General features: G+C 60.2%; 90 protein-coding genes (1 of these 90 running past the window's edge). 48 read left to right on the top strand and 42 right to left on the bottom strand.

Annotation, left to right across the window (positions count from 1 at the left end):
- Positions 1-155: 155 nt before the first annotated feature.
- Positions 156-896 (top strand): DUF599 domain-containing protein, encoded by a 741-nt coding sequence (locus IE038_RS17380; protein ID WP_189395997.1) that lies wholly within the window; start codon positions 156-158, stop codon positions 894-896.
- Positions 897-1,000: 104 nt separating this feature from the next.
- Here the strand turns inward: IE038_RS17380 and IE038_RS17375 are convergent, their stop codons facing one another.
- Positions 1,001-1,273, bottom strand: coding sequence for a hypothetical protein (locus IE038_RS17375; RefSeq protein WP_189395996.1), 273 nt, complete (start codon positions 1,271-1,273; stop codon positions 1,001-1,003).
- A 160-nt stretch (positions 1,274-1,433) separates the two neighbouring features.
- On the opposite strand from IE038_RS17375, the gene IE038_RS17370 reads away from it, so the two are divergent.
- The 4 genes from IE038_RS17370 to IE038_RS17355 all read left to right on the top strand — a co-directional run bounded on the left by IE038_RS17370 (position 1,434) and on the right by IE038_RS17355 (position 5,179).
- Positions 1,434-1,910, top strand: coding sequence for a PaaI family thioesterase (locus IE038_RS17370; protein WP_189395995.1), 477 nt, complete (start codon positions 1,434-1,436; stop codon positions 1,908-1,910).
- Entirely contained in the window at positions 1,907-2,368 is a 462-nt protein-coding gene (locus IE038_RS17365) for a PaaI family thioesterase (RefSeq protein WP_163931543.1), read from the top strand. The genes IE038_RS17370 and IE038_RS17365 overlap by 4 nt, the downstream gene beginning before the upstream one ends.
- Before the next feature lie 111 nt (positions 2,369-2,479).
- Positions 2,480-4,384 (top strand): molecular chaperone HtpG, encoded by a 1,905-nt coding sequence (htpG, locus tag IE038_RS17360; RefSeq protein WP_189395994.1) that lies wholly within the window; start codon positions 2,480-2,482, stop codon positions 4,382-4,384.
- Between the two features lie 69 nt (positions 4,385-4,453).
- Positions 4,454-5,179, top strand: a complete 726-nt coding sequence (locus IE038_RS17355) for a dienelactone hydrolase family protein (RefSeq protein ID WP_163931546.1) — start codon at positions 4,454-4,456, stop codon at positions 5,177-5,179.
- Between the two features lie 45 nt (positions 5,180-5,224).
- On the opposite strand, the gene IE038_RS17350 is transcribed toward IE038_RS17355, so the two are convergent.
- The 5 genes from IE038_RS17350 to IE038_RS17330 form a co-directional block, all read right to left on the bottom strand.
- Positions 5,225-6,085, bottom strand: a complete 861-nt coding sequence (locus tag IE038_RS17350) for a pirin family protein (RefSeq protein WP_163931549.1) — start codon at positions 6,083-6,085, stop codon at positions 5,225-5,227.
- Between the two features lie 153 nt (positions 6,086-6,238).
- A complete protein-coding gene (gene fabB, locus IE038_RS17345) occupies positions 6,239-7,459 on the bottom strand; it encodes a beta-ketoacyl-ACP synthase I (RefSeq protein ID WP_163931551.1) in 1,221 nt (406 codons plus the stop codon).
- 11 nt (positions 7,460-7,470) lie between these two features.
- Entirely contained in the window at positions 7,471-7,986 is a 516-nt protein-coding gene (gene fabA / locus IE038_RS17340; protein ID WP_065759437.1) for a 3-hydroxyacyl-[acyl-carrier-protein] dehydratase FabA, read from the bottom strand.
- A 202-nt stretch (positions 7,987-8,188) separates the two neighbouring features.
- Positions 8,189-10,120 carry a response regulator gene (locus IE038_RS17335; protein ID WP_189395993.1) on the bottom strand — a complete coding sequence of 644 codons (1,932 nt, stop codon included), beginning with the start codon at positions 10,118-10,120 and terminating at the stop codon, positions 8,189-8,191.
- Complete coding sequence (locus IE038_RS17330; RefSeq protein ID WP_163931554.1) at positions 10,117-11,007, bottom strand: ABC transporter substrate-binding protein; 891 nt, start codon at positions 11,005-11,007, stop codon at positions 10,117-10,119. Before IE038_RS17330 ends, IE038_RS17335 begins: the two co-directional genes overlap by 4 nt.
- 311 nt (positions 11,008-11,318) lie before the next feature.
- On the opposite strand from IE038_RS17330, the gene IE038_RS17325 reads away from it, so the two are divergent.
- The 14 genes from IE038_RS17325 (at position 11,319) to IE038_RS17260 (ending at position 25,359) form a co-directional block, all read left to right on the top strand.
- On the top strand, positions 11,319-12,344 hold the full coding sequence (locus IE038_RS17325; RefSeq protein ID WP_163931557.1) for an NAD(P)H-dependent glycerol-3-phosphate dehydrogenase: 1,026 nt from the start codon (positions 11,319-11,321) through the stop codon (positions 12,342-12,344).
- Positions 12,345-12,360: 16 nt separating this feature from the next.
- Complete coding sequence (locus IE038_RS17320; RefSeq protein ID WP_163931560.1) at positions 12,361-12,708, top strand: DUF4389 domain-containing protein; 348 nt, start codon at positions 12,361-12,363, stop codon at positions 12,706-12,708.
- Positions 12,705-13,160, top strand: coding sequence for a phosphohistidine phosphatase SixA (gene sixA, locus IE038_RS17315; RefSeq protein WP_189395992.1), 456 nt, complete (start codon positions 12,705-12,707; stop codon positions 13,158-13,160). Before IE038_RS17320 ends, sixA begins: the two co-directional genes overlap by 4 nt.
- 43 nt (positions 13,161-13,203) lie before the next feature.
- Complete coding sequence (locus IE038_RS17310) at positions 13,204-13,647, top strand: hotdog fold thioesterase (protein ID WP_163931566.1); 444 nt, start codon at positions 13,204-13,206, stop codon at positions 13,645-13,647.
- A 172-nt stretch (positions 13,648-13,819) separates the two neighbouring features.
- Entirely contained in the window at positions 13,820-14,614 is a 795-nt protein-coding gene (locus tag IE038_RS17305; protein WP_163931569.1) for an alpha/beta fold hydrolase, read from the top strand.
- Positions 14,611-15,465 (top strand): alpha/beta hydrolase, encoded by an 855-nt coding sequence (locus tag IE038_RS17300; protein WP_189395991.1) that lies wholly within the window; start codon positions 14,611-14,613, stop codon positions 15,463-15,465. The genes IE038_RS17305 and IE038_RS17300 overlap by 4 nt, the downstream gene beginning before the upstream one ends.
- A 112-nt stretch (positions 15,466-15,577) precedes the next feature.
- Complete coding sequence (locus tag IE038_RS17295) at positions 15,578-16,366, top strand: DUF4892 domain-containing protein (protein ID WP_163931625.1); 789 nt, start codon at positions 15,578-15,580, stop codon at positions 16,364-16,366.
- A gap of 13 nt (positions 16,367-16,379) precedes the next feature.
- Positions 16,380-17,429, top strand: coding sequence for an AI-2E family transporter (locus tag IE038_RS17290; protein WP_163931572.1), 1,050 nt, complete (start codon positions 16,380-16,382; stop codon positions 17,427-17,429).
- A gap of 131 nt (positions 17,430-17,560) precedes the next feature.
- A complete protein-coding gene (gene kdpF / locus IE038_RS17285; RefSeq protein WP_065759426.1) occupies positions 17,561-17,650 on the top strand; it encodes a K(+)-transporting ATPase subunit F in 90 nt (29 codons plus the stop codon).
- An 8-nt stretch (positions 17,651-17,658) separates the two neighbouring features.
- A complete protein-coding gene (kdpA, locus tag IE038_RS17280; RefSeq protein WP_189395990.1) occupies positions 17,659-19,353 on the top strand; it encodes a potassium-transporting ATPase subunit KdpA in 1,695 nt (564 codons plus the stop codon).
- 10 nt (positions 19,354-19,363) lie between these two features.
- Positions 19,364-21,418, top strand: a complete 2,055-nt coding sequence (gene kdpB, locus IE038_RS17275; RefSeq protein WP_163931575.1) for a potassium-transporting ATPase subunit KdpB — start codon at positions 19,364-19,366, stop codon at positions 21,416-21,418.
- Positions 21,419-21,433: 15 nt separating this feature from the next.
- Positions 21,434-21,994: a potassium-transporting ATPase subunit KdpC gene (gene kdpC, locus IE038_RS17270; protein ID WP_163931578.1), complete on the top strand. Its 561-nt coding sequence runs from the start codon at positions 21,434-21,436 to the stop codon at positions 21,992-21,994.
- A gap of 15 nt (positions 21,995-22,009) precedes the next feature.
- The gene (locus IE038_RS17265; RefSeq protein WP_189395989.1) at positions 22,010-24,664 is read left to right on the top strand and encodes a DUF4118 domain-containing protein; all 2,655 of its coding nucleotides are present in this window, start codon (positions 22,010-22,012) and stop codon (positions 24,662-24,664) included.
- Entirely contained in the window at positions 24,661-25,359 is a 699-nt protein-coding gene (locus tag IE038_RS17260; protein ID WP_163931581.1) for a response regulator, read from the top strand. The genes IE038_RS17265 and IE038_RS17260 overlap by 4 nt, the downstream gene beginning before the upstream one ends.
- 30 nt (positions 25,360-25,389) lie before the next feature.
- On the opposite strand, the gene IE038_RS17255 is transcribed toward IE038_RS17260, so the two are convergent.
- Positions 25,390-26,427, bottom strand: a complete 1,038-nt coding sequence (locus tag IE038_RS17255; RefSeq protein WP_163931584.1) for a patatin-like phospholipase family protein — start codon at positions 26,425-26,427, stop codon at positions 25,390-25,392.
- A gap of 162 nt (positions 26,428-26,589) precedes the next feature.
- Here IE038_RS17255 and IE038_RS17250 point away from each other — a divergent pair, with 162 nt between their 5' ends.
- The gene (locus IE038_RS17250; RefSeq protein ID WP_163931588.1) at positions 26,590-26,868 is read left to right on the top strand and encodes a hypothetical protein; all 279 of its coding nucleotides are present in this window, start codon (positions 26,590-26,592) and stop codon (positions 26,866-26,868) included.
- A gap of 17 nt (positions 26,869-26,885) precedes the next feature.
- Entirely contained in the window at positions 26,886-27,653 is a 768-nt protein-coding gene (locus IE038_RS17245) for a CHAD domain-containing protein (RefSeq protein ID WP_163931591.1), read from the top strand.
- Positions 27,654-27,691: 38 nt separating this feature from the next.
- Here IE038_RS17245 and IE038_RS17240 read toward each other — a convergent pair whose 3' ends face one another.
- The 3 genes from IE038_RS17240 to IE038_RS17230 all read right to left on the bottom strand — a co-directional run bounded on the left by IE038_RS17240 (position 27,692) and on the right by IE038_RS17230 (position 30,512).
- Entirely contained in the window at positions 27,692-28,054 is a 363-nt protein-coding gene (locus IE038_RS17240) for an Mpo1-like protein (RefSeq protein WP_163931594.1), read from the bottom strand.
- 86 nt (positions 28,055-28,140) lie between these two features.
- A complete protein-coding gene (locus tag IE038_RS17235) occupies positions 28,141-29,619 on the bottom strand; it encodes a methyl-accepting chemotaxis protein (RefSeq protein ID WP_163931595.1) in 1,479 nt (492 codons plus the stop codon).
- Between the two features lie 86 nt (positions 29,620-29,705).
- Complete coding sequence (locus tag IE038_RS17230; protein ID WP_163931598.1) at positions 29,706-30,512, bottom strand: TatD family hydrolase; 807 nt, start codon at positions 30,510-30,512, stop codon at positions 29,706-29,708.
- A 308-nt stretch (positions 30,513-30,820) separates the two neighbouring features.
- Here IE038_RS17230 and IE038_RS17225 point away from each other — a divergent pair, with 308 nt between their 5' ends.
- Together IE038_RS17225 and IE038_RS17220 are read left to right on the top strand one after the other, a co-directional pair.
- On the top strand, positions 30,821-31,252 hold the full coding sequence (locus IE038_RS17225; RefSeq protein WP_163931602.1) for a DoxX family protein: 432 nt from the start codon (positions 30,821-30,823) through the stop codon (positions 31,250-31,252).
- A 241-nt stretch (positions 31,253-31,493) separates the two neighbouring features.
- On the top strand, positions 31,494-31,802 hold the full coding sequence (locus IE038_RS17220) for a hypothetical protein (RefSeq protein ID WP_163931606.1): 309 nt from the start codon (positions 31,494-31,496) through the stop codon (positions 31,800-31,802).
- Between the two features lie 44 nt (positions 31,803-31,846).
- On the opposite strand, the gene greB is transcribed toward IE038_RS17220, so the two are convergent.
- From greB to IE038_RS17205, 3 genes are all read right to left on the bottom strand, one after another.
- Complete coding sequence (gene greB / locus IE038_RS17215) at positions 31,847-32,344, bottom strand: transcription elongation factor GreB (RefSeq protein WP_163931609.1); 498 nt, start codon at positions 32,342-32,344, stop codon at positions 31,847-31,849.
- A 69-nt stretch (positions 32,345-32,413) separates the two neighbouring features.
- On the bottom strand, positions 32,414-34,921 hold the full coding sequence (locus IE038_RS17210; protein WP_189395988.1) for an ABC transporter permease: 2,508 nt from the start codon (positions 34,919-34,921) through the stop codon (positions 32,414-32,416).
- Positions 34,921-35,604 carry an ABC transporter ATP-binding protein gene (locus tag IE038_RS17205; RefSeq protein WP_163931612.1) on the bottom strand — a complete coding sequence of 228 codons (684 nt, stop codon included), beginning with the start codon at positions 35,602-35,604 and terminating at the stop codon, positions 34,921-34,923. Before IE038_RS17205 ends, IE038_RS17210 begins: the two co-directional genes overlap by 1 nt.
- A 10-nt stretch (positions 35,605-35,614) precedes the next feature.
- On the opposite strand from IE038_RS17205, the gene IE038_RS17200 reads away from it, so the two are divergent.
- From IE038_RS17200 to IE038_RS17190, 3 genes are all read left to right on the top strand, one after another.
- On the top strand, positions 35,615-36,220 hold the full coding sequence (locus IE038_RS17200) for an arylesterase (protein WP_163931615.1): 606 nt from the start codon (positions 35,615-35,617) through the stop codon (positions 36,218-36,220).
- A 56-nt stretch (positions 36,221-36,276) separates the two neighbouring features.
- Positions 36,277-36,558, top strand: coding sequence for a hypothetical protein (locus IE038_RS17195; RefSeq protein ID WP_163931618.1), 282 nt, complete (start codon positions 36,277-36,279; stop codon positions 36,556-36,558).
- A 115-nt stretch (positions 36,559-36,673) separates the two neighbouring features.
- Complete coding sequence (locus IE038_RS17190) at positions 36,674-37,645, top strand: L,D-transpeptidase family protein (protein ID WP_163931622.1); 972 nt, start codon at positions 36,674-36,676, stop codon at positions 37,643-37,645.
- Between the two features lie 123 nt (positions 37,646-37,768).
- Here the strand turns inward: IE038_RS17190 and oprI are convergent, their stop codons facing one another.
- On the bottom strand, positions 37,769-38,020 hold the full coding sequence (oprI, locus tag IE038_RS17185; protein ID WP_037058464.1) for an outer membrane lipoprotei OprI: 252 nt from the start codon (positions 38,018-38,020) through the stop codon (positions 37,769-37,771).
- A gap of 510 nt (positions 38,021-38,530) precedes the next feature.
- Between oprI and IE038_RS17180 the strand changes: the two genes are divergently transcribed.
- A complete protein-coding gene (locus tag IE038_RS17180) occupies positions 38,531-38,812 on the top strand; it encodes a GNAT family N-acetyltransferase (protein WP_065762041.1) in 282 nt (93 codons plus the stop codon).
- 85 nt (positions 38,813-38,897) lie between these two features.
- Here the strand turns inward: IE038_RS17180 and IE038_RS17175 are convergent, their stop codons facing one another.
- Both IE038_RS17175 and IE038_RS17170 read right to left on the bottom strand, forming a co-directional pair.
- Entirely contained in the window at positions 38,898-39,974 is a 1,077-nt protein-coding gene (locus tag IE038_RS17175; protein WP_189395987.1) for a 3-deoxy-7-phosphoheptulonate synthase, read from the bottom strand.
- Positions 39,975-40,144: 170 nt separating this feature from the next.
- Positions 40,145-40,600, bottom strand: a complete 456-nt coding sequence (locus IE038_RS17170; RefSeq protein WP_189395986.1) for a PilZ domain-containing protein — start codon at positions 40,598-40,600, stop codon at positions 40,145-40,147.
- Between the two features lie 73 nt (positions 40,601-40,673).
- On the opposite strand from IE038_RS17170, the gene IE038_RS17165 reads away from it, so the two are divergent.
- The 4 genes from IE038_RS17165 to cysB all read left to right on the top strand — a co-directional run bounded on the left by IE038_RS17165 (position 40,674) and on the right by cysB (position 44,279).
- The gene (locus IE038_RS17165) at positions 40,674-41,663 is read left to right on the top strand and encodes a putative 2-dehydropantoate 2-reductase (protein ID WP_229775685.1); all 990 of its coding nucleotides are present in this window, start codon (positions 40,674-40,676) and stop codon (positions 41,661-41,663) included.
- Between the two features lie 18 nt (positions 41,664-41,681).
- Positions 41,682-42,590 carry a 5'-nucleotidase gene (locus IE038_RS17160; protein ID WP_189395985.1) on the top strand — a complete coding sequence of 303 codons (909 nt, stop codon included), beginning with the start codon at positions 41,682-41,684 and terminating at the stop codon, positions 42,588-42,590.
- 92 nt (positions 42,591-42,682) lie between these two features.
- Positions 42,683-43,180: a universal stress protein gene (locus IE038_RS17155; RefSeq protein WP_189395984.1), complete on the top strand. Its 498-nt coding sequence runs from the start codon at positions 42,683-42,685 to the stop codon at positions 43,178-43,180.
- Positions 43,181-43,304: 124 nt separating this feature from the next.
- Positions 43,305-44,279 (top strand): HTH-type transcriptional regulator CysB, encoded by a 975-nt coding sequence (gene cysB, locus IE038_RS17150; RefSeq protein WP_065759496.1) that lies wholly within the window; start codon positions 43,305-43,307, stop codon positions 44,277-44,279.
- A 57-nt stretch (positions 44,280-44,336) separates the two neighbouring features.
- Here cysB and IE038_RS17145 read toward each other — a convergent pair whose 3' ends face one another.
- From IE038_RS17145 to rloA, 5 genes are all read right to left on the bottom strand, one after another.
- Complete coding sequence (locus IE038_RS17145; protein ID WP_163934723.1) at positions 44,337-45,071, bottom strand: phosphoadenylyl-sulfate reductase; 735 nt, start codon at positions 45,069-45,071, stop codon at positions 44,337-44,339.
- Between the two features lie 200 nt (positions 45,072-45,271).
- Positions 45,272-46,615 carry an aminodeoxychorismate synthase component I gene (gene pabB, locus IE038_RS17140; RefSeq protein WP_163934799.1) on the bottom strand — a complete coding sequence of 448 codons (1,344 nt, stop codon included), beginning with the start codon at positions 46,613-46,615 and terminating at the stop codon, positions 45,272-45,274.
- Between the two features lie 130 nt (positions 46,616-46,745).
- Positions 46,746-47,726, bottom strand: a complete 981-nt coding sequence (locus tag IE038_RS17135; protein WP_189395983.1) for an alpha-L-glutamate ligase-like protein — start codon at positions 47,724-47,726, stop codon at positions 46,746-46,748.
- On the bottom strand, positions 47,726-49,255 hold the full coding sequence (gene rloB / locus IE038_RS17130; RefSeq protein WP_163934726.1) for an osmotic stress tolerance membrane protein RloB: 1,530 nt from the start codon (positions 49,253-49,255) through the stop codon (positions 47,726-47,728). The genes IE038_RS17135 and rloB overlap by 1 nt, the downstream gene beginning before the upstream one ends.
- 5 nt (positions 49,256-49,260) lie before the next feature.
- The gene (gene rloA / locus IE038_RS17125) at positions 49,261-49,797 is read right to left on the bottom strand and encodes a retropepsin-like aspartic peptidase RloA (protein ID WP_163934729.1); all 537 of its coding nucleotides are present in this window, start codon (positions 49,795-49,797) and stop codon (positions 49,261-49,263) included.
- Positions 49,798-50,083: 286 nt separating this feature from the next.
- Between rloA and IE038_RS17120 the strand changes: the two genes are divergently transcribed.
- The 5 genes from IE038_RS17120 to prpF all read left to right on the top strand — a co-directional run bounded on the left by IE038_RS17120 (position 50,084) and on the right by prpF (position 56,882).
- Entirely contained in the window at positions 50,084-50,794 is a 711-nt protein-coding gene (locus IE038_RS17120; protein WP_163934732.1) for a GntR family transcriptional regulator, read from the top strand.
- Entirely contained in the window at positions 50,791-51,681 is an 891-nt protein-coding gene (prpB, locus tag IE038_RS17115; protein WP_065759489.1) for a methylisocitrate lyase, read from the top strand. Before IE038_RS17120 ends, prpB begins: the two co-directional genes overlap by 4 nt.
- A gap of 64 nt (positions 51,682-51,745) precedes the next feature.
- The gene (gene prpC / locus IE038_RS17110) at positions 51,746-52,873 is read left to right on the top strand and encodes a bifunctional 2-methylcitrate synthase/citrate synthase (protein WP_163934735.1); all 1,128 of its coding nucleotides are present in this window, start codon (positions 51,746-51,748) and stop codon (positions 52,871-52,873) included.
- Between the two features lie 109 nt (positions 52,874-52,982).
- Positions 52,983-55,574: a Fe/S-dependent 2-methylisocitrate dehydratase AcnD gene (acnD, locus tag IE038_RS17105; protein WP_189395982.1), complete on the top strand. Its 2,592-nt coding sequence runs from the start codon at positions 52,983-52,985 to the stop codon at positions 55,572-55,574.
- Positions 55,575-55,691: 117 nt separating this feature from the next.
- Positions 55,692-56,882, top strand: coding sequence for a 2-methylaconitate cis-trans isomerase PrpF (prpF, locus tag IE038_RS17100; protein WP_163934738.1), 1,191 nt, complete (start codon positions 55,692-55,694; stop codon positions 56,880-56,882).
- A gap of 149 nt (positions 56,883-57,031) precedes the next feature.
- Here prpF and IE038_RS17095 read toward each other — a convergent pair whose 3' ends face one another.
- Together IE038_RS17095 and acnB are read right to left on the bottom strand one after the other, a co-directional pair.
- Complete coding sequence (locus tag IE038_RS17095) at positions 57,032-57,541, bottom strand: hypothetical protein (RefSeq protein WP_189395981.1); 510 nt, start codon at positions 57,539-57,541, stop codon at positions 57,032-57,034.
- Between the two features lie 262 nt (positions 57,542-57,803).
- Positions 57,804-60,404, bottom strand: a complete 2,601-nt coding sequence (gene acnB, locus IE038_RS17090; protein ID WP_163934802.1) for a bifunctional aconitate hydratase 2/2-methylisocitrate dehydratase — start codon at positions 60,402-60,404, stop codon at positions 57,804-57,806.
- Positions 60,405-60,808: 404 nt separating this feature from the next.
- On the opposite strand from acnB, the gene IE038_RS17085 reads away from it, so the two are divergent.
- Complete coding sequence (locus IE038_RS17085; RefSeq protein ID WP_163934744.1) at positions 60,809-61,276, top strand: DUF1289 domain-containing protein; 468 nt, start codon at positions 60,809-60,811, stop codon at positions 61,274-61,276.
- Positions 61,277-61,316: 40 nt separating this feature from the next.
- On the opposite strand, the gene IE038_RS17080 is transcribed toward IE038_RS17085, so the two are convergent.
- Positions 61,317-62,180: a universal stress protein gene (locus IE038_RS17080; protein WP_163934747.1), complete on the bottom strand. Its 864-nt coding sequence runs from the start codon at positions 62,178-62,180 to the stop codon at positions 61,317-61,319.
- 153 nt (positions 62,181-62,333) lie between these two features.
- On the opposite strand from IE038_RS17080, the gene IE038_RS17075 reads away from it, so the two are divergent.
- The 4 genes from IE038_RS17075 (at position 62,334) to IE038_RS17060 (ending at position 66,401) form a co-directional block, all read left to right on the top strand.
- A complete protein-coding gene (locus IE038_RS17075; RefSeq protein WP_189396001.1) occupies positions 62,334-62,945 on the top strand; it encodes a MiaE family protein in 612 nt (203 codons plus the stop codon).
- 172 nt (positions 62,946-63,117) lie between these two features.
- Entirely contained in the window at positions 63,118-63,591 is a 474-nt protein-coding gene (locus tag IE038_RS17070) for a MarR family winged helix-turn-helix transcriptional regulator (RefSeq protein WP_189395980.1), read from the top strand.
- A gap of 60 nt (positions 63,592-63,651) precedes the next feature.
- The gene (locus IE038_RS17065) at positions 63,652-64,875 is read left to right on the top strand and encodes an HlyD family secretion protein (RefSeq protein ID WP_189395979.1); all 1,224 of its coding nucleotides are present in this window, start codon (positions 63,652-63,654) and stop codon (positions 64,873-64,875) included.
- Complete coding sequence (locus IE038_RS17060) at positions 64,872-66,401, top strand: DHA2 family efflux MFS transporter permease subunit (RefSeq protein ID WP_189395978.1); 1,530 nt, start codon at positions 64,872-64,874, stop codon at positions 66,399-66,401. Before IE038_RS17065 ends, IE038_RS17060 begins: the two co-directional genes overlap by 4 nt.
- A 56-nt stretch (positions 66,402-66,457) precedes the next feature.
- Here IE038_RS17060 and IE038_RS17055 read toward each other — a convergent pair whose 3' ends face one another.
- Positions 66,458-67,180, bottom strand: a complete 723-nt coding sequence (locus tag IE038_RS17055) for a UDP-2,3-diacylglucosamine diphosphatase (RefSeq protein ID WP_163934750.1) — start codon at positions 67,178-67,180, stop codon at positions 66,458-66,460.
- Positions 67,177-67,680, bottom strand: coding sequence for a peptidylprolyl isomerase (locus IE038_RS17050; RefSeq protein WP_163934754.1), 504 nt, complete (start codon positions 67,678-67,680; stop codon positions 67,177-67,179). Before IE038_RS17050 ends, IE038_RS17055 begins: the two co-directional genes overlap by 4 nt.
- Before the next feature lie 235 nt (positions 67,681-67,915).
- On the opposite strand from IE038_RS17050, the gene IE038_RS17045 reads away from it, so the two are divergent.
- Positions 67,916-69,619: a glutamine--tRNA ligase/YqeY domain fusion protein gene (locus IE038_RS17045; RefSeq protein ID WP_163934757.1), complete on the top strand. Its 1,704-nt coding sequence runs from the start codon at positions 67,916-67,918 to the stop codon at positions 69,617-69,619.
- 9 nt (positions 69,620-69,628) lie between these two features.
- The gene (cysS, locus tag IE038_RS17040) at positions 69,629-71,011 is read left to right on the top strand and encodes a cysteine--tRNA ligase (protein WP_189395977.1); all 1,383 of its coding nucleotides are present in this window, start codon (positions 69,629-69,631) and stop codon (positions 71,009-71,011) included.
- Between the two features lie 116 nt (positions 71,012-71,127).
- On the opposite strand, the gene IE038_RS17035 is transcribed toward cysS, so the two are convergent.
- The 5 genes from IE038_RS17035 to arsA all read right to left on the bottom strand — a co-directional run bounded on the left by IE038_RS17035 (position 71,128) and on the right by arsA (position 76,325).
- Complete coding sequence (locus IE038_RS17035) at positions 71,128-72,504, bottom strand: sensor histidine kinase (RefSeq protein ID WP_163934762.1); 1,377 nt, start codon at positions 72,502-72,504, stop codon at positions 71,128-71,130.
- The gene (locus tag IE038_RS17030) at positions 72,482-73,162 is read right to left on the bottom strand and encodes a response regulator transcription factor (RefSeq protein ID WP_163934765.1); all 681 of its coding nucleotides are present in this window, start codon (positions 73,160-73,162) and stop codon (positions 72,482-72,484) included. The genes IE038_RS17035 and IE038_RS17030 overlap by 23 nt, the downstream gene beginning before the upstream one ends.
- Before the next feature lie 148 nt (positions 73,163-73,310).
- A complete protein-coding gene (locus tag IE038_RS17025; protein ID WP_163934768.1) occupies positions 73,311-74,330 on the bottom strand; it encodes a branched-chain amino acid aminotransferase in 1,020 nt (339 codons plus the stop codon).
- Complete coding sequence (locus IE038_RS17020; RefSeq protein WP_163934771.1) at positions 74,327-74,545, bottom strand: hypothetical protein; 219 nt, start codon at positions 74,543-74,545, stop codon at positions 74,327-74,329. The genes IE038_RS17025 and IE038_RS17020 overlap by 4 nt, the downstream gene beginning before the upstream one ends.
- Positions 74,546-74,558: 13 nt before the next feature.
- Positions 74,559-76,325, bottom strand: coding sequence for an arsenical pump-driving ATPase (gene arsA, locus IE038_RS17015; RefSeq protein ID WP_163934774.1), 1,767 nt, complete (start codon positions 76,323-76,325; stop codon positions 74,559-74,561).
- 309 nt (positions 76,326-76,634) lie between these two features.
- Between arsA and IE038_RS17010 the strand changes: the two genes are divergently transcribed.
- Genes IE038_RS17010 through IE038_RS16995 form a run of 4 tightly spaced genes read left to right on the top strand, consistent with a single transcriptional unit; the run spans position 76,635 to position 78,793 of the window.
- On the top strand, positions 76,635-77,204 hold the full coding sequence (locus IE038_RS17010; protein WP_163934777.1) for a chalcone isomerase family protein: 570 nt from the start codon (positions 76,635-76,637) through the stop codon (positions 77,202-77,204).
- 17 nt (positions 77,205-77,221) lie between these two features.
- A complete protein-coding gene (locus tag IE038_RS17005) occupies positions 77,222-77,755 on the top strand; it encodes a DUF3833 domain-containing protein (protein WP_163934805.1) in 534 nt (177 codons plus the stop codon).
- Positions 77,752-78,438, top strand: a complete 687-nt coding sequence (locus tag IE038_RS17000; protein ID WP_163934779.1) for an SDR family NAD(P)-dependent oxidoreductase — start codon at positions 77,752-77,754, stop codon at positions 78,436-78,438. Before IE038_RS17005 ends, IE038_RS17000 begins: the two co-directional genes overlap by 4 nt.
- Positions 78,439-78,487: 49 nt before the next feature.
- A complete protein-coding gene (locus IE038_RS16995; RefSeq protein WP_163934784.1) occupies positions 78,488-78,793 on the top strand; it encodes a DUF6482 family protein in 306 nt (101 codons plus the stop codon).
- Positions 78,794-78,842: 49 nt separating this feature from the next.
- Here IE038_RS16995 and IE038_RS16990 read toward each other — a convergent pair whose 3' ends face one another.
- The 11 genes from IE038_RS16990 to IE038_RS16940 form a co-directional block, all read right to left on the bottom strand.
- Positions 78,843-79,334 (bottom strand): DUF2878 domain-containing protein, encoded by a 492-nt coding sequence (locus IE038_RS16990; RefSeq protein ID WP_163934787.1) that lies wholly within the window; start codon positions 79,332-79,334, stop codon positions 78,843-78,845.
- A 2-nt stretch (positions 79,335-79,336) separates the two neighbouring features.
- The gene (locus tag IE038_RS16985; protein WP_189395976.1) at positions 79,337-80,605 is read right to left on the bottom strand and encodes an SAM-dependent methyltransferase; all 1,269 of its coding nucleotides are present in this window, start codon (positions 80,603-80,605) and stop codon (positions 79,337-79,339) included.
- Positions 80,592-81,392: a DUF1365 domain-containing protein gene (locus IE038_RS16980; RefSeq protein ID WP_163934790.1), complete on the bottom strand. Its 801-nt coding sequence runs from the start codon at positions 81,390-81,392 to the stop codon at positions 80,592-80,594. Before IE038_RS16980 ends, IE038_RS16985 begins: the two co-directional genes overlap by 14 nt.
- Positions 81,389-82,636, bottom strand: a complete 1,248-nt coding sequence (locus tag IE038_RS16975) for an NAD(P)/FAD-dependent oxidoreductase (protein WP_163934793.1) — start codon at positions 82,634-82,636, stop codon at positions 81,389-81,391. Before IE038_RS16975 ends, IE038_RS16980 begins: the two co-directional genes overlap by 4 nt.
- 4 nt (positions 82,637-82,640) lie before the next feature.
- Positions 82,641-83,396, bottom strand: coding sequence for an SDR family NAD(P)-dependent oxidoreductase (locus IE038_RS16970; RefSeq protein WP_189395975.1), 756 nt, complete (start codon positions 83,394-83,396; stop codon positions 82,641-82,643).
- Positions 83,393-83,815, bottom strand: a complete 423-nt coding sequence (locus IE038_RS16965; RefSeq protein WP_163932546.1) for a nuclear transport factor 2 family protein — start codon at positions 83,813-83,815, stop codon at positions 83,393-83,395. Before IE038_RS16965 ends, IE038_RS16970 begins: the two co-directional genes overlap by 4 nt.
- A 109-nt stretch (positions 83,816-83,924) precedes the next feature.
- Positions 83,925-84,140: a TIGR02450 family Trp-rich protein gene (locus IE038_RS16960; protein WP_163932548.1), complete on the bottom strand. Its 216-nt coding sequence runs from the start codon at positions 84,138-84,140 to the stop codon at positions 83,925-83,927.
- A gap of 94 nt (positions 84,141-84,234) precedes the next feature.
- Positions 84,235-85,632 carry an MBL fold metallo-hydrolase RNA specificity domain-containing protein gene (locus tag IE038_RS16955; RefSeq protein WP_163932551.1) on the bottom strand — a complete coding sequence of 466 codons (1,398 nt, stop codon included), beginning with the start codon at positions 85,630-85,632 and terminating at the stop codon, positions 84,235-84,237.
- Between the two features lie 128 nt (positions 85,633-85,760).
- Entirely contained in the window at positions 85,761-86,546 is a 786-nt protein-coding gene (locus IE038_RS16950) for a helix-turn-helix domain-containing protein (protein WP_163932554.1), read from the bottom strand.
- Positions 86,547-86,892: 346 nt separating this feature from the next.
- Positions 86,893-87,255 carry an Hsp20/alpha crystallin family protein gene (locus tag IE038_RS16945; protein WP_189395974.1) on the bottom strand — a complete coding sequence of 121 codons (363 nt, stop codon included), beginning with the start codon at positions 87,253-87,255 and terminating at the stop codon, positions 86,893-86,895.
- Positions 87,256-87,357: 102 nt separating this feature from the next.
- Positions 87,358-88,431, bottom strand: coding sequence for an NAD(P)-dependent alcohol dehydrogenase (locus IE038_RS16940; protein ID WP_163932561.1), 1,074 nt, complete (start codon positions 88,429-88,431; stop codon positions 87,358-87,360).
- A 262-nt stretch (positions 88,432-88,693) separates the two neighbouring features.
- On the opposite strand from IE038_RS16940, the gene IE038_RS16935 reads away from it, so the two are divergent.
- Positions 88,694-89,390, top strand: partial view of a universal stress protein gene (locus tag IE038_RS16935; RefSeq protein ID WP_163932564.1) — the 5' portion only. It continues 230 nt past the right edge of the window; only the first 697 of its 927 coding nucleotides appear in the window; the start codon lies at positions 88,694-88,696; its stop codon lies off the right edge, out of view.

The following is an 89,390-nucleotide window of genomic DNA, read 5'->3' as shown; positions in this document are numbered from 1 at the left end:
GTACGGAACCGTACGCACGGTGGTGTGAGAGGACGGCGGGTGTGAACTCGCCTCCTACTCGATTATGGGGTGGGACGTGTCTTTTTTCGCGATAAAGCGTCGAAAGGCCATCGATGCACTTTACTGTGCGCGAAACCTCTCGATCAGGACTGTCCATGAGCTTCATTCAAAGCAATCTGATTAATCTGCTGGCTGTTTGTTGGTTTGTTGTCTGCTGGGGTGGCTATACCCGTTATGCAACCTGGAAAGGGCGTGATACGGCATGCCTGGCCAGTGTTCTGCACCTGTACCGTGAAGACTGGATGCGTCGCATGTTGTTACGTGACAACCGGATCGCCGACGCCAGTGTGATTGGTAACCTGGAGCGTAACGCCTCGTTTTTTGCTTCCAGTACGCTGATTATTCTCGCCGGTATCCTGACGGTGCTCGGAGCATCGGACCGGGCATTGTCCTTGCTGGCTGATTTGCCGCTGGTGCAGCAAGCCTCGCAGAGCATGTCCGAGATCAAGCTGCTGTGCCTGGCCATGGTCTTTATCTATGCCTTTTTTACCTTCAGCTGGTGCATGCGTCAGTACAACTTTGCGGCGGTATTAGTCGGTTCTGCGCCAATGATTGGCGAGCGGCATGTCAGTGAGCAGGAGCGTAAAGCGTTTGCCTTGCGTGCGGCACGGGTTATTTCCCTGGCAGCCAACCAGTTCAACTTCGGGTTGCGTTCTTACTACTTCGGCCTGGCCTTGCTCAGTTGGTTCATCAACCCATGGTTATTCATGGCGATGAGTACAGGTGTTGTGTTGGTACTTTATCGTCGGGAATTCCATTCCGACGTGCTCGAAGTTATGGTCTTTACCCCGACAGAAGCACCGTTGGCAGAGGCCAACAAGGAACCTCAGGTTTGAACGGCGAGTGTTTTTCAGGGGTGTTGATGTTCAGGTCGACATGACATCGGTTTGGCAGGCATAAAAAAACCCGACAGCGTCGGGTTTTTTTGTCAGGCAACTGCTTAGTTAGCAGGCTTGGCTGGAGTTGCTTCTGGTGCTGGGGCAGCAGGCGCAGCAGCTTCAGCTTGATCTTTGGCAGCTTCGACGGTTTCTTTAGCAGCATCGACAGTTTCTTTAGCCGCTTCGTTCACTTTATCCTGAGCTTCTTCGACTTTCTGTTGAGCTTGCTCGACAGCCTTAGGTGCTTCTGGTGCCTTGGTTTCAGCCGCTTTGTCACAAGCAGCCAGACCCAGGGTAGCGGCCAGCATCAGGGCATAAGCAAAAGGTTTACGCATGGGGTGTTTCTCCTGGTGGAATACAGTTACTTGAACCCTTCGAGTTCAAGGCTGTGGAATAAGTTCCGCATACGATACAGATATATAAGTGTTGGATCCATATAGACTTTTTTCTAGGCTTGTGCATAAGCACGTATAACCCAGGGGGCGGCTGAAGACGATGAGCGAGACACCATTAATGGCGCAGGCTCAGCGCTTTCTTTCTGCACTTCGTCATTGCCAGTTACTGGGTATGCGTGTCGAGCAGTCTGACGCTGAGGGCATGACGCTGGTGTTGCCCTATTCGCCGAATATTGTCGGTAATCCACAGACGGGTGCGATTCATGGGGGTGCCCTGACCACCCTGATGGATACCACCTGTGGCATGGCCACACTGTGTGTGCTGCCGGTGTTTGAGGTGTGTCCGACCCTTGACCTGCGTATTGACTACATGCACCCCTCGGAGCCGGGGAAGGACATCTACGGCTATGCACAGTGTTACCGGGTCACCCGGGATGTGATCTTTGCCCGAGGCATGGCTTATCAGGATGATCCCCAGCGGCCGATTGCTCAGGTGGTCGGTACCTTTATGCGCCTGGGTAAAGCGGTAAAGGGCGGGCAGGGGTTCGCCAGTCAGCTCAAGGAGAGTGCCCAGTGATTCCGCGTGAGGTTCACCGGCAATTGCGCGCAGCCCATGCCGAGGGTAACTATGCGCCACTTCTGGCGTTGATTCCCTATGCCGGGCTGATTGGTATCGAGTGCAGTCGTCAGGGCGAAGATCTGCTGTTTCGTTTGCCCGCCAGCCCTGACAACATCGGCAATCCCTTGTTGCCGGCGATTCACGGGGGTGTGATTGCCGGGTTCATGGAGCTTTCGGCTGCACTCTATCTGCTGATTTTCAGTGAAAGCGCGGCCATCCCGAAAATCATCGACTTCTCGGTTGACTACCTTCGGGCTGGGCACGTCCGCGATACCTACGCCCAGTGCCAGCTCTGGCGTCAGGGGCGGCGAGTGACCAACGTTGCCATTACTGCCTGGCAGGGCAGTCAGGCCGAACCTATCGCCACTGCTCGCGCGCATTTCAAGATCGAAGAATTATCACCGCCCTTGAAATAGTACACAGTGCCCCCCATCTGTTGTTCATCCCGCTGCAACGGCCAGGGCGAGCGTTTCGATTGCGCCCACCTGGTCAGTGGCCACTGTCAATAGATTGGAGTTTTGAAGACCATGAGTGTGGAAACTCAAAAAGAAACCCTGGGCTTCCAGACCGAGGTGAAGCAACTACTGCACCTCATGATCCATTCGCTGTATTCGAACAAGGAAATTTTCCTTCGCGAATTGATTTCCAACGCCTCCGATGCAGTGGACAAGCTGCGTTTCGAAGCCCTGTCCAAACCAGAGCTGCTCGAAGGCGGCGCAGAGCTGAAAATCCGTGTGAGCTTCGACAAGGACGCAGGTACCGTCACCCTTGAGGATAACGGTATCGGCATGAGCCGTGAGGATGTCATCGCGCACCTGGGCACTATCGCCAAGTCCGGCACCGCCGATTTCATGAAAAACCTTACCGGCGACCAGAAGAAGGATTCGCACCTGATCGGTCAGTTCGGTGTAGGTTTCTACTCCGCGTTCATCGTCGCCGATAAGGTTGATGTGTTCAGTCGTCGCGCCGGCCTGTCCGCTGCCGAGGGCGTTCACTGGTCCTCCAAGGGTGAAGGCGAGTTTGAAGTCGCCACTGTCGAGAAAGCCGAGCGTGGTACCCGTATCGTCCTGCACCTGAAGAAGGATGAGACCGAGTTCGCCGATGGCTGGCGCCTGCGCAACGTCATCAAGAAGTACTCCGACCATATTGCCTTGCCGATCGAATTGCCGAAGCAGGTCGAGGCTGCAGAGGGTGAGGAAAAGCCGGCAGAAGTATGGGAAACCGTCAACCGAGCCAGCGCCCTGTGGACCCGTCCGCGCACCGAGATCAAGGACGAGGAGTATCAGGAGTTCTACAAGCACATCGGTCACGACTTTGAGAACCCGCTGGCCTGGAGCCACAACAAGGTCGAAGGCAAGCTGGAATACAACTCGCTGCTGTACGTACCGGCCCGTGCGCCGTTCGACCTGTATCAGCGTGAAGCGCCCCGTGGCCTGAAGCTGTACGTGCAGCGTGTGTTCATCATGGACCAGGCGGAGTCCTTCCTGCCGCTGTACCTGCGCTTCATCAAGGGTGTGGTCGACTCCAATGACCTGTCGCTGAACGTGTCGCGGGAAATCCTGCAGAAAGACCCGATCATCGACTCGATGAAGTCGGCACTGACCAAGCGCGTTCTGGACATGCTGGAGAAGCTGGCCAAGAACGAGCCTGAGCAATACAAAGGTTTCTGGAAGAATTTCGGTCAGGTCATGAAAGAAGGCCCGGCTGAAGACTTTGCCAACAAGGAGAAGATCGCCGGTCTTCTGCGTTTTGCCTCCACGCACGATGACAGTGGCGAGCAAAGCGTTTCCCTGGCCGACTACCTGGCACGCGCCAAGGAAGGTCAGGACAAGATTTATTTCCTCACCGGCGAGTCGTACGCGCAGGTCAAGAACAGCCCGCACCTGGAAGTCTTCCGCAAGAAAGGCATCGAAGTGCTGCTGCTGACTGACCGTATTGACGAGTGGTTGATGAGCTACCTCAGCGATTTCGACGGTAAGCAGTTTGTCGATGTGGCTCGCGGTGACCTGGACCTGGGCAAGCTGGACTCGGAAGAGGACAAAAAAGCTCAGGAAGAAGTCGCCAAGGAAAAAGAAGGCCTGGTCGAGCGCCTGAAAGGTGCGCTGGGCGACGCAGTCAGTGAAGTACGGGTTTCCCATCGTCTGACCGACTCGCCCGCCATTCTGGCCATCGGTGAGCAGGACCTGGGTCTGCAGATGCGCCAGATCCTCGAAGCCAGCGGCCAGAAGGTTCCGGACTCCAAGCCGATCTTCGAGTTCAACCCGAGCCATCCGCTGATCGAAAAACTGGACAACGAGCAGAGCGAAGACCGTTTCGCCGACTTCTCGCATATCCTCTTCGATCAGGCTGCTCTGGCAGCCGGTGACAGCTTGAAGGATCCGGCGGCGTATGTGCGCCGCTTGAACAAGCTGTTGGTTGAGCTGTCGGCTTGACCCGATGTTAGAGAAAGCCCGCTTCGGCGGGCTTTTTCATGAGCGCCTTATGCAATTTCGGAGGTCGTGATGAGCACAGTTGTTATCGAATCATTGGTGTATCAGCTGGATGGCAAGCCCTATGAGAGCCGGCTGCTGTTCACGCCAGGCAGTGCCGCGCAGCCTGGGTTGGTTATGGCACCGAACTGGATGGGGGTCAGCGCCGGTGCTGAAGCCATTGCCCGTGAAGTCGCGGCGCAGGGTTATGTGGTGTTGATTGCTGACCTGTACGGGCAGGCAGTGCGCCCTGGCAATGCCGAGCAGGCGGGGGCGGCAATGATGCCGCTAAAAAATGATCGGCGTGAATTGCGCAAGCGCATGCAGGCAGCGCTGACGCAACTGCGTCAGCAGGCGCGCGCTGCGCTGCTGCCTGGGCAGTTGGCGGCGTTCGGCTTTTGTTTCGGCGGTTGTTGTGCCCTGGAGTTGGCCCGTGATGGCGCACCGCTGAAGGCAGCGGTTTCCTTCCATGGGACGCTGGACACGCCACGCCCGGCTGACGCAGCCAATATCAAGGGAGCGGTGCTGGTCTTGCACGGTGCTGATGATCCATTGGTACCCAAGGATCAATTGCCGGCTTTCGAGGCTGAAATGAATGCGGCAAAGGTCGATTGGCAGTTGCTCAGCTACGGTGGTGCCGTGCACTCGTTCACCGATCCGGCAGCGAATACGCCAGGCATGATGATGTATGACGCCAAGACCGCCAAGCGGGCGTTCCAGGCCATGCACAACCTGCTTGACGAGGTGTTCCAGGCGTAACCCCAGAGGTGGCGCCAGGCAGCAACCTGCGGCCTGGCGCGTGCTTCACGGCAGCGCTATGCGCTCGTGCTCTCCGGGTACGGTCGGCCAGTCGCCGGCCGCCCAGCGTGCCCGGGCCTGTTCGATCAATGCCGGGTCGCTGGCAACGAAGTTCCAGTTCATCCGCCTCGGTCCATCCAGGGGCGCGCCGCCAATCAGTACCAGATGGCATTCGCCATCGGCGTACAGTGTCATTTCCTCGCCTTCTGGCAGCACCAGCAGGCTGCAGGGCTCTACCGGTTCATCGTTCAGGCTTGCTTCGCCTTCAAGCAGGTATAGCGCGCGTTGCTCATGCTCCAACGGGATCGTCAGGGTGGTCGTCGCCTGCATATGCACGTCGGCATAGAGGGTAGGCGAGAGCACCGGAACTGGGGACTCCAGGCAAAAACCTGTACCCGCAATCAGGCGGATGCTAACGCCGAGGTTATCGCGGGTTGGCAGGCTGGCGGCGGTGTAGTGGCTGTAATGCCCCGGGCCCTGTTCGGCATGTTTCGGTGAGGCCAGCCATACCTGCAGGCCATGCAGGCGTGAGCCGCGTGCGAGCAGGTCCGCAGGGGTGCGCTCGATATGGGCTACAGCACTACCCGCTGTCATCCAACTGACCTCGCCAGGTTTGACCCGTTGCTCTGAGCCCAGGCTGTCCTTGTGCAGGATTTCGCCTTCAAACAGGTAAGTGAGGGTGGAGAGGCCAATATGCGGGTGCTGGCGGATATTCATGCCACTGCCGGGGGCGTAGTCGGTCTTGAGCATGTGGTCGAAAAATACGAACGGCCCGACACTTCGGCATTTGGCTGACGGCAGCGGACGCAAAATAGGCTGCCCTTCGACGTCTTCGGCCCGAGGGCGAATGATCAGGGGGTGGCTCACGGTCTACTCCATGCTGGGGGGAATGTCGGCAGCATAGCGCGTCTGTGCAGGTGTGCGTTGATGGCGTTCACGCAGGTGCAGCGCGCAAGCACCTGTCTGGCACAAATAAAAACGCCCCGAACCAGTCGGGGCGTTTGTGTAAGGTGTTAAGCCTTACTTGCCTTGCCAGCGCTTGAGCACCAAGGTGGCGTTGGTGCCACCAAAGCCGAAGCTGTTGCTCATGACGGTGTCGATCTTGGCGTTTTCGCGGGTTTCGCGCAGGATCGGCATGTCGGCCACTTCTGGGTCCAGCTCTTCGATGTTGGCGGAGCCAGCAATGAAGTTGCCTTCCATCATCAGCATGCAGTAGATCGCTTCGTGAACGCCGGCGGCGCCCAGGGAGTGACCCGACAGGCTCTTGGTCGAGCTGATGGCAGGTGCCTTGTCGCCGAAGACTGCACGCACACCCTTGATTTCAGCGACATCGCCGACTGGCGTCGAGGTGCCGTGGGTGTTCAGGTAGTCGATCGGGGTGTCGACAGTGGACAGCGCTTGCTGCATGCAGCGAATAGCGCCTTCGCCACTTGGGGCAACCATGTCGTAACCATCGGAGGTCGCGCCGTAGCCAACGATTTCCGCGTAGATTTTTGCGCCACGGGCCAGAGCGTGTTCCAGCTCTTCGACCACGACCATGCCGCCACCACCGGCGATGACGAAACCGTCACGCTTGGCGTCGTAGGCACGGGAGGCTTTCTCCGGGGTTTCGTTGTACTGGCTGGACAGGGCGCCCATGGCGTCGAACAGGAACGACTGGCTCCAGTGCTCTTCTTCACCGCCACCGGCGAAGACGACGTCCTGTTTGCCCATCTGGATCTGTTCCATGGCGTTGCCAATGCAGTGTGCACTGGTGGCGCAGGCCGAAGCGATGGAGTAGTTCAGACCCTTGATCTTGAATGGCGTCGCCAGGCACGCAGAAACGGTGCTGCTCATGGTGCGGGTTACGCGGTACGGGCCAACACGCTTGACGCCTTTTTCACGCAGGATGTCCAGCGCTTCCATCTGGTTCAGGGTCGAGGCGCCGCCGGAGCCTGCGATCAGGCCGGTGCGCGGGTTCGAGACCTGGTCTTCGGACAGACCGGAGTCCTTGATCGCGTCCTGCATCGCCAGGTAGGCGTAGGCAGCGGCGTGGCCGACGAAGCGGTAAACCTTGCGGTCGATCAGTTCTTCGAGGTTGAGGTCAATAGAGCCGGAAACCTGGCTGCGCAGACCCATTTCCTTGTATTCCGGGTTGAAACGAATGCCCGGGCGGCTTGCACGCAGGTTGGCGGAGACGGTCTCTTTGTCATTGCCCAGGCACGAAACGATGCCCAGACCAGTGATAACGACGCGGCGCATGCGAATAACCCTTAGAAATTGTCAGTGGAGGTAAATACGCCGACCCGAAGGCCTTCGGCGGTGTAGATCTCGCGGCCATCGACTGCCACCGAACCATCGGCAATGGCCATGTTCAGCTTGCCCTTCAGGACGCGTTTGATGTGAATGTTGTAGGTGACTTTCTTGGCAGTCGGCAGAACCTGGCCAAAGAACTTGACCTCGCCGGAGCCCAGGGCGCGACCACGACCCGGCAGGCCTTGCCAGCCCAGGAAGAAGCCAACCAGTTGCCACATGGCGTCGAGGCCCAGGCAGCCAGGCATCACCGGGTCACCTTCAAAGTGGCAGGCGAAGAACCACAGGTCCGGGGTGATATCCAGCTCGGCGACCAATTCACCTTTGCCGTACTTGCCACCCTCTTCGCTGATATGGGTGATGCGATCAACCATCAGCATGTTCGGGGCGGGCAGTTGCGCGTTACCTGGGCCGAACAGCTCACCGCGACTGCAGCGCAGCAGGTCTTCCCGAGTAAAGGCGTTTTGTTTGGTCATGCGAGCTCCTCAATAATCCGGTGCGGCAGGGGCGAATCTTCCCGGCCGACCCAAGGGGTTTGAACCTGGGACGGCAGCCTACACATAGACTATTGCGTTGTAGTGAAAGTCACAGCACAGGGACGAAGATGTACACTTGTGCACTGAAATTTTTTTTCAAGACCCGGATGGGCCTCGATTCAGTCTCTAAGACTGCCGCAATTTAGCATTTATCGCCAGTCGCCGCTGCGTCAGCGGGTAACCAACGTTGCAGAATTTGTTGTAAATCTGTGCGTTTGAACGGTTTGGTCAGGTAATCGTTCATTCCGGCGGCCAGACAACGCTCGCGATCGCCCAGCAGAGCATTGGCGGTCAAGGCAATGATCGGTAACGCTTTGTCCCTGGGTTGCTGGCGGATTCGACGGGTGGCTTCGTAGCCATCGATCACGGGTAGACGGCAATCCATCAGCACCGCGGCAAAACGCTGACGAGCGGTCTGGGTCACGGCCTGAGCACCGTCGACGGCCACGCACACCTCATACCCCAGGCTGCGCAGCATGGCTTCGATGACGGTCTGGTTGACCGGGTTGTCCTCTACCAGCAGGATTTTCCTTCCCTGGCCATTGTCCTCATCGATCAGCACGCTGGGCTGTCGCATGGGCTGCGGCTTGGCCGCCAGGGCCAGGGGGATTTCAAAGGTGAAGGTCGAGCCCTGGCCTTCGCGGCTTTCGGCACGCAGGTTGCCGCCCATGCGTTCCGCCAGGGTTCGTGCAATCGACAGCCCCAGGCCCGTGCCGCCATAGCGCCGGGAAATCGAACTGTCAGCTTGCTGGAAGGCGACGAACATCATCTCCAGCTGCTGGCTGTCGATGCCGATACCCGTGTCGCGTACTGCGCAACTGAACCAGATCAATTGGCGGTCGAGCACTTGCCAGTACGGTTCGATTTGTACATTGCCACGTTCAGTGAACTTCAAGGCGTTGCCAATCAGGTTGACCAGTACCTGGCGGATGCGTGTCGGGTCGCCGACCACCTGCAACTGCTCGATGCCCGGCGGCAGGCGCAATTGCAGGTCCAAGGCGCGCTGCTGGGCTGTGTGCTGGAACGCCTGGGTGCAACTGCCGATCAATTCGGCCAGGTTGAAGGAAATGTGCTCCAGTTCCAGCGTTGTGCTCTCGATCCGCGAAAAATCGAGAATGTCGTTGATGACCTTGAGCAGATGGCCAGTCGACTCTGTGGCCACGGCGGCATAGTCGGCCTGTTCTTCGCTCAGTGGGGTGGTTTCCAGCAGCTGCAGCATCCCCAGTACACCGTTCATCGGTGTGCGCAGTTCATGGCTCATCATCGCCAGGAAGTCTGATTTGGCCTTGTTCGCCTGTTCGGCTTCTTCGCGGGCCTGAATCAGTTGCGCGATGGCCTGCTGCTGTTCGTGACTGGCCTTGGCCAGGGCGCTGGCGAGGTTGTTGATGTGCCGCGAGAGGTTGCCCAGTTCGGTGTCGTCCACCACCGGCAGGGGTGACTTGAAGTCCCCTTGCTGGATCGCCTTGACTGCCTGGCTCATGTCGCTGATGGGCTTGGCCAGGCTACGGGCCAGGCGGCGGGCCAGCAAGAAGGTGAAGATCAGGGCGAACAGCGCGAGTATCGCGGCCTTGATCACGATTTCCTGCTGCCGTTCACTGAAGGCGTCGTCAGACATGCCGACGATGACCCGGCCCAGGTAGTCATCTCCGGGCGCCGAGGCAGGCAGGCCACCGTTGTGCAGGAAGTCGTTGTCCAGGGGGATTTGCTGCAGGCGTATCGGCGCCTGGAACACTTCAACCTGTTGCACGCGCTTGTCGTTTTCTCCGGGTTGCTCGACATGCACCAGGATACGGTTGGTGTTGTCCTGAACTTCCAGGAAGCGCACATGGGGGATGCTCAGGGTGGCGCGCATCAGGCTTTCGAGCACGTCCCCGTTACCGGCAATCACGCCATACTCCGAGGCAGGGGCCAGTTGGTTGGCGATCAGTTGGCCGGTGTGGTTGAGCTCCTGGCGCAAGTCCTGGATGCGTACGAAGGTGAAGAAACCGATCAGCAACAGCGTTAGCAGCAGCGCAGGGCCAAGGCTGATCATCTGCGTGCGGGTATGGATGTCCCGGCTCAAGCGCAGGTTCATGGGGTGGGTTCTCCTTCAGCCAGGACCTTGGTCGCGGCAACGGGATCAATCGGCTCCAGCCCCAGGGCGCGTGCCACTTGCGGGTTGCCGACGACGCCGAAATGTTCAGGGTAGTGCGTGCGGGGCCATTTAGCCGGTGCCTGGTCGAGCAGTCGGTCCAGCACGCGCAGCCAGTCCTGCTGGTCGCTGAAGGTGCTGGCCAGGCCGCCGGCCTTGACGAACCCGGCCGTAGGGCCGATCAAGGGCATCTGCCGGGCATAGCTGCTGAGCAGGAGGTTCTTGACGGTACGCGGGTTGTACAGGTTTGGGTCATCCAGGCCGAGCACGACGTCACTGTCTTGCAGCAGTGCTTGCAACGGGCGGTTATCGCGAGGGTCCGGCCAGGCTTGGGCGTTGATCCGCAGGCCTAGCAGGCGAGCACTCTGATTCAACTCATCAAGCAGGAAGCGGCTGTGTTCGCTGTAAAGCACGCCAATACGTCGCGCCTGCGGCAGCAGGTAACGAATAAGGCGCAACTGGCGTGCAGGCGGTGGATCGCTCCAGAGCATGCTGAGGTAGGGTGGCGGCAGGCGCCCCAGTCGCTGGTTGGCCTGGACCCGGCTTATGCGCAGCGCCAGTGCCGGTGGCCCGGCCGTTTCAGCCAAGCGCCAGTCGAGGGCTGCGGTGTCGAGCAGGATCAGTCGGGTTGCCGGGTTCATACGTCCCGGTGCAGGCAGTTCGGCGACGGGCAGGAAGCGTACCTGATCAGCGCGACGCTGTTGCTCCAGCGCGTGGACAAAGGTGCGCACGCCGGGGCTGTCTGTTGCGGCCGTGAGCAGGATGTCCTGCGCCGCAGCCGTCAGTGACCACAGCCAGGCCAGCAGCAGTGCGCCCATAAACCTGCGCATCAGTTGCTCAGCTCCGCGCTGGCATCAAGCACCTGAGACCGCTCCTGACGATTGTTCAGGTACGGGGCGACAGGCAACGCATGGCCGCTTACCACAAGGGTCAGCAACAAACGTAGTCTTGAAGGAACGGGGCCAAGTGGCACGGCGCGGCCTTTTTACGGATACAAATCGGGCATGTTAACCGAGTAGCCGGTATTTTCCAGTTGTCTGAGGGCAACGCCGGCGATGATTCGCATATCTGGCGCTGGCTCTGTCACTATCGCGCCGTATAATGCTGGCGTCGCCACATTTTTGGCATTAACGGATTGAATATGACTGAACAGCAACCGGTTGCAGTTCTGGGAGGCGGTAGTTTCGGCACCGCGGTGGCGAATCTGCTGGCTGAACATGGTGTCGGGGTACGCCAGTGGATGCGCGACCCCGAACAGGCCGAGGCCATGCGTCGCAATCGTGAGAATCCGCGTTACCTCAAGGGTGTGAAACTTCACCCCGGGGTAGAGCCGGTCACCGACCTGTTGGCGACGCTCCAGGGTAGCGAACTGATCTTTGTCGCACTGCCCTCCAGCGCATTGCGCGCCGTTCTGTCCCCCCATGCCGGGCTGCTCAGCGGCAAGATGCTGGTCAGTCTGACCAAGGGTATCGAGGCCCAGAGCTTCAAGCTGATGAGCCAGATCCTTGAAGAAATCGCACCGCAGGCGCGCATTGGCGTGCTGTCCGGGCCGAACCTTGCCCGCGAGGTGGCCGAGCACGCGCTCACCGCGACGGTGGTCGCCAGCGAAGATGAAGCGCTCTGCCGTAGCGTCCAGGCTGTGCTCCATGGTCGAACCTTTCGTGTCTATGCCAGCAGCGACCGCTTTGGTGTCGAACTGGGTGGGGCGCTGAAGAACGTCTACGCCATTATTGCAGGCATGGCTGTGGCCCTGGGTATGGGCGAGAACACCAAGAGCATGCTGATCACCCGTGCACTGGCGGAAATGACCCGTTTCGCCGTCAGCCAGGGGGCCAACCCGATGACCTTTCTTGGCCTTGCCGGGGTGGGCGACCTGATTGTCACCTGCTCCTCGGCCAAGAGCCGCAACTACCAGGTTGGGTATGCACTGGGCCAGGGGTTGAGCCTGGAGCAGGCGGTCAGCCAGTTGGGGGAAGTGGCCGAAGGCGTCAATACCCTCAAGGTGCTCAAGGTCAAGGCCCAGGAGTTGCAGGTCTACATGCCGCTGGTGGCCGGGCTTCATGCGATCCTGTTCGAAGGGCGTACGCTGAATCAGGTGATCGAGTTGTTGATGCGTGGCGAACCGAAGACCGATGTCGACTTCATTTCCACCAGTGGTTTCAACTGAACGACAGGAGCAGTAGATGAACGAATCCCCGAAACAGGCCCAATGCGAATCGATTGGTCTGCGTATCCTCTGGATGCTGGTGTTCCTGGTGGTGTGGCAACTGGCCGAGCTGTTGCTGGGCGGCCTGGTACTGGTGCAGTTGGTCTATCGGCTGATCTATGGGGCGCCGAGTGCCAGCCTGATGAATTTCGGTGACAGCCTCAGCCAGTACCTGGCGCAGATTGGCCGTTTCGGCAGCTTTCACAGCGACCAGAAGCCCTGGCCATTTGCTGACTGGCCAAGCCCGCGCGCCGCGGAAGGCGAAGCCCCTCACAGCGTACCTGCGGCGGCGCATCCGGTGCGTGATGAGGAGCCTAAGCTATGAAGCTCTGGGTGCTGCGTCATGGTGAGGCCGAGGCGCGCGCCCATAGCGATGCCGAGCGCCGTCTGACCGAACATGGCCGTGAGCAGGTATTGCGCAGTGCCGCGCAGTTGCTCGGGCAGCCGCTGCAAGCGGTCCTGGCCAGTCCTTATGTGCGTGCACAACAGACGGCCATGCTGGTCTGCGACGCGCTGTCCTTCGACAAGCCCCTGATCACCGTACCGTGGTTGACCCCAGAGAGCGGAGCCGACCAGGTGATCGCCGAGCTCGACAAACTGGGCCTGGAGCATGTGCTGTTGGTCAGCCATCAGCCCTTGGTCGGCACGCTGGTGGGGATGCTTGAGCAGGGTCATCGACGTGAGCCGCAGCCGATGGGCACCGCCACGCTCGCCGAGCTTGAGGGCGACTGGCCGTTGGCCGGCTTGATGACCTTGCGTAGCCTGAGTCATCCTTGACCTTGCCCCAATCCAGAACACCAGAACAATAAAGGACTCGCCCATGAGCATCTGGTACACCCAGCCTGATATCGACCAGCTCAATCACCAGCAGAAAAATACCATTGGCGAGGTACTGGACATCCGTTTCGAGTCGTTCAGCGACGACTCGCTAACGGCCAGCATGGTGGTCGACCAGCGTACCCGCCAACCGTTCGGCTTGCTGCATGGGGGCGCGTCGGTGGTGCTGGCCGAAACCGTGGGCTCCATGGCCAGCTACTTGTGTATCGACCCGGAAAAATTCTACTGCGTGGGCCTTGAAGTCAACGCCAACCACCTGCGTGGCTTGCGCAGTGGCCGGGTTACCGCAACGGCGCGACCGGTGCATATCGGGCGCAGTACCCACGTATGGGACATCCGTCTGAGTGCCGAGGAGGGCAAGACCAGCTGTATTTCACGGTTGACGATCGCCGTCATTGCACTGGGCGAGGATACCCCCAGCCGTTGAATGCGCGGATGATTCAGGCCGTTGCGCCCAGGTTGCCTTCGGCCTGGCGTGGTTGACGAGCCTTGTCACCGTTCTATTGACCTGATTGCCGTCTCTGATGGCTTTTCCGGACATTGCCCCGCGCAGAGTCGGCGCGGACAATAATGCCATTACTCCACTCGGACGGGCGGCCATGTCGCAGCAGATCTTCTTCGCTCATGCCAACGGTTTCCCATCGGCCACCTACGGCAAGCTTTTCGCTGCTCTGGCGCCTGACTACCAGGTCAGCCATCTGCCTCAGCATGCCCATGACCCGCGTTTTCCCGTCAACGACAACTGGCAGAGCCTGGTCGACGAGTTGATCCACCATCTGCAGCAGCAGCCTGCGCCGGTCTGGGGGGTTGGGCATTCCCTGGGGGGCGTGTTGCACCTGCATGCGGCCATGCGCTGCCCACAGTTTTACCGCGGTGTCGTGATGCTGGATTCGCCGGTGCTGACACGCGCTGACGAGTGGCTGATACGCACGGCCAAGCGCTTTGGTTTCATTGATCGCCTCACACCGGCCGGGCGTACCCTGGGCCGACGCGAGGCGTTTCCCGATCGCGAGACTGCGCGGGCCTACTTCACAGGCAAGACCCTGTTTCGCAATTTTGACCCTGACTGCCTCGACGCTTACCTGCAGCATGGGCTCGAGGAGGCAGAGAATGCACTGCGTCTGCGCTTCGATCCAGCCACTGAAATCAGCATCTACCGCAGCCTGCCGCATGTCAGCCCCGGGCACGTCCGTCAGGTATCGATCCCGCTGGCGATGGTGCGCGGCAGCCACAGTCGGGTGATCAAGCGTCACCATGCCTACGCAGTTCGTCGCATGCCGCGTGGAGAATTTCACAGTGTGCCCGGCGGGCACATGTTTCCGTTGGAGCGCCCCACTGATACGGCCAGCCTGCTCAAGGGGTTGTTCGACCGCTGGCAGGAGCACAGTGTATGAAGGGGCCGGTTGAAGAGGTGCGCCTGAACCTGGGGCACATCGAGTTGGCGGCGCAACTGTTCGGCCCGGCCGATGGCCGTCCGGTGATTGCGTTGCACGGCTGGCTTGATAACGCCAACAGTTTTGCTCGACTGGCCCCGAAGCTGACGGGGCTGCGTGTTGTCGCCCTGGACCTGGCTGGGCATGGTCTCTCCGGGCACCGCCCGCCGGGGGCCGGTTATGCGCTGTGGGACTATGCCTTCGACGTGTTGAGGCTCGCCGAGCACTTGGGGTGGGAACGGTTTTCCCTGATAGGGCATTCCTTGGGGGCAATCGTATCGGTGGTGCTGGCGGGGTCGGTGCCTGAACGCATCGGGCGTCTGGCCCTGATTGACGGTGTTGTCCCGCCGACCGCCGGCGAGGAAGACACGGCCGAGCGCATGGGCATGGCTCTGCAGGCGCAGTTGCGCCACGGCAAAAAGCCCAAGCCGGTGTATGCAACGCTGGAGCAAGCGGTCGAGGCGCGCATGAAGGGTGTGGTGGCGGTGAGTCGTGAGGCGGCAGAGCTGCTCGCCCAACGGGGTCTGGTTACCGTGCCGGGTGGTTTTACCTGGCGCAGCGACAGCCGTCTGACATTACCCTCGGCGCTACGCTTGAGTGATGAGCAGGCCCAGAGTTTCGTGCGCCGCATTGCTTGCCCGGCACAGTTGATCGTGGCCGCGGACGGCATGTTGGCGCGGCACACGTCCTTGCTTGAGCAGCTACCCTTTGAGCAGAAACAACTGCCGGGTGGCCACCACCTGCACCTGAACGATGAGGCCGGCGCTTCCCTTGTCGCAGACTGTTTCAATCGCTTCTTTGCCATTTCTTGACTTGCAGCTGGCAACTGTCGAGGCTTGGCGGGTTGAACAGGGAGACAACCATGATCAAGTGCAACACTGCCTCACCTCGCAGCGCCCTTCAGGGCGTGGCGTGCCGATGAATATGACGAGCCTGAAATCTGCCATTTCCGCCCTGGCCTTGCTCGTTGCCGGGCCGCTGGTCGCCGCCGAACTGCCGGTACCGACGGATGCAAAAGTGGTCGATCAACATGCCGCAACCGAACAGGAACGCGTTTATCCGCTAGGGGCCTTGCGCAAGATCAGCGGCCAATTGCGCATGGAGAACAAGATTGAAAGCCGTGGCCTGCTCAGTTCAGTGACCTGGCAGTTGCCGGTCGAGCGAACCGCCAGCGAGGCCTTCACGCAGGCACGAGAAGCCTTGCAGGCACAGGGCGGCCAGGTCTTGTTCTGGTGTGAGGCGCGCGACTGTGGCGAGAGCAACCTCTGGGCCAATGACGTGTTTGGCAATGCCCGGCTCTATGGTTCCGATGAACAACAGGCCTTTGTGCTCCTGCGCCTGGGTGCACCAGCGCAAGACACCTTGATCGCCGTGTATGGCATCACCCGTGGAAACAAGCGGGCGTATCTGCATACCGAGCAATTTGTCGCCAGCGCACCACTGGCGGTTGTTTTACCGACCCCGGCAACGGTGCTGCGTGAGCTGCGCAGTACCGGCAAGCTGGACTATCCCGACCTGAGTGGTGAGCCTCTGGCGGACTGGGTTGTGCTGCTTGGACGCAGTTTGAACCTGGACAGCACCCTGCGTGTCACACTGTCGGGTACTCAGGCTGAAGCCTGGCGCGAGCAGTTGATCAAGGCCGGTGTGCGCGCCACTCGGTTGGAGGTCGGCCAAGGCGGCGCTAGCGGCCTGCACGTTGAATTGATTCACTGACTGGGGAGCCACCATGCCTAGTAACGACCGACTGCTGGTACAGATAATTCTGTTGGGGTTGCTCGGGGCCGGCCTTTGGGTGATGGCTCCGTTTTTCTCCGCGTTGCTTTGGGGGGCGATCCTGGCGTATGCCAGTTGGCCGCTGATGCGCCTGTTGACGCGTGTGCTGGGCAACCGTGAGGCCCTGGCCGCAGCGCTCCTGACCTCGCTGTGGATTTTACTGGTGGCCTTGCCGCTGGTCTGGCTGGGTTTCAATCTGGTGGACCATGTTCGTGATGCCACGGCATTCATTCGAGACGTACAGGTGGACGGTCTGCCCGATGCGCCGAGCTGGTTGGGCAGTATCCCGCTGATCGGCGCACGCCTGGTGGGTATCTGGGTCGCTGTCGACCAGCAAGGTGTGGCCATGCTGGCCAATCTCAAGCCTTACCTGGGCCAGGTCGGCAACTGGTTGCTGGCGCGCAGTGCACAGATCGGCAGCGGCATGCTCGAAATTGTCCTGAGCCTGGTGTTCGTGTTCTTTTTCTACCGTGACGGGCCGCGTCTGGCCGCGTTTGTCCTGAGCCTGTTGGGTCGCCTGATCGGTGAGCGTGCCGGTTACTACCTCGACCTGGTCGCCGGAACCGTGCAACGGGTGGTCAATGGCGTGATCGGCACGGCGGCGGCCCAGGCCTTGCTGGCATTGATTGGTTTCTTGATTGCAGGCATCCCGGGTGCGCTGGTGTTGAGCATCATTACCTTCATGCTCAGCCTGATCCCCATGGGCCCGCCACTGGCCTGGATACCCGCCACCGCGTGGCTGGTCTGGAAGGGCGAATACGGTATGGCGGTGTTCCTTGGCATATGGGGCATGTTCATCATCAGTGGCGTCGACAACGTGCTCAAACCCTACTTGATCAGCCGTGGTGGTGACCTGCCGCTGGTGATTGTCCTGCTTGGCGTGTTTGGTGGCTTGCTGGCGTTCGGTTTCATTGGTTTGTTCATCGGCCCAACCTTGCTCGCAGTGGCCTACAGCCTGCTGCTGGACTGGGCGCGCAGCGAGCCTGACTCGCCGCGTACCTGACCTTGCTGTAGCGCCGTCGGCGATCTTTACGCACTCTTTATACCTTCATCAGGTACTCGCTCTCGTTCCTTTACAGCCTCTCTTCCGACAATGACCGTCAGCGGCACTGTGCTGCGAGACGGAGAGTTGTGATGAGCATTCTGGACGGGGTGTCACTGCTGCTGGCAGTGGCGTTGTGGGTTTATCTGATGGCCGCGCTGTTGCGCGCGGACAGGGGCTAGGAGTGGCCATGCACAGTTACGATTACGCGTTGCTGCTGGCATTTTTCGCCATCGTCTTGTTGCCGGCACCTTGGCTTGGCCGCTTCTACTACAAGGTCATGGAGGGGCAGCGTACCTGGCTGACACCGATCCTCGGGCCAGTGGAGCGGGGCTGCTATCGGATTGCGGGTGTCGATCCGGGTACTGAGCAGAGCTGGCAGACGTACACGCTGGCCCTGCTGGCGTTCAACCTGAGCGGTTTTTTGCTGGTGTTCGGTGTACTGCTACTGCAAGGCTACCTGCCGCTCAACCCGCAACACTTGCCGGGGCAGGAATGGTCGTTGGCCTTCAACACCGCCGTCAGTTTCATGACCAACACCAACTGGCAGTCCTACAGCGGTGAGGCCTCGGTCAGCTACCTGAGCCAGATGCTGGGCCTGACGGTGCAGAACTTCGTCAGTGCTGCCACAGGGCTTGCCGTGCTGGTTGCGTTGTGTCGCGGCATTGCCCGGCGCTCGGCGAGTACCTTGGGTAACTTCTGGGTCGACATGACTCGCGCCACCCTCTATGGCTTGCTGCCGCTTTGCCTGGTACTGGCGTTGTTGCTGGTCTGGCAGGGGGTGCCACAAACCTTGAGCGACTACGTCAAGGCCGTCACCCTGCAAGGCGTCGAGCAGGTTATTCCGCTGGGGCCGGCTGCCAGCCAGATTGCAATCAAGCAACTGGGTACCAACGGTGGTGGCTTCTTTGGGGTTAACTCGGCGCATCCGTTTGAGAACCCCAGTGCCTGGAGCAACCTCTTCGAGGTGTCTTCAATCATCCTCATTCCGGTGGCGCTGGTGTTCACGTTTGGCCACTACGTCAAGGATCTGCGCCAAAGCCGGGCGATCATCGCCTGCATGCTTGCGTTGTTCTTGATCGGTGGTGCGACGGCACTGTGGTCCGAGTACCAGGCCAACCCTGCACTGAGCAACCCTCAGGTCGAACAGGCTGCGCCGCTTGAAGGCAAGGAAAGCCGCTTCGGCACCACGGGTAGCGTGTTATGGACGGTCACCACGACGGCGGCCTCCAATGGCTCGGTGAACAACATGCACGACAGCCTCAACCCGATCAGCAGCATGGTGGCGATGGTCAACATGATGGTGGGGGAGGTGATTTTTGGCGGGGTGGGTGCCGGGCTCTACGGCATGCTGCTGAACGTGCTGATCGCCGTGTTCCTGGCGGGCCTGATGATCGGTCGAACCCCCGAGTACCTGGGCAAGAAACTGCAGGCGCGTGAGGTGCAATTGCTGGTGGCAACCCTGCTGGTGATGCCGCTCGGTGTGCTGGTGCTCGGTGCGCTGGCGACCAGCTTGCCTGGCCCTGCTGGCGCTGTGAGCAACCCGGGTGCCCACGGTTTCAGCCAATTGCTGTATGCCTACACCTCGGCCAGTGCCAACAACGGTTCAGCCTTCGCCGGGTTGGGTGCGAACACCACGTTCCACAACGTGATGCTTGGCCTGGGCATGCTCATTGGCCGCTTTGGTTACATTCTCCCGGTACTGGCCCTGGCCGGCAGCCTGGCGCTGAAGAAAACCGCGCCGGTAGGGCAGAACAGCTTTCCGACCCATGGTCCGCTGTTTGTCACCTTGCTGCTGGTCACCATCCTGTTGATCGGTGGCCTGACCTTCCTGCCGGCCCTGGCCTTGGGCCCGGTCGCTGAACACCTGAGCCTGGGCTTCTAAGGAGAGAATCATGAACATGCCGATTCCTGATGTGAATGCGGTGCCGGCCGAACAGGCCCGGACGACTTTCGCTGCGCTGTGGCGGCCAGCCTTGGTGCAAGCGTTCGTCAAACTTGATCCGCGCCAGTTGAAACGTGCGCCGGTGATGCTGGTGGTCGAGTTGACGGCTGTTTTTACCACCGTACTCTGCCTGTTGCCTGACAGCGCCGTGCCCACAAGTGTGGCGCTGCAAATCGCCCTGTGGCTCTGGTTTACCGTGCTTTTCGCCAACTTTGCCGAAGCATTGGCTGAAGGCCGGGGCAAAGCCCGCGCCGACAGCCTCAAGGCAGGTAGCCAGGGCCTCAGTTGCCGTCGTCGTAACGCCACCGGCAACTATGACGTGGTGCCGGCCACGGCGCTGCGCAAAGGTGATGTGGTCAAGGTGCTGGCCGGTGAGATGATCCCCGGTGACGGCGAGGTGCTTGAAGGCATCGCAGCGGTCAACGAAGCGGCTATTACCGGTGAGTCTGCACCGGTGATTCGTGAGTCGGGCGGTGATCGCTCGGCGGTCACCGGCAACACCCGGCTGGTCTCTGACTGGCTGTTGATCAAGATCACCAGCAACCCTGGTGAGTCGACCCTGGACCGGATGATTGCCCTGGTCGAAGGTGCCAAACGGCAGAAAACACCCAACGAGATCGCCCTGGACATCCTGTTGATCGGCTTGACCCTGATCTTCCTGGTGGTCGTGGTTACCTTGCAGCCGTTCGCCTATTTTGCCGGCGGTGCGATTCCGCTGGTGTTCCTGGTGGCACTGTTGGTGACCCTGATTCCGACCACCATTGGCGGTTTGCTTTCGGCCATTGGTATCGCCGGCATGGATCGCCTGGTGCGGTTGAACGTCATTGCCCGGTCGGGGCGCGCAGTCGAGGCTGCCGGTGATGTGCATGTATTGATGCTCGACAAGACCGGCACTATCACCTTTGGCAACCGTCGTTGCAGTGCTTTGCATGCCGCGCCTGGGGTTAGTGCCCGCGAACTGGGTGAGGGTGCCTTGTTCGCTTCGCTGGCCGATGACACGGCGGAAGGCAAGTCGATTGTCGAGTACTTGCGTCAGTTGCACGACTTCAGCGAACCGCAGGCCAGTGCGTTGACGGTCGTGCCATTCACCGCCGAGACACGTCTGTCGGGCATTGATTACCAGCAACGCCGCTACCGCAAGGGGGCTGTGGACTCGGTGCTGGCTTTCGTCGGTATGCAGCGCCTGGACATGCCGACCGCCTTGACCAAGGAAGTCGACAGGATTGCCCAGAGTGGCGGTACGCCGCTGTTGGTTTGCATGGACAAGCGCTTGCTTGGCGTCATTCACCTCAAGGACGTGGTAAAGCCGGGTATTCGGGAACGTTTCGCCGAGTTGCGTCAGTTGGGTATCCGCACGGTGATGGTGACGGGCGACAACCCTCTGACCGCCGCTGCCATCGCTGCTGAAGCTGGGGTGGATGATGTGTTGGCTGAGGCCACCCCAGAGAAGAAGCTGGCGCGCATTCGCCAGGAGCAGAACGACGGGCGCTTGGTCGCGATGTGTGGTGATGGTGCCAACGACGCCCCGGCACTGGCCCAGGCGGATGTCGGCATGGCCATGAATGACGGTACCCAGGCCGCACGCGAAGCCGCCAACATGGTCGACCTGGACAGTGACCCGACCAAGCTGCTGGATGTGGTGCAGGTGGGCAAGGAGCTGTTGGTCACCCGTGGGGCCCTGACAACCTTCTCCATCGCCAACGATGTGGCCAAGTACTTTGCCATTCTTCCGGCCCTGTTTGCTGTCATCTACCCGCAACTGGGGGTACTGAACCTCATGCAACTGGCCAGTCCGCAGAGTGCGATCCTGTCGGCGATTGTGTTTAACGCCTTGATCATTGTCGTGCTGATTCCGCTGGCTCTGCGAGGGGTGCGGGTAAAAGCGGCCAGTGCCGCCCACTTGCTGCGTCGCAATCTACTGATCTATGGGGTGGGTGGGTTGGTCGTACCGTTTGCCGGGATCAAGTTGATCGATCTGCTGCTCAATGCGCTGCACCTGGTCTGAACCGAGGAGTTGAAGATGACTACGCTAGTACGTCCGGCCTTGAGCCTGATGCTGTTGATGACCCTGATCACCGGTGCGGTGTACCCATTGGTGGTTACCGGCGTTGCGCAGGTGGTTTTTCCCGAACAGGCCAATGGCAGCTTGCTGCGCGACGACCAGGGGCAGGTGCGCGGCTCGCTGCAAATTGCCCAGGCATTCCAAGGTGATGCCTGGTTCCAGTCGCGACCTTCGGCGGCTGACTACGCCACGGTGGCCAGCGGTGCGAGCAACCTGGCCCCGAGCAACCCGGCGCTGGCCAGTCGCGTAGATGCGTCGGCGGCAATTTTGTTCACCGCCGAGCAGGGGCCGGTTCCCCTGGCATTGTTGACCACCTCCGGCAGCGGCCTGGACCCGCACCTGCCACCTGCGGCAGTGGCTTATCAGGTGCCTAAGGTGGCGGCGGCGCGGCAGGTTCCGGTGCAGGCCTTGCAAGGTCTGGTCGAGCAGTTCACCCTGCAGCCGCTGGTTGGCCCGCCGGTGGTCAATATCCTGGCCCTCAATCGGGCACTGGATCAAATGGCACCTGTGCTGAAATAAGGAAAAGCCGAGACCATGAATCATTCCGAACGCGCCGATGCGTTGTTGGCCGAGCTGCCGCGCGAGGGCCGCGGCCGACTGAAGGTGTTCCTGGGGGCGGCACCTGGCGTGGGCAAGACCTATGCGATGTTGCAAGCCGCTCACGCCCAGTTGCGGCATGGGGTCAAGGTGCTGGCGGCGGTGGTCGAAACCCATGGTCGAGCCGAGACCGAAGCGTTGCTCGGCGGTTTGCCACAGCAGCCGCGGGTGCGTTCGGAATACCGTGGTGTGATGCTCGAGGAAATGGACCTGGACGGTCTGCTCAAGGCCGCTCCCCAACTGGTGCTGGTGGATGAGCTGGCCCACAGTAATGCACCGGGCAGTCGTCATACCAAGCGCTGGCAGGACGTGCAGGAATTGCTGGCGGCGGGCATCGACGTCTACACCACGGTCAACGTCCAGCATCTGGAAAGCTTGAATGATCACATTCGCGGCATCACAGGTGTTCAGGTGCGCGAGACGCTGCCGGACTGGGTGCTGCAGGAGGCCTTTGAACTGGTGCTGATCGACCTGCCGCCCCGTGAGCTGCTGGAGCGGCTGCGCGATGGCAAGGTGTACGTGCCCGAGCAGGCCCGCGCTGCGATTGATGCCTTCTTTACTCAAACCAACCTCACCGCGTTGCGCGAGTTGGCCATGCAGACAGCCGCCGCCCAGGTCGATGCCGATCTGGCGCACGGTTACCGCAAATTGGGGCGAGACGCGCCGACGTTGCGCGGACGGTTGTTGGTTGGCGTCGATGGTGATGCGCAGGCCGAACGGCTGGTGCGCCATGCCAGTCGTGTAGCACAGCGTCGTCACTTGCCCTGGAGCCTGGTGCATGTCGATAACGGTCGGTTGCGTGATGAAACAGCCCGTCAACGCCTGCAGGCTGCCCAGCAGTTGGCTGAGCGCTTGGGCGGTGAGGTGGTGGTGTTGCGTGCTGGTGAAGTGGCGAAAACCCTGATCCAGCATGCGGCCGAGCGCCGTGCCAACCTGGTGCTGGTCGGGCAGTCGCGGGATCGGCTGCGCCGTCGTCTGTTTGGTGCTGGGGTCGCCGCTCGGCTGTTACGCGAAGCGCATGGCCTGGAAATCAACGTGCTCAACCGGGATGCCCAGCCTGAACCTGTGCGCGTGCCTCTGGAAGGGGAGTGGGTCTGGCGCCATTACGTGCTGGCGCTGCTAGCCACGGTGTTGGCGAGCGGCCTGGCCTGGGCGGTTGCCAGTGTATTGGCGTTGCCGAACATCTCGCTGGTGTTTCTTGCCGCTGTGCTGCTGGTTGCGGTACGCAGTAGCCTGGGGCCAGCGCTGGCCTGCGCCGTGCTGTCGTTTCTTAGCTATGACTTCTTGTTCATTCCTCCAACGTTTTCCTTGAGCATCCAGCGTGAAGAAGATGTCCTGACTTCATTGTTCTTCCTGTTGATGGCGGCCTTGACCGGTAACCTGGCTGCCCGCCAGCGTCGGCAGCTACAAGCACTGCGTGAAACCCAGGAGCAGACCAATCAGTTGCTCGACCTGTCGCGCAAGCTGACGGCGGCGACGGACCGTCAGGCGGTGTTCACTGCCGCCGGCCAGTACCTGGACAGCCCGCATGATTTGCAGGTGTGCCTGCTCGAACGCGATGCCGAAGGTGCACTGCGGGTGGCCAGTGGTGGGGCATTGCAGTTCAGCGACAATGAGCGTGCCGCCGCCGATTGGGCTTGGCAGCACGACCAGGCTGCGGGGCTTGGCAGCGACACCCTGCCCAATGGGCGATGGTGGTGGTGGCCATTGTCTGCCGAGGAGGGACCTCTGGCCTTGCTCGGTGTTCGTCCCCGTGAAGGGCATGTGCTGACGCCGCAGCGCCAGCGCATGCTCAAGGCCTTGAGTCAGCCACTGGCTCAGGCCCTGGCGCGCGCCCGGCTGGCCGATGAATTGGAGGCTGCGCGGTTGCATGGTGAGACCGAGCAATTGCGCAGTGCCTTGCTGGCCTCGGTCTCCCATGATTTGCGTACTCCGCTCACCGCCATGCGGGGCAGCATCGACAGCCTGCTGGCACTGGGCGAGGCCATTCCTCTTGAGGACCGTCGTGAGTTGCTTGAAGGTACTCGGGACGAGGCCGAGCGCCTTGACCGCTATATCCAGAACCTGCTGGACATGACCCGGCTCGGCCACGGAGGGCTGACGCTGGCCCGCGACTGGGTGGCACCGGCAGATATCGTCGGCAGCGCGTTGAACCGCCTGCGAGTGGTACTGGCGCCGTTTCAACTGCACGCTGACGTTCCGGCAGACCTGCCCTTGCTGTACGTTCATGCGGCGCTGATTGAACAGGCCCTGATCAACGTACTGGAAAACGCTGCACGCTTTTCGCCGCCTCAAGGGCGACTCGACCTGTGTGTCACCATCGAAGAAAAGATGCTGTGTTTCGCGGTCAGCGACCAAGGCCCGGGCATTCCACCGAACGAGCGTGAACGGATCTTCGACATGTTCTACACCGCTGCCCGAGGAGACCGAGGCGGGCAGGGTACAGGTCTTGGCCTGGCGATTTGCCAGGGCATGATCGGCGCCCATGGCGGACATATACGGGTTGCCGAGGGCATTGATGGCCAGGGCACCTGTATCACACTATGCTTGCCGCTCCCGGCCCAACCTGAACTGGACAGCGACACGCCATGAGCCAGACCGCGACCTTGCTGGTCATTGACGACGAACCACAGATTCGTAAATTTCTGCGCATCAGCCTCAGCTCCCAAGGCTACAAGGTACTGGAGGCTGCGACGGGCAGCGAAGGGCTGAGCCAGGCGGCGTTGGCCCGCCCGGACCTGGTGGTACTTGACCTCGGCTTGCCGGACATGGACGGGCAACACGTGCTGCGCGAGTTACGCGAATGGAGCCAGGTGCCGGTGCTGGTCTTGTCAGTGCGGGCCAGTGAAGTGCAGAAGGTCGAGGCGCTGGATGGTGGTGCCAATGACTATGTCACCAAACCCTTTGGTATCCAGGAGTTCCTGGCGCGGGTTCGGGCGCTGTTGCGTCAGGCGCCACAGGCGGTCGCGCAGGAATCTGCACCCTGCTTCGGGCCGCTGACCGTTGATCTTGCGTTTCGCCGGGTAACCCTCGACGGTGTTGAAGTGGCGTTGACGCGTAAGGAGTACGCCTTGTTGGCGCAGTTGGCCAGCCATCCGGGGCGGGTGATTACCCAGCAGCAACTGCTCAAGGACATCTGGGGGCCGACCCATGTCGATGACAGTCACTACTTGCGGATCGTTGTTGCCCACGTACGGCAGAAGCTGGGTGATGATCCCACCTCGCCGCGGTTTATCGTCACAGAACCCGGCGTGGGGTATCGATTGATCGGTCCCGACGCGATTTGAACGCCAGGGTTTTGTAGCCGCCAGCCTCGCTTAGCGCCGCTCTCCTTCATAGTTGTCCAGGGTATCGCTGGCTATCTGCCGTCCCAGCGCAATCAGCTCAGGTGCCTTGTAGAACTCAAAGAAGCGACACACCCGTTTCGGCACGTTGATCAGTACATCCGGCGGGTAGCCGGCGATTTTGTATTGTGCCAGCGACGTCTGCATCACCTCGAAACTCTGGTTGATCAGGTCCAGCAGCGACGCTGGGCCAACGTTGTCGATGATGAATGAGCCGCTGGCCGATTTTGGCGCTCCGTCGATTTCCGGTGCCGCTGCCGGCTGCTGGGCTTCGGGGTCGGCGGCTTCGCTGAGCCAGGGGTTAGGGGCCGGTGTGACCGGGCTGATTTCCTGGTCCAGTTGTATCAGGTGCTCGGCCTGTTTGCGCCGAAATGGAAGGTGCGAACCGAGCGAGCTGATCAGGCTGTCAAAGCGCATTCTGAAGGCTGGGGGGCGTTCGATGACCGGTAACTGGTAGTGTTTCTGGTTGGTTGCGTTAAGGTTGACCGCAATGATCAGGTCGCAATGGCTCGACACTACCGGGATGATCGGCAACGGATTGAGGATGCCGCCGTCGACCAGCATGCGGTTGCCTTGCACCACGGGCGTGAACAGGCTCGGAATTGCTGCGGAGGCACGCATCGCCTGATGCAGGCAGCCTTCCTGAAACCAGATTTCCTGTTGGTTGGTCAGGTCGGCGGCGACGGCGGTGTAGGGAATCCGCAGTTCTTCGATGTTGATCTCGCCGACGATCTTGCGGATTTGACCGAAGATCTTTTCGCCGCGAATCGCCCCGAGACGGAAGCTCACGTCCACCAGGCGCAGTACATCCAGGTAGTCCAGGCTTTCAATCCAGTTGCGGTACTGATCAAGTTTGCCCGCTGCGTAAATCCCGCCAACCACCGCGCCCATGGAGCAGCCAGCAATACAGGCGATATCGTAACCTCGACGTTCGATTTCCTCGATCACGCCAATATGCGCATAGCCTCGAGCACCACCCGACCCCAACACCAGTGCCACACGTTTGCTCATGATTGCTCCTGGGGCGGTATTCGTCCGTCAATGGTCTAACAATGCACCTAATCGTAGCTGTGCTTCAATCGATAGACACGCTGCGTTAGGCTGAGCGGGGCACTTTTGTTCAACCCTGCCGTCGAAGTTTCCCACTTGGTTTTTTTCTTTGAGGTGTTGCTGATGAAAGCATGGATTTCCCTGGCGCTGATTGCCTTGGCCCTGAGCGGTTGTGCCGGTAAGACGGCCTATCGCGACAGTTGCGCCACGCAGCTCGACGCGGCCTGGAAAGAGCTCGACCTGGCCAAGGCCGAAGGCTTCGCGGGTACCGTGAGCTACTCTAAGGCATTGTCACTGTTGACCGGCGCCAAGACCCAACAGCAGTTCGAGGCGTTCGATGGCTGCACCAGCAAAGCCGAGAGAGCCCGTTTCTACATCCGTGAATCCCGCGCTGGACGTTAACCTCTCAGGAGTTGGACATGGCGGCAATGCTCGATCATGTAATTGCCCAGATGCTGAGCCTGCAGGTTCGCTTGATGGCGTGTCAGGCGCGTCTTGAGGCCAATACGGACAGCGAGGCGTTGCATGACCTGCGCATCGGTGTGAGGCGTTTACGCAGCCTGCTGAGGCCCCTGCGTGGTTTGCCTGGGGTTGACCACCTGGAACATGCCGCAGGCAGGCTGGGTGAGCTGACAACCCCGTTGCGTGACCGCGAGGTACTGGCCGCCCAACTGTTGGAGCGTGGCCAGCATGCGGCTGCCCAGCGACGGCTGGACAAGGAGGGCGAGGCATTCGCGCAGGTAGCCGTTAGCGCGGAGCTGCAACGGCTGCAGGCGATCATTGATGCTTTTCCCGTGTTTCTGCGTGCGGCGCAGCGCCAGAAACTGACTCGCCGCCTGAGCCAGCGCATCGACAAGCGTCTGGGTACGCAGTGGAAGGGGTTGCACAAGGCACTCAAGGATCCTGCCCATGATCGCCATCGCCTGCGCTTGTTGGTCAAGCGGGTCCGCTATGGTGCCGAGGCCTATCCGCAACTGGAGCGTCTGACTGATCGGCTACAGCAGCAGCTCAAGTGCGTACAGGGCGATCTGGGCGACTGGCACGACCTGGTGCAGTGGTTGTTGCAGGCTGAGCAGCAACGCGACCTGATGCCCTGTGTCGGGCACTGGCAAAGCCAGTTGCGCGAGGCTGAGGCTCGCGCCGACCGGAGCCTGGCGCAATTGCAGGCAGACATTGAGCGTCGATAAACCGGTCAATTGGCATGGCCTGAGTTTTTCCCCCAAGGTCAGTGACGGTGCCGTTCGCGCCATGCGCGCCACCAGGCACCGCTGAGGACAAAGCGCGGGAAGGTAATGAATTGCTCCACCAGTACCCTATGCACAGCGTCCTTGCGATTACTGAAGGGTTCAGGTTGTTGTGCTTCCAGACGATGCCCCTGACGCTGCAGTGTGAGCGCGGCGAACAGGGCTAACACCCCCACGGCCATGACGCCCAGATCCAGATTGAACAGGCCAGTCAGCACCAGTAACGTGCCAAGGACGAACAACGGTACGGCAATCAAGTGCAGCGCCAGGTTGGTCGGGTGACGGTGGTGATGATGGTAATTTCGCCATTGCCAGGCGGGCAGGTTGGGCAGGCGTTTGCTCATCGCAAGGCTCCTCAGGCAGTTATCGACTCATACCTGAAGAATAGTTTGGCCCTCGAATGAGGGCCAATGGGGCCTGTCTATCGGGGTTACAACTTGAGCTGGCCGATGGCTTTGCTCAATTCGCCGGCCAGGGTTGCCAGTTCGCTGCTGGTGGTGGCCGAATCGACGGTCTGCTGTACGGTTTCCTCGGTGACGTCGCGGATACTCACCACGGCGCGGTTCATTTCTTCGGCCACCTGGCTTTGTTGTTCCGCTGCGACAGCGATCTGGGTATTGCTTTCACGCATCTGCGCCACGGCGCCGGTGATCTCGGCCAAGGCTTCGCCAGCTTCCTGCGCCTGCTTGACGCAATCGTCGGCCTTGTACGAGCTTTCCTGCATGAAGTCCACGGCATCACGGGTACCCGCTTGCAAGGCAGCGACCATGGTGGTGATCTCGTCGGTGGATGTCTGCACGCGTTTGGCCAGATTGCGCACCTCGTCGGCGACGACCGCGAAACCACGGCCCAGGTCACCCGCACGTGCGGCCTCGATGGCGGCGTTGAGGGCGAGCAGGTTGGTTTGCTCGGCGATGCTGTGGATCACGTTCACCACACCATTGATCTTCTGGCTGTCTTCGGCGAGCTGGTGGATCATTTCAGCGGTTTGCTGCACACCGCTGGACAATCCGGCAATCGAGGTCTGTACCCGGCTGACCACTTCCTGGCCGCTGCCGGCCAGGGCGTCAGCAGTCTGCGACAGGTCGCGGGTAGCGCCGGCATGCTGAGCAATGTGGTACACGGTGGCGGACATTTCGTTGATCGCCGTCGCGGCCTGGTCGGTTTCACTTTGTTGGCCAAGCATGCCGTGGCGTACCTCGCTCATGCTTGCGGCCAGGCGTGCCGCGCCGGAGTCAAGTTGCGCTGCCGTGCGAGCGACGGTGTTGACGACGCGGTGATAGGTGGTCTGCATGGCATTGAATGCCGAGGCCATCTGCCCGACTTCATCGCCGCAGGCCAGTGGTACCCGGGCCGACAGGTCACCGGTCTTCTCCACATGGAGCATCACGTCCTTGAGCGTGTTGAGCTGGCTGAGCAGGAACCGGATCAGCAGTTGCGAGGCGCAGAGCATGGCCAGCATCAGGATCAGTACGCACACGGCATAGTTGACGAATCGGTCGCTGAACACTTGAAACAGGCTCGGGGCCTGGGCCATCACTGCGATCTGCTGACCGTCGCGGCTGATGACCTGGGCGCCAACCAGCGGGTCGTCGCCCAGCACCGGAAAGCGGCTCAACGAGACCCAGCCTTGTGCCGTGCTCAAGGCGGGCAGGGCTTCGCCATTGAAGCTTGGGGTTTGCCCGGCACTGATGTTCAGGTATCGATGATCCTGAGGCAGCGGTTGGCCCGCAGGCCAGGCCGCCAGCAGACGTGCTTCCGTCTGCGCCTTGTTCTGGGCTTCTTCGGCCCGGGCTTGCTGCTCCAGGTGCACGGCATACAGCACCAGGAACAACGTTGTGACGAAGGCGACAGCGTTGACGGCCCAGAATTTGTATTTCAGGGAGATATTGCTAAGCCAGGCACCCATGGTAGGTCTTCTCTGATTGAGCGGAGTTATTTTTGGCAAGGTGCCATCATTTTGCCTTCGCTTTTACGGGTAAGTCTTGATATGCGTCAAGCAATCTCCGGCAGGCTGAAGAAGGCCCGGGCGCAGGCGGTGGTATGGCCTGCTACCTGTTCTGGGGTTTCGCCGCGATGACGCGCCACTTCATTGAGCACTTCAGGCAGAAAGGCCGGCTCGTTGCGGCCACTTTTAGGTTTGGGTCGCAGGCTGCGCGGTAGCAGGTAGGGGGCATCGCTTTCAAGCATCAGTCGGCCCCGAGGAATGCTGCTGACCAGTGGGTGAAGGTGTGTGCCGCGGCGCTCGTCGCAGATCCAGCCTGTGATCCCGATATGCAGGTCCAGATCGAGGTAACCGAACAGCGCGGTGCGTTCGCCTGTGAAGCAATGCACCACGGCGGCAGGTAGGCGATCACGAAAGCCCTTGAGGATCTGCAGCAGACGTTCGCTGGCATCGCGTTCATGGAGGAATACCGGCATCTGCAGTTCAGCCGCCAGGCTCAGGTGCTCCTCCAGGACTTTTTCCTGCTTAGGGCGAGGGGAAAAGTCGCGATTGAAGTCCAGTCCGCATTCACCCACCGCGCGCACACGTGGCTGCTCCAGGAGTGTTCGCAGTTGGCGAGCACTGTCCGTTGTCCAACTGCTGGCATCGTGGGGGTGGATGCCCGCAGTACTGAACAAGCGCAGGCCCGGTTCATCAAGTTGCAGGCACAGTTCCAGTGCCTGCTCGCTGCCTGCCAGGCTGGTACCCGTAACCAGCATCTGGCTTACACCGGCGGCCTCGGCACGCTCAAGCAAAGCGGCCTGTTGGCCAGCAAAGCTCGGGTTGGTCAGGTTAACGCCGATGTCGATGAGTTCCATGGTCCTACCTCGAAAGAGTGGCTTTTATGCCTGAAAATCCTTGGAAAATAACAATAAATGCAAGTTTTTCAACCTGTTTAACGGTGCTTTCCGCTCAAGTCCCGCAGGCACCGTACGTGAAGGTGCGAACAGATACGTTCTGGCGATCGATTGAAGGTGAGCGCCTGAAGTACCGATAGAAGCCTAGGGACGGTTCGGTCTATTTATCAATAAAATCGATTGTTATTGTAGGATTTTTGCGCTTTTAGCATTTATGGATTTGATTAATATGGCGACCAACTTCTCCTCACTTGCTAAAGGAATACCTAATGAAAGCGCTCAACTCCGTACTGATCAGCCGCGCTGGCTGGGGCCTTACACTGGTACGTGTGATGGTCGGGATCATCTTCATGGCCCATGGGGCGCAGAAGCTCTTTGGTCTGTTTGGCGGTGGTGGTCTGGCTGGTACAGCCCAGTTCATGGAAAGCCTGGGCCTTGCGCCTGGGTTGTTGATGGCGCTGATGTCCGGTGGTGCCGAGTTCTTCGGTGGGCTGGCGCTGGTGCTTGGCTTGCTGGCCCGTCCCGCAGCGCTGGCGCTGGTGGTGACCCTGATCGTTGCCATCTTCTCGGCCCATATCCACAACGGATTGTTCATGGCCAACAATGGCTACGAGTTCGCCTTGGCCTTGCTGGGTGGTTCGCTGGCAGTCCTGTTCGAGGGCGCGGGCAAGGCATCGGTGGACGGTCTGATCGCCAAGTAGCCCTTTCAGGCAAGCCTGCACCCCACAGAAAACGCATAAGGCCTGCATCGCAGGCCTTTTGTTTCTGAGTGTGTTGACAGCCCGCCCGCCGCTTCTCTAGGATGCTGACTTGCGCCGATTTAAACAGCTACTTGCGGGGCGCAGGGCACTCCGAAACGAGTGACCGAATACCGCTAAAACGCTGGTTCGGTGACGCCTCCCACCGCAGCCCAGCGGGATCTGCGAGGCGGAGAATCACTCCATGAGTTGCCCACGTACCAGTGTTTGCCTAAGCCCCCTTCCTGCCAGCCAAGCGGCGCGTACGCCACGTATTCTGCTGGGCGGCCAGCATCAACCGACACTCCTGCGTTACCTCGATGGTTGGCCTCGCCGTAAAGGCCGTGCCACGGCCTTCCTGATCCAGTTTGCCGACAACAACGTTGCACTGGGTGGCTTCGGCAATGACCGTTTCGATTTGGCTGTGGTGCAGTCGCCCTCGGCAGAAGAGGCCGCAGAGGTCATTGGCCATCTGACCCGTATCGCTAGCCAAGGGCTGATCACCCGCGCGTGACCCGCCTCGTTGTGCGCCGTGACCTCAAGGGGCGGCGCAGGCATTCACGGGTAGTCGATTTCGACGATGTAGATGAGTTGCTCGCCGGTGGGTGCCTGCACCCGCACTTCGGCGTCCAGGGCCTTGCCGATCAGGGCGCGGGCCAGCGGTGAGTCGATGCTGATCAGGCCCAGTTTGAGGTCCAGTTCATCCGGGCCGACGATGCGGTAGCGCGACTGCTCGCCGTCCTCGTTCTCGATGGTGACCCAGGCACCGAAATAAACCTTGTTCGGGTCGCTGGGTCGCTCGTCGACAACCTTGAGGCTTTCCAGTCGTTTGGTCAGGAAGCGTACACGGCTGTCGATTTCACGCAGCATCTTCTTGCCGTAGGTGTATTCCGCGTTTTCCGAACGGTCGCCTTGAGCCGCCGCTTCGCTGACGGCCTGGGTGACTTGGGGGCGGCGCACATGCCAGAGTTCGTGTAGCTCAGCACGCATGCGCGCTTCGCCTTCCGGTGTGATCAAAGCGGTGCCGGCACTGCGCGGCGGGCGATAACGGCTCATGGGGCAGGGTGTCTCTTAGTGATTGCCTGATGTTCGTAGTGGTCTGTTTCAGTGAGCATCGCGAGTCTATCAGCCCTCGCGCAGCACGGTCAGTGGGCTGGCATTGAGCGCACGGCGCGTGCCGAATACCCCGGCGCCACCAATCAGCAACGCGCCCAGTAGCGGTAATACCAGCAGCCAGGGGTGCGGGCTCCATTTCAGGTCAAAGGCATAGTGATACAGCAGCAGGCTGATCAGTTCGGTGCCCAGCGCAGCGAGCAAGCCACTGGCCGCACCCAGCAAGCCAAACTCGATACGCCGGGTCTTGATCAATACGCTGCGACCGGCCCCCAATGCTCGCAGTAGCGCACCTTGGTGAATGCGTTCGTCGAGCGTTGCCTGCAGGCCGGCGAACAGCACGGTCAAGCCGGCAGCCAAGACAAACAGCAGGACATACTCCACCGCCAGTGTCACTTGCCCGAGGATACTGCGCAGTTGATTGAGCAAGGCGTCGACCTGGAGGATCGTCACCGCCGGGAAGGCGCGGGACAGGGCCACCAGTTGTTGGTCGTGACCAGGTGCCAGGTAGAAGCTGGTCAGGTAGGTGGTTGGCAGGTCCTGTAGGGTACCGGGCTGGAAGATCATGTAGAAGTTGGGTTGGAAACTGTCCCAGTTGACGGTGCGCAGGCTGCTGACCTGAGCCTCGCGCTCCATGCCACCAATGCTGAACGTCAAGTGGTCACCGAGTTTGAGCTTCAGGCTTGCGGCCAGGTCGGCTTCGACCGATACGCCGGGAAGCGCGTCTGCCGGGGGATTGGCCTGCCACCACTGACCGGCACTGAGGGTGTTGCCCTGAGGCAGATCGGCTGCCCAGGTCAGGCTCAGGTCACGCTGAATGGCGCGGTCGCCGGTAGAGTCCTTGCTGACGATTTGCTGTACTGCTTCGCCGTTGATGTGCGTAAGGCGACCGGGGATTACCGGGAACAGGGGGGCGGCCTGGGCGGAGAACTCGCTCAGACGGTGGGCAAAGTCGCCCTTGTCATCCGGCAGGATGTTCAAGGCAAAATAGTTGGGCGCATCCTTGGGCAGTTGGTTCTGCCAGGTGTCGAGCAGTTCGCCGCGTAGCAGGGCGATCAGTGCCATGGCCAGAAGGATCAGGCCAAAGGCCAGTGACTGACCCGCAGCGCCCAGCGGATGGCGCAGTAATTGACCGAGGCCCAGGCGCCACGCCAGGGGTGCGTTGGCCAGCAGGCGGCGCAGGCTGCGCAAGCCAAGCAGCAACAAACCGCCGAGCAGCAGGGCCGCGATCAGGCCGCCCCCTAGCAGTGCAAACGTCAGTAGCAGGTCCAGGCTTAACCGCCACATGATCAGGCCGAGGGCGAACAGTGCCGCGCCATAGACCAACCAACTGCTTGGCGGCACGGGCAGCAGGTCGCGGCGTAGCACGCGCAAAGGGGGAACCCGGCCCAATGCAGCCAAGGGAGGCAATGCGAAGCCCGCCAATGCCACCAGGCCGGTCGCTATGCCGGCCAGTGCCGGGGCAATACCGCCTGGCGGAATCTCGTCGGGCAACAAGCCTTTGAGCAGTTGGAACAGGCCAAACTGGGCCAGCCAGCCCAGCAATGCGCCACTGAAGGCTGCTATGCCGCCAAGTATTGCCAGTTGCAGGCTAAACAGCAGGAGTGCCTGGCGCCGCGAAAGGCCCAGGCAACGCAGCAGGGCGCTGGCATCGAAACGCCGGCTGGCGAAACGGCTGGCCGACAGGGCCACCGCCACGCCTGCCAGCAGTACGGCCACCAGGCTGGCCATGTTCAGGTAACGTTCGGCCTTGCCCAGGGCGCCGCCGATCTGGCGGTTGCCGTCACGTGAATTCAGCAGTTGCTGGTGGGCCGCGAGCGTCGGTTTGATCGCCTCCTGATAGGCGACCAGCGCCGCAGGTGCGCCACGCCACAGGTCGCGGTAGGTGACCCGACTGCCGGGTTGAACCACGCCCGTAGCGTCAAGGTCGGCCAGGTTGATCAGTACCCTGGGCGTCAGGCTGTAGAAGTTGCCGGCGCGGTCCGGCTCATAGGTCAGCACCCGGCTCATGCGCAGGGTCTTCATGCCGACGTCGATGCTGTCACCGACTTTAAGATTCAGTGCTGCCAGCAGGCGCGACTCGACCCAGGCTTCGCCCGGCGCCGGGCCTTTGCCGGGGGTCTCCGTGCCATAGGGCTCTGCCGCGCTGCGCAATTCACCGCGCAGTGGGTAGTTGTTGTCTGTCGCCTTGATACTGGAGAGCTGGATGCCGCTGTCGGTGGCGATGACACTGGAAAACTCTACGACACGCGCATGTTCGAGCCCCTGATCGATCCCGGTGTTGATTTGCGCGGTGTTCGCCGGTGAACTGCCTTGCAGTACCAGGTCGGCTCCAAGAAATTCGGTGGCGCGCAGCAGCATGGCGCCATTCAGGCGTGCGCCGAAGTAGCCGATGGCGGTGCTGGCGGTCACCGCGATGACCAAGGCAAAGAACAGCACGCGCAACTCGCCCGCACGTGCATCGCGCAGCAACTGACGTAATGCCAGGCTCAGCAGACGGAAAAACGACAGGTGTGCCATCAGGGCTCCAGGGGGGTGACCAGGCGACCCGCTTCCAGGTGGATCAGGCGACGGCAGCGCTTGGCCAGGCGTTCATCGTGGGTGACCAGTACCAACGTCGTGCCACGTTCCTGGTTCAGCTCAAACAACAGGTCGCTAATACGCTCGCCTGTGTGGCTGTCGAGGTTGCCGGTCGGTTCATCGGCAAACAGCACGGCAGGGTCTGCGGCAAAGGCGCGGGCGATGGCCACTCGCTGCTGTTCGCCACCGGAAAGCTGGCGTGGCAAATGGCTCAGGCGTTGGCCCAGGCCGACCCGCTCCAGCAGGCTGCGAGCGTGCTCGCGGGCGTCGGGGCGGTCGTCGAGTTCCAGCGGTAGCATGACGTTCTCCAGCGCACTCAGGCTGTCCAGCAATTGGAACGACTGGAAAACGAAGCCGACATGTTCGGCGCGTACCTGGGCACGACGGTCTTCGTCCAGGGAGCCAAGATCGTTCCCGGCCAGGGTGACGGTGCCGGCGCTGGGCAGGTCCAGGCCGGCGAGCAGGCCGAGCAGTGTCGACTTGCCGGAGCCCGAGGCACCCACGATGGCCAGGCTGTCGCCCTGTTTCAGGTCCAGCGACAGTTCATGCAGGATAGTCAGATCGCCTTCCGCGCTGGGAACCACTTTGCTAAGGTTCTGCGCAATGAGAATGCTGGGGCCCATGGAGAATCCGATGCGAGTGTGGTTATTGAGTGCCGGTCTGGCCTTGCTGTGCATGGCGCAGCTTGCCACGGCGGGTACCGTGTTGATCGTCGGGGATAGTATCAGCGCGGGTTTCGGCCTGGATACCCGTCAGGGGTGGGTGTCGTTGTTGCAGGCACGTCTGAAAACCGAGGGATTCGACAGCCAGGTGGTCAACGCGTCAATCAGTGGCGATACCAGTGCAGGAGGCCAGGCGCGCCTGCCTGCGCTGCTTGCAGAGCACAAGCCCGAGCTGGTGGTGCTGGAGTTGGGTGGCAACGATGGCCTGCGTGGGCAGTTGCCCGCGCAATTGCAACAAAATCTTGCTTCGATGATCGACCGTTCCCGTGCTGCGGGTGCCAAGGTGGTGTTGCTGGGCATGCGTCTGCCGCCCAACTACGGGGTGCGTTATACCGAAGCGTTTGCCAAGGTGTATGACAACCTGGCCAAGGACAAACAGGTGCCCTTGGTACCGTTTTTCCTGGAGGGCGTGGGTGGCGTGCCCGAGTTGATGCAGGCCGATGGGCTGCATCCGGCGCAGGGCGCGCAGCAGCGGCTGCTGGATAATGCCTGGCCGGTGATAAAACCGCTGTTATGACGCTTTTCTAGTGACCGGCTTTCGGCTAATGTTGCGCCCCCGATTTGGAGCCCTCAATGCCGCGTCCTGCCTGGTCCCTGTATGCCTATCAATTGATCGAGCCTGACGAACAGCTCGATCTGTTCGCCTGCCAGGAGATCCGCGTTCATCTGGTGGCTCGCCAACTTGAATTGGGGTGTTCGGCCGACCGTACCTTGTGCGGTACGTTGCTGCCCGCTCAGCCGCGATGGTCCGGGGTAGAGCGCTCGATCTACCGTGATCGTCGCCTGTGCTCGCTGTGTCGGGCGATTCTCGATGCCCAGCGGCGTGGAACGCGACCGGTTTGGCCGCAACTCTGACGGCGTTTGCCTGTCAGATGCCGACATAACCGTTCACCCCGATGTCTCCCGGTCAGGCGGGGGCGGGTGTACAATTGCTCCCTTGACTCTATTGAATTAGCGAAGGATTTTCCGGATGTTGTCGCGCTTTCCCGCCGTCACCCGTTGCCTGTCCATTGCCGCCGTGTTGGCGACAGGTTCCGCCACTGCCCTGGAGCTGCCTCTGCCGCCGCCCGGGGAAGACGTCGTTGGCCAGGTTCAGGTTATCAAGGCCAAGTACGAAGACACCTTCGCCGACATCGGCACGGCCAACGACCTGGGTTACCTGGAAATGGTCGCCGCCAACCCGGGTGTCGACCCCTGGTTGCCGGGCGTGGGCACCGAGATCGTGTTGCCGACCCGCTACGTTCTGCCGCCAGGCCCACGTGAGGGTATCGTGATCAACCTGGCGGAATACCGCATGTACTACTACCCGAAAGGGCAGAACGTGGTGCATACCTTCCCGCTGGGGATTGGTCGTGAAGGTTGGGGCTCACCTGTTGCCCAGACCAAGATCACCGCCAAGACGCCAAACCCGACCTGGACGCCACCGGCTTCGATTCGTGCCGAGCACGCGGCCGACGGTGATCCATTGCCAAGTGTTGTCCCGGCCGGTCCGGACAACCCGCTGGGGCCGTTCAAGTTCACCCTGGGTGTTCCGGGTTATCTGATTCATGGTTCCAACAAGAAGTTCGGGATTGGCATGCGCACCAGTCACGGTTGTTTCCGCATGCTCAACAACAACGTGATGGCCCTGTCGAAGATGGTGCCGGTTGGTACCCCGGTACGGATCATCAATGAGCCGTACAAGTTCGGCATGAGTGCCGGCAAGGTTTATCTTGAGGCTCACACGCCACTGGACGACAAGGGCAATCCATCGGTGGTCGACAAGCACACGGCGGTTATCAATGCCTTGCTCAAGCGTCAGGATCTGGCCAACAACCTGCGTATGAACTGGGATATGGTGCGTGATGTTGTCGCTGCCGAAGACGGCATGCCAGTGGAGATCGCTGTGCCTGGCGCAGCGTCCGCACCGATGGTCTCCAGCGTGCCGCTCGAGATCCAGTAATACGCCAAGGTGCTGCGAGGCCTGCCATTGTGCAGGCCTTTTTTATTGCGGTTCAACTTTAGTCCAGGCAATAAAAAAGCCGACCCACACGTGGGTCGGCTTCATAACAATCCCGAAAGATTATTATTTGCGGCTGGCTTTTTCCAGCATGCGCAGAGCGCGCTCGTTAGCTTCATCAGCAGTCTGTTGAGCTTTTTGAGCTGCAGCCAGAGCGTCGTCAGCTTTACGATAGGCTTCATCAGCACGAGCTTGTGCACGAGCTGCTGCGTCTTCGGTAGCAGTCAGACGAGCTTCGGTTTCTTTGGATACGCTGCTGCAACCGGTAGCCAGAACTGCGGCCAGAGCCAGAGCAGAGAATTTCAGAACGTTGTTCATCGTGTTCCCCTTCAAGGACTTTCTATTAAAGAGCCATCTCTCAACAAAGAGAAACTGGCCGGCGTACATACTACCCATTACTTGTAGTAAGTAAACTGACACAGCGCAAGAACTGGAAAAAAATTACGGTTCTGTCGAAACCGACACAGTCGCTGTATGAAAAGCATTCAGCGGCAGGCTCTTCGGGTTGCCGTCTCTACTTAAGGTGTTGTTTTTTGTTGAACTAAAGGTGACTTTAACGGTCATCCTTCGTCACAGCACTAGAACATCCGGTAACTGTCAGTGCCATTGACGTGTACGAGGCTGGCTTGCTGCTAGTGTGCGATTTTTACGATCAAGCGCCTTGAGCATCTGCACCCAGGGCGCCTACTATTTGTGACGTGCTCAGCTGCCAGAGAACGACCAGGCTCTTCTCCTTGTCCAACTGGGGCACGGGGTGGCGTAGAGGTTCCTTCGCCGGACAAACATCGGTAAGGTAGGGGTCAAATACAAGACCCGCGAGGAGTAGTGATGAGCGAGGCGTTGTCCATCCACCATGACCAGGCTGGTCATCAATTCGAGACCAATGTGGACGGTCATCGTGCGTACTTGACCTACATGGATCTGGGGAAGCAGACCCTGGATATCTACCGTACATTCGTGCCCAACGCATTGCGTGGCCGAGGTATTGCAGCGGCTCTTACCGAGAAGGCGCTTGAGTACGCCGATACCATGGGCTACACGGTGATTCCGTCCTGCTCCTATGTAGAGCGCTATATGGAGCGGCATCAACGGCAGTCGTCGAAAGCCTGAATACCTGTCGGCAGTGCGTCGTCACTGCCGACGACCGCTGTAAACAAAAACGCCGGGCATCTGCCCGGCGTTTTTGTGTGTGCTGTCAGCCCCGTTGACGCTTGGGCAGGACATCCTTGAGTTTGGCGTGCATGCTGCGCAACGTGCTCGCTGTGGTGTCCCAGTCGATGCAGGCATCGGTGATCGAGACGCCGTACTGCAACTCGGAAAGGTCTTTCGGAATCGCCTGGCAGCCCCAGTTCAGGTGGCTTTCGACCATCAGGCCAATGATCGACTGATTGCCCTCGAGGATCTGGTTGGCCACGTTCTCCATGACCAGTGGTTGCAGGGCCGGGTCCTTGTTGGAGTTGGCGTGGCTGCAGTCGACCATGATGTTCGGCTTGATCTTGGCCTTGTTCAGGGCCTGTTCGCAGAGCGCCACGCTGACCGAGTCGTAGTTCGGCTTGCCATTACCGCCGCGCAGCACCACGTGACCGTAGGCATTGCCTTTGGTGGTGACGATGGAGACGCCACCTTCCTGGTTGATACCCAGGAAGCGGTGCGGGCTGGAGACCGATTGCAATGCGTTGATCGCTACAGTCAGGCCACCGTCGGTACCGTTCTTGAAGCCAACGGCCGAGGACAGGCCAGAGGCCATTTCACGGTGGGTTTGCGATTCAGTGGTGCGTGCGCCAATGGCCGACCAACTGATCAGGTCCTGCAGGTATTGCGGGGAAATCGGGTCGAGCGCTTCGGTCGCGGTCGGCAGGCCCATTTCCGCCAGGTCCAGCAGCAGTTGGCGACCGATGTGCAGGCCGTCCTGGATTTTGAACGAGTCATCCAGGTAAGGGTCGTTGATCAGGCCCTTCCAGCCTACGGTGGTGCGCGGCTTTTCAAAATACACGCGCATGACCAGGTACAGGGTGTCGGACACCTCTGCGGCCAGCACTTTCAGGCGTTCGGCGTATTCGTGGGCGGCCTTGATGTCGTGAATCGAGCAAGGGCCGACGACCACGAACAGGCGGTGGTCCTTGCCGTCGAGGATATTGCGCACCACTTCGCGGCCCGCAGTCACGGTTTTCAGCGCGGTGGCACTGAGAGGTATTTCCTTCTTGAGCTGATCGGGGGTGATCAAGGTCTCGTTGGAGGCAACGTTAAGGTCATCGATCGGTAAATCAGCCATCGTGTTACTCGTCAGGTCACGGATGCCGGCCGCCAGCGATCCCCGTGCGGCGGAGCAGCATGATTTAACGCAGCGGGGGAGCCGAACCTTAGCGCGTTACACCGTAGCTCGACAATGGGCAAGGCCCGCTTTCCTGTGTGGGAAACCGCATAAAGGTCAGTCGAACGCGACTAAAGTGGCAGCAGGTGCGGTTGCAGTACCCGATTTGCCTCCAGGCTGGCTTCTGAAAACTCGTTGGCATGCTGGGCGATCCATTCCTGAGCCAGTGCTTGCAGGTCGATATCCTGGGCTTCATCACCGGCATGTTGTTGGCAGTAATGCTGGATCTGGCAGACCTGCTCACTCATTCGTGCGCCGAACAGTGCTTGCTCGTCAACGAAGGCAATGCCAACCCGGTAACCCTGTGCCTGCTTTTGGCACCAGGCGACGTAACCGGGGTAGCGGGCATTTTCGCCGAGGGAGGGGATGATCATTTCTACGGCCATGCCGCGACGGTAGGCCCGTGGGTGGTTGCAGGCTATGCCGCCCAGGCTGATAGTGTGCAGTCGCTGGCGGAACAGGCTGGGTGACGAGCGCAAGGTCAACTCGACCGGGACGTCATCGGGGTGAGGCAAGAATCCACGCATATCGACTCCGTGTCGATTATTTGACCTTGTTCGGCTGAGTATAGTTAAGGAAAGTGAAGCGGTTGATTTGCGTATGAAAACTGATCAAAAAGTAACCAGTCGAGGGGCGGGGATGGAGCGGGCGCAACAACGCATCGGTATTATCGGGACCGGCGCCATTGGTGGTTTCTATGGTGTGATGCTGGCGCGCGCCGGATTCGATGTGCACTTCCTGTTGCGCAGTGAATTCGCGGCGGTCAGTGAGCAGGGGCTGCATATCGACAGCGATGTGCATGGAGCACTGCATCTGCAGCCGGTGCAGGCGTATACCGATGCGGCTCAAATGCCGCCCTGCGACTGGCTGTTGGTCGGCGCCAAAACCACCAGTAACCCAGCCTTGGCACCCCTGATCAGCCGGACGTGTGCAGCGGGTGGCAAGGTCGTGCTGCTGCAGAACGGGTTGGGTGTCGAAGAGGCATTGCGACCACGCTTGCCCGGTAACCTGCACCTGCTCGGTGGCCTGTGTTTTGTCTGCGTCAATCGCACGGCTCCAGGCGTGGTCCGGCATCAGGCGCTGGGTGCGGTAAATCTGGGCTATCACAGTGGTCCGGCGCAGGACGCATTGGCGCGTCAGGCGATAGTGGAGTCTGCGGTGGCGTTGTTTCGTGCCGCGGGTATCGAGTCCCAAGCGATGCTCAACCTGGCTCAGGCTCGCTGGCAGAAGCTGGTCTGGAATGTGCCTTACAATGGTCTTTCGGTGCTACTCAAGGCCAGCACCACGCCATTGATGGCTGATGCGTCCAGTCGGGCGCTGATTCAGGCGCTGATGTGTGAAGTGGTGGAGGGTGCACGGGCCTGTGGTCATGTCCTGCCGGTGGGGTACGCTGAGGATCTGTTCGCCATCACTGAAAAAATGCCGGATTACTGGCCGAGCATGTACCACGACTATGCTCAGGGGCGGCCGTTGGAATTGGCTGCCATTTATGAGGAGCCCTTGGCTCAGGCGCGTCAGGCTGATTGCCGGTTGCCGCGAATCGAAGCGCTGTATCAGTCGCTGGCCTTCATTGATCGGCATAACCGTTGATAGCCACAGGGGTGCAGTATGAGCAAGGGGTTGGTCGATAAGCTGGTGGTGGCGATTTCCTCGCGGGCGTTGTTTGACTTGAGCGAGAGTCATCAGGTGTTTCTGGCGCAAGGTGTGGAAGCCTACCGGCAGTACCAGATCGATCACGAGGACGAGCTGTTGGAACCCGGCGATGCGTTTCTGCTGGTGCAGAAACTGCTAGGCTTAAATGAAAGCCTCGGTCAGCAGCGGGTGGAGGTGGTGCTGGTGTCGCGCAACAGTGCCGATACCGGTCTACGCGTATTCAGTGCCATTGAGCATCATGGTCTGGGGATTTCGCGCGCTGCCTTTGTCGGAGGGCGCAGCCCCTATCCGTATCTGTCGGCATTTGGGTGCCATCTGTTCCTGTCCACTGATGCCGAGGACGTGCGTCGGGCGCTGGAAGCCGGGTTTGCCGCGGCGACGATCCTGTCTGGTGGCGCACGGCGAGCGGCCAGCGATGAGCTGCGCATTGCATTTGATGGCGATGCGGTGCTGTTTTCCGATGAGTCCGAGCGTGTCTATCAGCAAGGAGGGCTTGAGGCCTTTCAGGCCAACGAACGTCAGGCTGCTCGCCAGCCATTGGGCGGTGGCCCGTTCAAGCCGTTTCTGGCAGCGCTGCACGTGTTGCAGAAAGAGTTTCCGCAAGGTGCCTGCCCGATTCGCACAGCCTTGGTCACCGCACGTTCTGCGCCGGCTCATGAACGGGTGATCCGAACCCTGCGTGACTGGGACATTCGCCTGGATGAGTCGTTGTTTCTTGGTGGTCTGGACAAGTCGGCGTTCCTTGAAGCATTCGCCGCTGACGTGTTTTTCGACGATCAGGCCGGGCATTGCGAGCGAGCCCGAGGCGTGGTCGCTACAGGTCATGTGCCTCATGGCGTCAGCAACGAGCCTACGCCCGGTTGAGCCCGGCAGCGCTTGGCGGACGGGGGCTGCGCATCATTTTGGCGCTGCTAAGCTGAAGCGTGCGCTGCCGTTTCGGCAGTCGAGGAGGGCAAATGATTCATTCGATGCTGTATGCCACAGACCTCGGTGTGTACGCGCCTTATGTCTTGCAACATGCGCTGGCGTTGGCGCGAACGTTCAACGCTGAGTTGTACGTGATTCACGCGGTTGAGCCGATGGGGCAGTTCGCCGAATCACTGCTGCAGAGCTACCTTGACGAACAAACCCTGGATGAACTGCACAGTCAGGGGGTCAATACGGTCATGGCCAATATCGAACAGCGCGTGCTTGAAACGTTTCGTGATGAGTTGGGCGGGCACGAGGACCTGGCCCTGATCCGTGCCGTGCGGGTGCGTCAGGGCGATCCTGCGGAGGTCATCCTGGAGCAGGTTCAGCGGCTGAGTGTCGATTTGCTGGTTGTCGGAAGCCACTCTTGCGGAGCCGGTGTGGCGACACCGCTGGGGCGGACTGCGGCGCGTGTGCTGCAGCTTTCGCCAGTGCCGGTGTACATGGTGCCATTGGCCCAGCATCTGGGGCGCCGCAAGGGTTGAAGTGGGGCGGGTGCGGTGTGGTAGGAAAACTGGTGAAATAGTTCTAGATTTATTCTTCAAACCACTAATATAGTTATAAACCGTCGCTGTTGCTGGTGACGCCCAGCTGATTTGAGGGATACCTATGAAGCTTCAACAATTGCGCTACATCTGGGAAGTGGCGCACCACGACCTCAACGTCTCCGCGACAGCGCAGAGCCTGTACACCTCCCAGCCAGGTATCAGCAAGCAGATCCGCCTGTTGGAAGATGAGTTGGGTGTTGAGGTCTTCGCTCGCAGCGGCAAGCATTTGACGCGCGTTACGCCGGCGGGTGAGCGGATTATCACCACAGCTGGGGAAATTCTGCGCAAGGTCGAGAGCATCAAGCAAATCGCCCAGGAATTCTCCAACGAGAAAAAGGGCACCCTTTCGATTGCCACGACGCACACCCAGGCGCGTTACGCATTGCCGCCGGTCATCAGTAACTTCATCAAGCAATACCCGGAAGTCGCACTGCATATGCACCAAGGGTCGCCGATGCAGATTGCCGAGATGGCGGCTGATGGTACTGTCGATTTCGCCATTGCCACCGAGGCTCTGGAGTTGTTTGGCGACCTGGTGATGATGCCGTGCTATCGCTGGAACCGTTGTGTAGTCGTGCCACAGGGGCACCCGCTGACCAAGCTGCCCAAGCTTACGTTGGAGGTGCTGGCGGAGTACCCGATCGTGACGTACGTCTTTGGTTTTACCGGTCGCTCCAAGCTCGACGAAGCCTTCAGTCATCGTGGCCTGACGCCTAAAGTGGTCTTTACTGCTGCCGATGCTGACGTGATCAAGACCTATGTTCGCCTTGGCCTGGGCGTGGGTATTGTCGCCAAGATGGCGGTTGATCCAAAGCTCGACAGTGACCTGGTGGTGCTCGATGCCAGCGAACTGTTCGAGTCCAGCGTGACCAAGATCGGTTTCCGTCGCGGCACGTTCCTGCGTGGATTCATGTGCGACTTCATCGAGAAGTTTGCCCCGCACCTGACGCGTGAAGTAATGGCCAAGGCCATTCAGTGCCATAACAAGCAAGAGCTGGAAGAGCTCTTTGAGGGTGTTGAACTGCCGGTCCACTGATCGCGTTCAGCGGCATGAAAAAAACCGGCTTGCGCCGGTTTTTTTCATGCCTGTTGATCAGCCTTTGCTGATCAGGTTGCCTGCATGCAGGCCGCATTCTTTCTGGGTTGATTCCTCCCACCACCAGCGGCCTTCACGTTCATGCTGGTTCGGCAGTACCGGACGGGTGCAGGGCTCGCAGCCGATGCTGATAAAGCCGCGCTCATGCAGACTGTTGTAGGGCAGCTCCAGCATGCGGATGTAACCCCAGACTTCCTCGCTGGTCATCTGTGCCAACGGGTTGAACTTGTACAGGGTGTGTTCTGCCGTGGAAAAAGCACCGTCAACTTCCAGGGCGGCTACCTGGCTGCGGGTTCCTGGGCTTTGATCCCGGCGCTGGCCGGTGGCCCAAGCGCTTACCGTGGCCAATTTGCGGCGCAGTGGCTCGATTTTGCGGATGCCGCAGCATTCGCCGTGGCCGTCCTTGTAGAAACTGAACAGGCCCTTTTCCTTGACGAAGGGTTCGAGCTTGCTGTGGTCGGGCGAGAGGATCTCGATGGGCAGCGAGTAGTGCTCGCGGACCTGATCAATGAAACGGTAGGTCTCAGGGTGCAGGCGGCCGGTGTCGAGGCTGAACACCTTGACCTGTTTGTTCAGCTTCCAGGCCATGTCCACCAGCACCACATCCTCGGCGCCGCTGAAGGAGATCCACAGGTCGTCACCGAAGTGTTCAAAGGCAAGTTTGAGGATGTCTTGCGGGGACTTGCTGGCGTAGGTCGCGGCCAGGGCGGCGACGTCGAAGGGTTGGCTCATCAGGCGGCTTCCGGTCTGTGAATGGCGCTGGGCGCTCGTTTAGGCTGATCTTAACAAAAAATGTCGGGCTAGACGGTTCGCATTGAATGGCCGGTATGGCGGGTGCGCCGCGCTCCTGTCCCGCTGCTGTTCAAGGCGCTGGCCAGCCCCGCCAGCGATCGGGGTGCTGGCAGGGGCGTCGTTGGGAGGAGGGGGGCGTGTCAGAGTTGTCCCAAGGTATCCAGCAGGACCTTTACCTTGGTAATCGACTCTTGATACTCGGCTTGCCAATCCGAATCGGCAACCACGGCGCCACCACCCCAGCAGCAGGCTTGGCCGTCCTTGATCAGCAGGCTGCGAATTGCAATGGAGCTGTCCATCTCGCCGCGCACATCGATGTAAATCAATGAGCCGCAGTACAGTGCCCGTCGGCTGGGCTCCAGCTCATCGATGATCTGCATGGCGCGGATTTTCGGGGCGCCGGTGATCGAGCCGCCGGGGAAGCTGCCGGCGATCAGGTCCAGCGCGTCCTTATCGGCTGCGAGTTGCCCCGTGACGACACTGACCATGTGGTGAACGTTGGGGTAGCTTTCCAGGCTGAACAATTCCGGCACTTTAACCGTACCGATCTCACAGCTGCGGCCCAGGTCATTGCGCAGCAGGTCGACGATCATCAGGTTTTCTGAGCGGTCTTTGCTGCTGGCCAGCAATTGGGCGGCATTTGCGGCGTCCTCCACGGCGTCCTGGCTGCGCGGGCGGGTACCCTTGATTGGGCGGGTTTCCACCTGGCCGGCGTGTACCTGAATGAAGCGCTCGGGGGAAAAGCTCAGCAACGCGCTGCCGTCTGCCAGCGCCTGGAACCCGGAGAACGGCGTAGGGCAGGCGCGGCGCAGGGCGCGATAGGCATGCCAGGGGTCGCCTTGGCATGGCGCTCGAAAACGCTGGGTGAGATTGATCTGGTAGCAGTCGCCGGCATGGATGTAGTGCTGCACGCGCTCGAAAGCCTGATGGTACTGCTCTGGGGCAAGGTCGCCGCGCATCGGTGCCTTGAGCGTGAAGCAGGCCTCGTCGTCAGCGGTTGGTGCGTGAAACAGGTGCAGCAGGCGTTGTGCTTCGGCAGGCGCCAGGCTTGGGTGGAACACCAGCTGACTGGTGCCGCGCTGATGGTCGCTGATCAGTGCCCAGGCATACAGGCCCAGGCCGGCATCCGGTAGGCCCAAGTCATCGACTGCCAGTGTTGGCAGCGTTTCAAGGCGCCGCCCGAAGTCATAGCTGAGGTAACCCATGAGGCCGCCTGCGAAGGGTAGTTGCAGGTCTTCGGGCAGGCTCGCGGTACCGAGTTGCTTCAGGCTGTCGCGCAGGCGCTGGAGATAGGCAATGCCCGTTTCGCCATCAAGGGGCGACAGCTGCGCTACTGGCCAGGCGCTCAGCAGGTCATAGCGCCCACGGCTGGCGTTCGGGCGGGCGCTGTCGAGCAGAATGGCGCCGGGTGCCTTGCGGACACGGGCAAAGTAATCGGCAGGGTCGGCCTGGTAAGGCAGGGGATGAACGGTGCAGGTGGGCATTCGCATCAAGAGCTGTCAGGACGGGGAGCGAATTGTAGTCCTCTGCAGGCGTTGCTCCTAGAGGTGGGTGCGTGATTGAGGTGCCAGGTGTCGCCCTGAGGGTACGTTTGTGTGCCCTCAGGGCGGTGCATCAGGCGTTCGGCACGTGACCGAACAGCTCCTGGGCGAAGCGAACCCGCTCCTCCACGGTTTCTTTCACGCCGTTTTTCGCCAGTGCTTCCAGGTGTGCCTCGATGGCGTGGGTGCGCTGGGTCAGGCCGCAATCGTTGGCGATCTGAATGTTCAGGCCGGGGCGGGCGTTGAGCTCGAGGATCAGTGGGCCCTTGTCCTGGTCCAGCACCATGTCGACACCGATGTAGCCCAGGCCGCACAGTTCATAGCAACCGGCTGCCAGTTTCATGAAACCGTCCCAGTTGGGCAGTTGCACGCCGTCCACCGCGTTGGTGGTGTCCGGGTGCTTGCTGATGATGTTGTTCAGCCATGTGCCGCGCAGGGTGAGCCCGGTGGCGAGGTCGACCCCGACCCCGATGGCCCCTTGGTGCAGGTTGGCCTTGCCGCCGGACTGGCGCGTCGGCAGGCGCAGCATGGCCATGACCGGGTAGCCCATCAGGACGATGATGCGGATGTCCGGCACACCTTCGTAGCTGATGCTCTTGAAGATCTGGTCGGGGGTGACCCGGTACTCGATCAGTGCCCGGTCGCGGTGCCCGCCGAGGGAATACAGGCCGGTCAGAATGCTGGAGATCTGGTGCTCGATCTCCTCGTGGCTGATGATCTTGCCCGAGACGGTCCGGTAGCGGTTCTCGAAGCGGTCGGCGATCACCAGAATGCCATCACCGCCAGCCCCTTGGGCTGGCTTGATGACGAAATCGCTGCGCCCGCCGATGATCTCGTCGAGTTTTTCGATCTCTTTCTCGGTGGAGATGATCCCGTACATTTCCGGCACATGGATGCCGGCCTTGATCGCACGCTCCTTGGTGATGATCTTGTCGTCGACGATCGGGTACAGGTGGCGCTTGTTGTATTTGAGGACGTAGTCCGCATTGCGCCGGTTGATACCCATGATGCCCCGGGCCTCTAGGGCTTTCCAGGTTTTCCAGAGACCGAACATCAGGCGTCCTTCACAAAGGCTTTGAAGCGGACCAGCTCCGTCAGGCGGTAGCCGCGATAACGGCCCATTGCCAGCATGAAGCCCACCAGAATCAGCAGTACCGCCGGGAAGGTGAAGACGAAGTACACCAGCTCCGGCACGCTCATCAGCAGGTGCGCGACCGAGGCAGCGAACAGGGTGCCGACGGCTACTTTCATCGCATGGCCGCCGCCACGCTCTTCCCAGGTAATCGACAGGCGCTCGATGGTCATGGTCAGGATCACCATCGGGAAGAGTGCGACCGACAGGCCGCGCTCCAGGCCGAGCTTGTGGCTGAACAGGCTGATGGCGGCAATCAATACCACGACGAAGGTCAACACCACCGACAGGCGCGGCAACATCTGCAGCTTCAGGTGCTCAAGGTACGAGCGCAGTGACAGGCCCAGTGCGGTAATGATGGTGAACAGGATAATGCCGAAGCCCAGCTGGGTTTCGCGGAAGGCCAGGGCGATCAGTACCGGGGTAAAGGTGCCGAGGGTCTGCAGGCCGATCAGGTTGCGCAGGATCAGGATCACCAGGACGCCGATCGGAATCATGACCATGATCATGAACGTCTGCTGGGTCTGCAGCGGCAGGCCGTAGAGCGAGTACTCAAGGAAGTCGGCGTCGGTGTTCTCGTCGGTCAGCTTGGCCAGGCGGATGGCGTTCATCTCGCTGTTGTTCAGGCTGAAGCTGACGTTGGCTTTCTTGCCGCCATCGACGGTGATCAGGTTGTCATCGCCGGTCCACCACAGCAGGCGATCGCTCGGCAGGCCTTGTTCGCCGGTGTCCGGGTTGAAGTACAGCCATTCGGTACCGTTGAAGCTGCGCAGCCACAGTTCAGGGGTTTGTGGCTGGTCGGCCAGCAGGCGGATGGTATGGACCTTCTCGATCGGCACGTGCGCAATCGACAGCAGCAGGTCGATGATCTTGGCCTTGCGCAGGCTTGAGGTATCACCGGCCAGCAGCAGTTTGACGTTGTCGTCGTTGACGTTGTTGACGCGCTTGATGGTTTCGCTGACAAACGTCTCGACATCTGCCGAATGCTGGCGAATTGGGGCCATCAACGCTTCGGCAGCGATTTTTTCCGGGCCTTCGACCGGCAGGCTGTCACGGAACGTGGGGCCTTTGGCCTTGGGTTTCTCGGCGCTGTAGCGCTTGGTCAGGACCAGGCGGTAGTAGAGGGTCTGGTTGCCGCTGGCGCGACGGGCCGACCAGGTCACCTTGCGGTTGCCGTCGACACGGTTGACGCTGACACCATAGTTGTTGGAGATGAAGCTCTCGTTGAGGCTGACATAGTCACTGCTCAGCGGTGGCACGAACATCTGGACCTTGACCGGGTCTTTCGCGCTGGCGACGAACTCGACCTTGGCGTCGATGTTCCACAGGTCGTCCGTCTCGTCTTCGGTCACGGGAATGCCGAGGAAGAATATCTGGTAGGCCGTAACCAATACGCCCAGCAACACCAGAACGGTGATCAGGACTTTGAGGTGAAGGGTAAGAGAGCGCATCGGTTTTACTCTGCGGTATGAGCGGCGGTGGCGCAGGCGGGTTTGCCGGCAGCGTATTTAAGGCTTGGGTCAACCAGGGCGTCGAAGTGTTTGAGCGCTTCGGAACCGATCAGCAGCGGGTATTGGAACGCGCTACGGTCGGTGAGGTTCACTTCGATGCTGCGCAAGGTGTTCCCCATGCAGATGTTCAGGGCGATGACGGGGCGGGCGGTGTATGCCTTGCCTTCATCCGCGTTGTAGTCGCCAGCCCGTCGCTTGATTTTGCTGACGCGGGCCAGTGGGCGTTCTATCGGGTGCGAATGAGCCGCATCGATGGCCAGGTAGAAGCGCACCCAGGATTCGCCATTGCGCTTGAAGCGCTTGATGTCTCGGGCGCTGAGCGAGGCCGTCTTGGCGCCAGTGTCGAGCTTGGCGGCAACTTCAAGGTCGATATCGGCAAGGCGGGCATATTCATTAAGGCCGTAGACGGTCTTGTCATTGGCTTGGCTCAGGGCCGGCAGAAAACAAAGGCTGAGCAACAGTAGAAGGGGCGTGAGTCTCATAAATCCTGGCGCGGTGCTGTGCGATGTTCGGGTCAAGGCGACTGGCAGTACTGCGCAACCTTCCTCGTTCATCTGCCATAAAAAGATGACAGACACACTATCCATGCCCCAAAGGAGCGGCGGCATTCTATCACGCTGGTGTGCATGTGCCAGCGGCTGGCATCAGACCATGGGGATGGCCTTTGCGTTCGTTATTAGACGATTGTCGACAATATTTATTTTGTCTTTGACTGTTGCTGCTTATTTGGCTAGTTTTGGCTCCATCGATTTTGAAGGTGTCAACAATATGCTGGACGCAACCCAAGCACCCGGCGTTACGCAGGATGATTCGGAAACCCTTTCCGAGAACGTTTTCAGGCGTATTCAGGCTGCCATCGTCAAGGGCGAAATCGCGCCGGGCAGCAAGATTTCCGAGCCGGAGCTGGCGCGTACCTACGGTATTAGCCGTGGGCCTTTGCGTGAGGCGATTCACCGCCTGGAGGGCCAGCGCCTGCTGGTGCGGGTTCCTCATGTCGGCGCACGGGTGGTTTCCCTCAGCCATGCCGAGTTGATCGAGTTGTACGAAATCCGCGAATCCCTCGAAGGCATGGCCTGTCGCCTGGCCGCCGAACGCATGAGCGTAGCCGAGATCGACGAGCTGCGCCGGGTGCTTGATACCCATGAGCGCGACGCCACCTTCCAGGCCGGGCTGGGTTACTACCAGCAAGAGGGCGATTTCGACTTCCATTACCGAATCATTCAAGGCAGTGGCAACCGCACCTTGGTGCAGATGCTCTGCGGCGAGCTGTATCAGTTGGTGCGCATGTACCGCATCCAGTTTTCCGCAACGCCCAATCGGCCACGCCAGGCGTTTGCCGAGCACCACCGCATTCTCGATGCCATCGCCGACCGTGACGGTGAATTGGCCGAGCTCCTGATGCGCCGTCATATCGGCGCCTCCAAACGCAATATCGAGCGTCATTACCTGGACGCTAACAGCCCACGAGGTGAGTCATGAGTCAGAAAAGCAGTCCCGGCCAGCGCTTTCGCGACGCGGTCGCTACCGAGCACCCTCTGCAAGTGGTAGGGGCGATCAACGCCAACCATGCCCTCTTGGCCAAGCGTGCCGGTTTCAAGGCGATCTACCTGTCCGGTGGCGGTGTTGCGGCCGGCTCTCTCGGTTTGCCTGACCTGGGCATTACCGGTCTGGATGACGTGCTGACCGACGTGCGCCGTATTACCGATGTGTGCGACCTGCCGCTGCTGGTGGATGTCGACACCGGCTTTGGCTCCTCGGCATTCAACGTGGCGCGTACCGTCAAGTCGATGATCAAGTTCGGTGCTGCCGCGATTCACATCGAGGACCAGGTGGGTGCCAAGCGCTGCGGTCACCGCCCGAACAAAGAAATCGTCTCGCAGCAGGAGATGGTTGACCGCATCAAGGCAGCAGTTGATGCCCGTACCGACGACAGCTTCGTGATCATGGCGCGTACTGACGCGCTGGCCGTAGAAGGCCTGGAATCTGCCCTGGACCGCGCGGCGGCCTGCATCGAGGCGGGTGCGGACATGATCTTCCCAGAGGCGATCACTGAGCTGGAGATGTACCGGACCTTCGCTGCCCGGGTGAAAGCGCCGATTCTGGCCAACATCACCGAGTTCGGCGCGACGCCGCTGTACACCACTGAAGAGCTGGCGTCGGCCGATGTTTCGCTGGCGCTGTACCCGCTGTCGGCGTTCCGTGCCATGAACAAGGCCGCTGAAAACGTCTACAACGCACTGCGTCGCGACGGTACCCAGAAGAATGTTGTCGACACCATGCAAACCCGCATGGAGCTGTACGACGCCATTGATTACCACGTGTTCGAGCAGAAGCTTGATGCCCTGTTCGCTCAGAAAAAGAGCTGAGTGAAGGCTTGAACCCGTAATTAGCGTCCGTTTCCCATAACAAATTCAAGATTGGAGAAAAGCAATGGCCGAAGCAAAAGTACTCAGCGGTGCCGGCCTGCGCGGTCAAGTCGCCGGGCAAACCGCACTGTCTACCGTAGGCCAGGCCGGTGCCGGCCTGACCTACCGCGGCTATGATGTGCGCGAGCTTGCCGAGCACGCTTTGTTCGAAGAAGTTGCCTACCTGCTGCTCTACGGAGAGCTGCCGACCAAGGCGCAGCTGGCTGCCTATCAGAGCAAGCTGAAGACCCTGCGCGACCTGCCGCAGGCGTTGAAGGAAGTGCTGGAGCGTATTCCTGCAGCGGCCCATCCGATGGATGTCATGCGTACCGGCTGTTCGGTACTGGGCACCCTGGAGCCTGAGCTGACGTTCGAGCAGCAACGTGAAAAGACCGATCGTCTGCTGGCGGTTTTCCCGGCCATCATGTGCTACTGGTACCGCTTCACCCACGATGGCGTACGCATCAATTGTGTCAGTGATGAAGAGACCCTGGGTGGTCACTTCCTGCACCTGCTGCATGACAAGAAGCCGAGCGAGCTGCACGTCAAGGTGATGAACGTTTCGCTGATTCTTTATGCAGAGCACGAGTTCAACGCCTCGACGTTCACTGCGCGTGTCTGTGCCTCGACGCTCTCGGACCTGTATTCCTGCATCACCGCAGCCATTGGTTCGCTGCGTGGCCCGCTGCATGGCGGCGCCAACGAGGCAGCCATGGAAATGATCGAGCGTTTCTCCACGCCTGAGGATGCCATCAGCGGCACCTTGGCCATGCTGGAGCGCAAAGACAAGATCATGGGCTTCGGCCATGCGATCTACAAAGAGTCTGACCCGCGCAACGAAGTGATCAAGGGTTGGGCCAAGCAACTGGCCGATGAAATGGGCGACACCGTGCTGTATCCGGTATCCGAAGCCATCGACAAGACCATGTGGGAGCAGAAGCGTCTGTTCCCGAACGCTGACTTCTACCATGCCTCGGCTTACCACTTCATGGGTATTCCGACCAAGCTGTTCACGCCGATCTTCGTGTGCTCGCGCCTGACCGGCTGGGCTGCTCATGTCTTCGAGCAGCGTGGCAACAACCGCATCATTCGTCCAAGCGCCGAGTACACCGGCGTTGAACAGCGTAAGTTCGTGCCAATCGAGCAACGCTGAGAAGGGTGAAGCTGAACAGGATGTGCCTGCAGGGCCCGGCGAGGCCGGCTCCTGCAGGCGCTGTTCAGCGTTACCTACCGCTGACCTTTCCGTGATTGAGTCCCGCGCCATGAACACAGCATTTCGCAAGAACCTGCCCGGCACCCGCCTGGATTACTTTGACGCCCGTGCGGCTGTCGATGCGATTCAGCCCGGCGCCTACGACAAACTGCCCTACACCTCCCGCGTATTGGCAGAAAACCTGGTTCGCCGTTGCGACCCGGCCACCCTGAACGCTTCACTGAGCCAGTTGATCGAGCGCAAGCGCGACCTCGACTTCCCCTGGTTCCCTGCGCGGGTGGTGTGCCATGACATTCTCGGCCAGACCGCACTGGTCGACCTGGCGGGTCTGCGCGACGCCATCGCCGACATGGGCGGTGACCCGGCCAAGGTCAACCCGGTAGTACCGGTACAACTGATCGTCGACCACTCGTTGGCCGTAGAGTGTGGTGGCTTCGATCCGGACGCCTTCGCCAAGAACCGCGCCATCGAGGACCGTCGCAACGAAGACCGTTTCCACTTCATCAACTGGACCAAGCAGGCGTTCAAGAACGTCGATGTGATTCCGCCAGGCAATGGCATCATGCACCAGATCAACCTGGAGCGGATGTCGCCGGTGATTCACGGTACAGACGGTGTGGCCTTCCCGGATACGCTGGTTGGTACTGACAGCCACACGCCGCATGTCGACGCCCTGGGCGTGATCGCCATTGGCGTTGGTGGCCTGGAAGCCGAGAACGTGATGTTGGGTCGCGCATCCTGGATGCGCCTGCCGGATATCATTGGTGTCGAGTTGTCGGGCAAGCCACAGCCGGGCATTACTGCCACCGACGTGGTGCTGGCGCTGACCGAATTCCTGCGTAAGGAAAAGGTCGTGGGTGCCTACCTTGAGTTCTATGGCGAGGGCGCACGTGCACTGACCCTGGGTGACCGCGCAACGATCTCCAACATGGCTCCGGAATACGGCGCCACGGCGGCGATGTTCTCCATTGACCAGCAAACCATCGACTACCTGAAGCTCACGGGTCGTGAAGACGAGCAAGTGAAGCTGGTCGAAACCTATGCGAAGGTCGCGGGCCTGTGGTCCGACAGCCTGGCGCAGGCCGAGTACGAGCGTGTGCTGCGTTTTGACCTGTCGAGCGTCGTGCGCAACATGGCCGGCCCCTCCAACCCGCATGCTCGCGTGGCAACCAGTGATCTGGCTGCCAAAGGCATTGCTGGTCAGTGGGAAGAAGTCCCTGGTCAGATGCCCGATGGCGCTGTAATTATTGCCGCCATCACCAGTTGCACCAACACCAGCAACCCGCGCAACGTCATTGCTGCCGGCCTGCTGGCACGTAATGCGAACAAGCTGGGCCTGACCCGTAAGCCATGGGTGAAGTCCTCGCTGGCGCCAGGCTCCAAAGCGGTAGCCCTGTACCTGGATGAAGCCGGCCTGACGTCCGAGCTGGAGCAGATGGGCTTTGGTATCGTGGCGTTCGCCTGCACCACCTGTAACGGCATGTCCGGTGCGCTGGACCCGAAAATTCAGCAGGAAATCATCGATCGCGACCTGTACGCCACGGCAGTGCTGTCGGGTAACCGTAACTTCGATGGCCGTATTCACCCGTATGCCAAGCAGGCTTTCCTGGCATCGCCACCGCTGGTGGTTGCTTACGCCATTGCCGGTACCATCCGTTTCGATATCGAGAAGGATGTGCTGGGCGTGGTCGATGGCAAGGAAATCCGCCTGAAGGACCTCTGGCCGACTGACGAAGAGATCGATGCCGTGGTCAAGGCGTCGGTGAAGCCAGAGCAGTTCCGCAAGGTCTACATTCCGATGTTCGCCATCCACGAAGACACCGGTCCGAAAGTCGACCCGCTGTATGACTGGCGTCCAATGAGTACCTATATCCGTCGTCCTCCCTACTGGGAAGGTGCCTTGGCGGGCGAGCGTACCCTCAAGGGCATGCGTCCGTTGGCAGTGTTGCCGGACAACATCACCACCGACCACCTGTCGCCGTCCAACGCCATCATGCTGGACAGTGCTGCCGGTGAATACCTGGCCAAGATGGGCTTGCCTGAAGAGGACTTCAACTCTTACGCAACCCACCGCGGTGACCACCTGACTGCCCAGCGTGCGACCTTCGCCAACCCTAAACTGTTTAACGAAATGGTTCAGGAGAACGGTAAGGTCAAACAGGGTTCGCTGGCGCGGATCGAGCCGGAAGGCAAGGTCACTCGCATGTGGGAAGCCATCGAGACCTACATGGAGCGCAAGCAGCCGCTGATCATTGTTGCGGGTGCTGACTATGGTCAGGGTTCGTCCCGCGACTGGGCGGCCAAGGGCGTGCGTCTGGCGGGTGTCGAAGCGATTGTTGCCGAGGGCTTCGAGCGCATCCACCGTACCAACCTGGTGGGCATGGGTGTCTTGCCGCTGGAGTTCAAGCCGGGTGTCAACCGCAAGACCCTGGGCATCGACGGTACCGAGACGTTCGATGTGGTGGGTTCACGCACGCCACGTGCCACGTTGACGCTGGTAATCAACCGCAAGAACGGCGAGCGGGTCGAAGTACCGGTCACTTGCCGTCTCGATACGGGCGAAGAAGTGTCGATCTACGAAGCGGGCGGTGTATTGCAGCGCTTTGCACAGGACTTCCTCGAGTCGACTGGCGCCAATTGATGTAGGCGCCTGCAGGGGCAACAGGCTTTGCCCCTGCAGGTACACCGCTGATTGTGTGAGGGGCGCAGATGCCGTTCCCCGCGACGGGCGAGCAGTATCCAACAGGACAAGATTCCCATGGCTCACGTACCGCAGATCAAGATTCCCGCCACCTATATCCGTGGCGGCACCAGCAAAGGCGTGTTCTTCCGCCTTCAGGATTTACCCGAGAGCGCCCAGATCCCCGGTGCAGAGCGTGATGCGCTGTTGCTGCGGGTGATTGGTAGCCCGGACCCGTATGGCAAGCAGATCGATGGCATGGGTGGGGCGACCTCCAGCACCAGCAAGACCGTCATCCTCTCGCGCAGCATCAAGCCGGACCACGATGTCGATTACCTGTTCGGCCAGGTTTCCATCGACAAGCCATTTGTCGACTGGAGTGGCAACTGCGGCAACCTGTCTGCTGCTGTCGGTTCGTTTGCTATCAGCAGCGGGCTGGTTGACGCCAGCCGCGTGCCGCAGAACGGCATCGCGACCGTGCGCATCTGGCAGGTCAATATCGGCAAGACCATCATCGCTCATGTACCGATCACCCAGGGTGAAGTGCAGGAAACCGGTGACTTTGAACTTGATGGCGTGACCTTCCCGGCCGCCGAAGTACAGCTTGAGTTCCTCGACCCGGCCGCCGAAGAAGAGGGCGCCGGTGGTTCGATGTTTCCAACCGGCAATCTGGTGGACGACCTTGAGGTGCCGGGCGTTGGCGTGCTCAAGGCAACCCTGATCAATGCCGGTATCCCGACTATTTTCGTTCAGGCCGAAGCAGTTGGCTGCACCGGTACTGAGCTGCAGGACGCCATCAACGGCGACCCTGAGGCATTGGCCAGGTTCGAGACCATTCGTGCTTATGGCGCGTTGCGTATGGGGCTGATCAAGCACTTGGACGAAGCGGCCACGCGTCAACATACGCCGAAGGTTGCGTTTGTCGCGGCGCCGGTCGACTACGTTGCGTCCAGCGGCAAGCCGGTTGCGGCGAAAGACGTCGACCTGCTGGTGCGCGCGCTGTCCATGGGTAAGCTGCACCATGCCATGATGGGCACGGCGGCGGTCGCCATCGGTACCGCGGCTGCCATTCCAGGCACCCTGGTAAACCTGGCGGCTGGCGGGGGCGCACGTAGTGCTGTGCGTTTCGGTCACCCTTCAGGCACTTTGCGCGTGGGGGCTGAAGCGGTTGAGAAAAACGGTGAGTGGACCGTGACCAAGGCCATCATGAGCCGTAGCGCTCGCGTGCTGATGGAAGGTTGGGTGCGTGTGCCTGGTGACGCCTTCTAAACACGCTTGGTGTGGTTTCCCTGTCGCCGACAAGCCGTGCTCCCCAAGAGGAGCAAGGCTTGTCGGCGATGCTGTTTTCAGTGTTCGCGTCATTGCCGAAGCTTCTGTGCCTGATCGGTTTCTACCGGCAGAAGCTGCAGCGGGAGGGGTTACACGTATTTAAGAATGTGCCCTCGAAAATGAACAATGTCCCCTTCCTCTGTATTCAGGAAGAGCAGTCGCTCGGATGGCGTTGCAGGGGTAAACGAGGTCCAGAAACCGCCTCTTGGCTCGCTCACCGCGGACACGCGATGACCGCGGTGATCGCGTAGTACAAAGTCGAAACAGGCGGGGTTATCGTTGTCGCCCTCCAGCTCAACTTTCCAGAAGTCGTAAACCTTGGCCACGTCATAGAAACCCAAGTACCCATTTCGACTCACGCCGACCTTCGCGCCACCGTAGGGGCCGTCGGGCGCTGCGCTGATGGTGTAATGGATGCGGTCTTCGATGTGTTCGATAAAGTCGAAGCGAAACGCTACGTTGGGTTGTGAACTCTTGCTCTGTATGAGCCAGCCATCCCCGGCAACAGAGCCGTCTTTCAGGTACCCGATCGGGTGCAGGTTCTTTCCTGTTGTGCTCAACAGTGTGGCAATAAATGATCTTCCGCTGATGTCGGCCATGTCAGGCTTCCTGTGCTGGTCGTGAGATAAGCGCGTCATTGACGCGACGCCAACATAGGCCAGCGGAGGGGCTGCATTAAGTCGGAAACATGCCCCAAGCTCAAACGCTGCTGCCTGGCGCGTTTCCGGTGGGGTGCAGGCTTGCCTGCGATGGCTTCCTGCTGTCTTTGGCTCAGAAAAGCAAATGCCCCGACGAGTCGGGGCATTTGTTTTTAGCTGCGGCAAGCTGCGTTTTCACGCAGCCTGCAATGGCTAAGTCAGCTTAGGCTTGAACGACCGGGATGTTGGCGTTCGCAGCGGCTTCACGGAACTCAGCGATCTGGTCGAAGCTCAGGTAGCGGTAAACGTCGGCAGCCATGCTGTCGATGTTCTTCGCGTATTCCATGTACTCCTCGACGGTCGGCAGTTTGCCCAGGATGGACGCGACTGCAGCCAGTTCAGCGGAGGCCAGGTACACGTTGGCACCATCACCCAGACGGTTCGGGAAGTTACGGGTCGAAGTCGACACAACGGTCGAGTTCGCAGCAACGCGAGCCTGGTTACCCATGCACAGCGAGCAGCCCGGCATTTCCATGCGCGCGCCAGCCTTGCCGTAGATGCCGTAGTAGCCTTCTTCGGTCAGCTGGTGAGCGTCCATCTTGGTTGGCGGCGACAGCCACAGGCGAGTTGGGATCGAGCCTTTGACCTTCTCCAGCAGCTTGCCGGCAGCGCGGAAGTGACCGATGTTGGTCATGCACGAACCGATGAACACTTCGTCGATTTTCTCGCCCTGTACGGTCGAGAGCAGACGGGCGTCGTCCGGGTCGTTCGGGGCGCAGAGCACAGGCTCTTTGACGTCGGCCAGATCGATTTCGATGATCTCGGCGTATTCGGCGTCCTTGTCGGCTTCCAGCAGAACCGGATTGGCCAGCCAGGCTTCCATCGCTTGGGCGCGACGTTCCATGGTACGTGCATCGCCGTAGCCTTCGCTGATCATCCAGCGCAGCAGGGTGATGTTCGACTTCAGGTACTCGGCAATGGCTTTTTCTGGCAGCTTGATGGTGCAACCTGCAGCGGAACGCTCAGCCGAGGCGTCAGACAGTTCGAACGCTTGCTCGACAGTCAGTTCGTCCAGGCCTTCGATTTCCAGGATGCGGCCGGAGAAGGCGTTGATCTTGCCTTTCTTCTCGACAGTCAGCAGGCCATTCTTGATGCCGTAGTAAGGGATGGCATGAACCAGGTCACGCAGGGTGATGCCAGGTTGCAGCTTGCCCTTGAAGCGGACCAGGATCGACTCTGGCATGTCCAGCGGCATGACGCCAGTGGCTGCAGCGAAGGCGACCAGGCCGGAACCGGCAGGGAAGGAAATGCCGATTGGGAAGCGGGTGTGCGAGTCGCCACCGGTGCCGACGGTGTCAGGCAGCAGCATGCGGTTCAGCCAGCTGTGGATGATGCCATCGCCTGGACGCAGGGACACGCCGCCACGGGTGCGGATGAAATCCGGCAGGGTGTGGTGGGTGGTGACGTCGATTGGCTTCGGATAGGCAGCGGTGTGGCAGAACGACTGCATGACCAGGTCAGCGGAGAAGCCCAGGCATGCCAGGTCTTTCAGCTCGTCACGGGTCATTGGGCCAGTGGTGTCCTGGGAACCCACGGTGGTCATCTTCGGCTCGCAGTAGGTGCCTGGACGAACGCCAGTCACGCCGCAGGCCTTGCCGACCATTTTCTGTGCCAGGGTGTAGCCTTTGCCAGTGTCGGCAGGCTGCTCTGGTTTCTGGAACAGGTCGGAAACCGGCAGGCCCAGCTCGGTGCGAGCCTTGTCAGTCAGGCCACGGCCAACGATCAGTGGGATACGGCCGCCAGCGCGGACTTCGTCGAGCAGCACCGGGGTCTTCAGTTCGAAGGTGGTGATGACTTCTTCGGTGCCGTGCTTGCAGACTTTACCGGCGTGTGGGTACACGTCGATCACGTCGCCCATGTTCAGGTTCGATACGTCGAACTCGATTGGCAGTGCGCCAGCATCTTCCATGGTGTTGTAGAAGATTGGAGCGATTTTCGAGCCGAAGCAGAAGCCGCCAGCGCGCTTGTTCGGAACGTACGGAATGTCGTCGCCGAAGAACCACAGTACCGAGTTGGTAGCGGACTTACGGGACGAGCCGGTGCCAACCACGTCGCCGACGTAGGCAACCGGGAAGCCCTTGGCTTTGACTGCTTCGATCTGCTTGAGCGGGCCGATTGCGCCTTGTTGCTCAGGCACGATGCCGTCACGGGCCATTTTCAGCATGGCCAGGGCGTGCAGCGGGATATCAGGGCGCGACCAGGCGTCCGGGGCAGGGGACAGGTCGTCGGTGTTGGTTTCGCCTGGCACCTTGAAGACAGTCAGGCTGTACTTCTCGGCAATGGCTGGCTTGCTGGTGAACCACTCACCGGCGGCCCAGGATTCCAGGACGGCCTTGGCGTGAACATTGCCGGCCTTGGCTTTTTCAGCCACATCGTGGAAGGCATCGAACATCAGCAGGGTGTGCTTGAGTTGTTCGGCAGCGACAGCAGCCAGTTCGGCGTTGTCCAGCAGTTCAACCAGGGTGGCGATGTTGTAACCGCCTTGCATGGTGCCCAGCAGTTCGACGGCGCGTTTCTTGTCGATCAGTGGGGATTTGGCTTCGCCCTTGGCGATGGCAGACAGGAAGCCGGCCTTGACGTAGGCGGCTTCGTCCACTCCTGGTGGAACGCGGTTGGTGATCAGGTCGACGAGGACGGCTTCTTCGCCAGCAGGGGGATTCTTCAGCAGCTCGACCAGGCCTGCGGTTTGTTCGGCGTTAAGCGGCTGGGGCACGATACCCTGGGCGGCACGCTCTTCGATGTGTTTGCGGTAGGCTTCAAGCACAGTTATTACCCTCATCAGTGGTCCCAAATGGGTGTCCGGGACGCTCATCCAGAAATTCCAGTACCCATGCGCAATACGGCTTTTTGGGCCGCGTAGCCAGGGTTACAGGAAATCCTTACAGAAGCTGCTTTCAAAGTTTTACGCCTGTAGAACGGAGGCTGATGAGGGCTGACGCGGGCATTCGATGGTCGAATCTCCCGCGCCAACGCCGTTCTACCGGATGAACTGTGCTCGTGACGCTTTGAAAACAGCTTCTAACGGACATTGGCGCCTTTAAAAGGCCGGATGATTCTACGGTAAAAAGTCGACAAAGGTAAGGCGAGTACGATGACTTTGCGGGGTGACCACCGTTAGACAAAGGGCTAACATGGCGCTCTGTTCTGTCTCTTTGCTGTTGACTCCCCATGCCCAACCATTCCATCAAGACGCCCTGCGTCGGCCTTTGCTCCACTGTCTACGGTGACCTGGTGTGTCGTGGCTGCAAGCGTTTTCACCATGAAGTGATTCAGTGGAACGGCTATGGCGAGGATGAAAAACGCGCAGTCTGGATGCGTCTGGAGCAGTTGTTGGTGCAAGTGATGACGGCCAAGCTGGAAGTCTTCGATGCCATGCGCTTGCGCCAGCAACTGGAGCAGCGGCAGATTCGCTTTGTGCCTCAGCAGTCCGAGTATTGCTGGGCGTATCAGTTGATCGCGAGGGGCGCGCGGGTCATCCGCGATGTGGAGGCTTACGGCATGGTTCTGTTGCCGGAGTTTCGCGGTTGGGAGCTGCCGCAGCTGCGCGATGCAATTGACCGCGAATTCTTTCTGCTGTCCGAGGCCCACTATCAGCGCTACATCGCACCGGGCTTTTTGAAAGACGCACTGGGTTGATCCAGCCTGTCGGAGCCGGCCAGGCCGGCTCCGACGGCGGTTAGCCTTTGGCCAGTTCAGCCAGGTGATCGGCCGCTTCTTCGGTCTTGAGCACCAGGACATCGCTTTCCAGTGAATCGAGCACCACTTCGGCGGTGTTGCCGATCAGGGCGCCGGGGATACCTTTGCGAGCCACCGTACCAATTACGGTGAGCACGGCATCGAGCTCTTTCGCGTAGTGAGGAATCAACACATCGGCCGGCCCTTCGGCGACATGCAGGCGTTCGTCGCTGACATCAAACTCCGCCTGGAACGCCTTGCACTCTTCGCGGTAGCGGGCCTCGATGGTTTCCTTGAGCTGATAGATCGGGTCGGCTGCCGAGAGCATGGGCGAGGGGTGGGCACTGACGACATGCAGTTGGCCTTTGGCCAGCGTCGCGATCTCATAGCTGTGGTCGACGATGCGCTTGTGCAGCAGGCGATGGTGCTCATCGTGGTTGCCAACATCCACGGCGGCCAGAATGACGCCGTTGGTCCAGGGTCTTTCGTGCTTGACCATCAGGACGGCGCAGGGGCATAGGCGCAACAGTTTCCAGTCCGTGGGCGTTAGCAGGGCTTTTTTCAGCGGGTTATCCGGGCGATGTTCCTTGATCACCAGCTCGCAGCCTTCGGCCTGCTGCACGTCGATAATCGACTCGTGCAGGGTGTCGTGCCAGGTCTGTTCATAGGTGACACTGTTGTAGCCATCGTCGTGAAGCTGGCTGCTCAGCAGGCTGAGCAGGGCAGTGTGGTCTTGCTTCTTGTCACACATCAGCAGGTGCAAGCGGGCACCCGTGGCGCCAGCGATAAGTTTTGCCCGGGTCAGGGCCCGGCTGTGGGCGTGCGTCGGGTCAAGTACCACCAGAATGCTGCGGACGGCTTGCATGAGCATGAACTCCCTTCTTCAATAGCGACCAATGACTGACTATAGTCGGCGCCCGATGGAGCGGGTGTTGATACACATCAAGCATAGCCGGTGGTGATCGCCGCCTGCGTGCGTATAATTGCCGGCTTTGTCGTCGTCCTGTCCGTGAGCACCATGCACCTTATTCCCGAAATCGATGCGTTCCTGGCCTGCCGTACCCCTGATGCCTGGGTGGAGGCTGCGTTGGCCGATCAGGAGACGATGCTGATCGACCACAAGAATTGTGAGTTCAAGGCCGCCAGCACGGCCATGAGCCTGATGGCCAAGTACAACACGCATATTGACCTGATCAACATGATGTCGCGCCTGGCCCGTGAAGAGTTGGTCCACCATGAGCAGGTATTGCGCCTGATGAAGCGACGCAAAATAGCCCTGCGCCCGGTTTCGGCGGGGCGTTATGCGTCGAGCTTGCGGGCGGTGGTGCGCAACCACGAGCCGGTAAAGCTGGTCGATACGCTGGTGGTCGGTGCTTTTATCGAGGCGCGCAGTTGCGAGCGTTTCGCTGCGGTAGTGCCGCATCTGGATGAGGAACTGGGCAAGTTCTATCACGGTTTGCTGAAGAGCGAGGCTCGGCATTTTCAGGGCTACCTGAAGCTGGCCTATCAGTACGGTGAAGAAGCCGATGTTGATCGGGCGGTGGAGAAAGTCAGGGCGGCCGAGGCCGAGCTGATCACTGCACCGGACACCGAATTCCGTTTCCATAGCGGTGTTCCCAGCTGGCAGTAATGGCCTGCAAGCCATTCGCGATGGCTTGCTCGACCTCCTGAATGGCGGTCATGCGGTGCCTGCAGGCACCGTTTTTTTTGCCCATATAGTAAGCAGGCTAATTAATGTCTTGACGCTAGCTGCCTAGGCAGTAATATGGGCAAAACTTACTGCCTAAGCAGGTTCTTTCTCAATGGAACATTACACCCCGGACAACTTCCAGAACTGCACCATTGGCATGCTTCTGGGACGTACCGCGTTGGTCAAGGACCGTATTCTCGATACCCATCTACAGGCGTTCGGTGTGACGGCCGCGCAGTTCAAGGTGCTGATCATCGTTGCGCAGTATGGCGTCGATACGCCTGCGGACCTGTGCCGTTACCTTGGCCTGGACAGCGGCTCGATGACCCGCATGCTTGACCGCCTGGAACAGAAGGACCTGATTGCCCGCAGGCGCTGCCCGGACGACCGTCGTCAGGTTCGCCTCGAACTGAGTGATGAAGGGCGCAGGCTGGCTGATCAGTTGCCACAGATCGGCGCTAAAGCGATGAACGAGTTGGTCGGGGTGCTTGAGCCGGCGGAGCTGGCCACGCTGGAAGCGCTCTTGACCAAAGTGCTGCTGGCGGCGGGAGACACCCTGATCGCTTTGCGGGTAGGGGCCAAGTAGGCCTGCGCCCAGAGTATCCACCCTTTGATCTCCCCTCTCCAATAAGCCCGGGAATTCGTCATGGCCAATGTCTCCGAGACCGCCGACAGCGCGCAGGATCTCGTCAATCAGCGTAAACGTAAGACCTGGCTGCTCGGTTTGCTGCTTCTGGTTGTGCTGCTCGGTTTGCTGCTTCTGGTTGTGCTGCTCGGTGCGGCTGTCTGGGCATGGCACACGCTATACGGGCGCTGGCGTGAAAGCACTGACGACGCTTACGTCAATGGCAACGTCGTGGAAATTACCCCGTTGGTTACAGGTACGGTGGTCAGCATCGGTGCGGATGACGGTGATCTGGTTCACGAGGGGCAGGTGCTGCTCGAGTTCGACCCTGCCGATGCCCAGGTCGGCCTGCAGGCTGCCAAGGCCAAGCTGGCGCGTGCCGTACGCCAGGTGCGCGGGCTGTACAGTAATGTCGACGGCATGAAGGCTCAGGTGGCTGCGCGCCAGGCCGAACTGCAGAAAGCTCAGGAGAATTTCACCCGACGCCAGACCCTCGCGGCCGGTGGCGCGATCTCCCAGGAAGAACTGTCCCATGCCCGTGATGACCTGGCATCTGCGCAAAGCGCTCTGAACTCTGCCCGTCAACAGCTCAACACCAGTACCGCACTGGTTGATGACACGGTGGTGTCCTCGCACCCCGAAGTCCAGGCGGCGGCTGCCGAACTGCGTCAGGCTTACCTGGCCAACGCCCGTACCACGCTGCTGGCGCCGGTGACCGGTTACGTTGCCAAGCGCTCGGTGCAGCTCGGTCAGCGCTTGCAGCCGGGCACGGCAACCATGGCGGTCATTCCGCTGGATCAGTTGTGGATTGATGCCAACTTCAAGGAAACCCAACTGCGCAACATGCGCATTGGCCAACCGGTCGACATCGTCGCCGATGTCTACGGCAGTGAGGTCAAGTACAACGGTACCATCGACAGCCTGGGGGCCGGCACCGGTAGTGCGTTCGCCTTGTTGCCCGCGCAGAACGCTACAGGTAACTGGATCAAGATCGTTCAGCGGGTGCCGGTGCGGGTTCATATCAACCCCGAGCAACTGGCCAGGCACCCGCTGCGCATTGGCCTGTCGACCCAGGTTGATGTCGACCTGCACGACCAGAGTGGCCCGGTGCTCGCTCAGCAACCACGGCAGACAGCGTCATTTTCAACGCGTATCTATGATCGCCAACTGGTCGAAGCTGACGACATGATCACCCAGCTGATCCATGAGAACAGCGCGGGTGCCAGCAAGACGGCGCTGCGATGAGCCACTCGGCCTCGTTCACGCCGCCGAGCCTGTTGATGGCCACCATTGGCTTGTCGCTGGCGACGTTCATGCAGGTGCTCGACACCACGATCGCCAACGTGGCGTTGCCGACCATTTCCGGCAACCTGGGGGTTAGCTCGGAGCAGGGCACCTGGGTGATTACCTCGTTTGCAGTCAGTAACGCGATTGCCTTGCCATTGACCGGTTGGCTCAGTCGGCGTTTTGGTGAGGTCAAGCTGTTCCTCTGGGCGACCTTGTTGTTCGTGCTGGCCTCGTTCCTCTGTGGTGTTGCCCAGTCGATGCCGGAGCTGGTGGGCTTCCGGGTGCTGCAGGGGATCGTCGCAGGACCGCTATACCCCATGACCCAGACCCTGCTGATCGCGGTTTATCCGCCCGCCAAAAGGGGTATGGCCCTGGCTTTGTTGGCGATGGTGACGGTAGTGGCCCCGATTGCCGGGCCGATTCTGGGTGGCTGGATCACCGACAGTTACAGCTGGCCCTGGATCTTCTTCATCAACGTCCCCATTGGTTTGTTCGCTGCCTTTGTGGTGCGTCAACAGCTGCGTGCGCGGCCGGTGAGTACCCGCCGTCAACCAATGGATTATGTGGGCTTGCTGACGCTGATCGTCGGTGTCGGCGCGCTGCAGGTTGTGCTCGACAAGGGTAATGACCTTGATTGGTTCGAGTCGGGCTTCATCATCGTGGGTAGCCTGATTTCCGTGGTGTTCCTGGCGGTTTTTGTGATCTGGGAACTGACCGACAAGCACCCGGTGGTCAACTTGCGGTTGTTTGTGCACCGGAACTTTCGTGTCGGCACCCTGGTGCTGGTCGGTGGCTATGCCGGGTTCTTTGGTATCAGCCTGATTCTGCCGCAATGGTTGCAGACCCAGATGGGATACACCGCCACGTGGGCGGGTCTTGCTGTGGCGCCGATTGGCTTGCTGCCGGTGTTGATGTCGCCATTTGTCGGCAAGTACGCACACAAATTCGATCTGCGTCTGTTGGCGGGCCTGGCGTTTCTGGCCATCGGAGCCAGTTGCTTCATGCGTGCAAGCTTCACCCATGAAGTGGACTTTCAGCACATCGCGCTGGTGCAACTGTTCATGGGCTTTGGTGTGGCGCTGTTCTTCATGCCGACGCTGAGCATCCTGCTATCGGACCTGCCGCCGCATCAGATTGCCGATGGGTCAGGCCTGGCCACGTTCCTGCGAACCTTGGGTGGCAGCTTTGCCGCCTCGTTGATGACCTGGTTGTGGATACGCCGGGCGGACGAGCACCATGCCTACTTGAGCGAAAGTATCAGTACCTATGCGCCGGCGACTCGCGAGGCGTTGAATCATTTGGGGGGCGCCAATGGGCAGTCGTATGCGCAACTGGAGCAGATACTCAATAGCCAGGCCTACATGATGTCGACGGTGGACTACTTCACCCTCTTGGGCTGGGTGTTCGTCGGCTTGGTGTTCTTGCTGTGGCTGGCCAAACCGCCCTTTACGGCCAAGGCAGGGCCGGCGGCGGCAGGGCATTAGCGAGGGGTGTCACCGGCATGCCTGTGCCCGAGCAAGGGCCTGCCGGTGACAGGTGTTCAGTGGAAATCGAACGGTGCCAGTTGGAAGCCTTGCTCATCCACCTGCAAGGCCCAGCCCTGACGGTCCCAATCCCCCAGTACGATACGCCGTGCTGGCGTATTGCTCAGCGCCAGTTTGTGAATCGCCGGACGATGGGTGTGCCCATGCACCAGGGTGCGTACACCATGCTGCTGCATGACCCGCGGCACTTCCTCGGGCGTCACATCGACAATGTCGTTGGCCTTCATGCGGGTTTGTGTACGGCTTTCGCTGCGTAGCTTGCGCGCCAGCTTCTGCCGCGTACTCAGCGGCAAATGCCGCAGGATCCACAGGCTGAGGGGGTTGCGCAGGTAGCGGCGCAGTTTCATGTAGGCCAGGTCACGGGTACACAGGCTGTCGCCGTGCATCAGTAACACCGGTTCGCCACCCATTTCGACCACGCAGGGATCGCTCAGCAGGGTGCAGCCCGCTGCCTCACAGAACGCCTGGCCGATCAGGAAGTCGCGATTGCCATGCATCAGGAAGATCTGTGTGCCACTGTCGCTCAAGGCGCGCAGGGCCTGGCAGATTGATGCCTGGTAAGGCGTCATGGCGTCGTCGCCGATCCAGGCTTCGAAGAAGTCGCCAAGGATGTACAGCGCCTGTGCCTGTCGGGCGCGGCCCTCCAGCAGATCAAGAAACGCCCGGGTAATATCCGGGCGTTCTTCTTGCAGGTGCAGATCGGAGATCAGCAGTATCACTCAATGATCTCGGCTTTCTCGATGATCACGTCGTCCTTCGGTACGTCCTGGTGGCCAGACTTGGAGCCGGTAGGAACGGCCTTGATCTTGTCGACTACGTCCTGGCCTTCGATCACTTCACCGAACACGGCGTAGCCCCAGCCTTGCACGTTCTTGCCGCTGTGGTTGAGGAAATCGTTGTTGGCAACGTTGATGAAGAACTGCGCCGATGCCGAATGCGGCTCCATGGTGCGGGCCATGGCGATGGTGTACTTGGCGTTGCTCAGGCCGTTGTCCGCTTCGTTCTGGATGCTTGGACGCTTGTCTTTCTTTTCTTTCATGCCAGGCTCGAAACCGCCGCCCTGGATCATGAAGTTACCGATGACACGGTGGAAAATGGTGTTCGAGTAGTGGCCAGCGTTGACGTACTCGATGAAGTTGGCCACGGTGATCGGGGCCTTTTCGGCATTCAGTTGCAGGACGATGTCGCCGTGGTTGGTGCTCAGTTTGACTTTGGACATGCTGAAATTCGCTCTTTTCAAGGCAATTGAAATAGGTTGCGCAGGATCGCGTAATAACCCTGACGCTCAGTCTACAGGCGGCGATACGCGGTTCGCGGCTGTTTTTTTGCAACGACGGTCGATATTCGCGCCTGTTTGTCGGTGCTGACCTGTCGGCAGCTTGACTGCTTCGGCTATGATAAGCGCTTTGATTTAGTCGGCCTACCCTGGCCGTGTACCCGTATTCAAGGATCCTATGAGCAAGCCCACTGCTGACACCGCTCCCAACGCCGCTGCCAAAGGCGCTCCCGCTGTCCCTGCGAACTTCTTGCGACCGATCGTGCAGGCTGACCTGGACTCGGGCAAGCACAGCAGCATCGTCACCCGTTTCCCGCCAGAGCCCAATGGTTACCTGCACATTGGCCACGCCAAGTCGATCTGCGTGAACTTTGGCCTGGCCGAGGAATTCGGTGGTGCCTGTCACCTGCGTTTCGATGACACCAACCCGGCCAAAGAGGACCAGGAGTACATCGATGCGATCCAGAGCGACGTCAAATGGCTGGGCTTCCAGTGGACCGGTCCGGTGCGTTACGCCTCCGACTACTTCGACCAGCTCCATGCGTGGGCCGTCGAGCTGATCAAGGCCGGCAAGGCCTATGTCTGCGACCTGACCCCGGAACAGGCCCGTGAGTACCGTGGCAACCTGACCGAGCCGGGCAAGAACAGTCCCTTCCGTGAGCGTTCGGTCGAGGAAAACCTGGACCTGTTCGCCCGCATGAAGGCCGGCGAGTTCAAGGACGGTGAGCGCGTACTGCGGGCCAAGATCGACATGGCCTCGCCGAACATGAACATGCGTGACCCGATCCTCTATCGCATTCGTCACGCCCATCACCACCAGACCGGTGACGCATGGTGCATCTACCCGAACTATGACTTCACCCATGGCCAGTCCGACGCCATCGAAGGCATTACCCATTCGATCTGCACCCTCGAATTCGAAGGCCATCGTCCGCTGTACGAGTGGTTCCTGGACAACCTGTCGGTGCCGGCCAAGCCGCGCCAGTACGAATTCAGCCGCCTGAACCTGAACTACACCATCACCAGCAAGCGCAAGCTCAAGCAGTTGGTCGACGAGAAGCACGTCAACGGCTGGGATGACCCGCGCATGTCGACGCTGTCCGGTTTTCGCCGTCGTGGCTACACCCCGGCCTCAATCCGCAACTTCTGCGACATGATCGGCACCAACCGTTCCGACGGTGTCGTCGACATGGCCATGCTCGAATTCAGCATCCGTGATGACCTGGACCGTACCGCGCCACGCGCGATGTGCGTGCTTCGCCCACTGAAAGTGGTCATCACCAACTACCCGGAAGGCCAGGTCGAGCAGCTCGAACTGCCGTGCCACCCGAAGGAAGACATGGGCGTTCGCGTCCTGCCGTTCGCTCGCGAGCTGTACATCGATCGTGACGACTTCATGGAAGAACCGCCGAAAGGGTACAAGCGCCTGGAGCCTGCCGGTGAGGTTCGTCTGCGTGGCAGCTACGTGATCCGCGCCGACGAGGCTATCAAGGACGCTGACGGCACTATCGTCGAGCTGCGTTGCTCGTACGACCCGGACACCCTTGGCAAGAACCCTGAAGGCCGCAAGGTCAAAGGCGTTATTCACTGGGTGCCAGCGGCTGACAGCGTTGAGTGTGAAGTTCGCCTCTATGATCGCCTGTTCCGCTCGGCCAACCCGGAGAAGACCGAGGAGGGCGGCAGCTTCCTGGACAACATCAATCCCGACTCGCTGCAGGTGCTGAGTGGTTGTCGTGCGGAACCTTCTCTGGGCAAGGCCCAGGCTGAAGACCGCTTCCAGTTCGAGCGCGAAGGTTACTTCTGCGTCGACATGAAAGACTCCCAACCGGGCCGCCCGGTGTTCAACCGCACCGTGACCCTGCGCGATTCGTGGGGCAGCTAAGGAATCCTCGTGCTTACCATTTACAACACCCTGACCAAGACCAAGGAAGTCTTCACCCCCCTGGAAGGCAACAAGGTGCGGATGTACGTCTGCGGCATGACCGTGTACGACTTCTGCCACCTGGGCCACGGTCGCAGCATGGTCGCGTTCGACCTGGTTACCCGCTGGCTGCGTTATAGCGGTTATGACCTGACCTACGTGCGCAACATCACTGACATTGACGACAAGATCATCAACCGTGCCAACGAGAACGGCGAGTCGTTCGACGCCTTGACCGCACGCATGATCGACGCAATGCATGAAGACGAGCGCCGACTGAACATCCTGCCTCCAGACCAGGAGCCACGTGCTACCGATCATATCGCCGGCATGCACGCGATGATCCAGACCCTGATCGACAAGGGTTACGCCTACGCGCCGGGTAATGGCGACGTGTACTACCGGGTCGGCAAGTTTGTCGGCTACGGCAAGCTGTCGCGCAAGAAGATCGAAGACCTGCGTATCGGCGCGCGTATCGAAGTTGACGAAGCCAAGCAGGACCCGCTGGACTTCGTCCTCTGGAAGGGCGTCAAGCCGGGTGAGCCGAGCTGGCCGTCGCCATGGGGCCCCGGGCGCCCTGGCTGGCACATCGAGTGCTCGGTGATGTCCACCTGCTGCCTGGGCGAGAGCTTCGACATTCATGGTGGCGGCAACGACCTGGAGTTCCCGCACCACGAGAACGAAATCGCCCAGAGCGAGGCCGCAACCGGCAAGCCGTACGCCAAGGCCTGGATGCACTGCGGGATGATTCGCATCAATGGCGAGAAGATGTCCAAGTCCTTGAACAACTTCTTCACCATTCGTGATGTGCTCGAGAAGTATCACCCGGAAGTGGTTCGCTACCTGCTGGTGTCGAGCCACTACCGTAGTTCGATCAACTACTCCGAAGACAGCCTGCGTGAGTCCAAGGGCGCACTGGAGCGCTTCTATCATGCACTGCGTGGCCTGCCGCTGGTTCCAGCGCAGGGCGGCGAAGAGTATGTCGAGCGCTTCAAGGTCGCGATGAACGACGACTTCGGCACCCCTGAAGCCTGTGCGGTACTGTTCGACCTGGTGCGCGAGATCAACCGTGTGCGTGAAGCCGAGCCGCAGACCGCTGCTGGCCTGGCCGCTCGCCTGCGCGAGCTGGCGGGGCTGCTGGGTGTGTTGCAGCTGGACGCCGACGACTTCCTGCGCGCGGGCGCCGAGGGTCGTGTCGATGCTGCCGAGGTTGAAGCACTGATCCAGGCGCGTCTGCAAGCGCGGGCCAACAAGGACTGGGCTGAATCTGACCGCATCCGTGATCAGTTGACGGCCATGGGCGTGGTACTTGAAGACAGCAAGGGCGGTACTACCTGGCGCCTGGCTGACTGATCAGCGTTGCCTTTAATCGGTGGCAAGCGGACTCCCACAGCGATTGTGTGAGTTGGCTTGCCACCGATGCAGGCACCGCGCATTCACGGGTACCTGCGCCGAGGCCATCGCAGTGTCTACCGGCGACAATGCAGTACCAGCTTGGCGCCACCCAGCGCGCTTTCTCCGATTTCCAGCTCGAACCCATGCAGGTCGACGATCGCTGCAACGATCGACAAGCCCAGGCCAAACCCTGGGTGCCGATGACCTTCCTCGCTGCGATAAAACCGTTTCAATACCGCCTGGCGTTCGTCTTCCGGAATGCCGGGGCCGCTGTCCTGCACTTCGATATGCACGCCCTGTGCATCGCTGTGGGCGCTCAACGCGACCTGGCCGTGGGCCGGGGTGAACTTGATCGCATTGCTCAGCAGGTTGGCCAGTGCCTCGAACAGCAGCTCGCGGTCGCCATGCAGGCTGGGGAGTTGAGCCGGCAGTTGCAGGCGCAGGTCGATTTCACCGTCTTCAGCCAATGGAAGGTAGAAGTCATGGAGTTCCAGCAGCAGTGCGTGCGGGTCTAGCTCGACGAACCCGGCGCGGCGTTGACGGTCTTCCAGTTCGCTGATGCGCAGCAGGCCGCGAAAGCGTGCCATCAGGGTGTCGGTTTCAGCAATCGCGTGGTCCAGTTGCTGGGTTTGCGCGGAATCGTCTCCCGCTTGCTGGCGAATACGGTACAACTGGGCGCGCAGGCGGGTGAGGGGGGTGCGCAGGTCGTGGGCAATGTTGTCGCATACACCCTTGACCTCGTGCATCAGCCGTTCGATGCGGTCGAGCATGGCGTTGACGATGGCCGCCAGCATGTCCAGCTCGTCACGCCGCTGGGACAGTGGCAGGCGGTGGGTCAAGTCGCCAGAGACGATTTGCTCGGCACTGGCCTGGATCGCCCGAATGCGTTTGAGTGGCCGACGGCGCAGCAGGTACCAGCCCGCGATGCCAGGGATGATTGTCAGTGACAGCCCCCAGAGCAAGGCATGCAGGATGATCCGGGTCACCACGAACAGTGAGCCATTGTCACGCACCAGGACCAGCCAGCGGCCGTCAGGGACCTTCAGGGCAACTGCATCGCAGCTGTCCTTGGGCAGGTGTGGCGCGTCGGCGTCCAGGCAGCGGCCCAGCTCGTGGACCCTGCCGTCCAGGCCCAGTTCCGGTGGGATCTTGCGAATCTCGCCACTGAGCGGGTTGAGTGCTGCATCGAACAGGCCGTAGGCATCGAAGCTGCGCTCCTCGAAAGCCTGGCTGGCAATCAGTGCATCGTCCAGCTGTTTGCCGCTCATGTGCGCGAACAGGTGCTGGCGTTGTTGCAGCGAGTGCCGGGTGAGCTTGTTCAGGTAGTCGGATACTTCAAAGTACAGCACCCCCATGAGGATGCTGCTCCAGGCGACGAAGAGGAAACTGTACAGTGCCAGCAGGCGACTGGTGGATGAACTCCAACCCTTAGACGGGTTCGGCAATGGCATAGCCGGAGCCCCGCACAGTGCGAATCAGCGGCACTTGGCCCGGAGCGTCGATTTTCTTGCGCAGGCGACCGATATGTACATCGATCAGGTTGGTGCCGGGATCAAAGTGGTAGCCCCAGACTTCCTCGAAAATCATCATGCGGGTGATGACCTGGCCGGCATGGCGCATGAGAAATTCCAGCAGCTTGTACTCAGTGGGTAACAGGTTGAGCGTCAGTTCGCCGCGTCGTGCTTCGTGACTGATCAGGTCCAGTTCCAGGTCGGCAACCTGCAGGCGGGTCTGCAGGGTGCTGGTGTTGTTTCGACGTAACAGTACTTCGACCCTGGCGGCCATCTCGTCGGAAGCAAATGGCTTGGTCAGGTAGTCGTCGCCACCGGCGCGCAGCCCGCGCACCCGCTCATCGACATCGGAGAGGGCGCTGATCATCAGGATCGGTGTGGCAATTTTCAGGCTGCGCAGTGTGGTGACGATTGTCAGGCCGTCGAGCTCAGGCAGCATGCGGTCCAGCGTAATCAGGTCATAGCTGCCGGCGATGGCCTTGGCCAGGCCTTCACGGCCGTTGTTGGCCCAGTCAACCTCCAGGCCATGGCTGGAAAGTTCGGCGACGATCTCCTGGGCGGTGACAGCGTCGTCTTCGATAGTCAGTACGCGAGGCATGCTTTTACCTGGGCGGCGAGTGGAAGCTCGATTGTGCCAAAGAATAGGCGGTGCTCGGGTTAAAGAAAAATTCATCTAGCGGGCTCACGGGCACGGTCGAGTGCTGCACGCCAGAAAAAGAAACCCCGCCAGGAGGCGGGGTTCGTGATCAGGCGACCTTGACGATCCAGCCTGCTGGCGCTTCGACGTCGCCACTCTGGATGCCGGTCAGCTCGTTGTAGAGCTTCTGGGTTACCGGGCCGACATCGGTCTCGCTGTAGAACACATGCAGCTTGCCGTTGTATTCGATGCCACCAATCGGGGTGATTACCGCAGCGGTGCCGCAGGCCCCGGCTTCGGTGAAACGGTCGAGCTCGTCGATCAGTACGTCGCCTTCGATCACGTTCAGGCCCAGGCGCGACTTTGCCAGCTCGATCAGCGACAGGCGGGTGATGCCAGGCAGTACCGACGCGGACTTCGGCGTGACGAACTCGTTGTTCTTGGTGATACCGAAGAAGTTGGCCGAGCCGACTTCCTCGATCTTCTTGTGGGTCAGCGGATCGAGGTAGATGCAGTCGGCGAAGTGGGCTTTCTTGGCCTCGGCACCTGGCATCAGGCTGGCTGCGTAGTTACCACCCACCTTGGCGGCACCGGTACCCTGCGGGGCGGCGCGGTCATAGCTGGAGATGAGGAAATTGTGCGGCTTCATACCGCCCTTGAAGTACGAGCCGACCGGGATGGCGAAGATCGAGAAGATGAACTCCGGTGCGGTACGCACGCCGATGTTGTCGCCCACGCCAATGACGAACGGACGCAGGTACAGCGCACCCTTGCCATGCGGCGGAATGAAACGCTCGTTCGCCTTGACCACTTGCTTGCAGGCTTCGATGAAGGCCTCGGTCGGTACCTGTGGCATCAGCAGGCGTGCACAACTGCGCTGCATGCGCTGGGCGTTCTGGTCCGGGCGGAACAGGTTGATCGAGCCGTCCTTGCAGCGGTAGGCCTTCAGGCCTTCGAAACACTGCTGGCCGTAGTGCAGCGCGGTGGAACCTTCGCTGATGTGCAGGACGTTGTCTTCGGTCAGGGTGCCCTTGTCCCACTCACCATTGCGCCAGTGCGACAGGTAGCGCTTGTCGGTCTTGATGTAGTCGAAGCCCAGCTTGTCCCAGTTAATGCTTTCGTTACTCATGGCACCCTCGATCGGTTGGCAAATGCCTGGTTGGTCAGGCGACGCATCTTGCGCAGGCAGCCACGATAATACATCCCGTGCAGATCGGAAACGCCTAGACGTGCATATTGGACGTGCGTAGGTGCCTCTTGCTGCACGGTTTCGGTGATCCGCGCCCGGTGTTCGACTAATGTCGTGGTGCTGACGCGCTGATCATGTCCCGCTTCATCAGCCATGTACCCATTGTCTTCACCTGTGCCGGGGTTGTTTCTTGCTCAGTTTGAGCAGGCGTTCAACACCGATAGGTTCCTCGGCCATCAAGGGGATTACGGCATAGCGTCTGGCGTACTCATTGGCCACATGCTCGATTTCCTCAAGCTCATTCTCTGCCCGTTTACGGAGCAGTGGTGACTGGGTTGTGGTGGCCGCGATGCTGTTGTTGATCACCCAGGCCCAAGGCTCAATGCCAGCACGCCGCAGGTCGGCTTGCAGGTTGGCCGCTTCAAGTACCGGTGTTGTTTCGGCCAGTGTCACCAGCAATACCTTGGTTTTTTTCGGGTCCTGCAACTGCATCATCGGGGTACTGAAGTGCATGCTGCTGCCTTCCATTTGTCGGGCGATATCGCGGTGGTAGGCGCCAGTGGCATCGAGCAACAACAGGGTATGCCCGGTGGGGGCTGTATCCATGACCACAAACCGCCTGCCGGCCTCCCGAATGACTCTGGAAAACGCCTGGAAGACGGCGATTTCTTCTGTGCAGGGCGAGCGCAGGTCTTCGGCCAAAAGGGCTTTGCCTTGCTCATCCAGAGCCGCGCCTTTGGTCGCCATCACGTGATCGCGATACCGCTGGGTTTCGACCTGAGGGTCAATGCGGCTGAGGGTGAGGTTGCTCATTGATCCACTCAAGGTTTCGGCCAGATGCGCGGCCGGGTCTGAGGTGGTGAGGTGAACCGGCAAGCCCCGATGAGCCAGTTCGACGGCCACCGCTGCTGCCAAGGTGGTTTTACCTACGCCACCTTTGCCCATGACCATCACTAGCCCGTGGCCATCCAGGGCGATGTCATCGACGAGGTCGCTCAGGCTTGGCGCATCAATGTGGACGACGGTGGGCTGGAGGCCTTCAGTGTCACATGTATCACGCAACAACTGTTTCAGGGCTTCAATACCCACCAGGTTGAAGGCCTTCAGTGGTAGTTGATCCAGCGGCAGTGGCTTGAGTGCTTCAGGCATTTGGGCAAGCGCCAACTGCTCCCGCGTATACACGGCTGCAGCCAGTGGGTCTTTTTCGGCCTCGGTGCCGGGTAGCACACCGTTGACCACCAGGTACTGCTCGCGAAGGCCAAGGGTGGCGAGTTCTTCATGGGTGTGGGCGGCTTCGCGTAGCGCGGCATTTTGCGCCCGAGCGACCAGGACCAGCCGCGTGCGTACTGGATCGCAGAGCGCTTCAACTGCCTTGCGGTACTGGTCATGCTGTTTATCGAGACCCGCCAGCGGTCCTAGGCAAGAGGCATCGCCCTTGCCGGCATCCAGAAAGCCGCTCCACGCGCCCGGGAGTTGCAGCAGGCGAATGGTGTGCCCGGTGGGCGCAGTGTCAAAAATGATGTGTTCGTAGCGGTCGGTTTGACTGGAGCCGACCAGTAGTGCAGTGAACTCGTCGAAGGCAGCAATTTCTGTGGTACAGGCACCCGACAATTGCTCCTCCATGCTCTTGACGACGCTGGCCTCAAGCACGCCTCGGGCAGGGCCGACAATCCGGTCGCGATAGGCCTGCGCCGCAGCCTGAGGGTCAATTTCCAGCGCCGACAGGTTGGCAACAGTGGGTACCGGGGTGATGTGGTTACCAATGCTGATGCCAAAGACCTGTCCAACGTTGGATGCCGGGTCGGTACTCACCAGCAGTACGCGCCGACCTTGTGCCGTGAGCTGCAGTGCCGTAGCGCAGGCAATCGAGGTTTTTCCCACACCGCCTTTGCCGGTAAAAAACAGAAATCGCGGGGGGCTTTCTAGAAACTGCATGAGGTGTTCCCTATCGACAGTTCGGCAAGCGCCAAACCCTGTGTTTGGAAATAGACGCGCGCATCAGTCTAGTTCCTAGAACGGCAAGGCAATCACCTGCTGCTCGGAGTTTCTTGCTGCTGAGCCTGCTCCGGGTTTGATTCGGTACGACCTTTTGACGGTAAGTTGTACAAAAAACAATAAATCGCCGCATTAAGCTGTACAAATACCAATTTCTGTACAACTATTTTGAGGTGCAGTCGTGCATGCAGTCCCGAGTGCCAGAGAAAACTACATTTCGGCCTTGTTTAGAAAAGGTAGTCCCATGCCATGGACAGACCGTCATTGCCCTTGCTGCGTCATAGCCTGACACGTCTGGTCGAACGCAGGACGTTGGGCGTGTTGTTCAGCGCCCTGTTGCTGTGCAGTCCAGGTGCTTTCGCCAGTTGGCAGGCGCTGCTGCCCGGTGGCCACCTGATCGGCAGTGCCGAGTTTCGGCTCTATGGTTTTCGGGTGTACAGCGCGAACCTGTGGGGTGCTTCAGCCCAGTTGGATTATCAGCAACCCTTCGCGCTTGAGCTGACCTATCACCGATCAATCAGCCGCGCGCAACTGGTGGACGCCAGCGTTGACGAGATACGTCGCTTACGAGGCAGGGCGGTCGATGATGCGCAACTCAAGGTGTGGCAGGCGCAGATGGCACGGGCCTTTGTCGATGTTGAGCCAGGGCAGCGGATCATCGGTGTGTTTTTACCGGGTGCCGGGGCGCGGTTCTACGTGGATGACCGTTTGCATTACGAGGTTGTTGATCCTGCGTTCTCGCGTGCGTTTTTCGATATCTGGTTTGACCCGCGTACGCGTAACCCTGAGTTGCGCCAGCACTTGCTGGGCGGGAAATGACGATGAGGGTAAGCATGATGTGGAAGTCCTGCCTGCTGGCATGCAGCCTGCTGTTGAGTAGTTGCGGCAACGTTGACGTCGATCATTACCGCAACGAGACGCCAGCATTGGACTTGCCGCGGTTCTTCTCGGTGCCCGTGCAAGCCTGGGGCATGTTCCAGAAGCGTTCGGGCGAGGTGGTCAAGCGTTTCCATGTGACCATCGAGGGGCGGATGGAGGGGCAAGCGCTGATCCTCGATGAGCGTTTTGTGTATAGCGATGGCACCCGTCAGCAACGGGTTTGGCGCCTGACACCGAGTGGCCCTGGGCGCTGGCGCGGTACGGCGGGCGACGTGATCGGTGAGGCCGAGGGTCAGGTGGCCGGTAATGCGTTGCGTTGGCGCTACACCCTCAACCTGGAGGTGGACGGCGCGTTTTATCCGGTGCAGTTCGATGACTGGATGTACCTGATGGATGACGACACGCTGATCAACCGCTCATTCATGTCCAAGTTTGGTCTGGAGCTGGGGCAGGTGACGCTGTTCTTCAGGCGCGGCGGGGGTAACTCATGAACAGTCTGCCGGAGGGGTATCGGGCATTGGTGATCGGTGCCAGTGGTGCCATTGGTGGTGCTTTCGTCGATGTGCTCCGTGAGGATCCGCGGTGTGCCGAGGTGCACTGCCTGGGGCGCAGTACACGCCCCTCTCTTGATTTGACCGACCCCCAGAGCATTTCCATGGCTGCCCAGTCTTATGAAGGCCAGCCGCCGTTTGATCTGATCGTGTTGGCTGCTGGTGTTCTGTACGGTGACGGTTTCATGCCGGAGAAGGCGCTGGAGTCACTGAATCAGGAGCAACTGTTGGCAACGTTTCAGATCAATGCCATTGGCCCTGCACTGGTGTTGCGGGACTTTGTGCCATTGCTCGGGAGCAACGGTCTGCTGGCGGTATTGTCGGCCAAGGTCGGTAGCATCGCCGACAATCGCCTGGGGGGCTGGTACAGCTACCGGGCCTCGAAGGCGGCACTGAACATGCTCCTCAAAACGGCGGCGATAGAAGCGGCACGGCGCTGGCCCGGTAAGCGCCTGGTCGCGCTGCATCCTGGCACTGTCGCGTCAGCCCTGTCCCGACCGTTTCGTCCTGCCGCGCGTGCTCCACGCGAAGCCGTGGCGGATATGCTGGCCGTGCTTGACGGCGTCACCGCCGCCGACAGCGGCGCCTTTTTCAGCTATCAGGGCGAACGCTTGCCCTGGTAGTTCCACTGTGGCACCTCAAGACGGGGCTATGCCCCTGGGAGCGTCAAATATGAACCTTCAGCAACTGTCAGGCTTCGCCGATGCAGGGCGCGTTGACGAGCTCAATCTGGTCTCGCTTGAGGGCGGGATTTACGTCTTGCAGGCACTGATGGAGGGCAAGCTGCACCCGTTGCTCGACGAGCAGGGGCACAACCTCTGCTTGCGCTCGACGACTCACGCCCGAGAGGTGTTGCAGCATCTACCCGAAATCCCGTGTCTGCTGGTGCAGAAGGTCGTGCATGACGAAATGTGCGGCTTGGGTAACAGTGCTGATGCGCCGCTGAAACTGCCGTTTTCCATACGGTCTACCTGGTAGTCGCAAGGCGATGACGCGTTGCCCGAAGCGTTGCCCTTGGCAACGCTTGTCACGGGTGGCGGGCCAAGCGGTGCAAGGCTGGCAGTAGTAGCGCCCAGAGGAGTGCGAGCAGGGTTAGCGATGGCCAAAGCCCGTAGGGGAAGCCGACGCCTGCCAGGTGTGCTCCGGCATAGTACGACATGGGGCCACCCAGGCCTCCGAACAGTGCCGCCAGCCATAAGGGCGATGCGGTCCAGGCCAGGCTAAGACGCAAGGTGCTGGCAAACAGCAGCCAGAGTATCGCCAGCCAATTGGGTAGGATCCAGCGGTTGTCACCGAAATCGAACACGCCCAGGTTCAGCAACAGGCTGTCTAGCACCCAGCCACAGGCGGCGATTTTCAACAGCAGGCGGCATTCGCGTGCAGGTGCCGGAGCCCAGGCCACCTGCAAGGCCAGACACCCCAGCGCCAGCAGTAACCAGATGGGGTGCCGTGCACCGAAAAGACAGGCCGTCCAACCGACTTGGAACAGCACGGCATTGCCGATCAGGCGTCGGTTCATGCTCAGGCTTCCAGTGCCTCTAGCAGGGGTGCAGGACGGGCGTCAGGTTTGGCCAGGAGCAATTGAGCCACGCCGATGCCGCGCTCCAGGAAGCCTCCTTCGCAGTAGCAGAAATAGAACTCCCACATGCGTTGGAACGTTTCGTCGTAACCCAACAGCTGCAAGGCGTGGCGGGCTCGGCACAGGTTTTCGTGCCAGAGGCGCAGGGTGCGGGCGTAATGCAGGCCGAAATCTTCCAGGTGGTGGACGTTCAGGTCCGTGTCTCGGCTGGCGATTTCCAGCATGCGGGTCAGCGAGGGCAGGGCGCCACCGGGAAAGATGTAGCGCTGAATGAAGTCCACCGAGCGTCGAGCTTGTTCATAGCGTTGGTCACGGATGGTAATGGCTTGCAGCAGCATCAGGCCGTCGTCCTTCAGCAGGCGTGCGCATTGCTGGAAATAGTTGGGCAGGAAACGGTGGCCAACCGCCTCGATCATTTCGATCGAGACCAGTTTGTCATAGCGCCCTTCAAGGTCACGGTAGTCCTTGCGCAATACCGTGATGCGCCCTTGCAAGCCTTGCTCGGCGACACGTTGGCAGGTGTAGGCGTACTGTTCTTCGGACAGTGTCGTGGTCGTTACACGGCAGCCGTAATGGGTTGCGGCGTAGAGTGCCATGCTGCCCCAGCCCGTGCCGATCTCCAGCAGATGATCGCTGGCGCGCAGGTCCAGTTTGCGGCAGATACGTTCCAGTTTGTTCAGCTGTGCCTGTTCCAGGCTGTCTTCTGTGCTGCGGAACATGGCGGCCGAGTACATCATGGTAGGGTCGAGCAGCTGCTCGAACAGCGCGTTGCCCAAGTCATAGTGCGCTGCAATGTTGCGTTTCGAGCCCTTGCGAGTATTGCGGTTAAGCCAGTGCAGGCCTTGCACCAAGGGCCGCCCAAGGCGTGCCAGGCCGCCCTCCATCGCGTCGAGTATGTCGAGGTTGGCGACGAACAGGCGAATCACGGCAGTCAGGTCCGGGCTGGTCCAGTGACCGTGTACGTACGCTTCACCGGCGCCGATCGAGCCGTTGGTAGCGATAAGCCCCCACAGCGCATCATCCAGCACCTGAAGTTCGGCCACCAGGCTGGAGCGGGCTTCGCCGAACGACAGGCGCTGACCGTCAACCAGTACGGTCAGTTGGCCTTTGCGCAGCCGTGCCAACTGGCGCAGCACCAGGCGCTTGAGCAAGCCCGTGCTGCCAGCGGCGAAGGCTCCGCTTTTGGCGACGGTCAGGTTAGGGCTCTTCATGGTCAACGTCCTCGCTGCGGTTACGGGCGACACGCAGATGTCGCGGGGTGTCGTAATGGGAAAAGACTGGCGTGCGTTTGAGGAGCAGGCGCAGGGCCTGCCAGTAGATGGCGGTCACGGTTTTGACTGACATCCAGGGGAAGGCGATCAACTGGCGGTGCAGGTTGCTGCGGTTCAGGGGCATGCGGGTCAGGCTCAGACCGGCTTCAAACAGCTTTTCTGGCCCTTGCCAGTCCTGCATGGAAATATTCAGGTGTTGCCCTGGCGCCGTGAAGCGCATGCGGTATTCCAGGTCCGGGGGCAAGAAGGGCGAGACATGAAAGGCTTTGGCGACGCTGAACTGCTGTACACCGCTCTCATGACACGGCAATACATAGTGAAAGCGCTCGCGCCAGGGTGTGTTGGTGACTTCGCACAAAATGGCTGCGAGGGCGTCGTGTTTGTCGAAGCAAAAGAAAAAGCTCACCGGGTTGAAGGCCAATCCCCAGTTCCGCGCTTGGGTCAAGAGGCGTATGGCGCCACCTGGGGCGTAGCCCAGGGCCTCCACGAGCAGCAGATTGACGGCATCGGCCAGCGCTACGCCGCTGTGTGTATAGCGCGGCAGGTAGTCCTGTTCGCGGAAGCTGAACGCTGAAAATCGCTCGCGCCCGGCCAGTGGGCTGAGTGCAAACAACGCATCCTGTTCAGCCAGGTCCAGGTACAACATGCTCATGCGGTAGCGAAAGGCATGCGCGCGTGGGGCTAAGCGTCGGTGGCTTACCCAGCCGTGGTACAAGGCGCTGTTCATAATCGCTCCCCGAACTGCTGAGCCACTTTCAGCGCACTGACCATACCATCCTCGTGAAAGCCGTTGGCCCAGTAGGCGCCGCAGTAGTAGCTGTGCTGCGGGCCGAGCAGTTCAGCGTGGCGTGCCTGCGCGGCAAGGGCCCCGAGGCTGTACTGCGGGTGTGCATAGCGGAAGCGGCCGAGCACCTGTGTCGGGTCGATGGCCTCGCTTTGGTTGAGGCTTACGCAGAGGGTGCGTGGTGCGTCCAGGCCTTGCAGGATGTTCATGTTGTAGGTCACCGCCGCAGGCGCGTGCTCAGGACCACCCAGGCGATAGTTCCAGCTCGCCCAGGCCAGGCGTCGGTCGGGCAGCAGACGGGTGTCGGTGTGCAGCACAACGTCGTTTTGCGCATAACCGATGGCCCCGAGTATCTGCTGCTCTTGCTCGGTAGGCGTTTCCAGTAACGCCAAGGCCTGGTCGCTGTGACAGGCAAATACCACTTTATCGAAGCGCTCGATCCCGGCAGTGCTTGTGATGCTGACACCCTCCGTGTCACGGCATACGCGTTGCACCGGGCAGTTCAGGCGGATGTGCTTGGCGAAGCTGGCCGTCAGCGGCTTGATGTAGGCGCTGGAGCCGCCCTTGATCACCCGCCATTGGGGGCGGTTGGTGACCGAAAGCAGGCCGTGGTTGCGAAAAAAACGTACGAAGAATGCCAAGGGAAACCCGAGCATGTCGGCCAGCGACATTGACCAGATCGCGGCACCCATCGGCACGATGTAGTGCTCGATGAAGCGATTGCCATAGCCACGCTGTTGCAGATAGCTGCCGAGTGTCGTGCTGGCGTCGATGTGTGCTCGGTCTAGGTCCAGTGGTGCTTCGCGGTTGAAGCGCAGAATGTCCCGTAGCATTCCCCAGAACGCCGGCGATATCAGGTTGCTGCGTTGGGCGAAAAGGCTATTGAGGGTGTTGCCGTTGTACTCCAGGCCCGTCTTGGGCTCATGCACCGAAAAACTCATCTCGGTAGGGCATGAGGTCACGCCCAGATGCTCCATCAGGGCAATGAAATTCGGGTAGGTCCAGTCATTGAACACGATGAAACCGGTGTCGACCGCATAACTGCGTTCATTCAATTGAACATTCACAGTGTGGGTGTGGCCACCGATCCAGTCAGCGGCCTCGAAGACCGTGATGTGGTGGTTGCGCTGCAGCAGGTAGGCCGCCGTGAGGCCGGCAATGCCGCTGCCGACGATTGCAATACGCATGGGGTCAGGACTCCTGGCCGGGGCGTGCAAGTCGCTTGCCCACTGCCAACTGCCAGTGTTTTGGCAGGTGACCGAGCAGCTTCAGGCAGGCGATAAACAGTGCAGGGAAGGCAACCTCATAGGGGCGGCGCTCCAGTTTTTGGGCGATGTGACGGGCGGCTTTTTCCGCTGACCAGCGCAGGGGCATGGGAAAGTCATTGCGCTGTGTCAGGGGGGTGTCGACAAAGCCTGGGCTGACCAGCGTGACGGCGATGCCTTGGCGATCCAGGTCGATCCGCAGTGAGTCGATCAGGTAGCGCAGGCCGGCTTTGGAGGCACCGTAGGCCCCCGCTCGCGGCAGGGGCAGAAAGGTCACTGAGCTGCCTATGGCCACCAGGTGCGGCGCATGGCCGCGTTGCAGAAGGGGGAGTGCGGTCTCGATGGTCAGGCTGGCGGTAAACAGGTTGGCTTGAACCACGCGCGACACCAGCGCAGCATCGAAATGCTCGGGCTCCAGGTACTCGCAGGTGCCGGCATTGGCGATGACCTGATCCAGTGCGCCCCAGTGCTGAGCGATGCGCACGCCTATTTGCTTGACCTGGAGACTGTCGAGCAGGTCGCCTGGCACCAATAGAACCTGGTCGGGAAAACGCATCGCGAGCTGTTTTAGAGGCGCAGTGTTGCGTGCGGTCAGCGCGAGCTGATGTCCCTGCTCAAGCAGTACTTCGGCCAACGCTGCGCCAATGCCGCTGCTGGCTCCAGTCAGCCAGATCCGCTTCATGCCAGCCTCCGCTTGAGCCCGCGAATCACGCTGCCCAGTAATGGCACGTGTTCGTAGAGCAATGCGCCGGCATCGAAGTAGTCGCGGTGATAGTAGACCTTGTCTGCCCAGCGCAAGTGGGAGCACCCGGTAACGCTGACCGGCGCTCCGCTACGCAGGCGTGGGTGGCGATAGGTCATGGTCCAGCGCAGGTAGCCTGAACCTTCGGCGACGGTGTCATGGCCGTGGAACTGGAAGCTCAAGTCCTCGACATTGGCATACAGCTCGGAAAAGTAACGCTGCAGGGCGTTCAGTCCATTGATCTGATGCAGAGGATCGATAAAGCACACATCGCTGCTGTAGAGGCCTGGAAGGTGCTCAAGGTGGTCGCGATCCAGGGCGGCGAATCGCTCGGCGAACTGCTGCAGGAAGGTCGACATCCAGAAGCCTCTATCTTGTACATGATTAATGTTTTGTACAAGTTAAGGCTAAGATAATATCTGTACAAGTCAATAGTTTTGTATAGATATATTCTGTATCAATTTTTGGTCACTGCCAGCCTGCCTTCCAGCGCTCACTGTCGCGAAGCTCATGCCAGTCCAGCCACTCACTACGGTTGCTGTAAACAGCCTGCAGCTCGACCTTCAGCAAGGTGCCTTGCTCGTCATGCAGCAGGTCGGTGACCAGGAAGTGTTTCTCTCGATTGAGCGGTTTGCAGGCAGTCCACTTTGACAAGGCCAGCTTTCGCGGGTTGAAGCGGTTCATGGAAGCTCCTGCCGGTAATGCACGCGGGACTAGGGAGGGTGCTTGCGCAAATTTTGCCGAGTTATCTTATACAAACATATTTTCATGTATAGGGCTACTTTGCGTGGGGTTCTGTGGGCAGTGGAGGTGTTGATGCTGCTACCTCGGCGCGTTCCAGGTGCTCCGGCACCGAGACGGACCAGCCGAGCTCAAGGCTGATGCGCCGGCGCAGGGTATCGGCTGCCGCGGGTTCACCATGCACCACATAGGTGTGTTTTGGCGCGCGCTTGAAGCCACGCAACCATTGCATGATTTCATCGGCGTCGGCGTGTGCCGACAGGCTCTCAAGGGACACAACCTCGGCCCGTATCGCGACGTCCTCGCCATGCAGTCGAACGGAGGGCGCACCGGCAACGATTTGCGCACCTCGCGTACCGCCTGCCTGATAGCCGGAAAACAACAGGGTGTTATGCGGGTTGGGCGCCAGGGTCTTGAGGTGGAACAGCACGCGCCCACCGGTGGCCATGCCGCTGGCAGCGATGATTACTGCCGGGCCGCGCTGTTGATCCAGGCGTTTGGACTCTTCTACAGTGCGCACGATGTGGGCGACGCGGCACATCGATTCGCATGCGCGAGGGGACAGCCGGTGCTCGCTGCAGAAGCGTTGATACAGCACCGTTGCATCTGTCGCCATGGGGCTGTTCAGGTAGATGGGCAGGTCAGGGATGGCACCTGCCTGTTTAAGGCGAGAGAGGTGATACATCAGCAACTGGGCGCGCCCCACGGCGAAGGAGGGGACCAGGGTAATGCCATGGCGCAGGGCGGTGCGGGTGATGACGTCGGCCAGTTGTTGCTCGGTGTCCTCGGGTGGGTGAAGGCGGTCACCGTAGGTCGACTCCACGAACAGGTAGTCGGCTTCTTCGATCGTCTCCGGGGCGAGCATGATCGGGTCGTTGTACCGGCCCAGATCACCGGAAAATACCCAGGTCGAACCGTCGGCGACGATCTCCACGGTTGCTGCACCGAGGATATGTCCGGCAGACCTCAGGTGTATCTTGAAGTCGGCGAGAATGTCTTGTGGATGGTGCAGGGCGATGGGGCGGAAGTATTTGAGGGCGCGCTTGGCGTCATCCTCGGTGTACAGCGGCAGGGCCGGATGGTGTTTGGAGAAGCCTCGTCGATTGGCGTACTCGGCCTGTTCCTCTTGCAGGCGACCGCTGTCGAGCAACAGAATCCTGGCCAGTTCGCAGGTTGCCGCTGTTGCGTAGATGGGCCCGCGGAAACCGTCCCGCACCAGTGCCGGGATATAGCCGCTGTGATCCAGATGAGCATGGGTCAGGACGATGGCGTCGAGGCTGTGCGGTGGTATGGGAAACGGAGCCCAGTTGCGCACCCGCAGGTGTTTGTAGCCCTGGAACAGGCCGCAGTCGACCAGTACGCGCTGACCGTTACGCTCCAGTAGGTACTTGCTGCCGGTGACTGTACCGGCAGCGCCGAGAAATGTGACCTGCATAGCGTGTCTCCTCAACAGCCCTGTCAGTACGCCGATACCCCCGCACCATGGCCAGGGAGGTCATACGTGTGGTTCGTACATGTCCTGCCCTGCAGTCGTCCATTGCCGAGCGTGAGCATGGCAATGTGTCAGGTGCTCCAGCGATGCTCCATCGCCTCGAGCGCAGGCATGTCCAGAATTTCAACTTCGCGACCCGCAAAGCGAACGATTTGCAAGTCACGCAGGCGGGCCATGCACCGGCAGATGGTTTCGAGCCTCAAGCCCAGATACGAAGCAATATCTTCTCGTGTCATACGCAAAACAAAGCCCATCGCCGAGTAGCCACGCATGGCATAGCGTTGGGATAACTGTAGAAGAAAGGCGGCGAAGCGCTCATCGGCGTTCATGTTGCACATCATCAGCAAGCGCTCATTGTCCCGGACGATTTGCCTGCTCATCAGTCGGTTCAGGGTTTGTTGCAAGGCGGGGCAGTGACGGGCCAGTTGCTCTATCTGGTGATAGGGGATCGGGCATACCTCACTGTCTTCCAGCGCCAGTGCGCTGCAGGCATACCGAGAGGTGCTGATGGCATCGAGCCCCATCACATCGCCGGCCATCATGAAGTCAGCGACCAACCCACGGCCATAGGCGTCGATCAAGGAAATCTTGAAACAGCCCATGCGTATGGCGTAGAGGCAGTTCAGTGGGTCGTTGGCATGGTAGAGCGCCGCACCTTTCTTGATGCGCATGCGCTGTGAAATCAGTGAATTGAAGGTGTCACGCTCGGCATGGGTGCAGCCACTGGGCAAACAGAAGGCGCGCACGGCGCATTGAGCACAGGACGCACCCAGGGAGAAGAGCCTGGTTCGCTCAATGGTTTCCGTCGCGGGAAGTTCAATGTGTGCTTGAGCGACTGCATTGTTGTTGTGTTGCATAGCATCTTGCTCCAGCGGGAAGCGGTGAACGCCTTCAGCGGACACCGCTTGGCACTATGGCGTTGCTGCCGACTCATCGCTGGAGATCGGCGTGCAACGGGCGAGTGATGTTCTGCTTGTTGGCTGGGCTGGATGACCTGCCGTGCCGCCAGGCTGGGGGCGTGCAAGGAGGGAGCACGTGAGGTGCCCTGATCCGGCCTTCCAGGCGCTGTATGAAGGACGTGGCTTCCGTTTCCGTCTTGAAGCTTACGACCCATGTGTCCAGGTGAACCAGCCAACGGCTGGTTGGGGCGTCCTTTTCGAGGGCAATCAGCATGACGAATCTCCTGTCGACGGACATCGACGGTTACAAGGCGTGCTTCAAATGTCCTTTTTTCAAGAGCCTGAGTGTAAAAAGGCCTTCGTTGAAGGTGAGGCTGAAGTTGTTCAACGACACCGAGGGAGGAAGGCTGTGTGAGGACCGGAACGGTCCGGCGCACGGCAATGCATCAGCTGAGCATTGAACAGCCCAGCCGCTGAGCACCAGATGTCGGGGGCTCAGGTCCAGGTGCAGGCTTTCGATATTCAAATCCTGCAGGTGGGCGTAGATCGTAAAGTCTGTTCGCGTGTTGGCGGCCGCCAATACCGGGTTGCAAGGCAAGTCCACTTCGCGACGCCGCAAGGCTGCCAAGTCGGGTAATCGTGGTTTGCCCATTACAGTTGAAAACATTTCGCATGCTCCCTGTCACTCTGGGGGGAACAGCCTCCATGCCTGGTACGTGATCATCTGGTGCTGCGTCGGTCGGTCTCGAGTCTTATGTTGCGGTGCTACTCAAGGCGTTATGGCAACCTTCATGACCCCGTCGCGTTGATGGGCGAACAGGTCATAAGCGGCTTCAATATCGTCAAGTTTGAAATGGTGGGTGACCAGTGGCTTGAGGTCGACCCGACCGCTGGCCACCACGTTCATCAGGCGGCGCATCCGCTCCTTGCCACCTGGGCAGAGCGTGGTGACGATACGGTAGTCACCCAGCCCGGCCGCGAACGCATCGACCGGAATGCGCAAGTCGCTTGAGTACACGCCCAGGCTCGACAGCACGCCACCGGGGCGCAAAACCCGCAGTGCCGACTCAAAAGTGGCCTGTGTACCCAAGGCCTCGATGGCGACATCGACGCCGCGCCCATCGGTGAGGGCCATGATCTGGTCGACCACGTTGCCGGCCTTGAAATCCACGGCATGGGTAACGCCCAGTCGGGTCGCCACGTGCAGGCGCGCAGCAACGGTGTCGACGCCGATGACGGTGGTGGCCCCCATTAACCGTGCGCCGGCCGCCGCGCATAACCCAATCGGGCCGAGGGCGAATACTGCGACGGTATCTCCGATTTGCACGCCACCGCGTTCTGCGCCTGAAAAACCGGTGGACATGATGTCGGGGCACATCAGTACCTGCTCATCGGAGAGGTTGTCCGGTATGGGAGAGAGGTTGACCATGGCGTCTGGCACCAGCACATACTCGGCCTGGCAGCCATCAATGATGTTGCCGAACTTCCAGCCGCCCGTCGCGCGGAAACCGTGCCGTGTACCAGGGCCGTCTTGTGACGCGCACCCGCACAGGCAGGCATAACTGTGGCCGCTGGGGGTGATTGCGCCAGCAATCACTCGTTGCCCCTCACTGAATCCCGTGACCTGTGAGCCGAGCTTCTCGATGACCCCGACGGGTTCGTGACCAATGGTCAGCCCTTTGGCTACCGGGTACTCGCCACGCAGGATATGGACATCGGTGCCGCAGATCGTGGTGGTGGTGATGCGTAGCAGTGCATCCAGTGGTCCGACTTCTGGAATGGGTTTCTCATCCAGAACAATCCTGCCTTTTTCAACGAAGATTGCGGCTTTCATTTTCGCCATGGCTGTGTCTCCTGGGCGCAGCGCGTCGGTCTGATCACTTTCAACAGACTGCACCTGGCGAGGGGCTGAAAGATTGATCTGAGTCAATGATTATGGACCCGAAAATGTGGATCCGCGACCGCGTGTCGGCTTCCCTGAAAAAGAAATCCTGACTCTGACCCACATCAAGTAGCAGGTAATAGGCGACTGCAGGATAAGCGCTGAAGCGCCTTTTGAGAGAGAAAGGTTGTAGGGCTACCTGCCAGCTAATGAGAGGTGAGTCATGTCCATGCAGAAACGTCTTATGTTGGTGTCTTCGCCACTGATGAAAGCCGGCCCGGCCTTCGACAGAGCAGCAGCCTTGGCAAAAGCCAGGGATGAGCCGTTGCACATTGTCGCCTTCGACTACGTGGAGGGGCTTGCAACAGCGGGTCTGGTCAACGATCAGGCATTGCAGCAGATGCGCGAGGGTTATGTGGAACGGCATCGCGCGTGGCTTGAAGATCAGGCCCGGCCGATGCGCAAGATCGGTGTCGAAGTCACCACCGAGGTGGTGTGGGCTGAGCAGGTGTTGCCGGAGATTCTGGTTCACCTGCGTGAGGAGCCGATTGACCTGGTGGTCAAGGAAGTCGAGCACGAGTCTCGGCTGATGCGTGCGATGTTTACCACGCTGGATGTGCACCTGCTACGTGAGTGCAAGGTGCCGCTGCACTTTGTGTGTAAGACCCGTAATGCGCTGCCGCGCAAGATCGTGGCTGCCGTTGATCCATTCCACCCTGACGATCAGTACACGGGCTTCAATGACCGTATCATTTATGAAGCCCTGAAGCTGGCGATGCAGTGCAAGGCCGAAATGCACCTGCTGTATGCCCATGACCTCTCGTCGATGGGGACAGGTGAATATGGCTTTTCCACCGGTTCCATGCTGTTTTCTTCAAGCCTGGCACAGAAGGTCTACGACATTCAGGGAAACAGCTTCA

Origin of the sequence: Pseudomonas laurentiana, from assembly GCF_014648275.1 — a bacterium.
Taxonomy (GTDB): domain Bacteria; phylum Pseudomonadota; class Gammaproteobacteria; order Pseudomonadales; family Pseudomonadaceae; genus Aquipseudomonas; species Aquipseudomonas laurentiana.
This window is presented reverse-complemented; position numbering and strand designations above follow the sequence as displayed.

What these genes read in the sequence shown, in the direction of transcription:
- IE038_RS17300 (WP_189395991.1), top strand. Translation starts at nt 14,611, where the DNA reads ATGAAGGGGCCGGTTGAAGAGGTGCGCCTGAACCTGGGGCACATCGAG.
- IE038_RS17060 (WP_189395978.1), top strand. Translation starts at nt 64,872, where the DNA reads ATGAGCCACTCGGCCTCGTTCACGCCGCCGAGCCTGTTGATGGCCACC.
- greB (WP_163931609.1), bottom strand. Translation starts at nt 32,344, where the DNA reads ATGAGCCGTTATCGCCCGCCGCGCAGTGCCGGCACCGCTTTGATCACA.
- IE038_RS17170 (WP_189395986.1), bottom strand. Translation starts at nt 40,600, where the DNA reads ATGCGTGGATTCTTGCCTCACCCCGATGACGTCCCGGTCGAGTTGACC.
- IE038_RS17330 (WP_163931554.1), bottom strand. Translation starts at nt 11,007, where the DNA reads ATGCGCAGGTTTATGGGCGCACTGCTGCTGGCCTGGCTGTGGTCACTG.
- IE038_RS17010 (WP_163934777.1), top strand. Translation starts at nt 76,635, where the DNA reads ATGGACAGACCGTCATTGCCCTTGCTGCGTCATAGCCTGACACGTCTG.
- IE038_RS17000 (WP_163934779.1), top strand. Translation starts at nt 77,752, where the DNA reads ATGAACAGTCTGCCGGAGGGGTATCGGGCATTGGTGATCGGTGCCAGT.
- IE038_RS17025 (WP_163934768.1), bottom strand. Translation starts at nt 74,330, where the DNA reads ATGAGTAACGAAAGCATTAACTGGGACAAGCTGGGCTTCGACTACATC.
- IE038_RS17230 (WP_163931598.1), bottom strand. Translation starts at nt 30,512, where the DNA reads ATGGAACTCATCGACATCGGCGTTAACCTGACCAACCCGAGCTTTGCT.
- prpB (WP_065759489.1), top strand. Translation starts at nt 50,791, where the DNA reads ATGAGTCAGAAAAGCAGTCCCGGCCAGCGCTTTCGCGACGCGGTCGCT.
- IE038_RS17005 (WP_163934805.1), top strand. Translation starts at nt 77,222, where the DNA reads ATGTGGAAGTCCTGCCTGCTGGCATGCAGCCTGCTGTTGAGTAGTTGC.
- IE038_RS17320 (WP_163931560.1), top strand. Translation starts at nt 12,361, where the DNA reads ATGAACGAATCCCCGAAACAGGCCCAATGCGAATCGATTGGTCTGCGT.
- IE038_RS16990 (WP_163934787.1), bottom strand. Translation starts at nt 79,334, where the DNA reads ATGAACCGACGCCTGATCGGCAATGCCGTGCTGTTCCAAGTCGGTTGG.
- IE038_RS16965 (WP_163932546.1), bottom strand. Translation starts at nt 83,815, where the DNA reads ATGTCGACCTTCCTGCAGCAGTTCGCCGAGCGATTCGCCGCCCTGGAT.
- IE038_RS16975 (WP_163934793.1), bottom strand. Translation starts at nt 82,636, where the DNA reads ATGCGTATTGCAATCGTCGGCAGCGGCATTGCCGGCCTCACGGCGGCC.
- IE038_RS17225 (WP_163931602.1), top strand. Translation starts at nt 30,821, where the DNA reads ATGAAAGCGCTCAACTCCGTACTGATCAGCCGCGCTGGCTGGGGCCTT.
- rloB (WP_163934726.1), bottom strand. Translation starts at nt 49,255, where the DNA reads ATGCGCTCTCTTACCCTTCACCTCAAAGTCCTGATCACCGTTCTGGTG.
- acnD (WP_189395982.1), top strand. Translation starts at nt 52,983, where the DNA reads ATGAACACAGCATTTCGCAAGAACCTGCCCGGCACCCGCCTGGATTAC.
- IE038_RS17155 (WP_189395984.1), top strand. Translation starts at nt 42,683, where the DNA reads ATGATTCATTCGATGCTGTATGCCACAGACCTCGGTGTGTACGCGCCT.
- IE038_RS17335 (WP_189395993.1), bottom strand. Translation starts at nt 10,120, where the DNA reads ATGAACCTGCGCTTGAGCCGGGACATCCATACCCGCACGCAGATGATC.
- IE038_RS17075 (WP_189396001.1), top strand. Translation starts at nt 62,334, where the DNA reads ATGCACCTTATTCCCGAAATCGATGCGTTCCTGGCCTGCCGTACCCCT.
- IE038_RS16940 (WP_163932561.1), bottom strand. Translation starts at nt 88,431, where the DNA reads ATGGCGAAAATGAAAGCCGCAATCTTCGTTGAAAAAGGCAGGATTGTT.
- oprI (WP_037058464.1), bottom strand. Translation starts at nt 38,020, where the DNA reads ATGAACAACGTTCTGAAATTCTCTGCTCTGGCTCTGGCCGCAGTTCTG.
- cysB (WP_065759496.1), top strand. Translation starts at nt 43,305, where the DNA reads ATGAAGCTTCAACAATTGCGCTACATCTGGGAAGTGGCGCACCACGAC.
- kdpA (WP_189395990.1), top strand. Translation starts at nt 17,659, where the DNA reads ATGCACAGTTACGATTACGCGTTGCTGCTGGCATTTTTCGCCATCGTC.
- IE038_RS17260 (WP_163931581.1), top strand. Translation starts at nt 24,661, where the DNA reads ATGAGCCAGACCGCGACCTTGCTGGTCATTGACGACGAACCACAGATT.
- IE038_RS17095 (WP_189395981.1), bottom strand. Translation starts at nt 57,541, where the DNA reads ATGGCCGACATCAGCGGAAGATCATTTATTGCCACACTGTTGAGCACA.
- IE038_RS16950 (WP_163932554.1), bottom strand. Translation starts at nt 86,546, where the DNA reads ATGCAACACAACAACAATGCAGTCGCTCAAGCACACATTGAACTTCCC.
- pabB (WP_163934799.1), bottom strand. Translation starts at nt 46,615, where the DNA reads ATGCCCACCTGCACCGTTCATCCCCTGCCTTACCAGGCCGACCCTGCC.
- IE038_RS17160 (WP_189395985.1), top strand. Translation starts at nt 41,682, where the DNA reads ATGAGCAAGGGGTTGGTCGATAAGCTGGTGGTGGCGATTTCCTCGCGG.
- IE038_RS17240 (WP_163931594.1), bottom strand. Translation starts at nt 28,054, where the DNA reads ATGAGCAAACGCCTGCCCAACCTGCCCGCCTGGCAATGGCGAAATTAC.
- IE038_RS17030 (WP_163934765.1), bottom strand. Translation starts at nt 73,162, where the DNA reads ATGCCTCGCGTACTGACTATCGAAGACGACGCTGTCACCGCCCAGGAG.
- kdpC (WP_163931578.1), top strand. Translation starts at nt 21,434, where the DNA reads ATGACTACGCTAGTACGTCCGGCCTTGAGCCTGATGCTGTTGATGACC.
- IE038_RS16980 (WP_163934790.1), bottom strand. Translation starts at nt 81,392, where the DNA reads ATGAACAGCGCCTTGTACCACGGCTGGGTAAGCCACCGACGCTTAGCC.
- IE038_RS17325 (WP_163931557.1), top strand. Translation starts at nt 11,319, where the DNA reads ATGACTGAACAGCAACCGGTTGCAGTTCTGGGAGGCGGTAGTTTCGGC.
- IE038_RS17245 (WP_163931591.1), top strand. Translation starts at nt 26,886, where the DNA reads ATGGCGGCAATGCTCGATCATGTAATTGCCCAGATGCTGAGCCTGCAG.
- IE038_RS17265 (WP_189395989.1), top strand. Translation starts at nt 22,010, where the DNA reads ATGAATCATTCCGAACGCGCCGATGCGTTGTTGGCCGAGCTGCCGCGC.
- IE038_RS16960 (WP_163932548.1), bottom strand. Translation starts at nt 84,140, where the DNA reads ATGAACCGCTTCAACCCGCGAAAGCTGGCCTTGTCAAAGTGGACTGCC.
- prpF (WP_163934738.1), top strand. Translation starts at nt 55,692, where the DNA reads ATGGCTCACGTACCGCAGATCAAGATTCCCGCCACCTATATCCGTGGC.
- IE038_RS17250 (WP_163931588.1), top strand. Translation starts at nt 26,590, where the DNA reads ATGAAAGCATGGATTTCCCTGGCGCTGATTGCCTTGGCCCTGAGCGGT.
- IE038_RS17210 (WP_189395988.1), bottom strand. Translation starts at nt 34,921, where the DNA reads ATGGCACACCTGTCGTTTTTCCGTCTGCTGAGCCTGGCATTACGTCAG.
- IE038_RS16995 (WP_163934784.1), top strand. Translation starts at nt 78,488, where the DNA reads ATGAACCTTCAGCAACTGTCAGGCTTCGCCGATGCAGGGCGCGTTGAC.
- IE038_RS17180 (WP_065762041.1), top strand. Translation starts at nt 38,531, where the DNA reads ATGAGCGAGGCGTTGTCCATCCACCATGACCAGGCTGGTCATCAATTC.
- IE038_RS17195 (WP_163931618.1), top strand. Translation starts at nt 36,277, where the DNA reads ATGCCGCGTCCTGCCTGGTCCCTGTATGCCTATCAATTGATCGAGCCT.
- kdpF (WP_065759426.1), top strand. Translation starts at nt 17,561, where the DNA reads ATGAGCATTCTGGACGGGGTGTCACTGCTGCTGGCAGTGGCGTTGTGG.
- IE038_RS17305 (WP_163931569.1), top strand. Translation starts at nt 13,820, where the DNA reads ATGTCGCAGCAGATCTTCTTCGCTCATGCCAACGGTTTCCCATCGGCC.
- IE038_RS17235 (WP_163931595.1), bottom strand. Translation starts at nt 29,619, where the DNA reads ATGGGTGCCTGGCTTAGCAATATCTCCCTGAAATACAAATTCTGGGCC.
- IE038_RS17070 (WP_189395980.1), top strand. Translation starts at nt 63,118, where the DNA reads ATGGAACATTACACCCCGGACAACTTCCAGAACTGCACCATTGGCATG.
- IE038_RS17200 (WP_163931615.1), top strand. Translation starts at nt 35,615, where the DNA reads ATGCGAGTGTGGTTATTGAGTGCCGGTCTGGCCTTGCTGTGCATGGCG.
- IE038_RS16955 (WP_163932551.1), bottom strand. Translation starts at nt 85,632, where the DNA reads ATGCAGGTCACATTTCTCGGCGCTGCCGGTACAGTCACCGGCAGCAAG.
- IE038_RS17220 (WP_163931606.1), top strand. Translation starts at nt 31,494, where the DNA reads ATGAGTTGCCCACGTACCAGTGTTTGCCTAAGCCCCCTTCCTGCCAGC.
- IE038_RS17175 (WP_189395987.1), bottom strand. Translation starts at nt 39,974, where the DNA reads ATGGCTGATTTACCGATCGATGACCTTAACGTTGCCTCCAACGAGACC.
- IE038_RS17050 (WP_163934754.1), bottom strand. Translation starts at nt 67,680, where the DNA reads ATGTCCAAAGTCAAACTGAGCACCAACCACGGCGACATCGTCCTGCAA.
- IE038_RS16970 (WP_189395975.1), bottom strand. Translation starts at nt 83,396, where the DNA reads ATGAAGCGGATCTGGCTGACTGGAGCCAGCAGCGGCATTGGCGCAGCG.
- IE038_RS17295 (WP_163931625.1), top strand. Translation starts at nt 15,578, where the DNA reads ATGACGAGCCTGAAATCTGCCATTTCCGCCCTGGCCTTGCTCGTTGCC.
- IE038_RS17370 (WP_189395995.1), top strand. Translation starts at nt 1,434, where the DNA reads ATGAGCGAGACACCATTAATGGCGCAGGCTCAGCGCTTTCTTTCTGCA.
- IE038_RS17205 (WP_163931612.1), bottom strand. Translation starts at nt 35,604, where the DNA reads ATGGGCCCCAGCATTCTCATTGCGCAGAACCTTAGCAAAGTGGTTCCC.
- IE038_RS17135 (WP_189395983.1), bottom strand. Translation starts at nt 47,726, where the DNA reads ATGTTCGGTCTCTGGAAAACCTGGAAAGCCCTAGAGGCCCGGGGCATC.
- IE038_RS17145 (WP_163934723.1), bottom strand. Translation starts at nt 45,071, where the DNA reads ATGAGCCAACCCTTCGACGTCGCCGCCCTGGCCGCGACCTACGCCAGC.
- IE038_RS17120 (WP_163934732.1), top strand. Translation starts at nt 50,084, where the DNA reads ATGCTGGACGCAACCCAAGCACCCGGCGTTACGCAGGATGATTCGGAA.
- IE038_RS16985 (WP_189395976.1), bottom strand. Translation starts at nt 80,605, where the DNA reads ATGAAGAGCCCTAACCTGACCGTCGCCAAAAGCGGAGCCTTCGCCGCT.
- IE038_RS17255 (WP_163931584.1), bottom strand. Translation starts at nt 26,427, where the DNA reads ATGAGCAAACGTGTGGCACTGGTGTTGGGGTCGGGTGGTGCTCGAGGC.
- prpC (WP_163934735.1), top strand. Translation starts at nt 51,746, where the DNA reads ATGGCCGAAGCAAAAGTACTCAGCGGTGCCGGCCTGCGCGGTCAAGTC.
- IE038_RS17310 (WP_163931566.1), top strand. Translation starts at nt 13,204, where the DNA reads ATGAGCATCTGGTACACCCAGCCTGATATCGACCAGCTCAATCACCAG.
- IE038_RS17290 (WP_163931572.1), top strand. Translation starts at nt 16,380, where the DNA reads ATGCCTAGTAACGACCGACTGCTGGTACAGATAATTCTGTTGGGGTTG.
- rloA (WP_163934729.1), bottom strand. Translation starts at nt 49,797, where the DNA reads ATGAGACTCACGCCCCTTCTACTGTTGCTCAGCCTTTGTTTTCTGCCG.
- IE038_RS17085 (WP_163934744.1), top strand. Translation starts at nt 60,809, where the DNA reads ATGCCCAACCATTCCATCAAGACGCCCTGCGTCGGCCTTTGCTCCACT.
- arsA (WP_163934774.1), bottom strand. Translation starts at nt 76,325, where the DNA reads ATGCAGTTTCTAGAAAGCCCCCCGCGATTTCTGTTTTTTACCGGCAAA.
- IE038_RS17020 (WP_163934771.1), bottom strand. Translation starts at nt 74,545, where the DNA reads ATGGCTGATGAAGCGGGACATGATCAGCGCGTCAGCACCACGACATTA.
- IE038_RS17045 (WP_163934757.1), top strand. Translation starts at nt 67,916, where the DNA reads ATGAGCAAGCCCACTGCTGACACCGCTCCCAACGCCGCTGCCAAAGGC.
- kdpB (WP_163931575.1), top strand. Translation starts at nt 19,364, where the DNA reads ATGAACATGCCGATTCCTGATGTGAATGCGGTGCCGGCCGAACAGGCC.
- IE038_RS17380 (WP_189395997.1), top strand. Translation starts at nt 156, where the DNA reads ATGAGCTTCATTCAAAGCAATCTGATTAATCTGCTGGCTGTTTGTTGG.
- IE038_RS17080 (WP_163934747.1), bottom strand. Translation starts at nt 62,180, where the DNA reads ATGCAAGCCGTCCGCAGCATTCTGGTGGTACTTGACCCGACGCACGCC.
- IE038_RS16945 (WP_189395974.1), bottom strand. Translation starts at nt 87,255, where the DNA reads ATGTTTTCAACTGTAATGGGCAAACCACGATTACCCGACTTGGCAGCC.
- IE038_RS17165 (WP_229775685.1), top strand. Translation starts at nt 40,674, where the DNA reads ATGAAAACTGATCAAAAAGTAACCAGTCGAGGGGCGGGGATGGAGCGG.
- sixA (WP_189395992.1), top strand. Translation starts at nt 12,705, where the DNA reads ATGAAGCTCTGGGTGCTGCGTCATGGTGAGGCCGAGGCGCGCGCCCAT.
- fabB (WP_163931551.1), bottom strand. Translation starts at nt 7,459, where the DNA reads ATGCGCCGCGTCGTTATCACTGGTCTGGGCATCGTTTCGTGCCTGGGC.
- htpG (WP_189395994.1), top strand. Translation starts at nt 2,480, where the DNA reads ATGAGTGTGGAAACTCAAAAAGAAACCCTGGGCTTCCAGACCGAGGTG.
- fabA (WP_065759437.1), bottom strand. Translation starts at nt 7,986, where the DNA reads ATGACCAAACAAAACGCCTTTACTCGGGAAGACCTGCTGCGCTGCAGT.
- IE038_RS17355 (WP_163931546.1), top strand. Translation starts at nt 4,454, where the DNA reads ATGAGCACAGTTGTTATCGAATCATTGGTGTATCAGCTGGATGGCAAG.
- IE038_RS17035 (WP_163934762.1), bottom strand. Translation starts at nt 72,504, where the DNA reads ATGCCATTGCCGAACCCGTCTAAGGGTTGGAGTTCATCCACCAGTCGC.
- IE038_RS17375 (WP_189395996.1), bottom strand. Translation starts at nt 1,273, where the DNA reads ATGCGTAAACCTTTTGCTTATGCCCTGATGCTGGCCGCTACCCTGGGT.
- IE038_RS17065 (WP_189395979.1), top strand. Translation starts at nt 63,652, where the DNA reads ATGGCCAATGTCTCCGAGACCGCCGACAGCGCGCAGGATCTCGTCAAT.
- IE038_RS17190 (WP_163931622.1), top strand. Translation starts at nt 36,674, where the DNA reads ATGTTGTCGCGCTTTCCCGCCGTCACCCGTTGCCTGTCCATTGCCGCC.